This window comes from Streptomyces tropicalis, assembly GCF_029269835.1.
GTDB lineage: Bacteria > Actinomycetota > Actinomycetes > Streptomycetales > Streptomycetaceae > Streptomyces > Streptomyces tropicalis.
The window spans coordinates 230,005-345,347 of the sequence record NZ_JARJBB010000003.1 but is presented as its reverse complement, the minus strand read 5'-3'; the positions used below and the strand labels follow the sequence as shown (position 1 = coordinate 345,347).

Sequence of the window (115,343 nt, the reverse complement as noted above, 5' to 3'; positions counted from 1 at the left end):
GGGGTTGATCGCCGCGCCCGGCACACCGAACGCGTCGGTGACGCCCTCGCACTTGAGGATCTCAACTGCCGCGCGGGCAGCGGTCATTCGGGCCATCGGTAACTCCTGCCTCGGCTGCCGGATTCGCACTCCCGTCGCGCCCCGCGGTGAGTCTCTCCGTCACGCTTTCCGGTTATTTTCCGTATAGCGGAAAAAATCTTCTGCTATTTGAAATCAATGTAGGTGTGGTGCCCGAAGGGCGTCAAGAGAGGGCAAGGTCGGGCCCGGCACTGCCCGAAAGCGACGGACAGTCCGGGGCCCCCTGGAGCACGATGGAACGGCTGCCCGACCCCGAGCCCCGCCCCGCCGCCCGACCCGACGCCCTGGAGAGGGTCCATGCCCGAGAGCGTGCCGGTGTGCTGCCCGGCCTGCCGGCGCGAGCACGTCTACGTCGTGCCGTCCTATCCCTGCGCCTGCGGCGCGCCCGTCGCCCCGTCGCCCGTGCGCGGCGTCGCGCCCGCCCCGGTCGTCCACCGCGTCTGGGAGGAGGACTGGATCACCGTCCGCTGCGGCCACTGCGGCCGCCACGACCCCTGGCCCCGCCCCGAACTGGGCTGCCCGTGCGGCACGATGCTGCGCATCCCGGTGACGGAGGCCGCGCCCGGGGAGCCCGCGGCGGAACACGCCGCGGAGCACGTGGAGCCGGGACGCCCGTCCACGGGCGGGGGCCGTCCGGGCACGGGACGGAACCACGGGGTCGATCTGCCGCCCCGGGAAGAGGACTCGGGCGCGGGGCGGACTCGCCACAGCGCCGGAGGCGGCGAACTTCCGCACCCGAACGACGACGTGGACGGCGAGCGGTCGGTGTCCGCGTACGGTGCGGACACCGACCCGTCGGCCCGGGAGTGGAGCCCGGGCGGGAACCTGCCGGACCCGGGGGCCGACACGAACGACGAACCGCCCTTCCCGGAGCGGGACATGGGCACGGGTCGCGCGGTTCCGGGCCGTCCGGTCCCGGGGCCGGGGCGGGGAGCGGCGCCGGGCGGCGGTGCCGGGCCGGTGCCGCACGCGGCCGTCACGAGCGGGCCCGCCCACGAGGTCACCGCTTCCCCGGTGGTCCGGCCGCGGCCGGCCTTCCGGTCGCTCGCGATCCGGAGCCCCCGCGACGCGGTCACCGCCGCCGCACTGTACCTGCGCTGGCTCGGCTTCGAGCAGATCCGCCGGGCCGACCAGCGGCCGCCGTCCGGCATCGGCCTCGCCGCGCGCGGGCTGCTGGCCCAGGTGGAGGCCGCCGCCCGGCCCGCCTCGCTCCGGGACGTGGAGTGCCTGTGGCTGACGGCGATGACGGAGTCCGCGGACTGTGCCTGCTTCTCCCTCGCCGGCTACACGGAGGACGCCCGGGCCTGCGCCGACGCCCTGGGGATCCCGCTGTTCGTCCTCGATCCCACGGGCCGTCCGCGGGCGGTCAACGGCCCGGCGGACGCGCTGCACACCGCGGGCGCCTGACCGGACCCGGGCGGGGTCCGCGGCCGGGACCCGGCGCAGCACCGGGCCCCGCGCTCCGCCGACGGCGTGTCACCCGCCGTACGTCTCCCGCAGTTCGACCTTGCGCACCTTGCCCGACACCGTCATCGGGAAGGCGTCCAGGATCCGCAGCCGCGCCGGCGCCTTGTAGTGCGCCAACCGGTCGGCGCAGAAGGCGCGCACCTCCTCCAGCGTCGGCGGATCCGCCGGGTCGAGCGGGATGACGCAGGCGAGGACCTCCTCGCCGTACCGCTCGTGCGGCACGCCGACCACCTGCACGTCGCGGATCTTCGGATGGCCGTAGAGGAACTCCTCGATCTCGCGCGGGTAGATGTTCTCCCCGCCACGGATGATCATGTCCTTGATGCGGCCGACGATCTCGACGTATCCGTCCTCGCGCATCGTCGCGAGGTCGCCGGTGTGCATCCAGCGGCCGGGGTCCACGGCCTCCGCGGTCTTCTCCGGCTCGTCCCAGTAGCCGAGCATCACGCTGTAGCCGCGGGTGCACAGTTCGCCGGGGGTGCCGCGGGGCACCGTCACGCCGGTCGCCGGGTCGACGATCTTCACCTCGATGTGCGGCAGCACCCGCCCGACGGTCCCGGTGCGGTGCTCCAGGTCGTCGTCACGGCGGGTCTGGAGGGAGACCGGGGAGGTCTCGGTCATGCCGTAGCAGATGGACACCTCCGCCATGTGCATCTCCGCCACCACCCGCTTCATCACCTCCACCGGGCAGGGCGAGCCCGCCATGATCCCGGTGCGCAGCGAGGAGAGGTCGTAGGAGCCGAAGTCCGGCAGGTTCAGCTCGGCGATGAACATGGTCGGCACCCCGTACAGCGAGGTGCAGCGCTCCTCCTGCACCGCCCGCAGCGTGGCGGCCGGGTCGAAGGACGGTGCCGGGATGACGATGCAGGCGCCGTGCGAGGTCGCGCCGAGGTTGCCCATGACCATGCCGAAGCAGTGGTAGAAGGGCACCGGCAGGCACACCCGGTCCTGCTCGGTGTAGCCGACCGTACGGCCCACCCAGTAGCCGTTGTTGAGGATGTTGTGGTGGGAGAGGGTCGCACCCTTGGGGAAGCCGGTGGTGCCGGAGGTGTACTGGATGTTGATCGGGTCGTCGCAGCTCAGCTCGGCGGCGATCGCGGCCGTCCGCCCGGGCGGCACCGCTCCGGCGCCCGCGACGAAGCCGTCCCAGGACGGGTCGCCGATGTAGACCGTCTCCCGCAGGTCCGGGCAGGAGCCGCGCACCTGCCCGACCAGCGCCCGGTAGTCGCTGCCCTTGTGCGCGAGCGAGGCGACCAGCAGGGAGATCCCGGCCTGCCGCAGCACGTAGCTCAACTCGTGCGCCCGGTAGGCGGGGTTGATGTTCACCATGACGACGCCGATGCGGGCGGTGGCGTACTGGACGAGCACCCACTCGGGGCAGTTGACCGCCCAGATGCCGACCCGGTCCCCCTTGGCCACGCCCTTGGCGAGCAGGCCGCGCGCGACCTCGTCGACCGCGGCGCCGAACTCGGCGTAGGTCCAGCGGCGGCCGGAGGCCACGTCGACGAGGGCCTCCCGGTCGCCGAAGGCGGCGACCGCCCGGTCGAGGTTGGCGCCGACGGTGTCGCCGAGCAGGGGCGTGCTGCTCGTCCCGTGGCTGTACGACGGCTCGCTCACCGGAAGTCCTCCTCGCGGTACTCCTGTTCCGAGCCGGCGGCCGTGGCCCGGCGCAGCTCGATCCGGCGGATCTTGCCGGAGACGGTCTTGGGCAGCGCGCCGAACTCCAGGCGCCGGACGCGCTTGTAGGGCGCGAGCACCTGCCGGGAGTGCTCGAAGAGCATCTCGGCGGTGTCGGGGCCCGGCTCCCAGCCCTCCGCCAGCACGACGTACGCCTTGGGCACGGCCAGCCGCAGCGGGTCCGGCGCGGGCACGACGGCGGCCTCGGCGACGGCCTCGTGCTCCAGCAGGGCGCTCTCCAGCTCGAAGGGGCTGATCTTGTAGTCGGACGCCTTGAAGACGTCGTCGGCGCGGCCGACGTAGGTGATGTAGCCGTCCGCGTCGCGCGAGCCGATGTCGCCGGTGCGGTAGTAGCCGCCCGCCATCGCCTCCGCGGTGCGGTCCGCGTCGCCGTGGTAGCCCGCCATCAGGCCGACCGGCCGCTGGGACAGGTCGAGCGCGATCTCGCCCTCGTCGGCGCCCGGCGCCCCGGTCACCGGGTCCAGGAGCTCCACCCGGTAGCCCGGGCTGGGCCGCCCCATCGAGCCCGTCCTCAGCGGCTGGCCGGGGCTGTTGGCGACCTGCACGGCCGTCTCGGTCTGCCCGAACCCGTCCCGGACGGTCCGTCCCCAGGCGCGCCTGACCTGGTCGACGACCTCGGGGTTCAGCGGCTCCCCGGCGGCGACGACCTCGCGCGGCGGGGTGCGCAGCTGGGTCAGGTCGGCCTGGATGAGCATGCGCCACACGGTCGGCGGCGCGCAGAAGGTGGTGACCCCGGCGCGGTCGATCTCGGCCATCAGCCGGGCCGCGTCGAACCGCGTGTAGTTGTGGATGAAGACGGTGGCCTCGGCGTTCCACGGGGCGAACAGGTTCGACCAGGCGTGCTTGGCCCACCCGGGCGAGGAGATGTTCAGGTGGACGTCGCCGGGTTTCAGGCCGATCCAGTACATCGTGGCCAGGTGCCCGATCGGGTACGAGGTGTGGGTCTGCTCGACCAGTTTGGGGTGCGCGGTGGTGCCGGAGGTGAAGTACAGCATCAGCGGGTCGTCGGCGAGGGTGGGGCCGTCGGGGACGAACTCGGCGGGGGCCGCGTAGGCGTCCTCGTAGGGCTCCCAGCCCTCCTCGGGCAGGCCGCCGACCGCGATCCGCGTGTAGGTGCCGGGCACCTCGGCGAACTTGGCGGTGTCCTCCGCGCGCGCGACCACGTGCCGGACCTGGCCGCGGTCGACCCGGTCGCGCAGGTCGGCGGGGCCGAGCAGCGGGGTGGCCGGGATGACCACGGCGCGCAGCTTCATCGCCGCGAGCGCCGTCTCCCACAGTTCGGCCTGGTTGCCGAGCATGACGAGGATCCGGTCCTCGGCGGCGACGCCCCGGGCACGCAGCCAGGACGCGACCCGGTTGGAGCGGGCGGCCATCTCCGCGAAGGAGATCCGGGTCTCGGTGCCGTCCTCCTCGACGATGTGCAGTGCGGTGCGGTCGTTCCCGTCGGCGACGACGTCGAACCAGTCCAGCGCCCAGTTGAAGTGCTCGGGCCGGGGCCACTCGAAGCCCGCGTGGGCCGCTGCGTAGTCCTCGCGGTGCTCCAGCAGGAAGTCGCGCGCTCTGCGGAAGTCCTCGGTCGCCGTCGTCATCTGTCCTCCTCGGTGCCGGACCATTGCCGGGCGGCTCCGCCATCGTGTAATCCGTGATGCAGGTCTCACTACCCCCGAACGGGGGTGGGAGGGGCGAGGAAGGGGCGAGCAGGTGACATCGGACGCGTCCGCGGCGGGCGAGATTCGGGGTGCGCTGCTGCGGCTGCGGCGCGCGACGGGGCTGCCGGTCGTCTTCGGCGGGCTGGTGGAGCCGGGCGGGCCGCGGGTGCGGATCAGCGAACTGAGCGGCACGACGACGCGGGCGCTCAGCTCGCTCGCGGTGACCTCGGGCAACGGGCTGGGCGGGAGGGCGGTGGCGCTCGCCCGCCCCTGCGCGGTGACGGACTACTCCTCCTCCCCCCGGATCAGCCACGAGTACGACATCCCCGTCGCCGCCGAGGGACTGCGCTCGGTGCTGGCGGTGCCGGTGGTGGTACGGCGGCGGGTGCGCGGGGTGCTGTACGGGGCGCTGCGGTCGGCGCAGCCGCTCGGCGACCGCGCGCTGTGCGCGGCCGTGGCGGCGGCGCGGGACGTCGAGCAGGCGCTGGTGGTGCACGAGGAGGCGCGGGCGCTGCTGTCGGCGGCGTGGCCGGCGTCGTGTCCGGACGAGCCGTCCGGGTCCGCCCGTGAGCAGGTGCGGGAGGCGCACGCGGCGCTGCGCGCGCTCGCCCCGCGGATCACGGATCCGATGCTGCGGGCGGAACTGCTGGACGCGTGCGGCCTGCTGGCGGGCGGCCCGGCCGGGGGCGGTGCCGGACTGGCACCGCGGGAGCTGGACGTGCTGGCCTGCGTGGCCGCTGGGGCGACCAACGCGGCGGCCGGGGCGCGGCTGGGGCTGCGCCCGGAGACCGTCAAGGGCTATCTGCGCTCCGCCATGCGCAAACTGGGAGCCCACACCCGCGGCGAGGCGGTCGCCGCGGCCCGCCGCACGGGGGAACTCCCGTAGGTCCCCCGCCGGACCGGAGAATCTTCACAGGTCCCCCGCTCCGCTCCGGACCGGGGACGTCCGCCTCGCCGGGGCCGGCGGACGGCCTGCCCGGCCCGCTCCGGTGGTGCGTCCGCCCTGGCCCGGAGGCCCGGGCGCTCGGCCGGGCCTCCGGGCGCCCGCCCCGGCCCTCAGACGCCGGCCCCGGCGGGACGGGCGGTCCCCTACGTATGCGGCACCGGCGGGACGGCGGCCCGCAGGCGGATCCCGCACGCGGACCGCGGCGGCCGGACGCAGCGTCTCCTGCCGCGTGCCGCAGGCCGAGCCCGGGCCGGGCCGGCCCCGCGGCGCCCCCGGCCCGGTCGGCACCGCGGGCGGCCGGCGCGGACCAGTACCGCGTACCGGCACCGCGGGCGGGCAGGGTGGCCCGGCGCGCCCCGCGGACCGGCCCCGCAGGTGAGCACCCCGGTGCGATGTCCTCGCCCCGTCCCCCGGTCCCCGCCCGGGGAGCGGACGGGGCAAGGGCCGGCCGCCCGGGCGGAGTACGGTGGTCGGGGCGGTGCGCCGCGTCGCCGGGAGGGGCCGGATTTCGCCCGCGGGGCGGTGAATTCGTTCGCGTCGGCGTGTTGTTATTTCCCTCACCACCCCGGAAGTCCGAATTCAAGGGCGCGTTGCCTAGAATTTGCTGCGGACACGACACACGAGGGGAGCGGTGACCGTGCAACGGGACTCCAAGGACCCTGCGAGCTGCCGCTCCGACCAGGTCATCGGCCGGGAGGAGCCGGCCGCCGCGGCGCGCGCCCAGCTCGCCGGCGGCGGCAGTGTCCTGCTGCACGGTCCCGCCGGAATAGGAAAGTCGACCGTGCTGCGGGCATTGGCCGCGGAATATGCCCCGTCGGCCCGCACCGTCCTGCGCTGCTCGGCCACCGAGTCCGAATCGCACCTGCCCTTCCTCGCGCTCGCCGATCTGCTCGGGCTGGTCCTGGACGAGGTGTCGGGCGGACTGCCCTCCGCCCAGCGCACCGCCCTGGAGTCCGCGCTCACCGGACGCGGCGAGTCCACGCTCCAGCGCGACGGCCTCGCCCTGCGCCTGGCCGTGCTGTCGGCGCTGCGCGCGCTCGCCGCCAAGGGTCCCGTCCTGGTCGTCGCCGACGACCTGCAGTGGCTGGACCCGGCCAGCGCCGAACTGCTCGGCTTCGCCGCCCGCAGGCTCGGCGAGACGCCGGTGCGGATGGTGTGCGCGGTGCGCACCGAGGGCCAGGAGTACGACCGCTACCTGCGTGCCTGCCCGCCCGACACGCAGGCCGTGCGGCTCGGCCCGCTCTCCCGCGGCCAGGTGTCCACCCTGCTGGAGAACCGCGGCTACACCGGGCTGCCCCGCTCCACGGTCCGCGACATCCACCGCACCAGCGGCGGCAACCCGCTCTTCGCGCTGGAGCTGGGCCGGGCGCTGGCCGAGAGCACGGCCGCGCCCCGTCCGGGCGAGCCCCTGCCGGTGCCGACCTCGCTGCGCGCGCTGGTGCTGAGCCGGCTGGAGATGCTGTCCGACGACGCCCGCCGCACCCTGCTCGTGGCGAGCGCCGGTGCCCGCCCCACCCCGGCCCTGCTGCGCGCGGCCGGCCGGGAGAACGCCGAGACGGAGTGCGCCCGGGCGGCCGAGCTGGGGCTGCTGGCCACCGACCCGGAGGGGCCCACGCTGCGGTTCGCGCACCCGCTGATCTCGGCCGCGCTGTACGCGGAGGCGTCCGTGCAGGAGCGGCGCTCGGCGCACGCCGCGCTGTCCACCGCGGCCTCCGACCCGATCGAGCGCGCCCGGCACCTGGCACTGGCCACCACCGGCACGGACCCGGAGGTCGCGGCCCGGCTCGCCGGGACGGCGGCGCTGGCGCGGGACCGCGGTGCGCCGTCGGTGGCGGCCTCGCTCGGCCTGCTGGCCGCCCGGCACACCCCGGCGGACAGCCTGCCGGGCCCGGACGAGCGCCGGCTGCAGGCGGCCGACGACGCGATCACGGCCGGCGAGGTGGACCTGGCGCGGGACATCGCCCGCGAGGTGCTGACCCGGGCGACGGTCCCCGCGGAGCGGGTGCGGGCCTGGATGGTGGTGATCGAGGCGGCCGGGCAGGCCCTCGGCGACGTGGACGCCGTCTTCCCGCAGGCGCTGGCCGACGCGGGCGAGGACCCGGGGCTGCTCGCCCTGGTGCACTATCAGCTGGCCTGGCGCGGGCTTGTCGTGGGGGGCGACTTCGCCGAGGCGCGGGAGGAGGCCGCGCACGCGGCGGAGCTGGCCGCGCGCGGCCGGGACCGCCGCACCGAGCTGATGGCGCTGGCCTTCCAGGCGTCGACGGAGACCCTGATGGGTCACCCGGACGCGCCGGTCACGATCAGGCGGGCGCTGAGGGAGCCGCAGGACCCGTATGTGGCATGCCATCACAACGGCGTCGGCTCGGCCCGGTTCCGCTGGCTGCTGATGAGCGACCGGCTGACGGAGGCGCGGGCGACCATCACCGCGCTGCTGCGCGAGGTGCGGCGGCGGGGCATGGTCGAGAGCGAGGTGCACTTCGTGCGGCTGCTCGCCGAGACGGAGCTGCGCTCCGGGCACTGCGGCCGGGCCATGGACCTGGCCCGCGACAGCCTGCGGATGGCACGGGACACCGGCATCGGGGAGAGCGCCTCCGCGATGCTGGCCGCCATCGCCGAGGCGTCCGGAGGGGACGCCGAGCGGGCGCAGTCGCTGGCCCGGGAGGCGGTGGGGCACGCCGAGGAGGACGGCGACCCGATGTACCTGTCGCGTGCCCTGGCCGCGCTGGGCTACGCCCAGTTGGTGGCCGGGGACGCGCAGGCGGCCGTCGCCTCGCTGCGCCGGGTGCGCGAGCTGGAGAGCGCCCTCGGCATCACCGACCCGGCGCGTGGCCGCTGGCACGGCGACCTGGCGGAGGCGCTGGTGCGGATCGGGGAGCCGGCCGAGGCGCAGGACGTCATCGACGTGGCGCGGGAGCACGCGCGGCGGCTGGACCGCGAGAGCGTGCTGGCCGTGCTGGACCGCTCCGAGGCGCTGGTCCGGGCGGCCCGCGGGGACGAGGAGACCGCGGTCGCCCAGCTGGTGTCCGTGCAGGGCCGGCTGGCGAAGCTGGGGCACGGCCTGGAGGAGGCGCGAGCGGCGTTCGCTCTGGCCCAGCTCCGCTCACTGCCCCGCGCGGCGGGCGCCGGCCGGTCCGGGGGGAGCGCCGGCCCGGGGGCGGCGGCGTACGAGGAGGCGGCGCGGCTGTTCCGGCGCTGCCGCGCGGTGCCGTGGCTGCGGCGGCTGGACGCGGCCGCCGTCGCCCGCCCGGCCGAACCCGAGGTGGCCCCCGCGGCCCTGGACGGGCTGGCCTCGATGGAGCGTCAGGTGGCCTCGCTCGTGATGGAGGGCGCGACCAACCGGGAGATCGCCGCACGGCTGTACGTCAGTGTGAAGACGGTGGAGGCGACCCTCACCCGGGTCTACCGGAAGCTGGGGATCCGCTCGCGCGTGGACATCGTCCGATTGGCGGCGGCCCGACGCGCGAAGTGAGGGCAGCCCAGGTTAACTCCTGATTGCGGCCCAGTGAGGGAGGCCGCCCGTCGGCGCGTCGAACGGCGACCGAGGGTTTTCCCTGACCAACTCCCCTAGGGGGTTCCCTCATTGGGGCACGGTACGCCGCGCCATAGCGTAAGTGGCGTGCCGCTCGCTCGGGCATACGGGGGTCTGTCCCGAGACCCCCGTGCACCACACCGCCCGTGCGAACCCCCACCGGCCGGCCCCACGAGGAGACGCATGTTCGGGCTCACCCCCGCCAGACGGGCCGCGGCAGCGGTCGCGGCCAGTGCCGCCGTCACCGTGACCGCGCTGTTCACCGCCCCCTCGGCGGCCGCCGCACCCCAGCCCGTCGTCGGCGGCACGGCGACCACGACCTCGGCGTACCCGTTCGTCATGCAGATCACGGACGTGTCCGGCAACCAGTTCTGCGGCGGCACCCTGGTGGCGGCCCGGAAGGTCGTCACCGCGGCGCACTGCATGGTCGGCGAGACCACGGGCGGCGTGCGGGTGGTGGGGGGCCGGACCTTCCTGAACGGGACGGACGGCACGGTCAGCACGGTCAGCGGGATATGGATCGACCCGGACTACACGGACGCCACCAGGGGCGACGACGTGGCGGTGATCACGCTGTCGACGTCGATGCCGTACAAGGCGGCTCCGTACGCCTCGCCCTCGGACACCGGGGTGTACGCGGCCGGCACGACGGCGCGCATCCTCGGCTGGGGCACCACGTCCGAGAGCGGCGGCTCCTCCAACCAGCTGCGGACGGCGACGGTACCGGTCGTCGCCGACTCCGGTTGCGCGGACTCCTACGGCTCCGACTTCGTCGCGAGCGACATGGTTTGCGCCGGATACACATCCGGCGGCGTAGACACCTGCCAGGGCGACAGCGGCGGTCCCCTGATCATCGGGGGCGTCCTGGCAGGGATCACTTCCTGGGGCAACGGCTGTGCGGAGGCGGGCTACCCGGGTGTCTACACCCGGCTGACCGCCTTCTCCGGCCTGGTCACCGCGCAGGTCGGCTCATGACCGGCTGACGGTTCCCGAGCGACCCCCCAGGTGAGTGCCAGGGGGCGTTGCGAGCCTCCACGAGCGGCCCGCAACGCCCCCTCTCCATGTGTACGGCCGGGGCCCGCACCCGGGCAAGGCCATCCCTGCCCGGCGGCCCCGGCCTTCCCCCGTACGGAGGCCATCGGACCCCGCTGCCCGCGGACGGTCCGTACCGCCGCCTCCGGCGGACACCACAGCACGGGCAGCGCGAGCAGGCCCCGACGGCGGCCAGGACGCCGGGCAGGGAGCGCCGGCCGCCCGCGTCGACCGGGGCCCGGGACGCGTACGGCGTCAGACCGCCGAAGACGGTCGCGGCCGCCGCGGCGACGGCCGGTCCGCTCAGCCGCCCCGCGACCGGGAGCCGCCCGGCGGCGGCCGAGTCGCCGACCGCGCCCACCCCGCCGGCGACGAGGGCGACGACCACCGCTCCGGCCAGCGTCCAGGTGCGGCGCCCCCCGGTCGTCGGCGCGAACATCGCCACCGGCACGACCACGGACGGAGCGCACAGGGCCGGCAGCACGGGCCGGCGTCCGGCGCGGCCGGCCGGCGCGCCCGCGACGGGGGTGACGGCGACGACCGCGACCCGCGCGAGGGCGGACAGCCACGGCGCGTCGCGCTCGGCGACGCCGCCGACCGGGATCGGTGAGCCGCTCCCGCTTCGGGCCGTGCGGGTCCTTTCGGTCCGCGCGGGCAGGTGCGCGGGGACACAGGTGCTGCCCACGCAGCAGGTGACGGAGCCGGCAGCGGACACGGTGAACGCCCGGTACAGCGCCGGGCGCCCGGTGCGCAGGACGTGCGGGAGCGGGGCCGGGAGCGATGGCGGCCCGGCCCCGCCGCGCCTGGCTCGAAGGCCGGGGACTCCCGCGGGCTGGAGCGGGCCGCCGGGATGCCGTCGGGTCGGGGCCGCGCCGGCCCCAGGAGTCCGGTACCGGTGTGCCGAGTGCCGCGGTGGTGGCCGCGACGACCCCGACGGCGGGCGGGGCACCGGTCCCCTGGCCGCGGCGGCGAGCGGGGCGGCCGGACCGCGGCGGTGCGGAGGTGTCCCCTCCACCCGGCAGGCCGGCGAGGTCGGCGAGCGTCTCCTCGAGCCACGCGACCTCGGTGCGCGAGGTGGCCCGGGCGATGCGCAGCACACCGCCTCACCCATCCGGCCCCGTATGGGCCAACCGTGTGACCCGCGGGCGAACATCCGGCGTGGTGGGCGTGGTTGCCTACGATCGTGGTGTGGTCACCTTCTTCCTCGAACGCACCGCCCCGCTCCCCCTCGACGAGGCCTGGCGCCGGCTCACCCGGTGGCAACACCACGCCGACGTGGTTCCGTTGACCCATGTCACCGTGGTCACGCCGGAACCGACCCATGAGGGGACACGGTTCGTGGCCCGTTCGGGGATCGGCCCGTTCTGCTTCGACGATCCGATGGAGGTCACCGTCTGGCGTCCCCCCGTCGACGGCGAGCCGGGGCTGTGCCGGCTGGAGAAGCAGGGACGGGTGGTGCGCGGCTGGGCGGAGATCGAGGTGCTGCCCGGACCCGGCGGCCGCACCCGGGTGCACTGGCGGGAGGAGATCCGCCTGCGCTTCCTGCCCGGCCTCCTCGACCCGGTCGTGGAGCACACCGCGCTCACGGTCTTCGGAAGGGCGGTGAACGGGCTCCTCAGACAGCCGTGACGGGCGGCAGCAGGCCGGCCCAGAGGGAGTCCGCGGCCGCGGCGAGCAGCAGCCGCTCCCGGGGCGGGCGGGGGCCGACCGGGCGGTGGACGAGGGCGGGGTCCGCGTCCGCGGCGGCGGACCCAGGGCGCAGCGCCACGACGTCGTCGCGGCCGACCAGCGCATGACGGAACAGGGTGCCGCTGCCGCTGTCCTCGACGAACGTGTCCGGGGTCCAGCCGTGCTCCGCGAGCCGGGCACGGACGGCGGAGGCGTAGCCGGGCGCCCGGTGCTCGGGGAACCACAGCAGCCGCTGGGCCGCGAGGTCGTCCCAGCGCAGCTCGGACCGTCCGGCGAGCGGGTGTCCGCCGTGCATCACCACACCGAGGGGCTCGTCCCGCACCGTTCGCACCGCCGGCCCGCGCGCGTGGTCCAGTGGCGCCCGGAGGATCCCGAGGGCGAGCGCTCCGCCGCGCAGGAGGTCCGGCTGGCGGGCGGAGTCGACCCGTTCGTGGGCCGCCCGCACCGGCCGGTCACGGGTCAGGATCCGCTCGGTGTGCTCCAGCACCTCCGCGGGCACGCCCCGGCACACGCCGACGGCGGCGGGCGGCGGGAGCGTACGGGCGGCGGCGACCGCCGTGTCGAGGACGGACAGCGCCTGGTGGACTCCGGCCAGGAGGTGGCGTCCGGCGTCGGTGAGCTCCATCCCCCGGGGCAGGCGCCGGAACAGCGGGATGCCGATGCGCCGTTCCAGCTGCGCGATCTGCTGGCTAAGGCTGGGCCGGGCGAGGTGCAGCCGGCGGGCGGCCTCGGTGACGGTGCCCGCCTCGGCGACGGCGGCGAAGTACCGCAGAGGGCGCAGTTCGAGCCCGTGCGTCCCGTCCACCGCCGCTCCCCGTCCGCCGCCGGCGCGGCCGGTCCGGCACCGGCGCCTCCCCCCACGTATAAGCCCGAGCCTATGGCCCTTCCGGCAAGGGGGCCTGGTGCGGGGCCGGTTGGACGGCGTTGACTGGCGGCATGTACGTCATCGTGTTCCGCTACCACGCGCCCCTGGCCGAGATCGACGCGCTCAGGGACGCCCATTACGCCCATCCTCAGGGAGTGTTCGCCCAGGGGCTGGCCCTGCTCGCGGGTCCGCTGGAGCCCCGTACCGGCGGGCTGGTGCTCGCCGAGGGGCCGCGGGAGGCGGTCGAGGCCGCCGTGGCCTCGGACCCGTTCGTCACGAGCGGGGCGGCCACCGCGGAGGTGCTGCGGTTCCGCCCGGTGTGGCGGCGGGACGGGGCGGAGGATGACCCGTCCGCACTGCCGCCGCAGCAGAACTGACGGATCGTCAGACAGCGGAGTCGATGCGGACGCCCGGTGCCGGGTCGTCGTGGTGGATGGGCGTGTGCGCGCCGGCCAGCGGCCGCCCGCTGCCGCCGCGCCGGTCGGCGACGATCTGCGCGGCGATGGACAGGGCCGTCTCCTCCGGGGTGCGGGCGCCGAGGTCCAGTCCGATGGGCGAGCGGAGCCGCGCCAGCTCCAGCTCGCTCACCCCGGCCTCGCGCAGCCGGTCGGCGCGGTCCAGGTGGGTGCGGCGCGAGCCCATCGCCCCGACGTACGCCACCGGAAGCCGCAGCGCCCGCTGGAGCAGGGGCACGTCGAACTTGACGTCGTGGGTCAGCACGCACAGGGCGGTGCGGCCGTCGGTGCGGGTGCGGTCCAGGTACCGGTGGGGCCACTCGACGACGATCTCGTCGGCCTCCGGGAAGCGCGTGCGGGTGGCGAAGACCGGGCGCGCGTCGCACACGGTCACGTGGTACCCGAGGAACCTGCCCGCGCGGACCAGCGCGGAGGCGAAGTCGATCGCCCCGAAGACGATCATCCGGGGCGGCGGCACCGAGGACTCCACGAACAGCGTGAGCGGGGTCCCGCAGCGGGAGCCGCGCTCACCGATCTCCAGGGTGCCGGTGCGGCCGGCGTCGAGGAAGGCGGCCGCCTCGGCGGCGACCGTGCGGTCCAGTTCCGGGTGGGCCGCGAAGCCGCCCTCGTAGGTGCCGTCGGCACGGACCAGGAGGGCGCGGCCCGCCAGCTCGGGCGGGCCGGTGACGATCCGTGCGAGCGCCGCCGCGCCGCCGCCCGCGGCGGTGGCGAGCGCGGCCGCGGCGACCGGCCGGGCCGGGTCGGCGGCGCGGACCGGGGTGACGAGGACGTCGATGGTCCCGCCGCAGGTCAGGCCCATGGCGAAGGCGTCCTCGTCGCTGTGGCCGAAGCGTTCCAGGACGGTCCCGCCGTCCTCCAGCGCCTGCCGGCACAGCTCGTAGACCGCGCCCTCCACGCAGCCGCCGGAGACCGAGCCGACGGCCGCGCCGTCGGTGTCCACCGCGAGGGCGGCACCCGGCAGGCGGGGGGCGCTGCCGTCCACGGCGACCACGGTGGCCACGGCGAAGTCGCGGCCCTGCCGGACCCACCGGTCCAGTTCCTCGGCGATGTCCAGCATCTGTCGATCTCCTTGCGGCGGCGGTCGGTCGGGGGGAGGCGCGCGGGGTCCGCCGGTCCCGGGGGACCCCACGCGCCGAGGGTCGTCCTAGTGGACGCCCAGCCAGCCCTCGACGGGGTGGAGGGCGAAGTAGACGAGGAACACCGCGGTCAGCCCCCACATGAAGGCGCCGATCTCCCGCGCCCGGCCCTGGGCGGCCTTGATGACGGTGAAGGAGACGACTCCGGCGGCGACACCGGCGGTGATGGAGTACGTGAACGGCATCAGGACCACGGTGAGGAACACCGGGATCGCGGTGGCGCGGTCGGCCCAGTCCACGTGCCGGGCGTTCATCAGCATCATGGCGCCGATGACGACCAGGGCGGCGGAGGCGACCTCCTGGGGCACGAGCGCGGTGAGCGGGGTGAAGAACAGGCAGGCCGCGAAGAGCAGTCCGGTGACGACGGAGGCGAGGCCGGTGCGCGCGCCCTCGCCCACTCCGGTGGCCGACTCGATGAAGACGGTCTGCCCGGAACCCCCGGCGACGCCGCCGATCGCGCCGCCCGCGCCGTCGATGAACAGCGCCTTCGACAGACCCGGCATGCGGCCCTCGCCGTCGGCGAGCCCGGCCTCGGTGCCGACGCCGATGATGGTGGCCATCGCGTCGAAGAACCCGGCCAGCACGAGGGTGAAGACGATCAGGCCGACGGTCATCGCGCCGACCGAGCCCCACCCGCCGAAGTCGACGTGCCCGAAGAGCGAGAAGTCGGGCATGGAGACCGCGCTGCCGTGCAGTGCGGGGGCGCCGGCGGCCCAGGCGGCGGCCTTCACGACCCCGGTGGCGTTGAGCACCGCGGCGACGACCGTGCCGGCGACGATGCCCGCGAGGATGGCCCCGGGGACGTTGCGGGCCTGGAGCACGAAGATCAGCAGGAGGGTGCCGGCGAAGAGGAGGACGGGCCAGCCGGCGAGCTCGCCCGCGGGGCCGAGGGTGACCGGGGTGGCCCTGCCCTGGTGCACGAACCCGGACTTGTAGAAGCCGATGAGCGCGATGAACAGGCCGATGCCCATGGTGATCCCGTGCTTGAGCGCCGGCGGTATCGCGTTCATGATCATCTCGCGCAGGCCGGTGACCACGAGCAGCATGATGACCGCGCCGTAGACCACGCACATGCCCATCGCCTGCGGCCAGGTCATCTGCGGGACGACCTGGGAGGACAGGACGCCGGAGACGGACAGTCCGGCGGCCAGGGCGAGCGGCACCCTGCCGACGAGGCCCATCAGCAGCGTGGTGAGGGCCGCGGCGAACGCGGTGGCGGTGATCAGGGCCTTCTGGGCGAGGGTGTCCCCCGCCACGTCCTTCCCCGACAGGATCAGGGGGTTGAGCAGCAGGATGTACGCCATCGCCATGAAGGTGGTGACGCCGCCGCGCACTTCGCGTGCGAGCGAGGATCCGCGCGGGGTGATGTGGAAGTACCGGTCGAGCCAGGACCGGCCGGCCGGGACGCGGGTTCCCGCGCCCGCGTCGTCGGCGGTGGTCCTCGGCTCCACGGACTGCTGGGTCATGGTGCCATCTCCCAAGGTTCACAGGGGCACCCGCATCGGCGCCGGCATGCCGTGCCGGTCCGCCGGCCGCACGCGCGGCTGCGGGATTTGGGAATGGACGACCCGGGGGACGGCCCAGGACGAACGGAGGGTGCTGCTGCGCCGGGGGCCCTCGAGCGGAGGGGTCCCCGGGCAGCGGGTTCCCCCGGGCGGCGCGGACGGTTCGGACGTCCTGCGGTGCCGCCCGGGGGCCCGCTCACGCCGTGCCGGTGAGGTGTTCCGGTCGTACGGGGGTGCGGTTCAGCTCCAGCCCGGTCGCGTCCCTGATCGCCGCGAGGACGGCCGGGGTGGACGACAGGGTGGGCGCCTCGCCGACGCCGCGCAGCCCGTACGGCGCGTGGTCGTCGGCGAGTTCGAGCACGTCGACGGGGATCGTCGGCGTGTCGAGGATGGTGGGGATCAGGTAGTCGGTGAAGGAGGGGTTGCGCACCTTCGCGGTCCTCGGGTCGACGACGATCTCCTCCATGACCGCCACGCCGAGACCCTGCGTGGTGCCGCCCTGGATCTGGCCGACGACGGACAGCGGGTTGAGCGCCTTGCCGACGTCCTGGGCGCAGGCCAGTTCGACCACCTTCACCAGGCCCAGCTCGGTGTCGACCTCGACGACGGCACGGTGCGCGGCGAAGGAGTACTGCACGTGGCCGTTGCCCTGGCCGGTGCGCAGGTCGAAGGGCTCGGTGGGCCGGTGCCGCCACTCGTCCTCGACCTCGACGGCCTCGTCGCCGAGTACCTCGGCCAGGTCGGCGAGCACCTCCCCGCCGTCGGTGACCACCTTGCCGCCCTCCAGCAGGAGTTCGGCGGTGGCCCAGGCCGGGTGGTAGGAGCCGAAGCGGCGCCGGCCGAGCTCCAGGACCCGCTCGCGGACCTGTTCGCAGGCATGGCGGACGGCGCCGCCGGTGACATATGTCTGCCGGGACGCCGAGGTCGAACCGGCCGACCCCACCTGCGTGTCCGCGGGACGGATGGTGACCTGGGCGACGCCCAGCTCGGTACGGGCGATCTGCGCGTGGACGGTGACCCCGCCCTGGCCGACCTCCGCCATGGCGGTGTGCACGGTCGCCACGGGCTCGCCGGCGACGGCCTCGAGGCGGACCCTGGCGGTCGAGTAGTCGTCGAAGCCCTCGGAGAAGCCGACGTTCTTGATGCCGACGGCGTAGCCGATGCCGCGCACGACGCCCTCGCCGTGCGTGGTGTTGGACAGGCCGCCCGGCAGTTGCCGTACGTCCGCGCCCTCGGAGCTCTCCCACTGGCGCTCAGGCGGCAGCGGCATCGCCTTGACCCGGCGCAGGAGTTCGGCGACCGGCGCCGGGGAGTCGACCGGCTGCCCGGTGGGCATGATCGTGCCCTGCTCCATCGCGTTCCGCTGCCGGAACTCCACCGGGTCCATGCCGAGCTTCTTCGCCAGCTTGTCCATCTGCGCCTCGTAGGCGAAGCACGCCTGGACCGCGCCGAAGCCGCGCATCGCGCCGCAGGGCGGGTTGTTGGTGTAGAGGGCGATGGCCTCGATGTCGACGTCGTCGACGACGTAGGGGCCGACCGAGAGCGAGGCGGCGTTGCCGACGACGGCCGGGGACGCGGAGGCGTAGGCGCCGCCGTCGAGCACGATGCGGCACTTCAGGTGGGTGAGCCTGCCGTCGTGGGTGGCGCCGTGCTCGTAGTACAGCTTCGCCGGGTGGCGGTGGACGTGTCCGAAGAAGGACTCGAACCGGTTGTAGACGATCTTCACCGGCTTGCCGGTGCGCAGCGCGAGCAGGCAGGCGTGGATCTGCATCGACAGGTCCTCGCGGCCGCCGAAGGCGCCGCCGACGCCGGCCAGCGTCATGCGCACCTTGTCCTCGGGCAGGCCGAGGACGGGCGCGATCTGGCGCAGGTCGGAGTGGAGCCACTGGGTGGCCACGTAGAGGTGGACGCCGCCGTCCTCCTCCGGCACGGCGAGGCCGGACTCCGGGCCGAGGAAGGCCTGGTCCTGCATGCCGAAGGTGTACTCGCCGCGGACGATCACGTCCGCCCGCCGCGCGGCCGCCGCGGCGTCGCCGCGGACGATGGGCTGGCGGTGGACGATGTTCGGGTGCGGGACGTGGCCGACGTGGTGGTCGGTGCGGTGCTCGTGGACGAGGACCGCACCGGGGGCGGTGGCGGAGGCCTCGTCGGTGATGACGGGCAGCTCCCGGTACTCCACCTTGATCTTGGCGGCGGCGCGCCGCGCGGTCTCCGGGTGGGCCGCTGCGACGACGGCGACCGGCTCGCCGTGGTGGCGGACCTTGCCGTACGCGAGGACCGGGGTGTCCCGGATCTCCAGGCCGTAGTTCTTCACCTCGGTGGGCAGGTCGTCGTGGGTGAGGACCGCGTACACGCCCGGGGTGGCGAGGGCCTCGGCGGTGTCGATGGACACGATCTCCGCGTGGGCGACCGGGGAGCGCAGGATCTGGCCCCAGAGCATGTCCTCGTGCCACAGGTCGGACGAGTACGCGAACTCGCCGGTGACCTTCAGGGTTCCGTCGGGGCGGAGCGTGGACTCGCCGATGGCACCGCGGGTCTGCGAGCCCTGGGTGATGCGCGTGGGGGCGCCGGCGGGCGCGCCGCGCTGTGCGGAGGCGGTGGGGTGCTTCGGGGAGGACATGCTCAGACCGCCTCTCCCTGCCGGGCGGCCGCCAGGCGGACCGCGTCCATGATCTTCTCGTAGCCGGTGCAGCGGCACAGGTTGCCCGAGAGGGCCTCGCGGACGTCCTCGTCGCTCGGGTTCGGGTGGGACTCGAGCAGTTCGTCGGCGGCGACCAGCAGGCCGGGGGTGCAGAACCCGCACTGGACGGCACCGGCGTCGAGGAACGCCTGCTGCACGGGCGAGAGTTCGGTGCCCTCGCCGGTGTGCGAGTCGGCGCCGCCGCGGGCCTGCTGCGCGTCCGGGAGGGAGGTGCCGCGGGCTCCCGCCGCGGCACGCCGGCGGGCGTGGTCCGCCAGGCCCTCCACGGTGACGACGTCGCGGCCCTCGACCTGGCCGGCCGCGACCAGGCACGAGCACACCGGCACGCCGTCCAGGCGCACGGTGCACGAGCCGCACTCGCCCTGCTCGCAGGCGTTCTTGGAGCCGGGCAGGCCCAGGCGCTCGCGCAGGACGTAGAGGAGGGACTCGCCCTCCCACACGTCGTCGGCCTCCTGGGGCCGTCCGTTGACGGTGAACTTGACGCGCATTACGCAGCTCCCTCCGAGGCGGTGCGGGTGCCGCGGTACGACTCCCAGGTCCAGGTGAGCGTCCGCCGGGCCATGACGCCGACCGCGTGGCGGCGGTAGCCCGCGGTGCCCCGGACGTCGTCGATCGGGTTGCAGGAGGCGGCGCACAGGTCGGCGAACTGCCGGGCGACGGACGGGGTGATGACCTTGCCGCTGTCCCAGAAGCCGCCCTCCTCCAGGGCCGCGTTCAGGAAGTCCTCGGCGGTCGCGGCCCGCACGGGGGTGGGGGCCGCGGAACCGATGCCGGTGCGGACGGTGCGGGTGTCCGGGTGGAGGGCGAGACCGAAGGCGCACACGGCGATGACCATGGCGTTGCGGGTGCCGACCTTGGAGTACTGCTGCGGCCCGTCGGCCTTCCTGACGTGGACGGCGCGGATCAGCTCGTCGGGCTGGAGCGCGTTGCGCTTGACGCCGGTGTAGAAGTCGTCGATCGGGACGAGGCGGGTGCCGCGGGCCGCGGACTGCACCTCGACCTCGGCGCCGGCGGCGAGCAGGGCCGGATGGGCGTCGCCGGCCGGGGAGGCGGTGCCGAGGTTGCCGCCGACGCCGCCGCGGTTGCGGATCTGCGGGGAGGCGACGGTGTGCGACGCGAGTGCCAGGCCGGGCAGCTCGGCCCGCAGGTGCTCCATGATCTTCGCGTACGGGACCGAGGCGCCGAGCCGCACGCTGTCCTCGCCGACCTCCCACTCGTAGAGATCTCCGACGCGGTTGAGGTCGAGGAGGTACTCGGGCCGGCGGTGGTCGAAGTTGATCTCGACCATCACGTCGGTGCCGCCCGCAATCGGCACAGCGGTGGGGTGCTCCGCCTTCGCGGCGAGCGCCTCCTCCCAGCTGGCGGGGCGAAGGAAGTCCATGACCGGCTCTCTTCTTCGTCGTGGGTCGTCCGGATCGAGCCAATCCGTGCGCGGCGGGCCGGGCTCGTTCATGTGCTGTTCACGCGGAGTGGCCTCAGTACACAGCTCTGTGCTCCAGCGGGGTCAGTCACCGAAACCATGAAGGAGTTGGCTGGCCACGGCAGCCATCTTGTAGATTCGTATGAACGGAGGCCGTCCGTAACCTCTTCAGTTTCCTCCGGAAACAAAGGGAGCGGGCACCGGCCACGGCGGAGCCCGACGCCCGGCCACACGCGCGGGCCCGCCCCCACGATCCACCACAGTTTTCGAGACACGGAACGGCGGCGACGAGAATGCGGCTGCGCGCACTGCTGGACACCGATGCGCTGGGCCTGAAGCTGCTCGGCGGCGAGGACGAGCTGGACCGCGGCGTCCGCGGGGTGATGACGACCGACCTGCGCGACCCCAGCCGCTACCTGTCCGGCGGCGAGCTGGTGCTGACCGGTCTGGCCTGGCGCCGCGACGCCGCAGACTCCGAACCGTTCGTACGGATCCTGGTGCAGGCCGGGGTGGCGGCGCTGGCCGCCGGGGAGGCCGAGCTGGGCGAGGTGCCCGAGGACCTGGTGACCGCCTGCGCCCGGCACCGGCTGCCGCTGTTCGCGGTGAACGAGTCGGTCGCCTTCGCGACGATCACCGAGCACGTGGTGCGCCAGGTGTCCGGCGAGCGCGCCGGCGACCTCGCGGCGGTGGTGGACCGCCACCGGCGGATGATGACGTCCGGCCCGGCGGGCGGCGGCCCGGACGTGGTCCTGGACCTGCTCGGCTCCGACCTGGACCTGCGGGCGTGGGTGCTCTCCCCCGCCGGGCGGCTGATCGCGGGGGCGAAGGAGGCCGGTCCGGCGCTGCCCGCCGACGTGTGCGGCCGGCTCGCCGCCGAGCATCTCGCGGCCGTCCGGACGGGCCGTCGGACGCCGCACCGGGTGACGCTGGACGGCACCCCGTACTCGCTGTTCGCGATCCGCAGCGGCGGCCGCTCCCCGCAGGGCCCGCGGGACGTGCGGGAGACGGTCCTGTCGGACTGGCTGCTCGCCGTCGAGGCGGACGCGGGCGACTGGCCCGAGGAGCGGCTCGACCTGCTCCAGGGTGTCACGCAGCTGATCGCGGTGGAGCGGGACCGGCGGGACGCGGCCCGCACGGTGCGGCGCCGGCTCGCGCAGGAGGTGCTGGAGCTCGTGCAGAGCGGGGCGGCGCCCGCCGAGATCGCCGCGCGCCTGCGGGTGGCGGCACCGGTGCTGCTGCCCGGCCTCGGCACCGCCCCGCACTGGCAGGTGGTCGTGGCCCGGGTCGAGTGGGACGGCGAGGCCGTCGAGGCCGGCCCGGTCGCCCAGGCGCTGCTGGAGGAGATCCTGGTCGACCCCCGGGCCGGGGGCCCCGAGCCGTCCGACCGCATCGCCGTCGCCCACACCGGCGACGAGGCCGTCGCGCTGGTCCCGCTCCCGGCCGTCGCCTCCGAGCAGGGCGGCTCCGACGCGGGCATCCTCGCCGACGCGCTCCTGGCGTCCGTCCGCGACCCGCTGGCGGCCGGTCTGGACGGCGACGGACGGGTCACCCTCGGCGTCAGCGCGGCCGTGCACTCGGCGGAGGGGTTGCGGGGGGCGCTGGAGGAGGCGCGGCACGCGCGGCGGGTGGCCGCCGCCCGCTCCGGCCGGGTGTGCGCCGCCGGGCACCAGGAGCTGGCCTCGCACGTCCTGCTGCTGCCCTTCGTCCCGGACGACGTGCGCCGCGCCTTCACTGCGCGGCTGCTGGACCCGCTGCGGGACTACGACCGGCGGCACCGGGCCGAGCTGATCCCGACCCTGGAGGCGTTCCTCGACTGCGACGGCTCCTGGACGCGCTGCGCGACGCGGCTCCACCTGCACGTCAACACGCTGCGCTACCGGGTCGGGCGGATCGAGCAGTTGACGGGCCGTGACCTGGCGCGGCTGGAGGACAAGCTCGACTTCTTCCTGGCCCTGCGGATGAGCTGAGCGGGCCCGTGGGACGGCGCTCCGGCGCGGCGCGCCGACGCCGCCCCACGACTTTGTGAAAAGCTTCACCCACCCTCTTGGCCGGGCTGCGGGATTCGTGCTGAGATGCGGCCACCACTCAAGGCTCGATGGCGTGCTCGGGGAGGGCAACGTGGCGCATACCGCCATGTCTGGTGACGGAACGACCGCCGGTGACGATCCACTCCAGACCGCGGTGTGGCGGCTGCGCTCGCGCGCATGCTGGGCCGACGCGGCGGAGCTGCTCCGGCCGGTCACCGCGGCCGCCGCGCTGCAGCGGGCCACGCTCCTCGTGGAGGGGTGCCTGTACACCGAGAGAGGCTGGGCGGAGGCCGAGGACGCGCTGCGCACCGCCGAGGCCCTGGCGCACACCGACGAGGAGCGCGGGGCGGCCGCCTGCGAGCGCGGGCAGCTCGCCTACGCGGCCACCGTGCACACCGTGCGGGACCGGGTGGACGAGGCGCGGGCCGCGCTCGGCCGCGCCGCGGCGCTGATCCCGCCCGGGTCGCCGGGGCGGGCCGTGCTGGACTTCCGGCGCGGGCTGCTCGCCGAGAACCTCACCCGCTCCCCGCAGGCCGCGCGCGCCGCGTACCGCCGCGCGCACGCGTGCGCCACCGCGCACCCGGACCCCCTGCTGCTCTCCTTCACCTGGCGGCACCTGGCCGGGCTGGCCCTGCGCGAGGGCGAACTGGCCGAGGCCCGGCACGGGTTCGCCGAGTCGCTGCGGATCCGTGAGGAGCTGGGCTACCTGGTCGGGACGGCGCCGGCGCTGGCGTCCCTGGCCGACGCGGAGGCCGAGCCGGAGGCGTCCCGGCTGCGCGAGGAGGCGCGGCGCCTGTTCCGCCTCCTGGGCGGTGTCCCCACCTGGCTGGCGCGGCAGCTGGCACCGGCACCGCCCGCGGCGGGCGCGGCGACGGCCTGAGCTGGGCGCACCCGCCCCGCCCCCGGGGGCTTTGGGCGGGGGGCGCGTCCGGGCGGCCGGAGGTGCGCGGGCCTGAAACGGTTGATCGTCGTGGTGCCGCGGTGCTCAGAGGAACCTGAGAGGTTGCTGTGCCAGTGTGACGCACCCGAACACGTGGTCGGATCTGCCGGACCCGCGTGCACCCCCCACGGACGCCCCCTAAGGAGCGCCTGATGAGTTTGATCAACGGCCTGCCCGCGCACATCCTGCTGGTCCACTTCGTGATCGTGCTGGTCCCCCTCACCGCGGTGGCGCTCGTCGTCTGCGCGCTGTGGCCGGCGGGCGCACGACGGCTCGGCCTGGTGCTTCCGCTGCTCGCGCTGGTCACCCTGGCGAGCGTGCCCCTGACGACCAGCGCCGGCGAATGGCTGGAGCGCCACGTGGACAGCGACCCGCTGGTCCGGCGGCACGCGGACCTGGGCGACGGCATGCTGCCCTGGGCGCTGGGCCTCTTCGTACTCGCGGCCGTCGTCTGGTGGCTCGCCCGGCGGACGGGCACGCCCGAGGGCGGAACGCGCTCCGGCTCCGGCTCGGTGCTGAGGATCGCCGCGGCGGTGGTGTCCGTGGTGGTGGCCGTGGGCGCCGTGATCACGGTCTACCGGATCGGCGACTCGGGCGCGAAGGCCGCGTGGCACGACGGCTTCTCGAAGACGGCCACGCACTCCGGCGACGACGGCTGACATCGGCGGGCGCCCCGCGCGGGCTCCCTCGCCACTGCGGGTGTCCGGAATCCCTTCCGGGCACCCGCTGCCGTGTTCCCGGGCCCGGAACACGGCCGTTCCCGGGCCCCGGCGCGGCGCCGGTCCGTGTTCTTCCGTTCTTCCGCTTCCGGCCGGGTCCGCCGTGTCAGACCGCGCCGGCGAAGTGCTCGCGCACAAGGGCCTGGACCACGTCGAGGTCCCGGGCGACCAGGGCCTCCAGCAGCGCCAGGTGCTCGGCGGCGTCCGCGACCAGGTCGGCGCGGGCGGGCCGGACCGGGCCGCCCACCAGCGGCCACTGGGCCCGCCGGTGCAGGTCCTCGGCGACCTGGACGAGCTGCTCGTTGCCGGCCAGGGAGAGCACCGTGCGGTGGAAGGCGCGGTCGGCCTCGGCGTAGGCGGCGCGGCAGCCGGACGAGGCGGCCCGGACGGTGTCCTCGGCGAGCGGGCGCAGTTCGGCCCAGCGTTCGGCCGGCACCGTGCGGGCCAGCCGCAGCATCACCGGCACCTCGATCAGGGCCCGCACCTCGGCGAGCTCGGCGAGCTCGCGGGCGCCGCGCTCCACGACCCGGAAGCCGCGGTTGGGCACCACCGCGACGGCACCCTCCTGCGCGAGCTGCTGCATCGCCTCCCGCACGGGCGTCGCCGAGACGCCGAACCGCTCACCGAGGGCGGGCGCCGAGTAGACCGCGCCGGGCTCCAGCTCGCCGGCCACCAGCGCGGTGCGCAGGGCGTCCAGGATCTGGCCGCGCACCGAGGAGCGCTGCACCGCGGGACGGGGACGCGGCAGCGGCTGCTCGGCGTGGACGTGCTCGCCGCGGACGTCCGCCGGCGCCTCGCCCGGCTCGTACCGCTCGCGCCGCACGTCCTGCGCCCGCGGCTGCGACGGCACGCGCGCCGCGCCCGGCCGGATCTCCGGGCTCCGGGTCCCGGCGGCGTCCTGCGCGCCCTGCTTCACGGTCCTCCTCCGGGCTTGTCGGTGCTTGGGGTCATTACGGCGGGTTGTTACTCACCCGTCAAGCACCTTAGGCCCAAGAGGGGTCCGGTTCACATTTCACAGGACTTAAGTAAGGTTAGGCTTACTTAAGTCGAACGTGGATCGGTGGTTCCGCATGCCTGTGCCCCTGTCGGCCGTCACGGACGCGTACGCCCGTCTCACCGAGGTCCTCCCCGGCCTCGCGGTGACGGAGCGGGCCCCGTCCGAGCCGCTTCCCCGGGGCGGCGGCTGGGTCACCGCGGCCACGCTCGCCGCGGGCGGCCCCGCCCTCGACGCGTACCTCGGCCTGGACGACGCCCAGGTCCTGCGGGACCACGGCACCCGGGCCCGCCCGGACGTGGTGGCCGGCTTCGGCCTGCACCGGTACGCCTGGACCGCCTGCCTGCTGTTCACCGCCCCCTGGTTCCTGCACCGGCGGGTGCCGCGCCTGCCGGTGGCCGACGTCGCCCTGGACCGCACGGCGGGACGCGTCGCGGTACGGATCCCCTCGTTCGCCTGCCTGCGCGGGGACCCCGCCGCCGCCCTGCCCGGAGCCCGGGTCGTGGCCGGCGAGGAGGCCCTGCGGACGGAACTGCGCGCAGCGGTCGCCGAGCACCTGGAGCCGCTGCTCGGCGCCTTCGGGCCCCGGATGCGGCGGCGCGGCCGCGCCCTGTGGGGCCTGGCGACCGACGAGGTCGTGGAGGGCCTGTGGTACGTCGCCCGGCTGCTGGGCGAGCCGGAGCGGGCCCGGCACGAGCTGGAGTCGCTGCTCCCGGGAGCCACCGGGCCGTTTGCGGGCTCGGCCGCCTTCCGGGACCTGGCCGGGCCGGACGGCGAGCCGCTGACCACCCGGGACCGGGTCGGCTGCTGCATGTACTACACGCTGCGCCCCGACGACACCTGCGCCACCTGCCCGCGCACCCGCGACGCCGACCGGGCCGCCCGGCTCACCGCCACCGGGCCCGGCTGACCCCGGCCGCCCCGCCCGCGGGGCCCGCACCCTCGCACACCCCGCCGGAGTCCCCCGGACCGGCTCCGCGCCCACCCCTAATCGAACTCAACTCCGCTCCTTCAAGCGGCAGTTCGACCTGAACGTCACCGCGGTCGCCCCCTCGCGCCCCGTTGGCGTCCTCTTGCCCCGAAACCCCCTGGGACGCAGCGCGATTGGGCCACTATGGCGGGCGTTACGCCCTATCCCAATGCAAGGGACCCCAGATGAGACTGACCGACATATCGCTGAACTGGCTGCTTCCGGGCGCCGTGCTGCTCCTGGGCATGCTGGCGGCGGTTGCGGTGCTGGCGCGCGGCAAGCGCTCCTCGGGGGAGAACGCGAGCGCGGACGACTCGTGGGAGCGCAGCGAGGAGCGCCGCAGGCGCAAGGAGGCGGTCTACGGCACGGCCTCCTACGTACTGCTGTTCTGCTGCGCCGCGGTCGCCGCCGCGCTGTCCTTCCACGGCCTGGTCGGCTTCGGCGAGCAGAACCTCGGCCTGACCGGCGGCTGGGAGTACCTGGTGCCGTTCGGCCTGGACGGAGCGGCGATGTTCTGCTCCGTGCTCGCGGTCCGCGAGGCCAGCCACGGCGACGCGGCCCTCGGCTCGCGGATACTCGTGTGGACCTTCGCGGGCGCCGCCGCCTGGTTCAACTGGGTGCACGCACCGCGCGGCCTCGGCCACGCGGGGGCACCTCACTTCTTCGCGGGCATGTCCCTCTCGGCGGCGGTGCTCTTCGACCGGGCGCTCAAGCAGACCCGCCGGGCGGCGCTGCGCGAGCAGGGCCTGGTGCCGCGTCCGCTGCCGCAGATCCGCATCGTCCGCTGGCTGCGGGCCCCCCGGGAGACCTACCGGGCCTGGTCCCTGATGCTCCTGGAGGGCGTGCGCAGCCTGGACGAGGCGGTCGACGAGGTGCGCGAGGACCAGCGGCGGCAGGAGGAGACCCGGCGGGTCCGGCGCGAGCAGGAGCGCGTCGAGCGGGCGCAGCTCAAGGCGATCAGCCGGGGGCACCGCGGCTTCGTGGGGCGCGGCGGCGGCCGGCAGGCCGAGACCCAGGCGCTGGAGCGCGGGTCCTCGCCGGTGTCCGCGGAGCCTGCCATATCCGCGGAACAGCTGCCCACGCGCGCCCGTCCCTCCCTGCAGCCCGTCCGCAGGGGGTCTGACCCGGTCACCGTCGACCTCACCGCGGAGGACGACACGATGGCCCTGCCCCGGCTGGACTCGCTGGAGCGCAAACTCAAGGATCTGGAGCAGCAGTTCGGCTGACGCCGGGGAACACTCGTCAGGTCTCCCGCGGAGGAGGGGGGGGGGGGCCCCCGGGGCCCCCCCCCCCCCCCCCCCCCCGCCCCCGTCCGCCGCCGGGCTCAGGCCGCGCCCGCGCCCAGTTCGAACCACACCGACTTGCCGACGCCGTGCGCCCGGACGCCCCAGGCGTCGGCCAGGGACTGCACCAGGAACAGGCCCCGGCCGTGCGTGTCGTGACCGCCGCCCGTGGCCCGGGGCCTCGGGCGGCGGGCGACGAAGTCCCTGACCTCCACGCGGAGACCGTGCGGTGCCACGCAGGCCGTCAGGACCGCGTCGTGGTCGGTGTGGACCAGCGCGTTGGTGACCAGTTCGCTGGTGAGCAGCTCCGCCACATCCGAGGCGCCCGGTCCGCCCCAGTGGCGCAGCAGGTCGCGCAGGGCCCTGCGCGCCTCGGGCACCGCCTTCAGGTCCGACCGCCCCAGCCTGCGCCTCAGTTGAGGCGCGGGGAACCGGTCGGCACCGCCGTCGTCCTGCTCCTCCGCCGTGTCCGCCGAGGAGGCCCCGACCGTCCCGGGACCGCCCCCTCGTGCCTGCCTCGTCATGACCCCCGCCCGCGCGCCGATGTCGCTTTCCCTCCTGCTCGAACACGTTCACGGGGTGCATGCCCAGCACTGTCCGGCACGAGTCATGTCTCATCGTCAACGACCGGATGTTCGGCCATCATCGGGACGCTGCCGCGCAGGCCGGAGGAATGCCGTGTGCGGCTCGGGCGGCGGCCGACCGGGCCGTCCGGTCCGCGCGACTACCGCGCCGGGACCCCCGGGACCGGCCTGAGTGGGCCCGTCCGTCCAGCGCGGACTGCCGATCCGGGCGTAGCCACCGGACGGGGGCCCCGCGCGGCGGCGGCCCGGCGGGCCGGAGGGGTACGGCGGCCGCGGGGCGGGGGCCGTACGGCGGCGTGTGCGGCGCCGCGGACCGGTGCGCGAAGTTGGCCGGAACCAGGGGGTGGCGCGACCCCGCACCGCTCCGCACGGCCCTGCACGGCTCCCGCCTCCCCGCTCGCCGCTCCTCACTCCGGGGGGCGACGCGTCACGGCCGCGGCACGTTGCGCAGGTTGGAGCGGGCCATCTGGAGCATTCGGCCGACGCCGCCGTCCAGGACGACCTTGGAGGCGGACAGGGCGAAGCCGGTCACCATCTCGGCGCTGATCTTCGGCGGGATGGACAGCGCGTTGGGATCGGTCACGACGTCGACGAGCGCGGGACCCTTGTGCCGGAAGGCGTCCCGCAGGGCACCGGCGAGCTGCTTGGGCTTCTCCACCCGGATGCCGTGGGCGCCGCAGGCGCGGGCGACGGCGGCGAAGTCCGGGTTGACGTTCGTGGTGCCGTGGGCGGGCAGCCCGGCGACCATCATCTCCAACTCGACCATGCTGAGCGCGGAGTTGTTGAACAGCACGACCTTCACCGGCAGCCCGTACTGCACCAGGGTCAGGAAGTCGCCCATCAGCATGGCGAATCCGCCGTCCCCGGACAGCGACACCACCTGGCGGTGCCGGTCGGTGAACTGCGCGCCGATCGCCATGGGCAGCGCGTTCGCCATCGAGCCGTGCGAGAAGGAGCCGATGACGCGCCGGCGGCCGTTGGGCGACAGGTAGCGGGCCGCCCAGACGTTGCACATGCCGGTGTCGACGGTGAACACCGCGTCGTCGTCGGCGATCCCGTCGAGCACGGAGGCCACGTACTCCGGGTGGATCGGGACGCGTTTCTCCACCTTGCGGGTGTAGGCCTTCACCACGCCTTCGAGGGCGTCCGTGTGCTTCTTCAGCATCCTGTCGAGGAAGCGCCGGCTCTGCTTGACCCGCACCCGCGGGATCACGCAGCGCAGGGTCTCCTTCACGTCGCCCCACACCGCGAGGTCGAGCCGGGAGCGGCGGCCGAGCACCTCCGGCCGCACGTCGACCTGCACGATCCGCACGTCGGTGGGCAGGAACGCGTTGTACGGGAAGTCGGTGCCGAGCAGGATCAGCAGGTCGCACTCGTGAGTGGCCTCGTACGCGGCCCCGTAGCCGAGCAGACCGCTCATCCCGACGTCGTACGGGTTGTCGTACTGGATCCACTCCTTGCCGCGCAGCGCGTGGCCCACCGGCGACTTGAGCCGCTCGGCGAGCTGCATCACCTCGGCGTGCGCGCCCGCGGTGCCGCTTCCGCAGAACAGGGTGACCCGTTCCGCCTCGTCGATCATCCGCACGAGCCGGTCGATCTCGGCGTCGCCGGGACGGACGGTGGGCCGCGAGGTGACGATGGCGTTGACGAGGGGCTTGTCCGGCGCGGGCTGGTCGGCGACGTCGCCGGGCAGGGTCACCACGGCCACCCCGCTGCGGCCCACGGCGTGCTGGATGGCGGTCTGCACGAGCCTCGGCATCTGCCGAGGGTTGGAGATCATCTCGCTGTAGTGGCTGCACTCGGTGAACAGCCGGTCCGGGTGGGTCTCCTGGAAGTAGCCCAGACCGATCTCGCTGGAGGGGATGTGCGAGGCCAGGGCGAGGACCGGGGCCATGGAACGGTGGGCGTCGTAGAGGCCGTTGACGAGGTGCAGGTTGCCCGGGCCGCAGGAGCCCGCGCACGCCGCGAGCCTGCCGGTGAGCTGCGCCTCCGCACCGGCCGCGAAGGCGGCGGTCTCCTCGTGGCGGACGTGGATCCAGTCGATCGCCGGATTGCGTCGGACCGCGTCGACCACGGGGTTCAGACTGTCGCCGACGACACCGTAGAGGCGCTGCACACCGGCGCGGACCACGATGTCCACGAACTGCTCTGCGACGTTCTGCTTGGCCATGGCTCTCGGACACCCCTTCGGTCACCTGCGGATCCCTCTGGGTCCATCAATCCACAGCCCGCCCGCTCACGCCTCCCACACGGCGGCGGCCGTGCGGTCGTCCGCGTAGCCCTTGACCCGGGTCCGGGCGTCGGCGAGGAACGCGGCGAGCCCGGGCGGCGTGCGACCTGACCACCGGCGGCCCAGGTGCGCACCCAGGCCGGGTTCGCCGCGCAACGGGTCGGCCAGACCGCTCGTGCACAGCAGGAGCGTGTCACCCGGCCGGGCCAACGAGGCGCGGAAGAGGAACGGGGCACGCGGTGGTTCGGGCGCCTCCTCGCGGGGGCCCGGCGCGGTGGTGACGCCGAGGTCCATGGTGAGCCGGTCGCCCTCGGGGGTCTCGGCCGGCGGCGACCCGAACCCGGCGACCGCGTCACCGGCCGCCTCCGACGCGCGCGGTTCGATGTCCTGCCACTCACCGTCGCGCAGCCGGAAGAGGCCGCCGGGGCCGACGCCGAAGAAGACACGGGTGCGGCAGCCGGGGTCGGCGGGCAGGAGCAGGCAGCGCAGGGTGGCCGCGTACTCCTCCGGGGCGAGGCCCTGTCCGGCGGCGCCGGCCCGGAGCCGGCCCAGGCTGCGGTCGGTGAGACGGTGCAGCCCCGCCTTCAGGTCGCCGCGGCGGGCGGCCCGGATGTCCTCGGCGAGCCGGGCGTGGCTGCGGCCCACGGCGCCCGCGATCCACCGGCACGCCTCGGCGGCGGCACGGTGCGCCCCGGGGGTGGCACGGGCGCCGGTCGCCATCGCCACCAGCACCAGCGCGCGCTCCCCGGCGCCGAAGCGCGCGGTGAGCAGGGCGTCGCGGCGCGGCTCGCCCCGGTAGCGTCCGGAGTCGCCGCACACCGACACCGCACGCAGCGTGCAGGCCCCGTAGCGGGCTCCGTCGAGCACGGTGTCCGGCACCAGGGCGTCCAGATCGTCCGGGTCGGCGAGCGGCAGTGCGGTCGGCTCCGCGTCGTAGGTGGGCGGTCCGGAGCCGACGTAGTCCACGGCGGGGGGCAGGGGCGGGGGGCTCGCGGGGACGGCCGCGGTCGACGGGGGCGACGCGGGCGGCGCGTCCGCGGCGGAAGCGGGCGGGGCCTCCTTCCCGACGCCGGAGGCCGCCCGCGGCGGCGTCGCGGGGGCGGGCGGCACAGGGCCTTCGGCGGCGGGGGCGGGCGCGGCGTCCCGCTCGGTGCCGGAGGCCGGCTGTGGCGGCGTCCACGAGGCGGACGGCACAACGCCTTCGGCGGAGGGGACGGCCGCGGCCTCGGCGGGAGTGGAGGACTCGGGGGGCCTGGCCGGGCCGGAAGCGGTGGGTGCGGCGGGCCGCCCCGGACCGGAAGCAGCGGGTGCGGCGGGCCGCCCCGGACCGGAAGCAGTGGGCGCGGCGGGCCCGGGGCCGGACTCGGCGTGCGGAGGTCCGGTGGGCGCCGGGGGCGTGGAGGGCGGCGGGGGCGGAGACGACGCGGCCGGAGGCGGAGTCGTCGGAGGCGGGGGCGGAGGCGTCGGAGGCGGAGTCGTCGGAGGCGGGGGCGCGGACGCGCGCGCCTGCCCGGTGCCGGGCGTGGGCGGCGCGGAGGTCCACGGCCGCCCGGCGGAAGGCGTCAGCGGGACGGAGCCGCGCGGCGACTCGGCAGCGGACGCCAACGGGGCGGGACCACGCGGCGGTTCGGCGGCGGGCGGCTCGGCGTGCGGGGTCCGCCCGGCCGGGGACGACGGCGGTACGGCGGCCTGCGGCCAGTCGCCCGGTACGGCGGGTTGCGCCGGCGCCCGCTCGGGCCCGGCCGGGGACGACGGCGGTGCGGCGGCCCAGGGCCGGCCGGAGGAAGGCCGGGGAGAGGCGGAGCCGCGCGGCGGCTCGGCGGGCGGGGCGGGGGGCACGGAACGCCCGTCCCGCTCGCCGGGAGACACCGGCGGGGCGGAGGCCCGGGTCTCCTCGGCAGGGGATGCGGGGGAGGCCGGGGCCTGCGGCGGCTCCACCGGCGGGGCCGACGGGGCGGGCGGCCGGGTCCGCTCGGCCGGAGATGCCGGTGGGGCGGAGAGCCGTGGTGGTTCGGCGCGCGACGAGGGCGAAGGCCGAGGTGGTTCGGCGGGCGACGACGGCGGGGCCGGCGGTGGAACGTCCGGCTGCCGCAGGCCGGGCGGGTCCGGCTGTGCCTCCGGGGGCGGTGGAGTGACCGCGTGCCGCGGGTCGCCGGGACCCGGCCGGGTCGGCGCGGGCGAGGCGCCGGCCGGGAGCGGTGGAGTGGCCGGGTGCCGCGGGTCCCCGGGACCCGGCCGGGTCGGCGCGGCCGAGGCGTCGGCCGGGGGCGCTGTGCGGCCGGGTGCCTCCCGGGGAGCCCGGCGCCACCAGTCCGGGCCGGGGGGTGGCGTCCCCGCCGCACCGGAAGCCCGTACGGCTCCGGCCGGACCGTTCCCGGGCCGCTCCTCCCCCGCTCCGGCGCGCTGCGGAGCCCCCGGGCCGAAGTCGGAGTCCCCGCCCGCCGTTCCGGGGCCGGACGGCGGGGCGGACTCGTGCCGCGGCGCAGACCCGGAACGCGCCCCGGACGCGAACGGCGGGGCCGACGCGGGCCCCGGCCCGGCTCCGGGCCCCCGGGCCGGCTCGTGGCGCCCTCCGGGTGCGGAGGGCGGGGCGGGCTGCGACCGCGGGTGGGACGCGGAGACCGGCCCCGACTCGGACCGTGGCGCCGGTACCTCCCGTCCCGGAGGTGCCGGCGACTTCCCCAGCGTGCCCGTGGCCGAGGCGAAGCGGTCGTCCAGGGTGTCCCCCGCGGCCGTCGGCCCGGTGTCCTCGGTGGCGTCGTCGTACAACTGCCCCCACCAGTCGTCCTGGTGACCGGTGGACCTTCCCCCCTGCTGGCTCATGCCCCCAATTGTCCACCGTGCGGCCCCGATGGAAACGGGGCATCCGCACATTCCTTGGCTGCACACGCCGTTGACGGTGCGTCGGGTGACGCGTCGAACGGTGGTACGGAGATGGTCGCCGGGCAGTCCCACCCCCCACGGGAGGACCGCCCGGCGACGCCTGGGGCGCGGCCGGGACCCGGCGCGCGCACGGCACGCCCGGGCCGGGCGACGCTCGTCGGCGGCCGAAACACCGCCCCTCCGGCCGCGCCGGGCCCACTGGGTGGTCCCCGGGTGCACGCGGCGCGTGGACTCCGGGCCTGCCGCGCCGAGGGGACGTCACCGCAGGCCACAGGTACCGGCCGGAACGTCGGGCGCCCGGCGGTGTGTCGGTGGCGCCACCTTGTCAGAGGGGCGGGGGGTACGGCGATGATGAGCCACGGCGGGTTTGCGCCGTGGCCGTTTTCCGCCACGACTGCGGGCGCCGCGGGCCGTAAGGGAGGGGCAGGAGCAGATGCTGGCAGCGATAGGTCTGGACGAGGCGCACGAGGCGGCGTACCGGGCGCTGGTGGCCGTGGGCGCCGCCGAGGTGCCCGACCTCGCGCGGCGGCTGATGCTCGGCGAGCAGGACACCGAACGCGCCCTGCGCCGGCTGGAGCGGCACGGACTCGCCGCACAGTCCCCGGCCCGCCCGGGACGCTGGGTCGCCGCGCCGCCCGGTGTCGCCCTGGGCGCGCTGCTCACCCGTCAGCGGCACGAGCTGGAGCAGGCCGAGCTGGCGGCCGCGCTGCTCGCCGAGGAGTACCGCGCGGCCGCCGCCGAACCGGCGGTGCACGACCTCGTCGAGGTGGTCACCGGCGCCTCCGCGCTGACGCACCGCTTCCTGCAGCTCCAGCTCGGCGCCGTGGACGAGGTGTGCGCGCTGGTCACCGGCGACACCGTGGTCGTACCGGGCGCGGAGAACGAGGCCGAGGTGCAGGCCGTCGGCCGCGGGGTCCGCTACCGGGTGGTCGTCGAGCGGGCCGTGCTGGACGTGCCCGGCGGCGTCGAGGAGCTGGCGGCGGCGCTCGGCCGGGGCGAGCAGGTGCGGGTGGTGGAGCGGGTGCCGACGAAGCTGGTGGTGGCCGACCGGGCGCTCGCGCTGGTGCCGCTGACCGTGCGCTCCGCGGAGCCGGCCGCGCTGGTCGTGCATGCGACCGGGCTGCTGGGGCTGCTGTCGGAGCTGTTCGAGTCGGTGTGGCGCCGGGCGCTGCCCCTGCGCTTCGGGCCGTCCGGGGTGGCCGAGCTGAGCCCGGACGGCCCCGACGGCACCGATCTGGAGGTGCTTTCGCTGCTGCTGGCGGGCCTGACCGACGCGAGCGTCGCCAAGCAGCTCGACCTGGGGCTGCGGACGGTGCAGCGCCGGGTGAGGCGGCTGATGGAGCTGGCCGGGGTGTCCACCCGGCTCCAGTTGGGCTGGCACGCCTACGAGCGCGGCTGGGTGGCCCGCGCCCCCGTCGGCTGAGTCCCGACCGGGACCGGCCCCGCTGAACCGACCGGGACCGGCCCCCGCCGGCCCCCGGCGCTCTCTCGCCCCTCGGCCGCCTCGCCCCCGTGCCCGCGCCCCGGCCCCCGCCTCCTCGCCCCCGGATCCCCCGGGCCCCGCACCGCCCGGCCTGCGGCCCCCCGGGTGCTCCGGCACCCTGGGCAGATGGGAGTGTCGGAGCTCCTGCTGGTCGGCGTGGTGATCCTGCTCGGCCTGTGCGGAGTGCTGGTGCCCGGGGTGCCGGGGTCGTGGCTGGTGTGGGCCGCCGTGCTGTGGTGGGCGCTGAGCGACCCCCAGCCACTGGCCTGGGGCGTCCTGGTCGGCGCGACCGCCGTGCTGTTCCTCTCCCAGGTGGTGCGCTGGGCGCTGCCGCCCCGCCGGCTGCGGGAGAACGGCGCGACCCCGCGGATGGCGGTGTACGCGGGTGCAGGCGCGGTCGTCGGCTTCGTGCTCGTCCCCGTGGCCGGTGCGGTCCCCGGCTTCATGGGCGGGATCTACCTGCACGAACGCCTGCGGCTCGGGCGGCACGGAGAGGCGATGGCGGCACTGCGCACCGTGATGCGCTCGGGCGGGTCCGGCGTACTGGCGGAGCTGTTCACCTGCCTGCTGATCGCGGCGGCGTGGCTCGGCGCCGTCCTCCGGGGCTGACCGGACCCGGGCCGTGCGCGGCCTCCGGCGCCGGTTCAGCGGAAGGCGACCGTGCGGACGGCCGAGGCCACGGCCAGCATCCCGGCGTCGTCGAGGTGGAGGTGGTCGCCGGGGTCGTAGGCGGGCAGGATCCGGTCAGGCCGCCCCGGGTCGCGGACGACGGCGTCGAGATCAACGACCGCGTCGAACACCCCGCCGCCCCGGATCAGCGCGTTGACCTGCTCCCGCACCGCCTCGCCGGCCGCCGTCCAGGCGCGGTAGCCGCGGTACGGCGTGAGGGTGGCGCCGACGACCCGGATCCCGCGGGCGTGGGCGCGGACGGCGATCGTCCGGTACGCCGTCACGAAGGCGGCGGGATCCGTCACCGCGGGGCTTCCCTTGAGGTCGTTGACGCCCTCCCAGACGACGAGGACCCGTACGCCCGCACGGGACAGCGCGTCGGGGTCCAGCCGGTCCAGGGCGCTCGGCCCGACGCCGTCGCGGAGCAGGCGGTTGCCGGAGATCCCGGCGTTGAGGACGCCGAAGCGGCGGGCCGGGGGCAGCGCGGCGAGCAGCCCGGCCAGCCGGTCGGGCCAGCGGTGGTCGGCGCCGGGCGTCGACCCGGTGCCGTCGGTGAGGGAGTCGCCGAGCGCGACGACGCTGCCGGCGGCCCGGGCGGCCAGGACGTCGACGCCGGTGACGTAGTACCAGAAGCCGGTGGTCGCGGTGTAGGCGGCGCCGTTCTCGTCGGCGGACCGGTCGCCCGCGTGGGCGAGCCAGCCGGTCCGCAGTGCCGAGCGGTGGTGGGTCGCCGGCCCCGAGTCGACGGGCGTGTACACGGTGACCAGGAGGTCCGCGGCGGCCGGCACGGCCAGCGGCACGGGGTCGCTGACCACGTCCCGGCCGGCGGGGACGGTGACGGCGGGGGCCCCGTGGAAGACGGCGCGACGCATCGACCCGGGGACGGCGGCGGGGCCCCGGTGCGCGGCGAGGGCCACCGTGACGGCGCCGAGGCGCAGAGGGGCGCCGCCGAGCCGGTTGCTGAGCCGGATCCGCAGCGCCCGCCCGCCGACGCTGATGTGCACGACGTTGCGGATGCTGGCGCCGGGCAGCGCCCGGGCGGTGCCGGAGGGTGCGGCCTCCCAGGTGCCGGTCCAGATCCCGGACCGGGCCGTGAGCGGGACCGCGGCAGGAGCCTCCGCGGCCCCGGTGCCGCGCGACCAGGCCGCCGCACCGCGCAGCCGGGCTGCCGTGGCGCGGGGCCCCACTCCCGTGATGCGGACTCCGGACCGGGTGGTGGCGGAAGCTCCGGCCACCGCGCGGGCCCCGGCCCGGCCGACCACCGTGCCGCACGCCAGGAGCAGCAGCGCCGCGAGGACTCGCGCGGTCGTGACCCTGCGCACCATGAAGCCCGCCTCCGCCTCTTCTATGCCGGTCCCGGGCCGGTCCGGGACCTCCGGGCGGGCGACGGCGGCGGGGCGGCCGGCCGTGCCCGGACCGGGGCGCGCCGCCCCGGCGAGGTGACCGTGCCACATGGAAGAGTGCGGACGGCGGAGCCGCAGCGGGCGAACCACCCGCCCGGCCCAGCCGGGTACGGGGATCGCCGGGCCGGGCCCGGAAGTCGCTGCGCCCGGGCTGCCGGGGGTGCTTGGCTGCCGTCATGACCGAATTCACCGACGCCGAGCGCGCGTACCTGAGGACCCAGCAGCTGGGACGGCTGGCCACCGTCGACCCCCACGGGCAGCCGCAGGCGAACCCCGTCGGTTTCTTCCCGCAGGAGGACGGCACCATCCTGATCGGCGGCCGGGCGATGGGCACCACCAAGAAGTGGCGCAACCTGCGGCAGAACCCGAAGGTGGCGCTGGTGGTCGACGACATCGTCAGCGTCAGCCCCTGGCGTGTGCGCGGTGTCGACATTCGCGGCGAGGCCGAACTGCTCACCGGACCGCACGAGTTGGGGCCGTACTTCAGCGAGGAGGTCATCCGGGTGCACCCGCGGCGGATCCACAGCTGGGGGCTGGAGGACTGACGCGGCGGCACCCCGCTCCGCCCGGCCGCACCCCGCGGGACCGGCCTCGCCGCCGGCCGTACGTCCGGCGGCGAGGTCTGTCGTCCTTGCCCGGGTGGCGGTCACTGGCGCAGCCGGCCCCGCTTCGCCTCCATGGCGGCCCGGCCGTCGGCGCCCTTGCGCTTCCAGTCGCGCCGGATCTCGGCACGCAACCGGGCGTCCGTCTTGGCGACGATGTACTGGTTCTCGCGCAGGAGTTTGCGGTAGCTCTCCAGCCGGCGCTCCGGAAGGTCGCCGTCCTCGACGGCGGCGAGAACCGCGCACCCCGGCTCGGCGCCGTGCGCGCAGTCGTGGAACCGGCACCGGGCGGCCAGCTCCTCGATCTCGGAGAACACCTGGCCGACGCCGCTCCCGGCGTCCCACAGACCGACCCCCCTCAGCCCCGGGGTGTCGATGAGGACGCCGCCGCCGGGCAGGGCGAGCAGGTTGCGGGTGGTGGTCGTGTGCCGGCCCTTGCCGTCGACGTCGCGTGCGGACTGCACCTCCATCGCGTCCCGGCCGAGCAGCACGTTGGCGAGGGTCGACTTCCCCGCGCCGGACTGGCCGAGCAGCACGGTCGTGCCGTGACCGACGATGGCCCGGAGCACGTCGAGGCCGTCCCCGGTCGTCGCGCTGACCGGCAGCACCGGCACGCCGGGCGCGGTGGTCTCCACGTCCTGCACCAGATACGACAGCCCCACCGCGTCGGGCACGAGGTCGGACTTGGTCAGCACGACCAGGGGCTGCGCCCCGGACTCCCAGGCGAGGGCGAGGAAGCGCTCGATGCGGGCCAGGTCGAGTTCGACGGCCAGCGACACCGCGATGACCACGTGGTCGACGTTGGCAGCGAGGATCTGCCCCTCGGACCGCTTGGAGGAGGCGGACCGGACGAACGCGGTACGGCGCGGCAGGAAGACCCGCACGTAGCGCGGATCGGCGCCTTCGGGATCGACGGCGACCCAGTCGCCCGTGCACACGACCCTCATCGGGTCACGGGGAACGACGAACTCGGTGTCGGCACGCACGGTGCCGACCGGGGTGACGACGTCGCACAGGCCGCGGTCGACCCGCACGACACGGCCGGGCAGGAGACCCTGCGCGGCATAGGGAGCGAACGCGGTTGCCCAGCCCTCGTCCCAGCCGTACGGCGTGAGAGCGTGCAACGAAGAAGCCGAAATTGAAGACAGATTCAAGGGGAACCCTTCACAGGGCGGCCCCGGCCGCACGCACGTGTGCGCTGGTGAGAAAGGTCAGCCGGAGACCACGGAGGTGGAGTGGATGAACTTCTGGTTGCGGGCAGCGCCCATCACGGAGACAGCCATCGGTCACACCTCCCGTTTCCCACTCGGCGGACGGCAGCGGCCGACGGCCACTGCGTGAAGCGGATCTCACCCTAGAGGCGGCCGTGTTCCGGCACCACCGATTTTCCGGCAGGGTCACGAAGGGTGCCGGTCGAGGCGCCGCCTGAGGGTCCCGCTCGCGTTTCTGGCCGGCACGCAGAGCGGCGGGGTACGCGGTGGATTCGTCTGCGGTGCCCAGGCGGTGGTGGCAGTCGCGCATGCTCAGTAGCAGAGCGGTCAGTTGCTCGTAAACAGCGTTGCCCGTCTGTGTCATGAGTGGTTCGGGCAGCCGCCGGTTACCCCCGAGCACGTCGGCAGGACGGACGACGCGGGCCTGGTGGGCGAGGTCGAGCCGCTGTCGGTCGTGTGCACACGTTTCGGCCGCGGCCCGCCAGGCGGCATCGACGTCCCCGTCGTCGAGCAGACTGATGCCCCGCCTGGTGCCGCAGCCATCTGCTTCAGCGTGTGAGCCGTGTCAAGGCGTCGTCGTACCCCAGGGCGTTCTCAGGAAGCAATTCTTTCATCCTTGTGAAGAATTCTGTGCCGGACCGCTGGAGGGCGTCCACGAGTTCCCGTTCCTCGACGGGGACTGTTCGCTTGACGTCGTCGTAGGTGAGTGACACGAGGACGAGTCCGCCACCCAGGCGTTTGAACAACAAACGGATCGGCTGATCCGGGAAGTATGTCGACACCTCGTCCTCGTCCGCAAGTTTCAGGACCATATCACCGATATAGGCCCAGAGTTCGTCGACATAGTCCCAGAGCTCCTGGTCCAGGATCCGTACGCCGTTGATGGTCATATCGATAGCCCCCTCGACATACGAAGGATCCGCAGGAGGAAAGCTTGCCTCCGCCACGTCGACAAAAGAGCCCGACTTGGTGCGCAGGTAGGACGTGATCTCGATCATGCAGCCAGCCTACTTGTCGAGCGTTCCTGGATAAAATTGGCCGACGCGGCCATTCTTGATGCCGAGGACGTAGTCCACGCCGTTTACTCGCCCCTCGATCTGATACATGCCGATCGGACCACGCGAGACGAGTTTGTCCCGGTTCTGCTTCAGCGTCTCCGTGATGGCATCTTGCACATCCTGGACGGACATTTTTCCGTCGAGGAACGACTGCTTCGCCTTGACAGACCCGTCCCAGTATTCCGGGTGATGCCTTTCCAGGACATGCGCCATGCCTTTCTTGTCAAGCACGAACTCATTGCTGTCGAACTGATATTTCCGGCTCTGCCAGCTCTTGAGCGCGTTCTCGACCTTGCAGGTGAACAGGCCCAGCGGATCCGACTCGCTCCCCGGGTTGCCGACATAGGCGTGCGGGTTGGGACCAGGCAGGAGGCCCAATGGGTCCGACGTGAGGTAACCGCCCGTTTCAGGATCGTAGTAACGCAATAGGTTGTAGTCGAGGCCTGTCTCGTCATCGGCGTACTGCCCCGGGAACCGCAGCCGGCAGTCCACAGCCGCCTCAGAGTCGACGGAAGACGGGAACCTGGTGCCCCATAGCGTGGTGCGGGACTGCCACGCGAGTTCGGCGGAGGTGGAGACCAGTTCCATGGGCGTACCGACGGCGTCCGTGATCACGGCGTAGAAACGTGGCTTCTTGTCGAAGCTGGTCTCCTCGGCCAGTCGGGCGAGGAACGAAGTTTCGGCCGACGACGCCCACCGGTCGGTCTGTGCGACCGGGCGATAAGTCCCTGGCTCATAGTCCCAGGTGGTGGTCCTGCCGTCCGGACAAATCTGAGGAGGAGAGATGAGTGCGCGTGAACCGAAACGGCAGTGTGCCCGGCAGGGTCAGGTCCGTCTGCGTCATCAGCATGGCGCCGGTCGCCACGTCGATCGGCTCACCCACGCACGGAGTTTCCTCGGCGTTGCGGGCCGCCGGGCCCAGATCGACCAGGTCGGGGCGGAGCGACGCAGGGCGCAGCAGCGTCGGGGTGGTGTCGGCGAGACCGCCTTCCATGCTCGACTTCAGCAGGCCGCCACCCGCGCCCAGAGCTCCGCCGAAGATCATGCCGTTCTCGGCGGCCTTGTTGACCTCGTCCTGGCTGAAGCCGTGCTGCAGACCCGTCGCCATCTGCAACGGCTGGGCCACCGCCAGGTCTACGGTGACCGACTCGACCCCGCCGAACGCGACACCGGCGAAGGCACCTCCGATGATGTCGGCCACCACCGCGGAGACCCCGACGCCGATCGTGGCGCCGAACTCGATGACCGCGTCCGCCGCCGCTGCCGCCGCACCCGAGGCGATGCCCGCGGTCATGATGGCCAGCGCCACACCACCCGCGATCACGGCCGCGTCGATGGCTATCCGCGTCCAGAGCTTGTTGATGGCGTCGTCGATGCCGTCGGCGAACTTGTCCAGCGCACTGGCCATGTCCCGCGAGGTCTTCGCGAGGTCGCTCAGCCAGCCGCCGTCCTTGTCCTTCGCGTAGCGGTCCCAGAACTTGTGGAACGCCTCGATCGACTCACCCGTGTTGTTGTGGATGATCCCGGAGGCGCTGCGGTGCACCGGGGAGCGGACGTCGTCCACGGAGTCGGCGAACGCACGCCACGCCTTCGCCGCATCCCGAAGCTTGCCGGAGTCGGCCTCCGGCCACCACAGGCCCATGTCGAGAAGGATGTGGCGGGCCTTGTCCTCAATGCTCACCGGCACCGTCGCTCTGCTTGTCGGTCTTCACCTTGGTGAACATGCCGGCGACGAGCTCGTCGTGGTCCACGTGTCCGTCCGCCATGTCGGCCATCGCCTCGTGAATGCTCGTCAGCCCCAGCACCAGGATCCCCGTCGCACTCTCGATCGACTTCTGGTGCGGCTTGTAGACGCCACCGAACTGCTTACCCTGTTTGTCATGACCTCGCCCGGCGTCCGATCCGGATGCGGTCTCCGCGGCTCGTGCCCGCGCACGCTGCGCACGCTCACCACGCCCATCGTCGTGCCTCTGCTTCGGCGCCGTCACCGGAGCTGCCGCCCCCTGTGGGCCGCCGCGGAGCCGGTGCGCCGCTCGCACGGCCCCCGCGCACCGCGCACGCGTAGCCGCACGGCGCCCCCCGGTGGCTCCCCCCTCCCCCCCGTCACGCGGATCCTTCGCGCACCGCCCACGACGGCTTTAGCTTGGGAGGGTGCACGAGGACGTGGTCACCCTGTTCCTCGGCGGGGACGTGATGCTCGGCCGGGGCGTCGATCAGATCCTCCCGCACCCCGGTGACCCGGCGCTGCGGGAGACGTACATCCACGACGCCCGGGCCTACGTCGACCTGGCGGAGGCGGCGAGCGGGCCGATTCCCCGGCCGGTCGGCTTCCGCTGGCCGTGGGGTGAGGCGCTGCCGGTCCTGGACGACGCCGCGCCGGACGTGCGGGTGGTCAATCTGGAGACCACCGTCACCGGTGACGGGGACTTCGTGCCCGGCAAGCAGGTCCACTACCGGATGAGCCCGGCGAACCTGCCGTGCCTGGCCGCGGCCCGCCCGGACGTCTGTGCGCTGGCCAACAACCATGTGCTCGACTTCGGCCCGCGCGGCCTCGACGACACGCTCGGCGCCCTGGCGGAGGCGGGGCTGCGGACGGCGGGCGCGGGCCGGGACGAGGTGGGGGCGAGGCGGCCGGCGATCGTGCCCCTGGGCACCGGTGGGCGGGTGCTGGTCTTCTCCCTCGGGATGCCGTCCAGCGGGATCCCGGAGAGCTGGGCCGCCACCGGGCAGCGGTCCGGCGTCGACGTCGCGGAGCCTTCGGTGGCCGCCGCGTCCGCGTTCGCCGACCGTCTCCGGCAGGTCAGGCGGCCGGGGGACATCGCGGTCGTCTCGGTCCACTGGGGCCCCAACTGGGGCTACGACGTCTCCCGCTCCGAGGTCCGCTTCGCCCACGCGCTGCTCGACGCGGGCGTGGACGTCGTACACGGGCATTCCTCGCACCATCCGCGCCCGCTGGAGGTGTACCGGGACAGGCTCGTCCTGTACGGCTGCGGCGACCTCGTCGACGACTACGAGGGCATCGGCGGCTACGAGAGCTTCCGGGACGACCTGCGGATGCTGTACCTGGTGTCCGTGGAGGCGGACACCGGCCGGCTGGTCGACACGCGGATGGTGCCCCTGCAGGCGCGCAGGATGCGGCTGGAGCACGCCTCGCCCGAGGACACCGAGTGGCTGTGCGCCGTCCTCGACAGGCACTGCCGGTCGTTCGGCACCCGCGTCGACGGCGCACCCGGCGGCAGGCTCGTGCTGCGGCCCCTGCACACCGGGCGGCGCACCTGACCAAGAGCGGTCCGTGCTCCTGCGAACCGCCCGAGCGGATTCGACGGGCAGCCCTGTCTCCGGTGGCCGAGACGGCATCCACGGCCTCCGACTCCGAGGCGCCCGACCGGAGTGTGCGACGCCTGTCGGGACGCCCGCGCAGCGCGGCCTCAGTCCGCCCGGTGCTCGCGCAGGAACCGGCGCAGCCGCCCCAGTGGCCAGGTGTTGATCACGTCGTCCGGGGTGAGCCATCCGCGTTGCGCCGTGCCGATTCCGTAGCGGAGGTACGCGAGCTGGGGGATCGAGTGGGCGTCGGTGTCGACGGCGAACTTCGTCCCGTGGCTCCTGGCGCGGAGGATGTCCTCGTCCCCCAGGTCGAGGCGGTCGGGCTGGGCGTTGATCTCCAGGGCCGTGCCGGTGCGGGCGCAGGCGGCGAACACCTCGTCGAGGTCGGCGTCGATCCCCGGCCGTCTGCCGATCAGGCGGGTGGTGGGGTGGCCGATGACGTGGATGTGGGGGTTCTCGCAGGCGCGCACGATCCGCCGGGTCATCGCCTTGCGGCCGAGGTTGAAGTGGGAGTGCACCGAGGCCACGCAGACGTCGAAGCCTTCGAGGAACTCGTCCGGCCAGTCCACCTCCCCTTCGGGCCCGATGTTGAGCTCGGTGCCGTGCAGCAGCCGCATCCCGTGGTGCCTGCCGTCCAGAGACCGCACGCACGCGCGCTGGGCGAGGATCTTCTCGTCGGTCATGCGCTGCATGTACAGGTGGGGTGCGTGGTCGGTGACCGCGTAGTACGCGTAGCCCCGCTCGGCGGCCGCCGCCACCATGTCCTCCAGCGGGGCGAGGCCGTCGGTGAGGTCGGTATGGGTGTGCAGGTCACCTCTGATGTCGCCCTCCGCCACGACCTCGGGCAGCTCGCCGCGCAGGCCGGCTTCGATCTCTCCCCGGTCCTCGCGCAGGGTGGGCGGGATCCACGGCAGGCCGAGCCGGGCGTACACCTCCTCCTCGGAGCGGGAGGCGACCCGCTGTCCGCCCCCGGTCTCGAACAGTCCGTACTCGGAGAGCTTCAGCCCCAGGTGGACGGCGATCGTGCGGGTGCGGATGTTGTGCGCCTTCGAGCCGGTGAAGTACTGCAGGCCGGCGCCCCAGGCGTCCGGTCGCACCACGCGCAGGTCGACCTGGACGCCCTGGACGGTACGGATCGAGGTCTTCTTCTCGCCGTGCACGATGATCTCGGCGGTGGAGGGCAGTTCGGTGAGCGCGTCCATGAAGGGGGCCGACCGGCCGGCGGCGACGAGGATGTCGATGTCGCCGACGGTTTCCTTCACGCGGCGCAGCGAACCGGCGTATGCACAGTGGTCACAGCCCGCGACCCGGGAGAGTTCCGTGACGATGTCCTCGGCGGTCTCCATGGCGGTGCTCAGCGGGATCCGCCCTCCTGCCTGCTGCATGAGGGCGATGCCGTGCAGGATGTTCTCCTCGGTCCTCTCCCCGAAGCCCTTCAGGTCCCGCAGCTTCTCCGCCTTGATGGCGTCGGCCAGTTCCCTCACCGAGGAGATGTGCAGGTCCTCGTAGAGGGCCATGGCCTTTTTGGGGCCGAGGGTGGGGATGGAGATGAGCTGCCGCACCCCCGCGGGGATCCTGGCCCGCCTCTCCTCGACCACCGCGACCTTGCCGGTACGCAGGTACTCGACGACCTTCTCGGCGATCGACGTGCCCACGCCCGGGATCTCCTTCAGGCCCGCGACGTCCAGGTGGGAGACGTCGGCGGGGTGACCGCCGATCGCGCGGGCCGCCTTCTCGTAGGCGCGCGCCTTGAACGCGTCGCCTCCGGTGATGGCGATGAGGTCCGCGTACTCCCGCAGGAGCGCCTCGACCTCCTCGTTGGGCCGGACCACGCCTCACAGTCTAGGAACCGACCCGTCCGGCCAGCCAGTTGAGGGCCCGCGGCCGGTGGCACCACGACCGGACGGAGGCGGTCGCACCCCGACGTGCCCCTCCAGCGTGCGAAGCCACGGCACGGTCGGCACGCTGCGGGCGGTGCCGTCCGTCCGCCGGGCCGGCCGCCGAGCCCGGCGGCGGCCGCGGCGAAGAGCGGCGTGCGGCTCAGGCGCCGGGTGCGCCTGCCCGGGGGTGCTGGGAGAGTATCTCCCGGAGCCGGGCCACGAACCGGAGCGACTCGTCGTGCTCGCGCTGCCAGACGTTGCGGCCGAAGATCAGCCCGGTGGCGCCCGCCTCCATCGACTGCCGCGTCTTCTCCAGCATCGCCTCGTCACCCGCCTTCTCCCCGCCGGACACCAGCACCAGGGTGCGGTTCGCCGACCGCACCACGGCGTCGATGGCCTGCTGGGGGGAGAATTCGTGCTGGTAGGCGTCCTTGACCCCGGACACCTTCTCCGGATGCGGGAAGTTCACCTTGACCATGTCCGCGCCGAGTTCACTGGCCGTGCGCGCGGCGTAGTCGACGGCATAGAAGGAGTCCCGGCCCCCCTTCCCCTCGATCGCCGCGCCGCGCGGGTACGCCCACACGATCAGCGGCATGCCCAACCGCTGCGCGTCCTCCCGGACCTGCCGGAGCTGCCGGAAGTCCGTTTCCTGGGCAGGGCTGCCGACGTACAGCGTGTAGCCCACCGCGTCGGCTCCGAGGCGGACCGCGTCGGCGACGGACGCGTGCAGCGGGGAGAGGGCCTCGGCGTCGGAGGGGATGTCGGTCTTCCCGTTCAGCTTCAGGATCAGGGGAACCTCGCCGGCGTAGTCCCAGTAGAACTTCTCGGCCAGCCCGATCTGGACGGCGATCCCGTTGAACCCTCCCTCCAGCGCGAGCCGGATGATGTACGCCGGGTCGCTCACGACGGGGTTGTCGAAGAAGTCCCGCGGGCCGTGCTCCAGCCCGTGGTCGTAGGGCAGGAAGATCGCAGTACCGTTGCGCAGGCCGTGCTGGTGGAGGATCCGGTTGAGGCGGGTCTTCTTCCCCGTGCCGAGCCCGGCGCCGCCGACGCCTCTGCCTGGTTGCCTCTGCATGCCACAAGAGTCACATACGGGCCGAAATGTCCAGCAGGGCCGTTCGGCCCCGCGCAGAGGACTGAACGGGGCGTCCGGGACGCCGTCGTTGGACCGACGTGCGTGCCTCCCGCCCCTGCCTCCTCACCGCCGGCCGCGACCGCTCGCCCACTCGGCCCCCTCGGCCCGCAGCACGCGGGATTCCGGGGCCCGGCCCGTCCGAGCCGCCCCCTTGCGGGCACGGGTGCCCCGGGAGGTGTCACCGCGGTTCCCCCTTCACAATGGCCACGAGGAGGCGACGAGCGCCGAGGGACGGACGTCGGGGGCGAGCGCTTGTGCCTGCCCATGAGGCGGTGCCGGGAAGGAGTGCAGGATGACCCGCTCGGTCGTGGTCGGGATCGACGGATCCCGGGAAAGCCTGGTCGCGGCCGCATGGGCCGCCGGGGAGGCGGCGCTGCGAGACCTCCCGCTGCGCCTCGTGCACGCCGCACCCGCCCCCGCCCCCGCCCGTGACTCCGCCGAAGGGCCGGTCGCCTTCTCGTGGCAGCAGACCGGCGAGGAACTGCTCCAGCGCGCGAGGACCGACCTTGCCCGTGGCTGTCCGCACGTGGCGACGAGCGGCGTGCAGGTCACCGACGCGGCCCCTGCGGCCCTCCTCTCGGCCTCCGAGACGGCCGAGCTGCTCGTCGTCGGCGCACGGGGGGACGGCGGGTTCGACGGTCTCGTCGTGGGCTCGACGGCGCTGGCCGCGGCGAGCACCGCCTCCTGCCCCGTCGCGATCGTGCCCGGGATCCCCGCCGCAGCGGCACGTGAGACCGAGGTGTGCGTGGGCGTCGACGTGGCGCACGCGGCCGAACCACCGCTGGACTTCGCGTTCGGCGCGGCTCAGCTCCGTGACGCCCGGTTGCGTGCCGTGTACGCATGGGCCCTCTCCGGCCATGCTGCGTGGACGGCGGTCGGAGTGCCCGAGGAGGACCGGGCGGCGTGGGAGGACGACGAAGTCCAACGGCTGTCCGACGTGCTCCAGGGCCGGAAGGACACGTATCCGGGAGTCCCGGTGCTGCCCGACGTCGTCCTCCTCCACCCCGCCCACGCCTTGGTGCAGGCCTCGCGGCGGGCCGACCTGCTCGTCCTGGGCCGGCGCTCGGGCCTGCGGGCGGGCGAGCGGCGGCTGGGCCCCGTGGCCCACGCCGTCCTGCATCACGCGCACCGCCCGGTCGTCGTCGTACCGCACGTCTGAGGCCGCCGCGGGACGGCGTCAGGTGCCGTAGAACACGTCGAACTCCGCGTACAGCTCCCGGGAGACCCGCTTGGTCGCCTTCGTGGCCTCGGCAAGCGGGATGCGTGTGATGTCCGTGCCGCGCAGAGCCGTCATCGTGCCGAAGTCGCCGTTCTCGACCGCGTCCACGGCGTGCAGACCGAAGCGTGTGGCGAGCCACCGGTCGTACGCGCTCGGCGTGCCACCGCGCTGGACGTGCCCGAGAACCGTCGTGCGGGCCTCCTTCCCGGTACGGCCCTCGACCTCCTGGGCCAGCCAGTCACCGATCCCGGACAGACGCACGTGCCCGAACTCGTCACGCGACTCGTCCTTGACCACCATCTGTCCGGCCTTGGGAACCGCTCCCTCCGCCACGACGACGATCGGCGCGTAGTTGATCTCGAAGCGTTTCTCCACCCAGGCGCACACCTGGTCGAGATCGAACTCCACTTCCGGGATGAGGATGGCGTTCGCGCCCCCGGCGACGCCGGCATGCAGAGCGATCCACCCGGAGTGTCGTCCCATCACCTCGACGACGAGTGTGCGCTTGTGGGATTCCGCGGTGGTGTGCAGGCGGTCGATGGCCTCGGTCGCGATGGTGACGGCGGTGTCGAAGCCGAAGGTGTAGTCGGTGCCGCCCACGTCGTTGTCGATGGTCTTGGGCACGCCGACGAGGTTGACCCCGGCGTCGGACAGCGCGGTCGCGACGCTCAGCGTGTCCTCGCCGCCGATGACGACGAGCGCATCGATCCGGTGCGCGCCGAGGGTGCTCCTGATGCGGTCGACGCCGTCCTCGAGCCGGAGGGGGTTGGTTCGGGAGGAGCCGAGAATCGTGCCGCCGAGCGGAAGGATTCCGCGTACGGCCGGGACGTCCAAGGGCATGGTCACGTTCTTGACCAGACCGGCCCACCCGTCGACGATCCCGACGAACGTCCATGCGTGCTCCTGTGCGCCTTTGCGTACGACGCTGCGGATCACCGCATTGAGACCGGGGCAGTCGCCACCGCCGGTCAGCACTCCCACCCGCATGATTGCTCTCCCTTGCCTTCGCACAGCGTGATCGCCCGTGCCGGGGCACGGCGGCGTGTCACGGTCCCCGACCCCGGTGCCGCCGGGCCGCCTCGAGCGGAGCCGGTGCCCAGGTCGAGATCTGTTTCCAGCTTGAACCCGCCCGGGACGCAGCGCACGGTGTGCTCCCCGCTCCCCCGGCTCCCGTGGGTCCGGGTCGTTGCCTGCCGCCCGGTGGTGCGTCGTCCGTCCTCCCTGCCGGTGGACGACTCGCGTGTCGCGGGGCCCGCCGTCCGGCGTTGTACTGGAAGCGGGAGCACCGCCGAACGAGGGGAACGGCCGTGTCATCGGCATGCGGCCCGCCGCGCCGGCGTCTCGCGGCGCACGGTCCGAGGCGCCCGTGGCACAGGGTTTCGGCCCTCCCGAGGGCCTTCCCCCTCGGTGTCGATCCCGACGGCAGCGGTGATCGGCTGCGCGGGTGCGTCGGCCGCCGTGCCCGTCCCCGTCGTCGGCCGGGTCTCCGCATCACACCGGCGCCAGGGAGGAACGCCATGCTGGAGAGAGCCCAGGACGTGCCCTCGGAGGTCGACGCCGTGAAGGCGATCGGCACGGTGTCGAGGGCCGACTACAAAGCGGTGGTCGAGCCGCTCGTCGACGCCGCGCGCAGGGAAGGCCGCCGCATCCGGCTCCTGTGGGAGTGCGGCCCGGAGTTCCGGATGCTCACACCGGCGGCCGTGTGGGAGGACCTCAAGGTCGGGATCGGCGCCATGCGCCTGTTCGAGGGCTGCGCCGTCGTCAGCGACCTCGGCTGGATCCGGCAGTCGACCCGGTTCACGCGCTTCCTGATGCCCTGTCCGGTACGCGTCTTCGGTGGCCGGGATCGCGAGGAAGCCGTGCGCTGGCTCGTCTCACTGCCCGAGGGGCCCGGTGTGTCCCACCGGCTCCTGCCCGAGTCCGGGGTTCTCGTGATCGAGGTCGAACAGCCGCTGCGCACACAGGACTTCGACGCTCTGGCACAGACCGCCGACAGCTGGCTCGAAACCCACGGCGAACTGGCCGGAGTCGTGGTGCACGCGCGCGCCTTTCCAGGATGGGAGAACATCGCAGGCCTGCTCCGGCACGTGCGTTTCGTCCGTGCCCACCATCGCAGGATCAGGAGGATCGCGCTGGCGGCCGACAGCAGGCTCGCCCCCCTTGCGCCCCACCTCGCGAACCGCGTCGTCCAGGCCGAGGTACGGCGGTTCGGGTACGGAGAACTCGACGACGCCGTCGCCTGGGCCTCGAGCACGCCCGACCGCACCTCCGCCGATGCGGGGTGATGCGGCCCCCGGTGACTGATCCGCTCGTGGCCGGATTCGACGGCTCCGGCCGAGGTCCGCGTCCCGTGTCGCGGTGTCCGGCGATCGACGTTGTACTGGTGGCAGGAGTGCTGCCGAGCGAGGGGAGCAATCGTGTTGCCGTCCGACGGTTCTCCTCCCGCGAAGCCGAAGACGGTTTTCGACCGCGACGCCGAGTGGGACGCGCTCGTCGCGTTCGCCTGCGACACCCGGCCCGGACCCGGCCTCGGTGTGGTGTCGGGACGGCTGCGGCAGGGCAAGACGTACCTCCTGCGGGCACTCGCCGCAGCCCTGGGCGGCTTCTACTTCGGGGCGCAGTCGGCGGCGCAGGCCGAGTCCCTGCGCCGACTCGGCGACGAACTCGCCCAGTACACGGGCACATCGCCGCCGAGCCGCTGGCGTGGCTGGGAGGACGCCGTCGACGCGCTGCTGGCGCTGGGAGACCGGCGGCCTGTCCCGATCGTCATCGACGAGTTCCCCGACCTCGTACGGCAGAGTCCCCCGCTTCCCTCCGCCCTTCACGGCGCCTACCGGCGTCTGCGCGACGCGGGCCGGGACAACCGTGCACGCCTGCTGCTGAGCGGCAGCGCCCTGCCGGTGATGCACCGGCTGTTCAGCGCGGCCTCACCCCTGCACGGGCTGACCGATCTGGAACTCGTCCTCGGCCCACTGGACTACCGGCAGGCCGCGCGGCTGTGGGACATCGGGGATCCCGGCCTCGCCCTGCTGGTCCATGCCGTCGTCGGCGGGACGCCCGCCTACCGGGGCTACGTCGGGGACCGCACGCCCGGCGGCCCGGCCGACTTCGACGCCTGGGTGTGCAGGACCGTGCTCGACCCCAGCACTCCCCTGTTCCTCGAGGCACATCATCTGCTGCAGGAGGAGACCGACCACTGGGACCGTGCGCTATGCCACTCCGCCCTCGCCGCCCTCGCCTCGGGCTGCTCGACCCAGGGCGAGATCGCAGAACGCCTCGGGGCTCCGCTGACCGATGCCGCCCGCTGTCTTGCGCTGCTGCGGGAGAACGGTCTGCTGCACGGCGAGCCCGACGCCTTCCGCCCGAACCTGATCCGGCTGCGCATCACCGAGCCGCTGCTCGCCTTCGAGCACGCGGCGGTCTGGCCCTACCGCTCGGCGCTGGAGCAGCAGGGCGCGGCCGAGGTCTGGCGGCATGCGCGTCCGGTCTTCGACTCCGCGGTGGTCGCACCCCATTTCGCCCAGATGTGCCGGGACTGGGTCATGGACTTCGCCGATCCGGCCGTCTTCGGCGCACACGCCGCGACGGCGGCCCACGGCTCACTCCCCGACCCGGCGCACCGTGCCGGCCCCGTCGCACAGGCGGAGGTCGTCGTACGCGGCCGGGCCGGCGCCCGTCCCGGCGCTCTGCTGTCGGTGGGAACCGCACGCCGGGACCAGGTCATGGACCTGCACCACCTGGAACACCTGCGGCACCTCCTCGACCTCCTCGCCGCCCGCGGCGAGGAGGTCACCCACACCCGGCCCGCCTGCTACAGCGGTGCCGGCTTCACCCCCGCGCTTCGCGAGGCCGAAGCCGACGGGCATGTGGTGCTCGTCGACCTCGACCGCCTGTACCGGGGGCGGTAGCCAGGCGGAAGCCGTGCGGCGAGCGGTGGCCGGAGGTGATCCGGTTCAGCCGGAATTCTGCCCACCGGGGGCAGGGTCCTCCCCGTGCTTCCGGCGGACGGCCCCCGGCGGAAGGCATGGCCATGGCACGGCGGCCCGCCCGGGGACGCCGCCGAGCAGGGCCGGGGGCCCTTCCCCTGGTCGGCGAGGGCCGCGACGCCTTCGCGCCGGTGTCCGGCCGGCGGCGCCGCACCACGGTAGGGGCCCCATCAGGGCCGTTCGACCCCTGCCGCCCGGGACCGGCCGGGTCGAGGCTGGTTAACGGGGCACGGCGCCGGACCGAAGGGCGTGGGAATGGTGATCACACGCGTGCGGATGCCGCACCGGCATCCGGCACCGCCCGTCGAGCCCGGGCCGCCGCGCGAACCGCCCAGACCTCCGTCGCGGCAGCCGCAGCCGCTCGGAGGACGGTGGATGTTCTGGTGGATCCTGATGACGCTCGTCATCGTCCTGCTGCTCTCACGCGCGCGGTCAGGGCCGCACACGAGTTCACTGTCCTACAGCGACTTCGTCGCCAAGGTCGGTGCCAGCCAGGTGCAGACGGTCGACATCAACGACAAGGGCGCGGTCGGCGGCACCCTGAAGGACGGCACGAGGTTCAGCACCCAGATCCCCACCGCGCTGGGCACCGGCGCCCAGCTCCAGCAGCAGCTGACCTCCCACCACGTGCAGATCAAAGCCAGTCAGAGCAACGGCGGCGGCTCGGCATGGGTGTCCGTGCTCTTCTCGTTCCTGCCGTTCCTGCTGCTGGTCGGCTTCCTCGTGTGGATGGGACGCCGGGCGGCGGGGTCGATGACCGGTGGGCTGAGCGCCATCGGACGCTCACGGGCGAAGATCATCGAGGCGGAGCGGCCCACCACGGGCTTCGACGACATCGCCGGCTACGACGGGGTCAAGCAGGAGATCAGCGAAGTCGTCGACTTCCTGCGCAACCCCGGCCGGTACACCGCCGCGGGCGCCAAGGGCCCCCGTGGCGTGATCATGGTGGGGCCACCCGGGACCGGCAAGACGCTGTTCGCGCGGGCGGTGGCCGGCGAGGCGGACGTGCCGTTCCTGTCGGTGACCGGCTCCGCGTTCGTGGAGATGTTCGTCGGGGTCGGCGCCTCCCGGGTGCGCGACCTGTTCGACCAGGCCCGCAGACGCGCCCCGTCGATCGTCTTCATCGACGAGATCGACGCCCTCGGATCGCGTCGTGCCGGCGCGGCACGGCTGGGCGGCAACGACGAGCGCGAGCAGACCCTCAACCAGCTGCTGGCCGAGATGGACGGATTCGACCAGTCCAGCGGCATCGTGGTCCTCGCCGCCACCAACCGGCCCGACGCCCTCGACCCCGCCCTGCTGCGCCCCGGGCGGTTCGACCGGCAGGTCACCGTGCCCCTGCCCAACCAGGTCGAGCGGGCCGCGATCCTCGCCGTCCACGCCCGTGACAAGACCCTGGCTCCGGACGTCGACATGGATGCCGTGGCGCGCGCCACTCCCGGGTTCTCCGGCGCCGATCTCGCCAACCTCGTCAACGAGGGTGCCATCAACGCCGTACGGAACAACCGCACCCGGATCGAACCGCACGACCTGGACGCCGCCCGCGATCGGGTGCTGCTCGGACGCCGGGAGTCCTCCAACGCGCTGCTGCCCGAGGAGCGCCGCTCGGTGGCCGTCCACGAGTCGGGCCATGCGCTGGTCGCGGCGTTGTGCGAGCACGCCGACCCGGTGGCGAAGGTCACCATCCTGCCCGCCGGCGTCACCCTGGGAGTGACCGAGCAACTCCCGGAGGCGGAGCGTCACTTGCACAGCGAAAGCTACATGACCGACCTTCTGGCGGTACGCCTGGGCGGGCGCGCGGCCGAACTCGTGGTCTTCGGCGAGGGATCGACGGGAGCCGCCAACGACCTGGCCGGAGCGACGCAGATCGCCACCCGCATGGTCCGCGAGTTCGGCCTCTCTCCCGAACTGGGCCCGATCGGCTACGCCTCCTCCCACCCGCACTACCTCGGCGGCGAGACCACCGACGAGCCCGGCCGGCCGCCGTACTCGGAGCAGACCCAGCGTGTCGTCGACGAGGAGGTCGCCCGCCTGCTCCGCCAGGCCGAACACCGCGCGATCACCCTGCTGCGCCGGCACCGGCCCGCCCTGGAACGCCTGGCCGGACAACTGGTCGCCCACGAGACCGTCGACGGCTCCGTCGTCCTCGACGTCCTGGGCCGGGAACGGAGCCAGGGGGGCCGGGGGGACCAGGACCAGGCCGGAGTGCGCACCCCGCCTCGCTGATCGTCAGCGGCACGGCGGTTCCCCGGGCTCAGTTCCCGGCGCAGCCGCGCCCGTTCAGTGTGAAGTCGTCCGGGACGGGGTTCCGGCCCTCGCGGGTGCCGGTGAAGCCGAACGAGAGGGTGCCGCCGGCGGGGACGGAGCCGTCGTAGTCGGCGGCCGTGGCGGTGACGCCGGTGCCGTGCTGGTCGGCCGTCGCGTCCCACATCTGGCGGACGCGCTGGCCGTCGGGGAAGGTCCAGGCGACGCGCCAGGTGTCGAGGGCCGCGGCGGTGGTGACCGTGACGTGGGCCTCGAAGCCGTCGGACCACTGGTCGGCGACCTCGTACTGGACGCGGCAGGCCGGCGGGGCGGTGGCGACGGGGGGCGGGGTGGCACCGCGGCGGGTGGGCGAGGGGGTGGCGGTGGGGCGCGGAATGCCGGCGGCGGGGGTGGCGCGGCGGGGCCGCGTGGGGGCGGCGCCGGTGGCTCGCGGGGCGGACGGGGAGGCGGACCGGGGCCGGTACGAGGGCGGGGCGGACGCGGAGACGGCCGGGTCGGCGACCGGGCGGCGGTCGTCGTCGCGGGCGGTGGCGCCCGCGGAGCCGCCGAACGGCATCATCGACACGGCCAGCGCCAGCAGCGAGAGCAGGACGGCCGCGGCGAGCAGCCCGTTGCGGACGGCCGTGGCCCGGCCCGCGCCCTCCGCCGGATCGTCCGGGCCGGGGGCCGCCGCGCCGGCGGGACGGACGCCGCGCCGCGCCTCGGCGGCCCGGCGGCGCCGCTCCCGGTAGGCGGCGCCGCCCCAGCCGAGCACGCCGTCGGTGAGTGCGGCGGGCAGTCCCCCGCCGTGCGGCCGCAGGCAGGCGGCGGCCTCGGCGCACTCCACGCACCCGGTGACGTGGCGGGCGAGGTCCTCGGGGGTCTCGGCGGCGGGCGAGCGGGTGACCGCGTCCAGCAGCCCGGCGTAGCTGCGGCACGGCGCGTCCATCGGCGCGTCCAGGTGGGCGCGGTGGCAGCGGTCCCGGAAGAGGGTGCGGACCTCGCTGAGCTCCTCGGAGACGGTCGCCGGGTCGAGGCCGAGCCGGCGGGCGGCGACGGGCAGCGGCAGCCCCTCGGCCTCGGTCAGCCACAGCAGGGCGGCGTCCGGCTCCGGCAGGTCCCGCAGGCCGCGCAGGGCGAGGGGGCGCCTCAGCGGCGGGCCGGTGTACCGGCCGGCGGCGTCGGAAGCCAGCCACTGGCGCAGGGCGGGGTCGAGGCGGTGGCCGAGGCCGCCGGACTCCCAGGACGCGGCCGTGGTGCGCACCGCGGTGAGCATCAGCGGGAGGGCCGGCAGCCGGGGGGTGACGCGGCCGCGGGCGGCGCCGGCCTCCGCGGCGCGGACCTCGCGCAGGCCGGTCGCGAACGCCTGGGTGGCCAGGTGCTGCGCCTCGGCCTCCCCGGTGGTGCACAGCTCCGCGTAGGCGAGCACCGCGTCCCAGCAGGCGGAGCGCAGGGCGGCCTCGGCGGCGTCCATGGGTCCGGGCAGCTCGGGCATGAGTCTCCTGCGTCCACGGGCGAGGTCAACTCACCGCATCGAGAAGGGAGTTGAGGGGACCCCTCGCGGCGGCTGCGAGCCTTTCACGCGGCCGCCGCGACTGACAAGCGCCGTATTCAGATGCCTGCGGCGCGGGCCGCGCCCCACAACTCCGTTCCGTAGTACGGACGACGACGTCCGCACACTCACCGTGGCCGGAAAACTACACCGAAGTCGGCTTCTGCGCCGGGAGACTGTCCATGAAGGAGCTCACGGAGAACACCGCGTTGCCCGGGCCGGGCGGGCCGTAGCCGGGGGGCGAGGACAGGCCGAACTCGTCCATCGTGGCGCGGTAGGCCTCCAGCAGCCGGATGTGGTACTCCAGCGGCGCGCCCTGCGGGTTGGCCTTGCCGAGCGGGGTGGTGGGCTCGGGGCACCAGGTGGTGAACCGGGGCGTGATGCCGTGCGACATGAAGAAGCGCAGGCCCTCGGTGGTGGAGGCGATGGCCTCGTCGACGTCCGTGAAGCCGAAGGGCTCGGCCATCTCGACACCGGCGACGAAGTTCGGGATCACGTTGCGCGCGCCGAACACGTCGGCGGAGTCCAGGATGCGGCGGTGCCACTCGTCGCGGCCGACGTAGCGCTCCTTGCCGGGGCAGTACAGCTCGAACAGACGGCGGTCCCACACCTCGTAGTTGGGGTGGTAGATCTGCACGCCGTAGTCCTTGAACCGCTGCACGTCGTCCTTCGGCAGGGCCTGGGCGACGACCTTGCCGATCCAGCGGCCCGGGAAGCGCTCCTCGATGGCCTTGGCGTAGTGGCCGTAGAAGTCGGCCTCGTCGCGGCCGGAGACCGTCTTGGTGATCGCGCCGCCGGTGAGCGTGTAGGCGGTGGACGCCTTCTGCGTGTCGTACCGGTCGATGATCTCCAGCGCCTCCAGGACCTCCTCGACGTCCTTCACGCCGGTGTAGGGGCGTCCGGCTGCCTTGTGCTGGCGCCAGTTGTGGTTGATGTCGCAGTACTGGCACTCCTCCTTGGCGCCGAAGTACTGGCAGACCCGGAAGACGGTCAGGTAGATCAGGTAGCCCCACTGGATGGTCGGGGCCACCTCCATGACGGACTTCCCGTTGGACAGGGTGTGGCGGTAGTACTCGGGCATCGGCGGCACGCCGACGTCGGAGATCCGCGTGCCGTCGAGGTAGAGCCCGAGCCGGCCCTCCTCGTCGGCGGCGACGCGGTATGGGGAGGACGGGTTCACCCGCACGGAGACGACGGTGCGCCGCAGGCCGTACGGGCCGCCCGTGAGGATGATCTCCTCCGGCGGGCGGCGCAGCGCGGCCTCGCCCAGCTCGGGCAGGGTGCCGTGGTCGAAGGAGAAGATGAAGTACGACTTCGGCTTGACCTCACCGTCCTCGTTGTCGCTGAGGGCGGACGCGTCGAAGGCGACTCCGCCGCGGAGCAGGTCCTCCTTGAAGACGGCCTCCCGCGGCACGTGCGGGAAGCGCTCCATCAGATCCTCGACCAGCGCGGTACGGCTGCCCATCCCTGTTCTCCTCCCGGCTCAGGCGTACGACTCCTCACGGTATGCCCCCGCCCTCCGGGCGGCCGTCCCGGGTCCCCTCCCCGGGTGTGCCGCGGGCGCGGGGGTGACGCGGGCCACTGGCAGAAAGCACCGATTCCGGCAGATGTCACCCACCCCGCCCTTGGGAACGGGCCGGCCTCGTCAGACGCGGAAGATGTCCAGGAAGCTGCTCCAGAAGCCCTTCCGCCGGCCCTGCGGCCCGGAGGTGCCCCGCGCGGCCGCCGGGGACGGGTCCGCCGGCGGCAGCGGCCGGGACGCCGGGGACGCCGCGGACCGGTCGTTGCGGTGGTGCAGCGCCGCGGCGGCCATGCGGGTCGCCGGGGTGGGGCTGAAGGCCGCCGGCAGGGCGGCCAGCGCCCGGTGGAAGGGGCCGGGACGCCACTGGAGGTCCTTCTCCGGCACCGTGAGCACCAGGTCGGGCAGCGCGTTGAGCAGCCGCTCGATGGCGGTGAGCGCGATGGTGAGCGCCGGGTCCTTGGCCGGGCAGGCGTGCGGACCGGCGCCCCAGGCCAGGTGGGCGCCCTTGCTGTGGGTGCGGCGGGCGTCGGCGAGCGCGGGGTCGCTGTTGGCGGCGGCGAAGGAGATGACGACCGGGGTGTGGGCCGGGGCGACCACGCCGCCGAGGTCGACGTCCTGCACCGGGTAGTGGGTGGCGTAGTTGGCGATGGGGGTCTGGTTCCACAGCACGTGGTCGAGGGCGTCCTCGATGAGCATGCCGCCGTCCCGGCCGGACTCGCCCGGCGACAGCAGCAGGACCAGGGCGTTGGCGATGAGGTTGCGCTCGGGCTCCATGCCCGCGCCCATCAGCACCACGAGCTGGTCCTTCAGCTCCTCGTCGGTGAGGCCCGCCGGGTGCTGGATCAGCCAGGAGGTGACGTCGTCGCCGGGCTCGCGGCGCTTGAGGGCGATCAGCTCCATCAGGCAGGCGGTGAGCTCCTCGTTGGCCCGCGCCGCGTCCTTGCCGTCGAAGATCGCGGAGATGCTGCTGGTCAGGGCGTCGCCGATGTCCGCGGGACAGCCGAAGAGCTTGTTGAAGAGCAGCAGCGGCAGCAGCTTGGCGTAGTCGTTGAGGAGGTCGGCGCGGCCGCGCTCGCTGAACCGGTCGATGAGGTAGTCGGCGATCGGCTCCACGTCGCGCCGGATCCGGGCGACGTTGAGCCGGGCGAGGCTGTCGGTGACGGCCTTGCGCAGCCGCAGGTGCACGGCGCCGTCGGTGAACAGGCAACTGGGCCGGTAGGCCATCATCGGCACGACCGGGCTGTCCAGCGGGACCCGTCCCTCGTTGAGCGCCTTCCAGCGGCGGGCGTCGCGCGCGAAGAGGGTGGAGTTCTGCAGCACGCGCAGCGCCGTCTCGTGCCCGACGACGAGGGTGGCGTCCACGCCGGGGGCGAGTTCCACCGGTCCGGCCGGTCCGTGGGCGCGCAGCCGGTCGTACACCTGCTGCGGGTCGTCGGCGAACGCGCTGTCGTGCATGGGGCATCTGCCGGCCGCGGGGGCGGAGGCTGTCTGACGGTCCATGGGCATCCTTTTGCTGGCCCCGGGTCCGGTGGCCCGGGGCGGTTCGTGGGTCAGGCGGCGCGGTCGAGCAGGTGGCGGACCAGGGCGATCAGCGCCCGGCCGGAGGACTGCCGGTCGCGCGCGTCGCAGTGGACGACCGGGGTGTCGGGGAGGAGGTCGAGCGCCTCGCGCACCTCCGCCTCGTCGTACACGTTGCCGCCGGCGAAGGTGTTGACCGCGATGGCGTACTCGAGTCCGTAGCCCTCGACGAGGTCGATGACGGGGAAGGTCTCCTCCAGCCGGGCGGGGTCGACCAGCAGCAGCGCCCCCAGCGCGCCGCGGGCCATGTCCTCCCACAACTGCATGAACCGCTGCTGGCCCGGGGTGCCGAACAGGTAGAGGACGAGTTCGTCGCTCAGGGTCAGGCGGCCGAAGTCCAGGGCCACCGTGGTGGTGGTCTTGTCGGTGACGCCCCGCAGGTCGTCCACGTGGACGGACGCCTGCGTCATCTTCTCCTCGGTGCGCAGCGGCTTGATCTCCGACAGCGAGCCGATGAAGGTGGTCTTGCCGACCGCGAAGTGCCCCACGACGAGGATCTTCGCGGCGTTGGTCACCGCGCTGGAGACGTAGATGGAACCCGCGGCCGTCTCAGCCGATGAAGGAGTGGAGTCCATGGAGAACCTTCTCGAGGATCGCTCGGTCAACGTTCTGCGCCCGAGGTGGCTCGGCGCGGCGCAGCAGGTGCCCCTGCTCGAATAAGTCGGTGAGCAGCAGCCGGGCCACCCCCACCGGCAGTTCGAGGTGGCCGGCCACCTCGGCGACCGACAGGTAGCCGCCCGCGCACAGCTCCCAGATCGCCCTGACCTCGGGCCCGGCCCCCAGCGGAGCGGTCCGCCCGGGGGCCAGGGTGACGAGGGTGTGCAGGGCCAGGTCGTCGGCCGCCGGCAGGCTGCGCCCGCCGGTGATGACGTACGACCGGACGAAGTCGCTGGTGACGGACGCTTCCTCGCCGGGCGCCGTCATGCGCCCACGCCGTTGTCCGCGCGCGGCGCCACGCTCATCGCCTTGCTCAGGGCCGCGACGGTCTTCTGCATGCGGAAGGACACGGCCTCCATGTCGACGTCCGGCGCGGCGGACACGGCCAGGTAGGCGCCCTGGCCCGCGGCGATCAGGAAGATCCAGCCGCCGTCGTACTCCAGCAGCGTCTGCTTCCAGATCCCGTGCCCGGCACCGACGAAGCCGGCGACGGCGCGGCTCAGCGACTGCATGGAGCTCATCGCCGCCGCGTTCGTCTCCGCGTCGTCGCGCGTGATGTCGTCCGAGCGCTGCAGCAGCAGGCCGTCGCCCGAGACGAGGACCGCGTGGCGGGCCCCACGCACCTCGAGCACGTCGTTCAGCACCCACGACAGGTCGGTGTTCACTGGTGGTCAGGTCCTTCCGTGGTGTTCGTGATCCGCCCGAGCTGTGTTCCGCGCGCGAAGGCGCCGAGCCGCGAGGCCGTCACCTCGCCGTCCGGTTCGGCCTCCGGTCCGCCGTCGGCGGCTTCGGGGGCGGGCACCACCGCGATGGGGCTGCCCTGGCGGCGCCGCCGCTTGGGCAGTCCGCCCGGGGTCGTGCCCACCACGTGCGACGGACCCACCGGCACGGGTGCGAGGCGCTGGGGCGCCGGCTCCGGGTCGGTGGTGTCCTGGGCGTCGGCCACGGGCGCGGGACCTCCGGCGGCGAGGAGGGATTCGGGCACACGGATCACGGCACGCACACCGCCGTACGGGGAGACCGACCCGACGGAGACGGCGAAGCCGTAGCGGGAGGCGAGCATGCCGCACACGGCGAAACCGAAGTGGGGCGGGTCGCCCAGGCTGGTGATGTCCACGGTGCCGTCGCCGGACAGCAGCAGGTGCGCCCGGTCCTTGGTCTCCTGGTCCATGCCCAGTCCGGCGTCGTCGACGATGAAGCACACGCCGGTGGGCACGGTCTGGATGTTGACCTCGACCGGGGTTCCGGGGGCGCTGTAGTTCGTCGCGTTGTCCAGCAGCTCGGCCAGCACCACGGCGATCGGTTCGACCGCGCGGCCCGCGATGGAGACGTTGACCTGGGTGTGGACGCCGACGCGGTCGAAGTCCTTGATCCTGCCCTGCGCGCTGCGGGCGACGTCGAAGACGGTGGCGGCGCCCTGGCGCCGTCCCAGCCAGCCGCCGCACAGGACGGAGATCCCCTTGGCCCGGCGGCCGAACTGGCTGCCGGTGTGGTCGACCGACATCAGGTCGGCCAGGACCTCCGTGTCGTCGCCGTACTTCTTGAGCAGGGTGTCGAGCAGGACCTGCTGCTCCTCGGAGAGGGACTGCAGGGTTCCCATCGCGGACTTCAGCACCGCCTTGGTCGCCGACTCGGCGTCCGCCCGGACGTCCGCGAGGTCGTGCTGGTGCTGGGTGTTCAGGGCGGTGACCCGCACCTGCGCCTGGCCGAGTTCGCCGTGGGCACGGGTGAGTCCGGCCTCGAGGTCTGCCTTCGTTCTTCGGAGAGCCATGTTGGTTCTCCGGGCCCGCATCACTGCGGACACCGCAGCGACGAGCACCACCAGCAGGATCCACAGCAGCGGATCCCGGATCAATGACGTCATGAGACTCTCTTCAAGTCGCATCGCGCCGGAAGCGGGCAGCCCACTGGCCCGGGCGGCGGAGACCGGCCCCGCACGGCCGCGAACCTACTGGCGGACCAACATCACTCCTTAGCGATGGGGCCTTCGAGACTGTCCCCCGTACGCGTCCATGACACGTCATCAGCCTTTATCGAAAAGTGGAACGATCTTATCAGCCGCATATGCTCAACGCCCTTGCTGCTGGCCCGACTTGAGGACCATCACCAAAACCACACAAGGGCGTCCCCTGCGCGCCATGCAGAGCCGCCGCGAGCCCGCCCGCGACCGCCGGACAGCGCATGAGCCCCGGTCCGCACTGTGCGGACCGGGGCTCATGACCGAGCGCCGGGCAGGCCTTGCACCTGCATCTCCCCGCAGGAAGCGGGACGTCTTTCCTTGGACCACCGACGCATGAACCGGCACCTTGTGTTCCGGTGCGGCTCGCGTGGAACTCTACTGCATTCTCTGATCACTTGCGCCCCTTTGGTGACGGGAACTGGTTGAACGAAGACACCAACTGCCCGCATCCGTCAGGCCGATGCCAGGACGGAGACCGACCAGCACGCTCCCGCGGTGTGCGGCCCGCCCTGGGGGTGGAAACGGAGGACGAGCGAGGGGCCCGGGGCGGCCCAGCGGACGCGCACCACGGGCCCCGGCCCCTCCTCCGCCACGTCGACGGCCGCCAGGTCCGCGAGAGGCGCGGGATCCGGTTCCCCGGTGAGGCGGGCGAGGGCCACGAAGAGGGCGGGGTCCGCGCCGGCCGTCCCGGTGAGGGCGGCGGGGTCCGCCGGCCCGGTCGGGGCGCCGGACTCCGCCGGCGGGCCGGGCATCGGGGCGGCGGGTTCGGCCGACAGGCCGTGGATCGGGGCCAGTTCGCCGCACAGGCCCTCGGCGGGCGGCCAGCCGGTGATCCGTACCGGGGTCCCCGGTGCCGCGCCGGCCACGAGGTGGACGCGCACCTCCGCCGCCCCGTGCACCGCCACCGCGCTGGTGACCGCGATCCCGTCGGCGACCGTGTGCCGGGAGGCCGCCCAGCCCTCCCCGGCGCCCAGCGGCTCGATGCCGGTGCGGCCCGTCGCCTCGCCCACCCGGACGGTGTTGTCGGGCCCTGCGGACGAGGGGGACGAGGGCCGGGTGGCGGTGGAGTAGGCGAGGCGCGTGTAGTGGGGGTCGTAGCGGACGTCCTCGCTGCCGTGGTTGTGGAGGCGGACCAGGCCGTCCGCCCGGGTGGACTGCAGCAGCCAGTTGGGTGCGGCCAACGCCGTCACCGCGTCCGCGCGCTCGGCGGGGCCGGGTTCCTCGGGCGCCGTCCACACCGGATGGTCCGGGGGCAGCAGCAGCCCCAGGAAGCCCTTGCTCGCCCAGTACGGGGAGCCCGGCCCCGAGTAGTCCTGGAGGACGCTTCCGTCGGGGCCGTGCCAGCCGAGGGTGAGCAGGCCGCGCCCGTCGACGGCACCCCGGACCAGGAAGTGGCGCAGGGCGCCCGAGGCGAGCCTGCGGGTCTCCCCCGGCGCCAGCGGGGTGCGGTCCGCCAGGGCGCCCAGCCACAGAGGGGCCGCCACGGCGAAGCGGTACGTCAGGGAGCGGCCCTGGTGCATCGGCGCGCCGTCGCCGCCGAACATCCGTGCGCAGTCGGCGAGATGGGCCGCCAGCCGGCCTCCGTACCGGTCGAGGAGGACGGGGTCGCCGGCGAGCCGGGCGTGCAGGACCGGATAGAAGTGCAGCGCCCAGCCGTTGTAGTGGTCGAAGGCACGGCCGGGGCCGTCGGAGTACCAGCCGCCGCCGAGGTACCACTCCTCGACGCGCTCCAGGCCGCGGTCGACGGCCCGGCGGGACGCCTCCGGCCGGTGGCCCACCTCCTGGAGGAAGCCGCCCACCGTCACGGGGAACAACTCCCAGTTGCAGGGCCAAGGTTCGGCCGTCAGCGCGTCGGCCAGCCAGTCGGCGGCGCGCTGCCGCACCCGGTCGTCGACGCGGTCCCACAGCAGCGGCCTGGTCAGCCGCAGGGCGAGCGCGACCGACGCGGCCTCGACGAGGGGCTGGCTGCGGTCCTCGACACGGGGCCAGGCGCCCGCCGTCCCGGCCGCCAGTCCGTCCGCGTAGCGCTGCAGCACGGTCGCGTCCCCGCGGAAGGCGGCGAGCAGCAGGGTCCGGGCGTAGCCCTCCAGCCCGTCCGAGAGACGCCCGGACCGGCTCGGGCGGCCGCCGGGCAGGTGGTAGAGGGCGCGGTCCGGGGTGGCGTACGGCTCCACCGCGGCGAGCAGGGCGTCGGCCGCCGCCACCCAGTGGTCGCGGGTGAACCCGGTGCGGGGGCTGAGTGCGCGGTCCTCGGGGGGCAGGCGCATCGCGGTGCCGTCCTTCCTGCGTCGGGCGCCGGAGCCGGGGCGGCACCGGGCCGGGGTCACGGATCACGGTTCAGTGTCGGTCCGCACAGGGCGCCGGGTGCAGCTTCGGCACGGGTTCCGCGGGCCCCGTCGTCCCCCGGCGCACCCTGGCGCACCTCCGCGTACGAACGCCCCCGCCCGTCCGGCCCGCGATGGGTTAGCGTCGGGGCATGACCGGCGATGCCGCGCCCGTGCCCCCGCTCGCCGACGCCCTGGCCGCCGGGACCGTCGTGCTGGACGGCGGCCTGTCCAACCAGCTGGAGGCGGCCGGGCACGACCTGGGTGACGCGCTGTGGTCGGCCCGGCTGCTGGACGAGCGGCCCGAGGCGGTCACCGCGGCCCACCTCGCGTACTTCGAGGCGGGCGCGGACGTGGCGATCACCGCGAGCTACCAGGCGTCGTTCGAGGGGTTCGCGCGGCGCGGGATCGGGCGGGAGCGGGCCGCCGTCCTCATGGCGTCGAGCGTGCGGCTGGCCCGCGAGGCGGCGAGGCAGGCGCGCGCGAAGGGGGTGACCCGGCCGCTGTGGACGGCCGCGTCGGCCGGTCCGTACGGGGCCGTGCTCGCCGACGGGTCGGAGTACCGCGGGCGCTACGGGCTCGGCGCCGGCGACCTCGAACGCTTCCACCGGCCCCGGCTGGAAGTGCTCGCCGCCGCCCGCCCCGACGTGCTGGCCCTGGAGACCGTCCCGGACGCCGACGAGGCCGCGGCGCTCCTGCGGGCGGTGCGCGGGCTGGGGGTGCCGGCCTGGCTGTCGTACACGGTCGCGGGCGGCCGCACCCGCGCCGGGCAGCCCCTGGAGGATGCGTTCGCCCAGGCCGCCGAGGTGGACGAGGTGATCGCGGTCGGCGTGAACTGCTGCGACCCCGGGGACGTGGACGCCGCCGTGGAGACGGCCGCCCGGGTCACCGGGAAGCCGGTCGTGGTCTACCCGAACAGCGGCGAGACCTGGGACGCCGCGGCGCGCGCCTGGACCGGCAGCTCGCGCTTCACCCCCGAGCGGGTCGCGGGCTGGCGGGCCCGCGGGGCACGGCTGATCGGGGGATGCTGCCGGGTGGGACCGGAGGCGATCGCCGAGGTCGCGCGCGGTCTGTCGGCAGGGCCCGGGGACGGCACCGGGCCGGGCCGTCCCCGGCGCTGATCGGAACCGGAGGCTCCCCCTGGTTGTGCCGGGCTCTCCGAGCCCCGATCATTGCCGCATGACAAGTTTCCACGGACCCGCGGAGTCGGGGGTCTCCCGGGCCGGGCCGGACGGGCCGGTCTGGGTGATCGCCCTGTACGGCGACTTCGACATGGACGTCCTCGACGGGGTGGAGGACGCCACCGCCACGGCGCTGCGCTCCTTCGACGGTCCCGTCGTCTTCGACCTGAACCAGGTCGCCTTCTGCGACTCCGCACTGCTCAACCTGCTGCTGCACACCGCGCGGCGGCGCCCGACCGCTCTGGTGGGCGCGGGCACCTTCGTGCTGCGCCTGCTGGACGTCACCGGCGCCCACCGTGTGCTCCCGGTCCACCCGGACCTGCCCGCGGCCCGCACCGCGCTCACCGCGTCGGGCGACGGCTCCCGCCCCGCCTGAGCCCGACGCCGCGGCTCCCGTCGACTACGCACCGCCGAGCCCGCCGCGAGCTCGCCGCGCGCCACCGCGGCACGTCCCGCAGCACCCATCGCCGGCCCCACCGCGCACCACCGGGTGCGCCGGGGCTCACCGCGGATTCGCCACCTGCCGCAGGGCGCGCAGCGGACTCGCCGCGCCCCACCCCGGCAGGACCCGCTGCGAGGCCGCCCAGCGCATCGCGACGCCGCCACGTGCCGCCGGGGCCGCCGCAAGGCCGCGCGCCGCCCCGCCGGGCCCACCGCGAGGCGGCCGCGCTCCGCGGGAGGCACCGCGGGTTCGGAGGGGTCCGCCGCTGCGGGCCGAGCCCGACCGGCGGCACGGACCGCCGTCGGAGTGCCGGACCACTCGGGGGGGGCGGGGCGCCTCGAAAGGGTCGTGGGGAGTCCCTGCCGGACGTCCTTCGGAGTCCCTGCCGGACGTCCTTCAGGGGCGTCCCACCCCGCCGGAGCGGCGGAGCCGGCGGACGACCGAGCGCAGTTCGCCGGCCCGTGCCGGGGACCGGCCCGCCGGGGGCTGCGGGGTGCCGTCCGGGTCCGCGGGCGGGGGCGACGACCACAGGGCCAGTTCCGCGTCCCGCGGCCCGTGCGCGGTGTGCGGCGCGGCGTCGCCGAAGATCCGTACCGGGTGCGTCGCGTCCCACGCCTGCCAGCCGGGGTCGCCGTCCGCGGCGAAGCGCACCCAGGCCGTGTGCATCGCGTCGGCCAGCTCCTGCGGCGCGCCCTCGCCGGCCAGCAGCCGGGATTCGGGGAGGGCGCCGGTGTCGAAGACGAAGCCCAGCTCCAGGGCGTGGCAGGCGCCGAGCCCGGGCCGCCGCGACGGCCAGGCGAACTCGTAGACGTGCGCCGAGCCCGGGCGGGCGTCGGCCAGGCGGTGCAGCGGGCGGCGCAGCAGGTGGTCGGTGACCATCTGGCCGACGATCTCGGCCGGGCCGGCCCGCGGGTGCAGGGAGCGGTAGCCGCGCACGACCTCGTGGCCGCAGTGGCAGCGGGCCATGGCGCCGGCCAGCGCGACCGCGCCGAGCCGGTCGACGCGCTCCACCAGGCCGCCCGGCACCAGCCACAGCCGGTACTCGTCGCTGGTCCAGCCCAGGAGCAGGTCGACGTCCGGCGCCGCACCGCCCTCCACGAGGGCCGCCAGGGGGTCCCGGGGGACGAGGTCGCCGTCGGTGACGATGCCGAAGGCGGGGCCGCCGAGGACGGGGCTGCTGAGGCGGCCGGCCTCGGCCTGGGTGCGCAGCAGCAGGCCGCGGTCGACGGCGGCGAAGGCCTCGGCGGTGGCGGGGACCTTCAGCCGGGTCGCCATCCGGCGGACCATGCGGCGCACCTTGTCGCGGTCGGCGGCCTCCGGGGGGCCGCTCTGCAGGACGGCCCGCCGGACGAGCCCCTGGGCCTGCGGGGCCGCGATCAGGGCGCCGATGCTGATCGCCCCGGCCGACTGCCCGAAGAGGGTGATCCGGTCCGGGTCGCCGCCGAAGGCCGCGACGGACTCGTGCACCCAGGTGAGGGCGGCGAGCTGGTCCCGCAGACCGGGATTGGCGGGGGCGTCCGGGAACAGGCCGAATCCCTCCACGCCGAGCCGGTAGTTGACGGAGACCAGGACGACGCCGTCGCGGGCGAAGGCCCTCCCGTCGTAGACGGGCACGGCCGACGAGCCGCGGGTCAGCGCCCCGCCGTGCAGCCAGACCATGACGGGGAGCCGGGCGGCCGGTCCGGGCTGCGGGGTCCAGACGTTGAGGTTGAGGCAGTCGTCACCGGGCACCACGGGGTCGGACAGGTACAGGGCGAAGACGTCCGAGTACGGCGGCTTGGGCGCCGTCGGACCGAAGGAGCCGGCGTCGCGGACGCCGTCCCACGGCTCGGGCGGCTCCGGCGGCCGGAACCGCCGGGCGCCGACCGGGGGCGCCGCGTACGGGATGCCACGGAAGACCGCCACGCCCTGCTCGTACCTGCCGCGTATCGCCCCGTGCGGCGTCCTGACCACGGGGTACGCCGGGTCCGCCGTCATGCGCCCACCAGCCCTTCGCCGCGTTCGTGCACCGATACGATCACAGCACTCCATGGTCGCCCGGTATTCCGCCGGACGGCAGCGCGAGGGCGGCCGTCCGGTGGACGGCGGGCCCGCGGGCGGCGGGAGTTTCCGCGAGAGGCGCGGGGGCGGCAGGGGCCGCGGGGGTCCGTCCACCGCGGGCGATTGACCCTCTCCGGGGCCCGGCCTACCGTCGGCAGTGCCGGACAGCGCACGCCCCCACCGCCGTCCCCTCCCCCGTCCGCCGCTTCCGCGTCCTGGAGGGCCATGACCACCGCCCGGCCGCCGCGCGCCGTGTTCGCCCTGGACCCGGTGCACCTGCCGCTGCTGTTCCCGCCGGCCCTGACGGCCCGGCTGCGGGCCGCGGCCTCCTTCGACCCGCAGGCGGTCGTGCGGGACTTCGCCGACCCGGCGGCCGTGGAGGCGCTCGCGGGAACCGAGGTGCTGATCACCGGCTGGGGCTGCCCCCGTATCGACGCGGACGCTCTGGACGCGGCCCCGCGGCTGCGGGCCGTCCTGCACACCGCCGGTTCGGTCCGCGCGCTGGCCGGCGACGCCGTGTGGGAGCGCGGGATCGCCGTCTCCAGCGCCGCGGCGGCCAACGCGCTGCCCGTCGCCGAGTACACGCTCGCGGTCATCCTGCTCACCGGGAAGGACGCGTTCGCCGGACGCGACCGCTACCGCCTGGGCCACGCCCTCCCCCGTCCCGCCGAGACGGCCGCGCTCGGCAACGCGGGCCGCCGGGTCGGAGTGGTCGGCGCCTCCCGGGTGGGCCGCCGGCTGCTGGAGCTGCTGCGGCCGCACGACGTCGAGGTGCTGCTCCACGACCCGTACGTGGACACCGCCGAGGCCGCCGCGCTGAGCGCCACCGGGATGCCGCTGGAGGAGCTCCTGCTCCACAGCGACCTGGTGACCCTGCACGCGCCCCACGTCCCCGCGACGCACCACCTCCTCGACCGGGAGCGCCTCGCCCTGATCCGGGACGGGGGCGTGCTCGTCAACACCGGCCGCGGCGGCCTGGTCGACCAGGCCGCCCTCACCGACGAGCTGGTCTCGGGGCGGCTGTCCGCGGTCCTCGACGTCACCGACCCCGAACCTCTCCCCGCCGGTTCCCCGCTGTACACGCTGCCGAACGTCTTCCTGACCCCGCACCTCGCGGGCGCCCTCGGCAACGAGCTGGAGCGCCTGGGCCGGGCCACCGTGGAGGAGCTGGAACGCCTCGCCGCGGGCCGCCCCCTCGCCCACCGGGTCCGTCCCGAGGACCTGTCCCGGATCGCCTGAGGGGCAGCCGTCCGTCGGGGCCGCCGCAGCTCGGCGGGCGCGGCGCCGATCGCCCCGTGCGGACCGGTGCCCGACCGGGGGCGAGGACCGTAAACGGCCAACCAGGCTGTCCTGCACGGCCGTTGGCCCTCCTCGTCGCATCCGGCCGCGTAGCGTGGGCGAGGTGAACGTCCCTCCCGTGACGCTGGACCACCTGGTCCTCGCGACCCCCGATCTGGAGGCCACCGTCGCCGACTTCACCCGGCGCACCGGTGTGGCCCCGGCCGCGGGCGGCGCCCATGTGGGCCTCGGCACCCGCAACCACCTGGTCTCCCTGGGCGGTTCGCGGTACCTGGAGATCATCGGCCCGGACCCCGCGCAGCCGCCGCCGCGGGACGCCCGCCCGTTCGGCGTGGACGGGCTCGCGGCGGCGCGGACGGTCACCTGGGCGATCCGCCCGCCGGACCTGGACGCGGCGGTCGCGACCGCCCGGGCCCGGGGCTACGACCCCGGCGAGGTACGGGAGATGAGCCGCCGGCGCCCCGACGGGACGCTGCTGCGGTGGCGGCTCACCGACGGCGCCGGGCACCCGACCGGGCTGGTGCCCTTCCTCATCGACTGGGGCGATTCCGTCCATCCGACCGCCTCCGGCCTGCCCGTCACTTGGCTGCTGGAGCTGTCCGCGACCGCCCCCGACCCGGACGGCCTGCGCCCGCTGCTGTCCGCCGTCGGCGCCGGGCTGCGGCCGGCGCGCGGCCCGGCCGGGCTGTCCTTCACGGTGGACACGCCCCGCGGGCCCGTGACGTTCGGCTGACAGCACGCGCCGGGCGTCGCAGGGATCCCGGCCGGGTGTCCGATTCCTTCAAGACCCGGCCCCCGGCCGGTGCCTACGGTGACGGCATGACTCCACGATTCGCCGTGATCGGCCTGGTCGCCTCCGACCTGGCCGCCTCCCTCGCCTTCTACCGCCGGCTCGGCCTCGACTTCCCCGCCGGGTCCGAGACGCAGCCGCATGTCGAGGCCGCGCTGCCCGGCGGGACGACGCTCGCGCTGGACACCGAGGACACGGTCCGCTCCTTCCACCCGGGTCGGCGCCTCCCGGCCGGGGGCGGCGGCCGCGTCTCGCTCGCCTTCCGGTGCGACTCCCCCGCCGCCGTGGACGCCGTGTACGAGGACCTGGTCGGTGCCGGGCACCACGGCGAGCTCAAGCCGTGGGACGCGTTCTGGGGGATGCGGTACGCGGTCGTCCACGATCCGGACGGCAACGGCGTCGACCTGTTCGCCCCGCTACCCGGGGCCGGCGAGTAGCTCGCCGAGCGGCCTGCCCGCCAGCTCCCGGACGTCCCGGGCCAGATGGGCCTGGTCGGCGAAGCCTGCCCGGGCCGCGGTGTCGGCCCCCGGCAGCCCGCTGCGGGCCAGGGCGAGCGCGCGCTGCAACCGCAGGATCCGGGCCAGTGTCTTCGGCCCGTAGCCGAAGGCGTCCAGCGAGCGCCGGTGCAACCTGCGCACCCCGAGACCGAGTTCGCCGGCGGTCCCGGCGACCGAGTGCCCCGCGTCGAGGGCGGCGACCAGGCGGCGCAGCATCGGGTCGGGCGGCGGGGCGTCGGCCGCGTACCGCAGGGCCACCTCCTCGAGCGCGGCCGCCGGGTCCGGGGCGGCGTCGATCCGGTCGCGCAGTCGCCGTACGGTCGCGGCCGGCCACAGGTCGGCGAGGTCGACGCGCCGGTCGCGCAGTTCGTGCGCGGGGACCCCGAGGAGGGCGGGCGCGGTGCCGGGGAAGAAGCGGACGCCGGCCCAGTGTGCGGGCGGGCCGCCGGGGTCGTGGGCGCGGGTGTCCGGGCCGGCCACCAGCAGCCGCCCCCGGGCCCACAGCAGGTCCATGCAGCCGTCGGGCAGCACCGGTGCGGCCCCGGCCGCCGCGGGCGCGTTGGTCCACACCACGGCACCGGCAAGCCGGGAGGGCCGCTCGGCGTACCCGGACGCCCGCACGGGGAGGTCTGCTGCCACGTACGTCAGGCTACGGCGCGGACGGGACGGCGGCCCTGCGGTCGGGCGGGGCGGCCGACGGGCCTCCGGGTCACTTGTCGTGCGAGTGCCCGTCCTCGTCGTCCTTGTGCGGGCTCTTGGCGTGCGTGGTCCTGACGTGGGTGCGCAGCCGCGCGGAGAGGTCCTCCGGCGGCAGGAAGCGCGACCAGCGCTCGGGGAACTCGGACGGCATGTCCGGGTCGTCGGGGTCGTCGGGGTCGCTCTCGCGGGCCGCGGCGGCGCGGGCGACGTACTCGGCGATCTGGGCCTCGCGCACCCGCTCGTTCTGGGCGCGGGCGGCCGCGGTGGCGGCAGCCGGCCAGACCCGGTCGATGGCGGCGTTGACGGCGGCGCCGACGAGCACGGCGAACGCGGACACGCCGATCCACAGCAGGACGGCCACGGGCGCGGCCAGGGAGCCGTAGATGGTGGGGCCCTCGACGGTGCTGGTCAGGTAGATGCGCAGCACGAAGCTGCACACCACCCACATGGCCAGGGCGACCAGCGCACCCGGGACGTCCTCGATCCACGGGGAGCGCACCGGCACGGAGACGTGGTACAGCGTGGTGAGGAAGGCGATCGACAGGACGATCACGACGGGCCAGTACAGGACCTGGACGACGGTCGTGGACCACGGCACGATCCGCACCACCGCGTCCGGGCCGGCCACCATCAGCGGCAGTGCGACCGATCCGACCAGCAGGGCGACGACGAACAGCCCGAAGGACAGCATCCGGGTCTTGACGATGCCCCGGACGCCGTCGAGGCCGTACATGACGGTGATGGTGTCGATGAAGACGTTCACCGCGCGGGAGCCCGACCACAGGGCGAGCACGAAGCCGATCGAGATCACGTCGGGCCGGCCGCCCTTCATGACGTCGCGCAGGATCGGCTGGGCGATCTCCCTGACGCCCTGGTCGGAGAGGACCGTGCGGGAGGCGTCGAGGATGTTCCGCTCCAGGCTGCCGATGGTGTTCGCGCCGGTCCACGCGTCGACGTAGAAGAGCAGGGCGATCAGGCTGAGCAGCAGGGGCGGCACGGACAGCAGCGAGAAGAACGCGGCCTCGGCGGCCAGGCCCAGGATCCGGTACTCCATGCAGGAGTTGACGGTGTCCTTCAGCAGCAGCCAGGCGGTTCTGCGTTTGGATACGTTCCGGTAGAGGGCGCGCGCCCGGTGGAGACGTCCGGAGGGCCCTTCGGGGTGTTCGCTTGCTGCCTGCACGACCTAAAGGTATCCCCGCCCCACCGGGTCCCACTCATGCCCCGGGGCGTCGACCAGGGAGGACACCGTCCGGGCGGCCGGGGCCCGGCGCGGGGTAGGTTCCGTGCCATGGCAGCCCGCACGCACTCCGCGACCGGCCAGGCGCCCCTGACCGGCTACGACGTCTTCGCCGCCGACCGCGTCCTGTCCGAGGCCGTGGACCGGTACACCGGCGCCGGTCTGCCCGAGGCGCAGCGCCCGGACCTGCTGGACGGGGTGCGCGGCGAGCTGTCGGCACTGGGCCGCGCGGCCGGATCGGCCCAGGTCCAGGAGTGGGCCGCGCAGGCCGACCGGCATCCGCCCGAGCTGCGCGCCCACGACCGCCACGGCCACCGGATCGACGAGGTGGAGTTCCACCCGGCCTGGCACCGGCTGCTCGGCAAGGGCGTCTCCGCGGGGCTCACCGCGGCCTGGACCCGGCCGGCGGGGCACGTGCGGCGGGCGGCCGCGTTCCTGGTGTGGGCGCAGGCCGAGGCGGGGACCGGCTGCCCGCTGTCCATGACGCACGCGGCGGTGCCCGCGCTGCGCGCCGAGCCCGGCCTGGCCGCGGTGTGGGAGCCGCGGCTGACCTCGACCGTCTACGACCCCGCCCTGCGGCCCGCGGAGCTGAAGCCGGGCGTCCTGTTCGGGGCGGCCATGACGCAGAGGCAGGGCGGCGGGTGCGCCGGCCCCGCCGCGGCCCGGCCGCTCGCCGAGGCCGGCACCTACGCGCTGACCGGGCGCGCATGGTTCTGCTCGGCACCGATGTCGGACGGGTTCCTCGTGCTCGCGCAGGCGCCGGACGGCCCGACCTGCTTCCTGGTGCCGCGGGTGCTCGCCGACGGCACCCGGAACGTCTTCCTGATCCAGCGACTGAAGGACAAGCTGGGGAACCGGTCCAACGCATCCGCCGAGGTCGAGTTCGACGGGACCTGGGCACGCCGGATCGGCGAGGAGGGGCGCGGGGCGCGGACCGTCGCCGGGACGGTGGCGGCGGCCCGCGTCGACTGCGTGCTCGGCTCGGCGGGGCTGATGCGGCAGGCGGTCGCGCAGGCCGTGCACCACTGCGCGTCCCCACGGGCGTCCGGCGGGCCGCCGGCCGGGCAGCCGCTGATGCGCAACGTCCTGGCCGACCTGGCGCTGGAGTCGGAGGCGGCGACGACGCTCGCGCTGCGCCTGGCGGCCGCGTACGACGACGGGGGCGAGCAGGAGCGGGCGTTCCTGCGGCCGGCGGTGCCGATGGCCAAGTACTGGGTGACGAAGCGGTGCGCCCCGCTGGCGGTGGAGGCCGCGGAGTGCCTGGGCGGGGACGGGTACGTGGAGGAGTCGGGGCTGCCGCGGCTGGTGCGGGAGTCGCCGCTCAACTCGCTCGGGGAGGGCGCCGGGAACGTCCAGGCCCTGGACGTGCTGCGGGTACTGCAGCGGGAACCGCGGTCCTTCGACGCCTTTCTGCGGGAGGTGGGCCGGGCGCGCGGCGCGGACCACCGTCTGGACGGCGCCGTCAGGGACCTGCTGACCGAACTCGCCGATCTGGAGGGCGTGGAGGCGCGGGCCCGCCGGCTGGTGGAGCGGATGGCGCTGGTGCTCCAGGGCGCGCTGCTGGTGCGCCACGCGCCGCCCGCGGTGGCCGACGCGTTCTGCGCCTCGCGGCTGGGCGGCGACTGGGGGGCGGCCTTCGGCACGCTCCCGCACACGCTCGACCTGGCGTCGGTGGTGGAGCGGGCGCGGCCGGTGGAGTAGGGGCCCGTCGCCGCCGACCCGTCGTTCGCCCGGAGGGCGGGCGGGCCTTCGAGGACAGGGCGGCCGACGCGCGCACGGGCGGTTTTCGGTCAGGCCGCGGGGGTGGTGCTGCGCCGACACGGCACCACCCCCGCCTGATGGCCCGCTCGAGGCCACGGCCGCCACGTGGGCGGCGCCGCACAAGTCTCGATCAGGCTCCGCCTGTTCACCAGGGTTGCAGAGGGTTGCAACGGCTCGGCCGCAGTGACCGGAGTGTGCCCGTCCGCCCCGGGACGGCGGCACTATGAATTCGGACAGCCGGGACGGGCGCCGCCCCGCGGCCGCAACCGCCCGTCCCGGACCGCTCGTTCGTGGCCCATCCCTGGGAGGACCCCGTGGCGAAAGCGCCGATGGACGTGACGCAGCTCGCCGCCGTCGACGCCGCGCAGGCGGCGCGGATGATGAGCGAGGTGCGCTCCGCGACCCTCGCCGGGCAGCGCTCGCGCCTGCCCCCGCGGCCGGTGATCGGGCGGTCCTGGGAGCGGGTGCTGCGCAGCGGGGTGGACCCGGAGCGCGGGGCGCGGGCCGGGCTGCTGCCGCGGGAGGAGGTCGAGCGGCGGCGGGAGGCCTCGCCGCTGCGGCTGGTGCTGCCGGTGCTGCGCGAGGGCCTGCTGTCGGTGGCGGACGCGGCCCACCACATCGTGGTGGTCGCCGACGCCGAGGGGCGGGTGCTGTGGCGGGAGGGCAACGCGGCGGTGCTGCGCCGGGCCGACGGGGTGGGCTTCGAACCGGGGGCCGACTGGGGGGAGGGCGCCGTCGGCACCAACGGCGTGGGCACCCCGGCGGTGGTGCGGCGGCCCGTCCAGGTCTTCGCCGCCGAGCACTTCGTGGGGGCGCTCGCCTCCTGGACGTGCGCCGGGGCACCGCTGACGGACCCGCGCGACGGCCGGCTGATCGGTGTGGTGGACGTCAGCGGTCCGCTGGAGACCATGCACCCGGCGACGCTGGCCTGGGTCGGCTCGGTGGCCAAGCTGGCCGAGGCGCGGCTGCGGGAGCTGCACCTGACGTCGCTGGAGCGGCTGCGCGCGGTGGCGGCACCGGTGCTGGCCCGGCTGGGCGGCCGGGCGATGGTGGTCGACCGGGACGGCTGGACCGCGGCGGTGGCCGGTCTGCCGTACACCGCGCGGATCGCGCTGCCCGGGACGGCGTCGGCGGGCCGCGGGTGGCTGCCCGCGGTCGGCCCGTGCTCGCTGGAGCCGCTGGCGGGCGGGTGGCTGGTGCGGGCGGACGGGGAGCCGGGCGGGCCCGGCCCGGTGCGGATCGTGCTGGACCTGTCGCGGCCGCGCCGCTGGACGGTGACGCTGGACGGCGCGGCGGGCCCGTGGTCGCACGACCTCAGCCCCCGCCACGCCGAACTGCTGTACCTGCTGGCCGTGCACCGCTCCGGGCGCAGTGCGGCGGAACTGGCCGAGGACGTGTTCGGCGACCCGGCGCGCCGGGTGACCGTGCGTGCGGAGATGTCCCGGGTGCGGCGCTATCTGGGGGCGTTCCTGGAGCACCGCCCGTACCGGTTCGCGGAGGGCGCGGAGGTCGGGGTGCTGCTCCCGGACGACCCGCGCGACCTGTTGCCGCACTCGGCGGCGCGGACGGTGGCGCGGGGCCGCTCCGGGGCTCCTGCGGCCTGAGAGGACGGCGTGGGCGGCGTGGGCGGCACGGACGGACCGCAGGGGGACATCTTCCGCATATTTGCAGGGTCCTCGCCCTGCGGGCCGCCGGACTGCCGTAGCATCGCCTGCGGGTCACCCCACCTGTTCCATGGTCAACGTACTGATCATGAGGCGCAGTTGGCCCGCCTGGGGAGGTTGTATGAAGCATCGCGGCCGACACCGCCGGCGCAGACGGGGCAGGGCACTGCGGGCCACCCTGGCCGGCACCGCTCTCGCACTGACCGCCGCCGCGACCCTGATCAGCGCCTCGCAGGCCACCGTCGGCGGGAACCCCGGGGCACTGAAGCCACTCACCTCCTCCGCCGATCTCGGCCGACTGCGGCTGACCGAGCAGCAGGTGCCGCGGCGGTGGCTGGACCGGCTCGCCGCGGGGATGGGCCGGCCCGTCGGCGTCGCGGCGGTGCTCGACGGCACGGACCGCGCGCTGCGCGGCGCCGCACAGTGCACCGCCGGGGAACGCCGGGCCCTGCCCGTGGAGCCGCCGGCGGCCCGGGCGTACTGCTGGGACCCGGCCGACGCGGCCACGTCGCGCTGGGAGCCGGAGTCGGTGACCACCTCGGGCGACGCGGACGACGACGGCCGCTGGGGCCCGCACCGGGTGATCCTGTCCGGCTGGACGCGCACCGGGGGCCCGGCCGCGGACCGCGGGCTGGCCCGGGTGGCGTTCGTGGACGACGACGACCCGCGGCACCCGTCCTACACCTGGGCCCTGCTGGCCGTCCCGGTGGACGGCGGCCGCGACTTCCGCGGTCTGCGGTCGCGGGTCTCGGGGATGGTCTGGTACCAGGACAAGCTGCTGGTCACGGCCTCCGGTGCCGACGGGGCCGCGCTGTACGTGTACGACCTGCACCGCATCCAGCGCGCCACGGTGGCCGGCGACGCGGTCGGCCGGGTTCCGGGCGGCTGGTCGGCGCACGGGTACCGGTGGGTGCTGCCCGCCGTGGCCGCCTACCGTCCGGCGGCCGGGTCGTGCGGCCGGGAGCCGGCGGCGGGCACGCCCTGCCCCGACGGCCTGTCGCTGGACCGCGGCACCGCGCCGGACAGCCTGGTGGCGAGCGTGTCGGGAGCCGCGGGCAGCGGGCGGCACACGCGCCTGTGGCGCTACCCCTTCAGCCGGGACCCGGCGCGGTCCGGTCTGCTGGCCGTGGACGCGGCCGGGACGGCCCCGGCCGTGGAGGCGTACGAGAGCCGGGCGGACGGGGTGCGCGGGGTGCTGTCGTACCGGGCGGCGCCCTCGGCGCGGCCCGAGTGGTATCTCGGCCGCGCCCCGGGCGGGGCGGACGGCCACGGCACCCTGTGGCGGCAGGACGTGCGCGGCGCGCAGGCGGCGACCTGCGGCGAGGCGGCCTCCCACCGCTGCTGGGGCGACGGGACGGGGTCCCTGTCGTACTGGCAGCAGACCGGCGAGGTGTGGTCGCTGTCGGGGCGGACGCTGTTCGCGCTGCCGCTGGCCGCCGTGGACCGGTCGCTGCGGTAGCGGCGGGACGGGGCCGATCGACACGGGTCGGCCGGGGATGATTCCCTGACCGGCATGACGAGCATCGCCGTGACCACGTGGTCCCTGGAGCAGAACTCCCCGGCCGACCTCCTGCCGGCGGCCGCGCCGGGGGACGAGGTGCGGGTCGTCCGCTCCGAGGTGCCCTCGCCGGAGTTCAGCCGGTTCCTGTACGCGTCGGTCGGCGGCGACATCCGCTGGACGGACCGGCTCGTCTGGTCGTACGCGCGGTGGCGCGAGCACCTGGAGCGGCCGGGGGTGGAGACGTGGGTGGCCTACGACCGGGGCACGCCCGCCGGGTACATCGAGCTGGAGGCGCAGGGCGACGGGGTCGTCGAGATCCTGTACTTCGGCCTGCTGCCCGCCTTCCGGGGGCGGCGGATCGGCGGCCACCTGTTGGCCCGGGGCACCGCGCGGGCCTGGGACCTTGCCGACCGCTGGCCGGGCCTGGCGCCGACGAAGCGGGTGTGGGTGCACACCTGCAGCAAGGACGGCGAGCACGCGATGGACAACTACCGGCGGCGCGGCTTCACCCTGTTCGACACCCAGGTCGAGGAGGAACCGGAGGCGGCGGCTCCGGGCCCGTGGCCGGGCGCCCACCCGGCCTGACCTGCGCGGACCCCGCTCACGGCGGGCGATGTGACCGAGGACACCCTTGTTCCGCATACCGGGACAAGGGTGTCCACATTTTGGATGAAGCTGGACTGTGTCCAGATCGCCGTGCCACGCTTCCGTCATGTCTGGAACGGGAACCGCCCTGGTGAGTCGACGCCACGTCGACCTCGGCCGCATGTCCAGCGCCATCTGTCCGGTGGGCTGAGCGCACCAGCACCGCCGCGTTCCCTCTTCTCCTGCCGCCCGCCGCGCAACGACGCGCGCCCGTGCAGACCCTCCTCCATGCGCCCATATGCGCAGGTCAGAGCCGCTTTCCGCCTGTCCCGAAGGACGTATTCCCATGGCCGCCACCCCGCACGACCCCGCTGCCGCGACTCCCCGCCGCAAGGTGAGCCGTCACCGTGGCGAGGGACAGTGGGCCGCGGGTCACTTCACTCCGCTCAACGGCAACGAGCAGTTCAAGAAGGACGACGACGGTCTCAATGTGCGGACACGTATTGAGACGATCTACTCCCGGCGCGGCTTCGACTCGATCGACCCCAACGACCTGCGCGGACGCATGCGCTGGTGGGGTCTCTACACCCAGCGCAAGCCCGGCATCGACGGCGGCAAGACGGCGGTCCTGGAGCCGGAGGAGCTGGACGACCGCTACTTCATGCTGCGGGTCCGCATCGACGGCGGCCGGCTGACCACCGGGCAGCTGCGCGTCATCGGCGAGATCTCGCAGGAGTTCGCCCGCGGCACGGCCGACGTCACCGACCGCCAGAACGTGCAGTACCACTGGATCCGGATCGAGGACGTGCCCGAGATCTGGAACCGGCTGGAGGCCGTGGGCCTGTCCACCACCGAGGCGTGCGGCGACACGCCCCGCGTGATCCTCGGCTCGCCGGTCGCGGGCATCGCCGAGGACGAGATCGTCGACGGCACCCCCGCGGTCGAGGAGATCCACCGGCGGGTCGTCGGGAACCCGGCGTACTCGAACCTGCCGCGCAAGTTCAAGAGCGCGATCTCCGGCTCGCCGCTGCTCGACGTGGCGCACGAGATCAACGACGTGGCCTTCGTCGGCGTCGTCCACCCCGAGCACGGGCCCGGCTTCGACGTGTGGGTCGGCGGCGGGCTGTCCACCAACCCCAAGATCGGCGTCCGGCTCGGCGCCTGGGTGCCGCTGGAGCAGGTGGCGGACGTCCACGAGGGCGTCGTCTCCATCTTCCGGGACCACGGCTACCGCCGGCTGCGCAACCGGGCCCGGCTGAAGTTCCTCGTCGCCGACTGGGGCGCCGAGAAGTTCCGCCGGGTGCTGGAGGAGGAGTACCTCGGGCGCCCCCTGGCCGACGGACCCGCCCCCGAGCGGCCGTTGCGGCAGTGGCGCGACCACATCGGGGTGCACCGCCAGCAGGACGGGCGGCACTACGTCGGGTTCGCCCCGCGCGTCGGCCGCGTCGACGGCGCCACCCTGACGAAGATCGCCGACCTCGCCGAGGCACACGGCTCCGGGCGGGTGCGCACCACCGTCGAGCAGAAGATGATCATCCTGGACGTCGAAGCGGACCAGGTCGACTCCCTGGTGGAGGGGCTGGAGGCACTGGACCTCACCGCCCGGCCGTCCACCTTCCGCCGGGGCACGATGGCCTGCACCGGCATCGAGTACTGCAAGCTCGCCATCGTCGAGACCAAGGCGCGCGGCTCCTGGCTGATCGACGAACTGGAGCGCCGCCTGCCGGAATTCGACGAGCCGCTCACCATCAACCTCAACGGCTGCCCGAACGCCTGCGCGCGCATCCAGGTCGCCGACATCGGCCTCAAGGGCCAGCTCGTCCTCGACGAACGGGGCGAGCAGGTCGAGGGCTACCAGGTGCACCTGGGCGGCGCGCTCGGCCTGGAGGCCGGTTTCGGCCGCAAGGTCCGCGGCCTGAAGGTCACCGCGGACGAACTGCCCGACTACGTCGAGCGGGTGCTGCGGCGCTTCCTCGCCGGGCGCAAGGACGACGAGCGCTTCGCCGCCTGGGTCGCGCGGGCACCCGAGGAGGAACTGTCGTGAGCGAGCGCGCGGCGCCCTTCCACTGCCCCTACTGCGGCGAGGAGGACCTGCGGCCCGGTGAGCAGGGCCACGGGGCGTGGGAGTGCGCGGCCTGCAACCGGGCCTTCCAGCTGAAGTTCCTCGGGCTGCTGGCCCGCGGGCTGCGGCGGGCCGACGACCGAGGGGACGAGCGGACATGACGACCACTCAGGACGACCGCACCGACGACGAACTGAGGGCGCTGGCCGAGCAGGCCGGACGCGACCTGGAGGACGCCTCCGCGCTGGAGATCCTCACCTGGGCGGCCGACACCTTCGGCGACCGCTTCTGCGTCACCTCGTCCATGGAGGACGCGGTGGTCGCCCACCTCGCCTCCCGGGCCCGGCCCGGCGTCGACGTCGTCTTCCTCGACACCGGCTACCACTTCCCGGAGACCATCGGCACCCGGGACGCCGTCGCCGCCGTGATGGACGTCAACGTCGTCACCCTCACCCCGCGGCGGACGGTCGCCGAGCAGGACGCCGAGCACGGCCCCCGGCTGCACGACCGCGACCCCGACCTGTGCTGCGCGCTGCGCAAGGTGCAGCCGCTCCAGGAGGGCCTCGCCGGCTACCGGGCCTGGGCCACCGGCCTGCGCCGCGACGAGTCCCCCACCCGGGCCGGCACCCCCGTGGTCGGCTGGGACGACAAGCGGCGCAAGGTCAAGATCTCGCCGATCGCCCGGTGGACCCAGGACGACGTGGACGCCTACGTCGCCGAGCACGGCGTGCTCACCAACCCGCTGCTGTCCGACGGGTACGGCTCCGTCGGCTGCGCGCCGTGCACCCGCCGGCTGCTGGCCGGCGAGGACGCCCGCGCCGGCCGCTGGGCGGGGCGCGCCAAGACCGAGTGCGGACTGCACGGCTGACCCATGAGCCTTCCTTCGACGCACGAGACGCAGCAGACGCACCAGACGAACCAGGAGACACACGTGACGAGCGGAGCCACCGTCTGGCTCACCGGTCTGCCGAGCGCCGGCAAGACCACCATCGCCCACGCGCTGGCCGGCCGGCTCCGCGAGGAGGGCCGCCGGGTCGAGGTCCTCGACGGCGACGAGATCCGCACGTTCCTCTCGGCGGGCCTGGGCTTCGACCGCGCCGACCGGCACACCAACGTGCAGCGCATCGGCTTCGTGGCCGAACTGCTCGCCCGCCACGGCGTGACGGCCCTCGTCCCGGTGATCGCGCCGTACGCGGACAGCCGGGCCGCGGTCCGCGCCCGCCACGCGGAGCACGGCACCACGTATCTGGAGGTGCATGTGGCCACCCCGGTCGAGGTGTGCTCGGAGCGGGACGTGAAGGGGCTGTACGCACAGCAGGCCGCGGGCGAACTGACCGGCCTGACCGGCGTCGACGACCCGTACGAGGCGCCCACGTCACCGGACCTGCGGATCGCCTCGCAGACCCAGACCGTGCAGGAGTCCGCCGCGTCCGTGTACGCGCTGCTCAGCGAAAGGGGACTGGCATGACGACCGTGGCCGAGGCCAGGGGAGGCGGCGAAGGCACCCGCACCCCGTACGCGCTCTCGCATCTGGACGCGCTCGAGTCGGAGGCGGTGCACATCTTCCGCGAGGTGGCGGGGGAGTTCGAGAACCCGGTGGTGCTGTTCTCCGGGGGCAAGGACTCGATCGTGATGCTGCACCTGGCGTTGAAGGCGTTCGCGCCGGCGGCGGTGCCCTTCGCGCTGCTGCACGTGGACACCGGGCACAACTTCCCCGAGGTCCTCGACTACCGGGACCGCGCGGTGGCACGGCACGGGCTGCGGCTGCATGTGGCATCCGTGCAGGACTACATCGACCGGGGGGTGCTCAAGGAGCGGCCCGACGGCACCCGCAATCCGCTGCAGACGCTGCCGCTGACGGAGAGGATCGCCGCGGAGCGGTTCGACGCCGTGTTCGGCGGGGGGCGGCGCGACGAGGAGAAGGCGCGCGCCAAGGAGCGGGTGTTCTCGCTGCGGGACGAGTTCTCGCAGTGGGATCCGCGGCGCCAGCGGCCGGAGCTGTGGAACCTGTACAACGGCCGGCACGCTCCGGGTGAGCACGTGCGTGTCTTTCCGCTGTCGAACTGGACCGAGCTGGACGTGTGGCAGTACATCGCCCGGGAGGGCATCGAGCTGCCGCAGATCTACTTCGCGCACGAGCGTGAGGTGTTCCGGCGCAGCGGGATGTGGCTGACCGCGGGCGAGTGGGGCGGGCCGCGGGACGACGAGAGCGTGGAGAAGCGGCTGGTGCGCTACCGGACCGTGGGCGACATGTCGTGCACGGGCGCGGTGGACTCCGACGCGGTGACGCTGGAGCAGGTCATCACCGAGATCGCCGCGTCCCGGCTCACCGAGCGCGGCGCGACCCGCGCCGACGACAAGCTCTCCGAGGCCGCCATGGAAGACCGCAAGCGCGAGGGGTACTTCTAGACATGACGAGCACCACCGAAGGCGCAGAGTCGCTGTCCGTCGAGCAGTTGTCGGAGACCACGCTGCTGCGGTTCGCCACCGCCGGCTCGGTCGACGACGGCAAGTCGACCCTGGTCGGGCGGCTGCTGCACGACTCCAAGTCGGTCCTGACCGACCAGCTGGAGGCCGTGGAGCGGGCGTCCGCCGGCCGCGGCCAGGACGGCCCCGACCTCGCCCTGCTCACCGACGGCCTGCGCGCCGAGCGGGAACAGGGCATCACCATCGACGTCGCCTACCGCTACTTCGCCACCCCGCGCCGCCGGTTCATCCTCGCCGACACCCCCGGCCACGTGCAGTACACCCGCAACATGGTCACCGGCGCCTCCACCGCCGAACTCACCGTGATCCTGGTCGACGCCCGCAACGGCGTCGTCGAGCAGACCCGCCGGCACGCGGCCATCGCCGCCCTGCTGCGCGTCCCGCACGTCGTCCTCGCCGTCAACAAGATGGACCTGGCCGGCTACCAGGAGGCCGTGTTCGCCTCCATCGCCGAGGAGTTCACCGCCTACGCCACCGAACTGGGCGTCCCCGAGGTCACCGCGATCCCGATCTCCGCGCTGGAGGGCGACAACGTGGTGGAGCCCTCCGCCCGCATGGACTGGTACGGCGGCCCCACCGTCCTCGAACACCTGGAGACCGTGCCCGTCAGCCACGACCTGGCGCACTGCCACGCCCGGCTGCCCGTGCAGTACGTGATCCGGCCGCGGAGCGCCGAGCACCCCGACTACCGCGGCTACGCCGGGCAGATCGCCGCCGGCTCCTTCCGGGTCGGCCAGGAGGTCACGGTGCTGCCGTCCGGGCGCACCTCGCGGATCTCCGGCATCGACCTGCTGGGCCAGCCGGTCGACGTGGCCTGGACGACGCAGTCGGTGACCGTCCTGCTGGAGGACGACATCGACCTCTCGCGCGGCGACCTGATCGTGCCGAGCAAGGACGCGCCCGCCACCACCCAGGACGTGGAGGCGACCGTGTGCCACGTCGCCGACCAGCCGCTGACCGTCGGCCACCGGGTCCTGCTCAAGCACGGCACCCGCACGGTCAAGGCGATCGTCAAGGACATCCCGTCCCGGCTGACCCTCGACGACCTGTCCCTGCACCCGCACCCGGGCGGGCTCGCCGCCAACGACATCGGCCGGGTGAAGATCCGCACCGCGGAACCGCTGCCCGTCGACGCGTACGCCGACTCGCGCCGCACCGGGTCCTTCATCCTGATCGACCCCCACGACGGCACCACGCTCACCGCGGGCATGGTCGGCGAGTCCTTCGCCGCCCCGGAGCCGGTCGAGGACCGCGCGGACGACGACGGCTGGGACTTCTGACCATGAACTCCACCGACTTCTACGGGACGTTCGCGAAGGAGGGCGGCCGTGTCGGCAGCGGCGCCCTCGGCAGCGGGCAGGGCGGCGTCGGCCGATGTGCGCGATGACGTACGCGCACTGCCTGCGCGCCCCGTCCCCCCGCCCTCCCTCGGGGTCCCGGCCCCGGCCGGGCAGGGAGGTACCCGCACCGTCCGGGACCCGACGAAGACCCCTGCCGACCTCCCGGCCACGACCGCAAGGGCCGTGACCGCCGGGCCATCGAGAGGAACACCTCCCGTGCCTGCCACCCGCTCCGCCCTGTTCCGCGGCGCCCTCGCCGCAGCCGCCGCCCTGCCCCTGCTGACCCTCGCGGCCTGCGGCTACGGATCCAAGTCCCAGGGTGCCGACGCCGATCAGAAGGTCGCCGCCGGCGCGCGGAAGATCGACGGACTCGACTCCGTCAGGATCGGCTACTTCGGCAACCTGACCCATGCGACGGCGCTCGTCGGCCACCGCAAGGGCTTCTTCCAGAAGGCCCTGGGCGGCACCAAGGCCGACTACGCCACCTTCAACGCCGGGCCCTCCGAGATCGAGGCCCTCAACGCGGGTTCCATCGACATCGGCTGGATCGGCCCCTCCCCCGCCATCAACGGTTACACCAAGTCCGACGGCAAGAGCCTGCGGATCGTGGGCGGTTCGGCGTCCGGCGGGGTCAAGCTGGTCGTGAACCCGAAGAAGATCGGCTCCCTGAAGGGCGTCCGGGGCAAGCGGATCGCCACGCCCCAGCTCGGCAACACCCAGGACGTGGCCTTCCTCAACTGGGCCGCGCAGCAGGGCTGGAAGGTCGACGCCCAGAGCGGCAAGGGCGACGTGACCGTCGTCCGCAGCGACAACAAGGTGACCCCGGACGCCTTCAAGTCCGGTGCGATCGACGGCGCGTGGGTGCCGGAGCCGACCGCCTCGAAGCTGGTCGCGGAGGGCGGCAGGGTCCTCCTGGACGAGTCGTCCCTGTGGCCGGACAAGAAGTTCGTGATCACCAACATCGTCGTGTCGCAAAAGTTCCTCAAGGAGCACCCGAAGGCCGTCCAGGCGGTCCTGGAGGCGTCCGTCGACACCAACAAGTGGATCAACGCCAACCCCGGGGCGGCCAAGGCGGCGGCCAACGAGCAGCTGGCGGCGGACTCGGGCAAGGCACTGCCGGCGAACGTCCTGGACCCGGCGTGGAAGTCCATCCGGATCACCGACGACCCGCTGGCCGGCACCCTCGGCGCCGAGGCCGCGCACGCCGTCGAGGCGGGCCTGCTGCAGAAGCCCGACCTGAAGGGGATCTACGACCTCACGCTCCTCAACAAGGTCCTCAAGGCCCGGGGCGCGGCCACCGTGTCCGACGCCGGCCTCGGCGCCCGCTGACCCGCCCCCACCGTTCCCAGGAGGTGACGACCATGGCCACGACCCTCGCGCAGGCCGACCCGGCGGTCGACCACGCGGCCCGCCTCGACCACGTCTCCAAGTCCTTCGCGGGACCGGGCGGAGCGCAGCTCGTCCTGGACGACATCAGTCTCGATGTCGCGCCCGGAGAGTTCGTCACCCTCCTGGGAGCCTCGGGCTGCGGCAAGTCCACCCTGCTCAACCTGGTGGCGGGCCTGGACCGGCCCACCACCGGCACCATCACCACCGACGGACGCCCGGCGCTGATGTTCCAGGAGCACGCGCTGTTCCCGTGGCTCACGGCCGGCAAGAACATCGAACTGGCCCTGAAGCTGCGGGGGGTGGCCAAGCCCGACCGGCGTGGCCGGGCCGAGGAGCTCCTGGAGCTCGTACGGCTGAAGGGCGCGCACGGCAAACGGGTGCACGAGCTGTCCGGCGGCATGCGGCAGCGTGTGGCCCTGGCCCGCGCGCTCGCGCAGGAGAGCAACCTGCTGCTGATGGACGAGCCGTTCGCGGCGCTGGACGCCATCACCCGGGACGTGCTGCACGACGAGCTGACCCGGATCTGGCAGGAGACCGGGCTGTCGGTGCTGTTCGTGACGCACAACGTGCGCGAGGCGGTCCGGCTGGCGCAGCGCGTGGTGCTGCTGTCCTCCCGGCCGGGCCGCATCGCACGCGAGTGGCGGGTCGGCATCCCGCAGCCGCGGCGCATCGAGGACGCACCGGTGGCGGAACTGTCCGCCGAGATCACCGACGTACTGCGGGGGGAGATCCGTCGTCATGGCCAGCACTGACCTGAAGACCACCGAGGACGCCGGCAGCGTCGAGGCGGGCCTGGACGCGCTGGAGTCCGGGCCGTCCGGCCGGCCGCCGCTGCGGCACACCCTCGTGAACAAGGTCCTGCCGCCGGTGGTCGCCGTGGTGGTGGTCCTCCTGGTGTGGCAGGGCCTGATCTCCCTGCGCATCGTCACCGACCCGACCACACTGCCCTCGCCGGCCGCGGTGTGGCACACCGTGCAGGACGCCTGGCTGCAGGGCACCCTGCTCGGCTACATCTGGACCAGCGTCTCGCGCGGCCTGCTGGGCTTCCTCTTCGCCCTGCTCATCGGCACCCCCCTCGGGCTGGTGGTGGCCCGGGTGAAGTTCGTGCGCGCGGCGGTCGGGCCGATCCTGTCCGGTCTGCAGTCACTGCCGTCGGTGGCCTGGGTGCCGCCCGCGGTGATCTGGCTGGGACTGGACAACTCGATGATGTACGCGGTGATCCTTCTGGGCGCGGTCCCCTCCATCGCCAACGGCCTGGTGTCCGGCGTCGACCAGGTGCCGCCGCTGTTCCTGCGGGCGGGCCGCACCATGGGCGCGACCGGGCTGAAGGGCACCTGGCACATCACGCTGCCGGCCGCGCTGCCGGGCTATGTGGCAGGCTTGAAGCAGGGCTGGGCGTTCGCGTGGCGCTCGCTGATGGCGGCGGAGATCATCGCGTCCTTCCCCGACCTCGGCGTGGGCCTCGGACAGCTGCTGGAGAACGGCCGCAACGCCAGCGACATGGCCATGGTCTTCGAGGCCATCCTGCTCATCCTGACCGTCGGCATCGCCATCGACCTGCTGATCTTCAGTCCGCTGGAGCGGTGGGTGCTGCGCAGCCGCGGTCTCCTCGTGAAGGGCTGAGGTTCCCCGTGCACCGGCAGCCGGTCCGTCCCGTCCTCGTGGTCGTCGCCCACGGCAGCCGCGACCCGCGCCATGCCGCGACCGTGCACGCGCTCGTGCGGCGGCTGCGGCGGACGCGGCCGGGGCTGCGGGTGGAGACCGGCTTCCTGGACTTCAACGTCCCCTCCGTCCCGGCCGTCCTGGAGTCGCTGGCGGCCGAGGGCGTGCGGGACGTCGTGGCGCTGCCGCTGCTGCTGACCCGCGCCTTCCACGCCAAGGCGGACATCCCGGCGGTGCTGCGCGAGGCGCCGTCGCGGCTGCGGATCAGGCAGGCGGACGTCCTCGGCCCGTCGCCGCTGCTGACGCGTGCCCTGGAGCGGCGGCTGCACGAGGCGGGGCTGGACCCCGCCGACCGGGCCTCGACCGGGGTCGTGCTGGCCTCGGCGGGGTCCTCCGACCCGGAGGCGATCGCAGTGATCGCAGACATCGCGCGGGAGTGGCGGCACACCGGTTGGTGCGCCGTGCGGCCTGCGTTCGCCTCCGCCTCCCTGCCGCGCACCGAGGACGCGGTGCACGCGCTGCGGGCGCTGGGCTGTGCGAAGGTCGCGGTCGCGCCGTACGTACTGGCGCCCGGATTCCTGCCGGACCGGATCGTGCGGGGCGCGGCGCAGGCGGACGTGCTCGCCGACGTGCTGGGCCCGGCGCCCGAGGTGGCGCAGGTGCTGCTGCGGCGCTACGACGCGGCGTGCCGTCCTGCGGTGACCGCGCTGGGCGCCTGAGCGGCCGGCACCCGCGGATCCTCCGCGGCCGCGTCCGCGGCCCGGCACTACCCCCGTGATGCCGGGCCGCGGACAGCCGGCCCTGCCGTCGGCGGTGTTCGTCGACGGAGCGTGGCCGGCTCTTTCTTCTGCGTCACGGAGCGCGGAATCGTCACACCGGCGGCCGCCGGGGCGTCAGTCGAAACGCAGGGCTCCGGTGCGGGTGCGCTTGATCTCGAAGACGTCGGGGTCGGTGGCCAGGACCCGGAAGGCGTCGAAGAGTCGGGCGGCCCGTGCGCCGCGCGGGACGGCCCGCAGCACCGGCCCGAACCACACCGTGCCGTCCACGTGCAGGGTCGGTGTGCCGACGTAGCCGCCGGAGTCCGGTTCGGTGCCGGCGGTGTGGCTGCGGCGCACGGCCTCGTCGTGGGCCGGGTCGTGCGCGGCGCCGGCGAGGTCGGCCGGGAGTCCGGTCTCGGCGAGGGAGGCGGCGACGACGGCGTCGTAGTCCTCGGCCCGCTGCTCGTGGATGCGGGTCCCGAGCGCGGTGTAGAGGTCCCGCAGCACCTTCTCCCCGTGCCGTTCCGCGGCGGCGACGGCGACACGGACCGGGCCGATCGACTTGTCGACCAGCTCCCGGTACCAGTCGGGCAGTTCGTTGCCCTCGTTGTGCAGGTACAGGCTCATGACGTGGAAACGGAGGTCGAGCGGGCGGTGCCGTTCGGCCTCCAGCAGCCAGCGGGACGTGAGCCAGGCGAAGGGGCAGGCGGGGTCGAACCAGAGGTCCACGCGGGCGGGTGTCGTCGTCATGGGTCCGACGCTACGGCCGCGGCGGACCGGCGTCCCGGCCCAATCGGCGGCCGATTCCCTGGTCCACTTCTCCGCGCGTTCTCCGCGCGGGGGTGGTCAGGGCGCGGGCGGCGCGGTCATCTCGACCAGCTTGGCGACGGTGTTCCAGTTCCGGGTGGTGGCGACGAGCCCCCTGGTCAGCCGGGGCCGGGCCAGCTGCTCGGCGAGCCGGGAGCGGCCGAGGCCCTCCGGCGCGTACAGGTACAGCACGCGGTCGCCGAGGCGGAACGCCTCGGGCAGCAGGGCGTCCGCGTCGATCTCCGCGAAGCGCGCCGCGTCGACGGGGGCGGAGAAGTAGGTCACGTGCAGTTGCCGGCCCTCCAACTCGGCGGCCGGGAAGGGGCAGTCCTCCATGACGGCCCGCAGGTAGGCGTGGTCGCGCACGAGGACGTCGACCGGGAAGCCGAACCTCTCCTCGACCGCCCGCGCGAGGTCCGCGGCGAGGGAGTCCTCGTCACCGCCGCCGGCGGTGAAGACGGCCTGTCCGCTCTGGAGATGGGTCCGGACCCCGCCGAGCCCGAGCCCGCCCATCAGGGCGCGCAACTCGGCCATGGGCACCTTCCGGCTCCCACCCACGTTGATGCCGCGCAGCAGCGCCGCGTACGTCCTCATGGGCCCAGCCTAGGTCCTGCCGTACCGCGGCGGCCGCCCGGAAGGCGGCCGCGCCCACGTCGTGCGGGACTGCGCGGAGAGGACCAGGGGCGGCCGTCGTGCCCCGTGGGGGCGGGCGCGACGGCCGCGGCCTCCTGGAGGGAGGTGGTTGAAACCCTGGCCGATAGCGGCCTCCGGATCAACTTCTCCACGCCGCTGTGATTTTGTCAACAAGGTTGCACAACCCCAAACATGAGCCCTTCCGGCGGATCGGACACTCCGGCGCCGCTCCGCCGCTACTGCCGCCGCCCCGTGGGGAGTTCGGCCTCGACGAGGTCGGCGGCGCGGCGCGTTCCGCCCTCCTGCGCCATCCCCGCGCGGACGGCGGCGAGGCGGCGCGCCACCTCGGGGTCGTCGACGAGGGCGAGCGCGGCGGCCCGCAGCGCCTCGGCGGTCGCCTGCTCCCGCGGCAGGTGCCGGGCGACGCCGAGGCCCTGGAGCAGGTCCGCGTTGCCGAACTGGTCGACGGCCTGCGGCACGGCGATCATCGGGGTGGCCGTGGCCAGCCCCTCCTGACTGCCGCCCGCGCCGGCGTGCGTGACGAACAGGTCGGCCTGACGCAGGACCGCCAACTGCGGTACCCAGCTGGACACTTCGACGTTCCCGGGGACGGGCCCCAGCTCGGCGGGGTCGACGTGCCGACCGATCTGCAGGACCACGTGCCAGCCGGGCAGGCCCGCGAAGGCGTCCACGCAGGCGCGGTACAAGGCGGGCTGCCGGGTGAAGGCGGAGCCGAGCGAGACGAGCACGACCTTCGCGGCATCCACGGGCCGCCGCCAGTCGCCCTGGGCGGTGCGGTCGCCCCGGCAGGCGCCGACGAAGCTGTGGACCGTCGCGTCGACGCGGTCGGCGTGCGGCTGGAGGGCCCTGGGGATGAGGACCAGGGAGCGGGCCGGGCGGCCGAGGAAGGGGTCCGGGTGCTCGGTGATGCCGTTCTCCGTCAGCCAGTCGGTGAAGCGGGCGTAGTAGGCGCGGCCGCGCTCGGTGCGCTTCGGCTCCGCCCACATCGGCTCGGCGACCTCCTCCTCGTAGCCCTCCCAGGCGACGAGGTTGGGCGAGAGGGACACGGCCGGCACGCCCCACCGGTGGGCGAGGACGCGGGCCGGGTAGGAGGCGATGTCGTGCAGGACGAGGTCGGGTTCGTCGCCCGCATAGGCGTCCGCGAGCTGCGGAAGGGCCTGGACGGCGTCGTCGAGGAAGGGCTCGACGTTGTCCAGGAGGGTGGTCCCCCAGGCGGCGGGGTCGTCGTCGGGCCCGGGCAGGGTGGAATGCCAGGGGCGCACCTCGGCGCCCGTCCCGGCGGCCTTGGCGGCGAGGGCCGGGGGGATGGCGTACGTGACGCGGTGGCCGCGGGCGACGAGCTCGCGGATCACTTCGAGGCTGGGGTTCACATGGCCGTGGGCGGCGATGGAGAACATGGCGATGTGGGCGGGTGCGGTCATGGCGCCCACGCTAGGCGAGACGATACGTCTCGTGCAATGCCATGTCCGGCGCGGACGGCCGCCGCGGGCCGTGGCACCCGTGAGGCCGCCCGTCTCCTCCCGGCGCCGGAGCGGACCCACCGGATGGGACACTGATCGCCGAGGACGACCGGGGACACGGAGGCGGGCGATGGACGAGGCACGGGCGCGGGAGGTACTGGCCGCGGCGGACGTGCTGCCCGGCGCGAGGCGGGACGCGCGCCTGCTCTCCCTGGGCGAGAACGCGGTGTTCGCCGCCGGAGACCTGGTCGTCAAGGTGGGCCGCGACGAGGAGCTGCTGGAGCGGGCCCGCCACGAACTGCGGACCGCGCGGTGGCTGGCCGAGACCGGCGTCCCGGCGGTCCGCGCGGCCGGCCCCGACGCCGCGCTCGTCGAGGGGCACCCGGTGACGGTGTGGCAGCGGCTGCCCGACCCGGTACGGCCGCCGGAACCCCGGGACCTGGCGGTGCTGCTGCGCCTCGTCCACGCCCTGGCCGCCCCGCCCTTCGCCCTGCCGCGGCGGGACCTGCTGGGCGGGGTGGAGCGCTGGCTGCGGCTGGCCGGCGACGCCGTGGCCGCCGAGGACACGGCGTATCTGCGCGAGCGCCGCGACGGCTTCGCGGCGGCCGCGGCCGCACTCGCCCCGCACCTCCCGCCGGGCCCGATCCACGGCGACGCGCTGCCGCGCAACGTGCACGTGGGCCCGGACGGGCCGGTGCTGGTGGACCTGGAGACCTTCTCCGCCGACCTGCGCGAGCACGACCTCGTGGTGATGGCCCTCTCCCGCGACCGGTACGGCCTGCCCGCCGCGTCCTACGACGCCTTCACCGCGGCCTACGGCTGGGACGTGCGCTCCTGGGAGGGCTGCTCGGTGCTGCGCGGCGCCCGAGAGACGGCGAGCTGCGCCTGGGTCGCCCAGCACGCGCCGGCCAGTCCCGGCGCACGGGCCGAGTTCGCCCGCCGGGTGGCCTCCCTGCGGGACGGAGACGAGACGGTGCGCTGGTACCCCTTCTGACCCGGGGCGTCCCCGGCGCGCCGTGCGGCACACCCGCGGGCGGAGGCCGCCGCGGGCCGCACCCCCGCCGGACCCCGCCCGTCAGGCGGGACGGGGGACGACAGGCCAGGCCGCCTCGACCCGGGCCTCCGGGTCGGAGGTGCGTCTGAGGTAGCTCTGGAGCGACGCCGCCTGCTCGGCCGCCGCCCGCACCTGGAGGTGATGGAGGTCCGCGGGCGCCATGCTCCCTATGGCCGCGTACTGCGCGCCCATGCGCCGCGCCGCCCGTGCGGCGGCCACCGCGTCGGCGACCGCGTCGTGCGCGTCGTGCAGTTGTACGCCGTAGTGGGCGCACAGGGCCTGGAGGTTCCTCTTGCCCTTGCGGTACCGGTCCACGTGTTTGTCGAGGACCAGCGGGTCGATGACCGGGGAGGGTATTCCGCGCAACCGGCCGGCCAGCGGCTCCACCCCGTGCCGACGGCACTCGCGGTCGAGCAGGGAGAGGTCGAACCGCGCGTTCATCACCACCAGCGGGGTCCCCGAGGCCAGCGCGGCGGCGACCGTGGACGTGATCTCCTCGATCGCCGGGGCGGCCGGAACGCCCTGCGCGCGGGCGTGGTCGGTGGAGATGCCGTGGATCGCGGCCGCCTCGGGGGGTATCGCCACGCCCGGGTCGAGCAGCCAGGTCCGCGGTCGGGGCAGCCGCCCGTCCGGATCCACCGCAACCACCGCCGCGGTGACGATGCGGTCGGTCTCGATGTCGGTGCCGGTCGTCTCGAGGTCGAAGGCCACCAGCGGCCCGCCGGCCCAGCTCATCGCACGGCCCCGCTCACCCGTGCCCCCTCGGCCGCGGCTCCGGGCCCTGCCGGTCCGGGCCCGGTACGCCCCGGACACGGGTCCTTCCCCCTCGTCCTCGCCCTCGTGCCGAAGCCGATCGACGGCATGCGGTGCCGGCCCATGGCGGCCCCCCTCCTCAGTGGTGCGTCCCCCGGTGGTCTCCACCCTCGCATGCGCCACCGACAATCCGAGGACCGCCTTCCGCTTCCGGCCGCATCCCCACCCGCCTCCGGATGAACCGTCAGAAGACGGACACCACGGGTCGCCTCAGGACACGGGCCGCGAGTCGGCCCACATCAGTTCGAACTCCTCGCGATAGGTGGAGAAGAGTCCGGACTCGTGCACCTCGTCCGACGTGACCACCTTGTTCCCGTGGCGCAGGACGAGCACCGGCGCCTCCATGCCCCGGCTGTGCCGCAGGTAGGACTGCACGACGGCGATGCCGTCCGAGCCGTCGCCGTCGACCAGGTAGGCCGTCACCCGGGGGGTCTCGTCGTAGACCTGGATCTCGAAGGCACCCGGGTCGCGCAGCCGGGAGCGCACCCGGCGCATGTGCAGGATGTTCATCTCCACGGAGCGGCTCAGCTCACCCCGCTTGAGTCCGAGTTCGCGCTCCCGCCGCTTGACGGCGCTGGAGGCCGGGTTCAGGAAGAGCAGGCGCACCCGGCCCCCCGCCTCGGCCAGGCGCATCAGGCGGCGGCCGGAGAAGTTCTGCACCAGCAGGTTCAGGCCGATGCCGATGGCGTCGAGGCGGCGGGCACCGCCGAAGATGTCCTCGGCCGGGAACTGGGTCAGCAGCCGCACCCGGTCCGGATGCACGGCGACCACGTCGGCGTACCGGTCCCCCACCAGGTCCTCCACCGCGTCGACGGGCAGCCGCCGCGCCGAGGGCACGTCGCCGCCGGCGCCCAGGATGTCCAGCAGACGGGCCGAGGCCCGCTCGGCCTGGTTGAGCACCGCCTCGGACAGGGCGCGGTTGCGGGAGACGACGTTGCGGGTGACCTCCAGCTCGTCCAGGGCCAGTTCGACGTCCCGGCGCTCGTCGACGTACGGCTCGAAGCAGGGCCAGTGCTGCACCATCAGCTCCCGCAGCTGCGGGAGGGTGAGGAAGCTGATCACGTTGTCGTCGGCGGGGTCCAGCAAGTAGCCCTTGCGGCGGCTGACCTCGCGCACGGCGACCGCGCGCTGCACCCACTCCTGCCCGGCCGGCCCGGCGGCGGCGACCACCCACTCGTCGCCGTGGACGGGCTCGTAGACGGGGCGCAGCACCGCGGCCACGACGGCGCGCAGCCGCTGCTCGACGAGATTCAGCCAGATGTAGGCCCGGCCGGCGCGCTGGGCCCGGGTGCGCACCTCGCGCCAGGCGCCGGCGTCCCAGTCCAGCTCCGGGCCGATGGCACCGGCGCCCATCGGCCGGGCGAGGGACACCGCACCGGGCGGGACGTCTGCGGAGCTCCCCTCGTGACCCTCGTCACCAGGGGGTAGCTCCAGGCCTCCCGAGCCCACCCGTGCACCGCCTTCCGCTCCCCCGAGCTCTCCCCGTCCCAACGATCAAGGAAGGGTACTCCGGGAGCAGTGCGCGGTGCAGCCGGATGCACAGCTCGTTTCCCAACTTCCGGCTTCCACACGCCTGTTCCGGCGTGCGGGCAAGGATCGAGTGAGCGGATTCATCAGGAGGACACCCGCGGGGGAAGGGGGAGGCGCACGGCGGCCGACGGAGGCCGGTCGCGGGCACCGGCCCCCTGCGACGACGCGACATCACGCCTCCGCGCAGGCCACGGGACCCGTCCGGCCTGCCCGTTCCCCATCGGGCAGCACATGCCCCGGGCTCCGCGGGGCAGTTGCCCGGACCCCGGGACGGCCCCGGGTCCCCCGGGCCGTCCCGGGGCGCCGCTCGCGCGGAGACCCGGAGGGCGGACGGCTCCGCGCCGCCCCGGGCGGGGCGGCGGCCGGGAGACGGAGCCCGCGGCGGAAAGGGTGAACGACGGGTGACCGGCGGCCGTCCCGGATGACGGCCCACGCCCTCCGGGCCCGGACCCGCACTCCGCGCCCGCCGGACCTCGCGCCCCCGGACCCTCACCCCGCGCCGCCCGGATCCGCGCCCTCCGATCCGGGCGCCGGCGGCCCCGCACCGACCCCACCGGCCCGGCGGGCGCTGGATCCGATGCGCCGGTCGGTCGAGAAGTGGGCGGAACGCCGCCTATGCACTGGTCGACGGGTAAGAGGGACGTAAGTCATGGGTGGTTCCGTCACTTTCGGGGAGACTCGAGGGCAAGGTGCCACCTTCGCCGCCCCACTCCTGAAAGAGTCGTGTCCATGCAGGTCTGGCCTGGAGAGGCGTATCCGCTCGGCGCCACGTACGACGGCGCCGGCACCAACTTCGCGGTCTTCACCGAAGCCGCGGACCGAGTAGAGCTGTGTCTGCTGCACGACGACGGCTCGGAGACGGCGGTGGAACTGCGGGAGAGCGACGCGTTCGTCCGGCACGCGTACGTGCCCGGCATCATGCCGGGGCAGCGGTACGGGTTCCGGGTGCACGGCCCGTACGCTCCGGAGCGGGGGCTGCGCTGCAATTCGGCGAAGCTGCTGCTCGATCCGTACGCGCGTGCGATCAGCGGCGCGGTCGGATGGGGCGAGGAGGTGTACGGCTACCACTTCGACGACCCGGGCCGGCGCAACGACCTGGACTCGGCACCGCACACCATGACGTCGGTGGTGGTCAATCCGTACTTCGACTGGGGCGACGACCGGCCGCCCCGGCACGGCTACCACGAGACGGTGATCTACGAGGCCCATGTGAAGGGCCTGACCATGAGTCACCCCGGGCTGCCCGAGGAGCTGCGCGGCACCTACGCGGGCCTGGCCCACCCGGTGATCATCGAGCACCTGACCGAGCTGGGGGTCACGGCACTGGAGATGATGCCGGTGCACCAGTTCGTCAACGACCACCGCCTCGTCGACATGGGCCTCAACAACTACTGGGGCTACAACACCATCGGCTTCTTCGCCCCGCACAACGCGTACGCCTCCTGGGGCGACCGCGGCCAGCAGGTCCTGGAGTTCAAGTCGGCGGTCCGGGCCCTGCACGAGGCGGGCATCGAGGTCATCCTCGACGTGGTCTACAACCACACCGCCGAGGGCAACCACCTCGGGCCGACGCTGTCCTTCAAGGGCATCGACAACCCCCAGTACTACCGGCTGACGGACGACCCGGCGTACTACATGGACACCACCGGCACCGGGAACTCGCTGCTCATGCGGTCGCCGCACGTGCTGCAACTGATCATGGACTCGCTGCGGTACTGGGTCACCGAGATGCACGTGGACGGCTTCCGCTTCGACCTCGCGGCGACCCTGGCCCGGCAGTTCCACGAGGTGGACCGGCTGTCGTCGTTCTTCGACCTGGTGCAGCAGGACCCGGTGGTCTCGCAGGTCAAACTGATCGCCGAACCGTGGGACGTGGGCGAGGGCGGCTACCAGGTGGGGAACTTCCCGCCGCTGTGGACCGAGTGGAACGGCAAGTACCGCGACACCGTCCGCGACCTGTGGCGGGGCGAGCCGCGGGCGCTCGCGGAGTTCGCCTCCCGGCTGACCGGCTCCTCCGACCTCTACCAGGACGACGGGCGCCGCCCGCTGGCCTCGATCAACTTCGTGACCTGCCACGACGGCTTCACCCTGCACGACCTGGTGGCGTACAACGACAAGCACAACGAGGCCAACGGCGAGGAGAACCGGGACGGCGAGAGCCACAACCGGTCCTGGAACTGCGGCACCGAGGGCGCGACGGACGACCCCGGCGTGCTCGCACTGCGGGCCCGTCAGACGCGCAACTTCTTCGCCACGCTGATGCTGTCCCAGGGCGTGCCGATGATCAGCCACGGCGACGAGTTCGCACGCACCCAGCAGGGCAACAACAACGCCTACTGCCAGGACAACGCGCTGTCCTGGGTGCGCTGGCCGGACCCGGACGCCGACGACGGCACCCGCGCGGCGGACGGCCCGGAGGCCGACGGCGGTCCGGACGCGGCCGGCGGCGACCTGCTGACCTTCGTCCGCGCGATGGCCGGGCTGCGCCGGGAGCACCCCGTGTTCCGCAGGCGCCGCTTCTTCCACGGGCGTCCGGTGGAGGGCACCCACGACGACCTCTCCGACATCGCCTGGTTCACCCCCGAGGGAGGCGAGATGACGCAGGCGGACTGGGACTCGGCGCCGGCGTCCGCGCTGACGGTGTTCCTCAACGGCAACGCCATCTCGGAGCCGGGCACGCGCGGGGAGCGGATCGCCGACGACTCGTTCCTCCTGATGTTCAACGCGGCGCCGGAGCCGCTGGACTTCGTGGTGCCCGTCGACCACGGCCGCCAGTGGCAGATCGTGGTCGACACCGCCCGCCCGGACCCGGTCCCTCCGGGCACGGGCGCCAAGGTGGAGGCCGGTGAGCGGCTCACGCTCAGGGACCGCAGCCTGACCGTGCTCCAGCGGCCCGCCTAGCGCACCGGGAGACCGAGGGGCACCCGGTGCGCGGGCCTCCCCGGGTGCCCGCGTGCGGGGGCTCGTGGGCGCGCCGGTGACAGGAATGCGGGCGGGGCGGGTACGTAGCTCTGCATGACACAGGAGCGCCCCGCCCCCCTCGTGCCCACCGCCACCTACCGGCTCCAGCTCCAGCCCGACTTCCCCTTCGCGGCCGCGGCGGCCGCCGTGCCGTACCTGGCCTCGCTCGGCGTCTCGCACCTGCACCTGTCCCCCGTCCTGGAGGCCGTCCCCGGCTCCGTGCACGGGTACGACGTCGTCGACCACGCGCGCGTGCGCGGCGAGCTCGGCGGCGAGGACGGGCTGCGCGCCCTGGCGCGCACCGCGCGGGAGCACGGGCTGGGCCTGGTGGTGGACATCGTCCCGAACCACATGGCCATGGCCCCGCGTCACAACCACGCCCTGTGGGACGTGCTCCGGCAGGGCCCGTCGTCGCCGTACGCCCGCTGGTTCGACATCGACTGGGACGCCCAGGACGGGCGGCTGCTGCTTCCGGTGCTCGGCGGCCCGGTCGGCTCCGAGACGGGGCAGCTGAAGACCGACGGCGACGTCCTGCGCTACTACGACCACGCCTTCCCGCTGCGCGAGGGCACGGCGCACCTCCCGCTGCCCCGGCTGCTCGACGCGCAGTTCTACCGGCTCACGTGGTGGCGGCTGGCCCGCACCGAGCTGAACTACCGGCGCTTCTTCAGCATCTCCGACCTGATCGGGGTGCGGGTGGAGGATCCGGAGGTCTTCGAGGCGACGCACGCCAAGATCCTCCAGCTGCTGCACGAGGGCGTGGTGGACGGCCTGCGCATCGACCACCCGGACGGCCTCGCCGACCCCGACACCTACCTCGCCCGGCTGCACGCGGCGAGCGGCGGCCGCTGGACGGTGGTGGAGAAGATCCTCGCGGACCACGAGCATCTGCCCGCGTCCTGGCCGGTCGCGGGCACCACGGGCTACGACGCGCTGCGCCGGGTCGACGGCCTGTTCACGGATCCCGGCGGGGCGCGGGAACTCGTCACCGTCTACCGCGGATTCGCCGCCCCCCAGACGGACCGCGGCGGCGACTGGGACGCGACGGCCCGGCGGGCGGGCTACACGGTGGTCACGCACGAACTGGCCGCCGAGACGGAGCGGCTGACCCGCGTCGCGGACCGGCTGTGCGGCGGGTCGCCCGACCCCGCGCTGCGCGACCGGGCGCCCTGGGCGCTGCGCACCGCCCTGCGGGAACTGCTCGTCCGCATGGAGGTCTACCGCCCGTACGACTCCGTCGACGCGGCCCGGGTGGTCACCGGGGACGCCGCGCGGGAGGCCCGGCTCGCCTTCACCGTGCCGGAGGAGGCCGAGGCGGTCGACGTGGTGCGCGCGGTGGTGCTGGGCCGGGCCGGGGAGGGCCCCGGCGCCGTGGAGCTGCGGACGCGCTTCGCCCAGGCGTCGTCCGCGCTGCGCGCGAAGTCGGTGGAGGACACCGCCTTCTACCGCTACGTGCCGCTGCTCTCCGTCAACGAGGTCGGCGGCGATCCCGGCCGCCCGGGCGTGTCCCCGGAGGACTTCCACGCGTACTGCCTGCGGATGCAGCGGGACTGGCCGCTGACGGGGACGGTGGTCTCCACGCACGACACCAAGCGCAGCGCGGACGTGCGGGCGGCACTGGCCGTGCTGTCCGAGTGCCCGCGGCGGTGGGCCGAGGTGCTGGCGGAGGCGACGCACGCCGAGGAGGACGTGCCGGACGGTCAGCTGGCGTGGGCGGCCTGGCAGACCGTGTTCGGGCTCGGCCCGGCGGATCCGGAGCGGGTCCGGGAGGCGATGCTGAAGCACGCGCGGGAGGCGGGCCTGTACACCGGCTGGACCGAGCAGGAGCCGCCGTACGAGGAGGCGGTGGCGCGGTTCGTGACGGACGGGCCGTGCGGGGTGCCCGGCGAGCGGGTGGCAGACTTCCGCGGGCGGCTGGAGCCGCACATCCGGGCCAACGTCCTCGGGACCGCCCTGGTGCACCTGACCATGCCGGGCGTGCCGGACCTCTACCAGGGCACCGAGGCCGAGTACCGCGCCCTGGTGGACCCGGACAACCGGCGGCCCGCGTCCTTCCCGCCCGCGGACCCGGGCGACAAGGGCGCGGTCACGGCGGCGGCGCTGCGGCTGCGGGCGCGGCGTCCGGAGGTGTTCGGCGGGGCGGCGACGTACGCGCCGCTGCCCGCCGAGGGCGTGGCCGCGGACCACTGCCTGGCCTTCGCGCGCTCCGGACGGGTGGTCACCGCCGTCACGCGGCTGTCGCTGCGGCTGGCGGAGGCGGGCGGCTGGCGCGGCACCCGCCTGCCGCTTCCCCCCGGGCGCTGGGCCGACGTGCTCGCCCCGGGGCGGGAGTTCGAGGGCGGGGCGGCCGCGGAGGAGCTGTTCGCCCGGCTGCCGGTGGCCCTGCTGGAGCGGACCGGCGGCGCGGACGGCTCCCCGGACAGCTCCCCGGACGGGGCGGACCGCGGCGGGGATGCCGTCGGCGGGGTGTCCTGAGGCGTCCCGGACGCCTCCCGTCCCCTCCCGAAGCACCGGTCCGCACGTCCGTTTCCGGCGTGTCCCGGGCGGCTCGCCGGAGCCGCCTTGACAGTTCACGGAGTCCGTGGGGTACTGCGGATTGCGAAGCCGGGCGGACAAGTCGGGGGTGAGTCCTCTGCCGGAGCTGCGCTATCTCAGTGTCCCCGAACTGGAGTCCTCCGCAGCCGCGTTGGCGGCCCGGTGGCCGGGTCTGTGCGCCCTGGACCAGGTGGGTTCCTCACGTGCGGGCCGGCCGCTGCACCTGTTGTCCGTGGGGCATGCCCGGCGGGCGGTGCTGGTGGTCGCGGGCGCCCACGCCAACGAGCCGACCGGCGGCTCCACCCTCCTCTCGGTGGCCCGGCGCGTGCTGGAGGAACCGCGGCTGCGGGCCGGGACCTCCTGGCACTTCCTGCTGTGCGCGGACCCCGACGGGGCGAGCCTGCACGTGACACCGGCGCCGCGCAGTCTGCTCGACTACCACCTCGGCTTCTTCCGGCCCGCGGGCGCGGAGCAGCCGGAGTGGTCGCCGTCCGTGCTGCCGCCGGACCGGCTGCCGCCGGAGACCCGGGCGCTGACCGGGGTCATCGACGCGCTGCGGCCCTATCTGCAGGTGACCCTGCACGGCACCGACCTGGGCGGCAGCTGGGTGCAGCTGACCCGGGACGTGCCCGGACTGGCCGAGCCGTTCGCCAAGTCGGCGGCGGAGCTGCACATCCCGGTCGAGACGGGCGCGTCGGACGCCGCGGGCTGGCGCGCGTCGGGGCCGGGGGTGCGGGTGATGCCGGAGCCGGGGTCGGATCCGGCCTATCCGAGCCTGCCGGACGACGCCCGGCTGAGCACCTGGTACCACGCCCACCGGTACGGCGGCCTGACCGCGGTGGTGGAGGTGCCGATGTGGGCGAGCGACCTGGTGGACGACCCGGCGCCGCATCCCGCCCCGGTGGCGGCGATCGGGCGGCTGGCGCACCGCCTGCTGCGGGACGCGCGCGAGGTGGAGCTGGTGCTCGCGGACGCGCTGCCGCGGCTGGAGGGCCTCGACGGGCCGCTGCTGCGGGCCGCCACCTGGGTGCTGAGCCTGATGCCGGGCCTGGCCTCGGACTGGATCCGCCTGCCGCCGGCCGACACCACGCGGGCGTACGTCGGCAGCGTGGACGCCTTCGGCCGCCGGCTGCCCCTGCGGACCGCGGCCATGCTGCTGCGGGTGCTCCGGGACGCCGGCGACCCGGCCGCGCCCCGCCTGGAGCGGCTCGTGGAGACCTGGAGCGAGGCGTTCGCGGAGCGGTTCCAGGCGCGCTGGGTGCCGCTGGAGCACCAGGTCGAGCACCAGAGCCGCACGGTCCTCGCGACCGCGCTGCACGCCCGCGAGCAGGCGGCCTGACGGGCCGTCCCGTGGCGGCGGGCGCCGTGCGGCGTGGTGAGGGCATGCCGCGCCGCGGTACGGCCCCGGGCGGCCTCACCGGTCCAGGGAGAACACCTCTCCGGTCCGCGCCCGCATCATGCACGCGTTGGCGAAGGTCGCGGTGTAGTCGATCGTCCGTCCCTGCCAGCGGCCGGCCGCACGGACGGTGACGGGGGCGTAGATCATCGAGCAGAGGACCTCCTTGCGCGGGATGCCGCGGATGTCGCCGCGCGCCGTCCGCAGCTGGGAGCAGGCCTCGGCGGCGTGCGGGTGGCCCAGGGGCGGGTCGCACAGCAGCAGGGCGCGGCGGGTGTCGCCGGAGGCGGCGCCGCCGCGGCTGACGGAGAGGTAGAGCCAGTCGCCGTGGCCGGTGGGGCGGTGCGGGGCCGCGTGGGCCGCGGCCGGGCAGGCGAGCATCAGGGCGGCCGCCGCGGGCAGCGCGCGCCGCAGCAGGTGCGTCGCCACCGTGGTGAAGTGCGTCATTCCCCGTGTATCGGCACGGCGGTGGGCGCACCCCACCCCGGCTCACCCGAACGGGAGCACCCGCCCGCGTCCCGTCCGGCCAGCTCACCGGCGGCGAGCACCACCCGGGTCTGGTACTCGGCCTGCCGCGCGACCGGGATCCACCGCGCGCCGAGGCCGTCGCGGTAGTCGGCGCAGCCCTGCTCGACGAGCCGGTCGAGGTCGGTCAGGACTCCGGCGGGGTCGCCGGGGGCGGTGCGGGCGAGCCGGTGCAGCAGGCCGGCGGTGCGCAGGGCCAGCCGGCGGGCGGCTATCCGCAGGGCGGCGAGCCGGGCGGTGGTCATGGGCGGCAGCGGGCGGCCGCTGCCGTCGTCGGTGTCGGGGTCCCAGGCGTCGGCGAGTCCGGGGCAGACGAGGACGTAGTCGTCCACGGGAGCGAGCAGGCGGTCGGCGTCGGGGACGGCGGCGAGGTGGGGACGCAGGCGCCCCAGGAGGTCCTGCAGGACGCGGGTGTCGCGGCGCAGGGCGCGGCTGACGGTGCGCAGGACCGCGTCCGGGTCGGGGTGCGGGGAGCCGTCCGCCACGGCGGCCACGCCCCACATCGGCGCCTCCACCACCGCGGTGACGGTGCCGTGCCGGTGCGGGTGGTACCAGGTGGACTCCACGGCCGCCTCGGTGATGGCGGCGGCCAGGTCGCCCCGGTGGGGCGGGGGGATCCGGTAGACGGCGGGTCCGAGGTCGGGCCAGTACAGGGTGTCGTAGGCGCCGAGTTCGAGCGGGATGCCGAGGCGGGCCGCGCTGTGCGCGAGGCGCTGCGGCAGGCCCGGAAGGTCGCGGGTCAGCTCGACGAAGCCGCCGCCGACGTCGACGCCGTGCAGCGAGCACTGCAGGAACGGGCGCAGTTCGTCCTGGAGGTCGAGCAGGGCGCGGGTCTCGGGCAGGGCCGCGGCCGCCGCGCCGTCGGGCAGCCACTCGGGCTGTTCCAGGAAGCCCGGGCGGAAGAAGTTCCGGAAGTACCGTCCCAGGCTGTACGGGCCGGACAGCCAGTCCTCGTTGCGGCGGGAGCCGTCGGGGTCCAGGCACAGCAGCAGGTTCCACGTGACGCCGCCCGTGCCGGGACCGGCCAGGACCCGTTCGGCGAGGCGGAGCACGGTGGCGCCGCCCACGGGTTCGTTGGCGTGCGGGCCGGCGACGACGAGGGCGTGGCGGTCGCCGTGGCCCACCGAGAGCAGCCACAGCGGGAGTCCGGCCCGCGAGGTGCCCACGCGGCGCAGCCGGGCGTCCCGGGGGTGCCGGGCGGCGAGGGCGGCGGCGCGGGCGGCCAGCTCGTCGACGGACGGATAGCGCCGGAGCGGCGGCAGGGCGCACCTCCCCCATGCGGTGCCGTAGGTTCACGTGGTGTGCGTGGTACAGGCACAGTCAGTCACGCCCTGCGCGGTACGTCAACCGTGCCGTCCGAAAAGGGACTTGACCGGCGGCGCCGTGTGAGGCCGGCGCGGGGGCGGCTCAGGGGGCGCAGAGGCGGAAGGCGACCTGCCCGAAGCCGACCTGGTCGCCCTCGCGGACCACGGCGGCGCTCGTCACCCGCCGCCCGTTGACGGTGGTGCCGTTGGCCGAGCCGAGGTCCCGCAGGACCCACACCCCGCCCTGGTGGACCAGTTCGGCGTGCACGCGCGAGACCGTCTCGTGGGTGAGCCTGAGGCCGTTGGCCGGGTCGCGCCCTATGCGCAGCGGCCGGCCGGTGCCCGGCAGGGGCAGCAGCAGCTTGGGCAGCCGCTCCGCCTGCCAGGCCCTGCGCAGCCGTCCGGGGAACCCGGAGGCGGCCGCCACGCCCTGCAGGACCAGGCGCGCGAACCGGCTCTCCGGGGCGCGGCCGGGCAGGTCCGCGGTGAGCGCGGCCAGTTCGTCCGGGCGCCGGGCGGTCAGCGCCAGCTCCATGCGCCGGACGAAGGTGTCGTGCGACAGACGTCCCGCTGCGACTCCGTCGCGCAGGACCCGCAGGGCCTGGTCGCGCTCCGCGTCGGAGAGCCGCGCGGGGGTGGCGGGGAGATCGAAGGACGACGTCACGCTCGTGATTGTCGGTCAGTGGACTCCGGGTGTCCAGAAAGCACGGAAAGGACCGGCCGGTGTGCCCATCCGGCGACACCCGCCGCGAATGGGCGGGATGCGCAGGCGGATTGACCCCCTTTCCCGCACCATGGACGGACTACCTCACGGTGAGCAGACGAAGGGGAACCGTCCGTGCAGTTCGAGGTGTGGGCACCGCAGGCCGGCCGTGTGACGCTCCATTGCGAGGGCGCCGCGCAGGCGTTGGAGAAGGATCCCGAGCGGGAGGGGTGGTGGACCGGCGAGGCGGACGCGGGCGACGGCTCGCGCTACGCGTTCGCCGTGGACGACTCGCCCCCGCTGCCCGACCCGCGCTCGCGGCGCCAGCCGGACGGCCCGGACGGGGCGAGCGCGGTCGTCGACCACGCCCGCTACGCATGGCGCTCGGAGTCCTGGCCGGGCCTCCCGCCGGCCGGGGCGGTCCTCTACGAGCTGCACGTCGGCACGTACACCCGGGAGGGCACCTTCGACGCGGCCGCCGCCCGGCTGGAACACCTCGTGGAACTGGGCGTCACCCACGTGGAGTTGATGCCGATCTGCTCCTTCCCGGGCCGGCACGGCTGGGGTTACGACGGCGTCGCGCCGTGGGCGGTGCACGAGCCGTACGGCGGTCCCGAGGGCCTGAAGCGCTTCGTCGACCGGGCGCACGAGCTGGGCCTGGGCGTGGTCCTGGACGTGGTGCACAACCATCTGGGCCCGTCGGGCAACCACCTGCCGGACTTCGGGCCGTACTTCACCGACACCCACCACACGCCCTGGGGCTCCGCGGTCAACCTGGACGCGCCCGGCTCCGACGAGGTCCGTGGGTACCTGATCGGCAGTGCGCTGGCCTGGTTGCGCGACTACCGGATCGACGGGCTGCGCCTGGACGCGGTGCACGCACTCGTGGACTCGCGTGCCCTCCCCTTCCTGGAGGAGCTGTCGGCGGCCGTGGACGCCCTCGCCGCCGATCTGGACCACCCGCTGTTCCTGATCGCCGAGTCCGACCTCAACGACCCGCGCCTGGTCACCCCGCGCACGGAGGGCGGTCTCGGTCTGCACGCCCAGTGGAACGACGACTTCCACCACGCCCTGCACACGGCGCTGACCGGCGAGTCCCAGGGCTACTACGCCGACTTCGCGCGGGCCCCGTTCGCCGCGCTCGCCAAGACGCTCACCGGCGGCTTCTTCCACGACGGGACGTACTCCGGCTTCCGGGGCCGCCACCACGGCCGCCCGCTGGACCGCACCCGGGTGGCGGCGCACCGGCTCCTCGGCTACGCCCAGACCCACGACCAGGTCGGCAACCGCGCGCAGGGGGACCGGCTCTCCATCCTGCTGTCCGGCTCCCCGGGGCTGCTCGCCTGCGCGGCCGCGCTGGTGCTGACGGCGCCGTTCACGCCGATGGTCCTCATGGGCGAGGAGTGGGCGGCGGGCACGCCCTGGCAGTACTTCACCGACCACACCGACCCCGAGCTCGCGGAGGCGGTGCGCCGGGGCAGGCGGCGGGAGTTCGCCGCGCACGGCTGGGCCGAGGAGGACGTGCCCGACCCGCAGGACCCGGCGACCCGGGACCGGTCCTGCCTCGACTGGTCCGAGCCGGAGCGCGAGCCGCACGCGCGCGTGCTGGCCTGGTACCGGCGGCTGATCGCCCTGCGGCACGAGCAGCCCGACCTCACCGACCCCGACCTCGCCGACACCAAGGTGGCCTACGACGAGGAGGCCCACTGGCTGGCCTTCCGGCGCGGGGACGTCCGGGTGGCGGTGAACCTGGGCAAGGAGGCCGCGGCGATCCCGCTGGGCACCCGCCCGGCCCGGGTCCTGGCCGCCTGGGACCCGGTGGAGGGCCCCGACGAGGACGGGTTGCTGCACCTGCCGGGCGAGTCGTGCGTGGTGCTGCTGCAGGACTGATCCACGGCCACGGGGCCGGGGCGGTCGGCGGGACGGCGGGCGTGCACGGCCCGGCCCCCCGGCGTGGGACACGCCGGGGGCCGGGCTCCGCGGGGGCGCGGTCAGTGGCCGGCCCCGCACCGGTAGAGGGCCGCCGTCTCGCCGCCCCGGTCCGGCGCGTCCGGGGTGCCCGGGACGGCACCGGCGGCGGGTGCCGCCGTTCCGCCGTAGGCGGAGGCCGGGACGGGGGTGCAGGAGGTCCGTACCCAGTCGGTGATCCGCGCGGTCGCCGTGGTGGTGTTCCCCGCGCCGGGTCCGAAGCCCCGGTCGCGGCCGCCGCCCAGCAGCACGTAGTGCAGTGCGCCGGAGGCGACGAGCTGCCGGAACCGCGTCTCGGTCGGGAAGGGCACCCGGCCGCTGAAGCCGCCGAGCGGCAGGACGTGCGCGCCGGCCGCCAGGATGTACGGGGACGCGCCGCTCCACGAGGTGGTCGCGAACACGTAGGCGGCCGAGCCCCGGTGCGCGGTGGTGTAGGCGAGCAGCCTGCGCTGGTCCGCGGTGAGGGTGCCGTCCGCGCCGAAGCCCCCGAACCCCCCGAACCCCGCGGCGCCACCGGCCCGTGCCGTCCGGTCGCGCGTGGTTCCGGCCATCGGTCCCGGGCGGCCGAGGCGCCCTCCCGCCGTCCCCGCGGCGCCGCGGGCGTGGTCCGCGCGGCCGGACGGCCCGACCGCGCCCATCCCAGAGCTGCCGTACGCGGGGTCGAAGACCTGCGCGGCCCACGCGCCCGGTGCGAGCAGCACCGCCGCGAGCGACGCGGCGAGCCCGGCGAGGGCGAGCCGCCCGGCGAGGGGCGCGCGCCCGGAGCGCGCCGCCACCAGCAGGACGACGGCGGCGAGCCCGAGCACACCCACCACGGGCGCCAGCCACGGCAGGAACGACGGGAACTGCGCGGCGAGGTACGCGCTCCACACCGCCGTCGCCGCCACCGCGCACGGCAGCGCCGCCGCGCGGCGGCCGCCGGACCGGTGGGCCCGCCACATCAGCACCGTGCCGGCGCCGGTGAGCGCGGCGAGCGGGACGGCGATCACGCCCATGTAGTACGTGTGGCCGCCGACGCTGCCCGCGCTGAAGACGAGGAAGTACGTGGCCAGCCAGATGCCCCACATCAGGAACCCGGAACGGATCCGGTCGGTGCGGGCCGCGCCCCGGCGCCACACCAGGCCGCACACGAGGGCGAGCGCGGCGAAGGGGTAGAGCCAGCCGGTCTGCGAGGCGAGCGACGTGCCGAACATCTTCGACCAGCCGTCCTGGCCGCCCCCGCCCCAGCCGCCCGGACCGCGCGCGCCGCCCGCACGGAAGCCGCCGCCCGCCCGGAACCCCGCGCCTCCGGCGGAACCGCCTCCGGGGGCACCGGTGTGCTGCGCACGGCGGGCGGCGCCCGCGCGGCCGCCGCCGCGCGCACCGGAGAAGCCGCTCCGCCCGGCGCCCTGCGGGGCGCCCGGCGCGGGGTGCGCGCCGCCGCGGCCGCCGCCCCCGCCCTGGACCGCGCTCACGCTGCCGGTGGAGGCGGCGCTGACACCGAGGGAGGAGAAGCGGTTGAGGAAGTTGTAGCCGACGACCATGCTGAACGCGGAGTTGTTCGTGGTGCCGTCCACGTACGGGCGGTCGTGGGCCGGGGCGAGCGTGACGGCGAGCATCCAGGACACCGACACGGCGGCCGTCACCACGGCGGCCAGGCCGAGGTGGACCAGCCGCTTCCGCAGGGCGATCGGCGCCGACACGCCGTACACCAGGGCGAGCGCGGGCAGCACCGCCCACGCCTCCAGCATCTTGGCCTGGAAGCCGAGCCCGATCCACACCCCCGCCGGCAGCAGGAGACGCAGCCGTCCCGACGCGGCGGCGCGCTGGGTGGCCTCGGCCGCGAGCAGGACGCACAGGGTGAAGGCGGGATCCTCCACGGCGGTCCGGAACAGCCCCACGGCGACCGGGGTCACCAGGAAGGCCGTGTCGGCGATCAGCGCCGCGTGCACGCCGGCCCAGCGGCGCACCAGCCGGTGCAGGACGAGAAGACTCGCCACCCCTTCGAAGACCTGCGGCAGGACGAGCGCCCACGGGTGAAATCCGAGAAGGCGGGCCGACAGGGCCTGCGGCCACAGGAATCCCGGCAGTTTGTCGAGGGTGATGGAATTCCCGGGGTCGAAAGAGCCGTAGAAGAATGCCTTCCAGCTCTCCGTCATGCTGCGGACCGCGTTCGCGTAGAACGTGTGGTACTGGCTGTGGTCGATGCCCCAGGTGTAGAGCACGGCCGCGAGCACGGTGAGGACCAGCAGTGCCGGACGTGCGTACGCGGGCTCTCCCACCGGGGATCTCCACGGCACACGGCGATCGGAACCGGAGCGGGAGGGCGAGTCGAGGACGGTCGTAGCCATGGGCAGCAGTCTTCGTCACCGCGCGGGCCGGTTGCGCCGATGCGGGCCTCCCGAAGCGAATTCTTGTCGAATGCGGGGGAAGCCTTGGGACCGGGCTGGACGGGATTTCACCCGGCCCGGTGCCGTTCATTACCTGGCACCCCGTCACGTCATGCACAGGAATGCAACAGCCAATTCACAGGCCATTCCTGCACGACCGCCGCACGGGAGGACCGGGCCCGGGCGGGACGACCTCAGGGCTCCTCGTCCCCGGCGTCCTCCCGCAGTTCCGTCACCCGTTCCAGGAGGATCGCCTCCCAGGCGTGGCGGAGCTGGGACCTGAGGAGCGGCAGCGGTGTGCCGGCGTCGCGGCCGTCGAGGCGCTCGGCAAGCCGGACGACGGTGTCGCAGCGGGCGAGCCACAGGCCGCGCAGGCACGGGCGGGCGCCGTACCCGGCCAGGGTCGCGGCCCGCACCGCGGCGGGAGAGCCGACGGCGCGGGCGAGGCCGGCGATGTCCTCGGCAGGGTCGCCGACGACGGCGCCGGTCCAGTCGAGCACGCCGCGCACCCGCCCGTCCCCGCTGAGCACCAGGTGGTCGGCCCTCAGGTCGTGGTGGACGAGGACCGCGGTACCGGGCTGCGCGGCGAGCTGGACCGCGGCGGCCGGAGGCAGCTGGGTCATCCGCGCGGGGTCGAACTCGTCGGCCGCGCCGAGGCGTTCCCCCGCGTGCACGGCCATCCGGCGCAGCGCCTCCAGGGAGCGGGGAGCGGTGCGCGGGACGCCGAGCGTCTCGGCCTGGCGGACGGGCACCTCACGCAGGCCCAGCAGCAGCCCGGCCAGGTCGTCCTCGCCGACGGCGGAGACCTCGCCGCCGCCGGCCGCGCCCCCGGCGACGCGCGTGTCCACCGTGTACGCCAGCCCGGGCGCCCAGTCGCCGTGCGCGACGCTCGCCGGGACGGCCAGCGGCAGGTGCGGCCGGACGAGGTCGCGCAGGCGCAGCTCGCGCCGCTGGCGCGCGGAGGACTCCCGGTCGGCGGCGAGCCGGGCCACGTGGCGGGAGCCGACCCACCAGGTGGAGTGCCCGCCACCCTCGGCGACGGGCCGGATCTCGGGTCCGCCGGCGGTGTCCGCGTCCTCCTTGAGCAGGGTGCGGACCAGCCGGCGGACGGTGTCCGCGGTGGGGGTCGGTGCCTGGGTCATCGTCGCGCCGTCGTCCGGGTCGTCGGGGTGGGAGTGCGGGCGGGGTGGTCAGTCCACGATCACCATCTCGCGGGTCGTGTCGTTCAGGCGGCGTCCGCCGTCCTCGGTCACGGTGACGATGTCCTCGATGCGCACACCGAAACGGCCGGGCAGGTAGACGCCGGGTTCCACGGAGAAGCACATGCCGGGCACGAGGGGCTGCTCCTCCCCCTCGATCATGTACGGGGGCTCGTGCGTGGTGACGCCGATGCCGTGGCCGGTGCGGTGGATGAAGTACTCGCCGTACCCGGCGTCGGCGATGACCGCGCGGGCCGCCCGGTCGACGTCCTGGCAGGCGGCGCCGGGGCGGACCGACCGGACGCCCGCCTCCTGGGCCTCGCGGACCAGGTCGTGCACGCGGCGCTCCTCGTCGGTGGGCTCGCCGACGTGGACCGTGCGGGAGGTGTCGGAGCCGTAGCCCTGGCGGAGCCCGCCGAAGTCCAGGACGACCATGTCGCCGCGCTCGACGACGCGGTCGCCGACCTCGTGGTGCGGGTTGGCGCCGTTCGGGCCGGAGGCGACGATGGTGAAGTCCACCTGGGAGTGGCCGAAGCGGCGCAGCAGGGCGTCCAGGTCGGCGGCGATCTCCGTCTCGTGGCGTCCCGCGAAGCGGACGTTGCGGATCTCCTCGAAGGTGCGGTCGGCGGCGGCGCCCGCCGCGGCGAGCAGCTCCAGCTCGGCGGCGTCCTTCACGGCGCGCAGCATCGGCAGGGCCGTGGTGAGGGAGGCGTACGAGGTGCCGGGCAGGGCGTGCTGCAGGCCGAGCAGGTGCATCGCCCAGGCGTTGTCGCTGATGCCGAACCGGCCGCTGCCGGCGAGGAGGTCCGCGGTGACCGCGTAGGGGTCCTTGCCGTCGGTCCAGTCGCGCAGGGACATCACGGACGCGCCCGCCGCCTTGCGTGCGTCCGGCGCCTCCAGCGTGGGCACCACCAGGACAGGGTCCTGCCCGGCGGCGAGCACGAGCATCGTCAGGCGTTCGGTGGCCGCGGGGGGCGCGTAGCCGGTGAGCCACACCAGGTCGGGTCCCGGGGCCACCAGGAGCCCGGCCAGCCCGGCGTCGGCGGCCGCCTGCGCGGCGCGCTCCATACGGGCGCGGTAGTCGTCGGCGGTGAAGGGCGCGGGCGCGCTGCCGGTCATCCGGTCCTCCGTGTACGGCTGAAGGGGCGATGCGGGATCACGGGCAGCATCCTGCCCGGTGCCGCGTGCCGACGCGAGCCGGTTGCGCGGTGTCGCGGCCCCGGCGTCGACGACGGCATCACCGCGGGCGACGCGCGGCCCGGGACGGACGGGGTGGTGTGCGGCCGGCCACCGCGGTGCCGTCCGGCCCGCCGCGCAGGCCGGTCCCGGCCGCCCACCGCCGCCGGGCCCGCGGGAGGGACGCCGATGGCGCAGGCGGTGCGGCCCGTGCGCCCCGGAGCGGCAGAACACGGCAGGACCCGGCGGCACGGCCCGGCCGGGCAGCCCCGGTCGGGGCCGTACGGCGGGGCTCGGCGCGGGCGGGTTCGTCGGGTCCCGGACCCGTGGTGTGCGCAGGGCCGGATACCGGCGTCAGGTGGCCACGCCGAGAGCCGCGGTCAGTTGCCGGTGGGCGCCGCTGCCGTGCCGGACGGTGAGGAGGACCGGGTGTCCCGGGGCGCTGCGCGCGACCGCTCGCGCGAGGTCCGCCGCCGAGCGGATCCGGGTCCGGCCGAGCGCGAGGAGCACGTCGCCGCGGACGAGGCCCGCGGTGTAGCCGGGGCCGGGCACGTGCACGGCGACGACCCGGGCGCCCGGCCGGACGTCGTCGTCGGCGACCTCGATGCCGAGCGTCGTCCGCACCGGCTCCGGGGCGGCGTCGGCGGGGGCCGGGTGCGAGCCGGTCGCGCCCTGTCCCGGCAGGGTCGCCGGGGCCCGGGCGGTGGGAGGCCGGCGCGGCGGTTCGGTCGCCCGGCTCGCCCCCAGCACGGCGGCGCCCACCGCTCCGAGCCCGACGCCGGTCAGGAGCAGGAGCACTCCGGCACCGAGGCCGAACAGCACCACGGCGCGCCGACGGCCGGACCGCCGGGCGCGACGCGGCCGGGCGGCACCGGACCCGGACCTGGACCTGGACCCGGTGCCAGTACGCGTACCGGTGCCGGTACGTCTGCCGGTGCCGGTCCGCGTGCCGGTACGAGGGCCGGTGCCGCCGGGCTCCTGACCCGGCATCGGTCTGGGACGCAGCGCAGTCTGTTCCATGGATCGCCTCCGGGTGGTGACTACCCCGGCGGCCCGCCCGCCACGAGCCACGAACGGGTGACGCGCGCGCCCCGCGCCGCCCTCCACCGCGCCGCGCCGTGCGCCTGCCGTGGCGCGCCCCGGGGCGGGGACACGGGGCGGGGACACGGCACGGCACGCGGGCACCGGGCGGCTCGGCCGGACGGAGCGGCCCGGGAGACGGGTCAGCCCACCGGGACCGCGGGAGGACGGCCGGGCAGGACGGGCGGACGGCCCGGCAGGAACAGGTGGGCCCTGCGGGAGAGCCACTCGTCCTTGTAACGGTCCACGCTGCGGTGCCAGTTCAGGATCCCGGCCATCCAGTTCTGCAGGTCGGCCACATAGCCCCGCATCACCGCGCGCGCCTCCTGCGACAGGGCGAAGTCGTCGTACACGAGCGGCAGTTCGTGGGCGACGACATGCTCGAACTGACGCATGCGCTGGGTCATCAGATCGTGGACGACGTCGAGTCCGGCCGGGTAGTCCAGCCCGAAGAAGTTCTGCACGACGAGGACGGCGTTGTGGATCTCGCCCTCGTACTCGATCTCCTTCTGGTACGAGAACACGTCGTTGAGCAGGCAGGCGTAGTCGACGGCGGCGTTCTCCAGGGAGCGGACCGGGCCGCTGCGGTACACCTCGGGCGGGATGGCCGGACCGTGCCCCGCCCGGCACATGCTGAGGGTGAGGTCGGAGCCGAAGGTGGCGCGCCGCATCTCCAGGTAGTCGACGGGGTCGGGGATCCGGTTCTGGAGCTGGTTGGACATCTCCCACACCCAGCTAGCGGTCATCACGTCGACGGCCTGCTTCAGGGTGCGCCGCTGGTCGGGGGTCATGTCCTTCGTCGTGCGGACCCACAGGTCGCACAGGGCGCGCTCCATCGCGTCGACCGGGACGAGCGTGGTGCCGCCCTCCACGGGCATGCACTCCGACAGCCGGGCCGTGGTGACCTTCGCGGCGGCCAGGTCGCGCCGGTGCCCGTAGACGAGCGGATAGTAGTCGTCGCCGTAGGTGCCGAAGGCGAGCCACTGCGCGCTCAGGTCGAGCGCCTCGGCCGTGGCGTCCGGGTCGAGGCCCGCCGAGCACAGCGCGAGGTCGTAGGCGGCGAGCTTGTCCTCGTCCCAGACGCCCTCGGACAGGATGCCGGTGCGGTGGCACCACTCGACGAGCCGGCGCCGGGCGCCGTCCAGGTGCCCGCTCAGCTCCAGCGGATAGGGCATGTACAGGTCGGGGATGAGGGAGGGACCGACCTTCCGGTACGGCACATGGGTGTAGTTGCGGACCCTCCCCCACGTCGCTGCGGGGTCCGTGGCGCCGGACGCGGCGAGCAGGGCGCCGATGCCGGCGGCGGAGGTGCCGGGGCCGGTGAGGCGCTGCCAGGGCACGGCGGCCGACCGCGCCCCCTCGTTCATGTAGCGGCTGGAGCGCAGGTGCCATTCGTGGCCGCCGGACTGCCAGTCCTGGAGGCCCTTGGCGTACGCGGCCACCGCCGCGACCTCGGCGGGGGTGAGGCCCTGCTCGACGGCGAGTGCGGGCACCTCGGTGAGCGCGGTGTGCTCGAACTGGTGCAGACGGGAGGTGAGGACGTCGTTGACCGTGTCGGCGGCCTCCTGCGTGGTGCAGCCGAAGAAGGTCTCCAGCACGAGGACGCCGTTGCTCAGCTCGCCCTCGTCCTCGACCTCGCGCTGGTAGGAGAAGAGGTCGTTGCGCAGGTGCACGGCGTCGGAGAAGGTCTCCATGAGCACCCGCAGCGGCCGGGAACCGGAGACCTGGGCGGGCACTTCGGCGGTCGCGTACTCCACCAGGCCGGCCGACCAGGGGGCGCCGCCGACCTTGCGGCGCATCTCGATGTACTCGACGGGGTTGGCGATCCTCCCCTCGTTGATGTTGGACAGCTCCCACAGGGACTCGTTGAGCAGGTGCTCGGTGGCGACCGCGAACCGGCGCCGCCAGTCGGCGGACATCGCGGGCACCGTGCGGGTCCACAGGTCGGCGAGGCCGGCCTCGACCGGGTTCCGCGGCTCGGGCACCGGCGTGGACAGGTCCAGCGGCATGAAGAGCGGCAGCCGGTCCAGGTAGGCCTTGCCGCCTGTGCGGTCCTGGGTGCGCTTGAAGGTCTCCAGGAAGTGGTCGTCGAAGAAGAAGACCCACACGTACCAGTCGGTGATCAGCGACAGCGCGGGACCGTCGCAGTCGGGGTGGGTGTAGGCGCAGAGCAGGCCGTAGTCGTGCGCGTCGAGATCGGCCTGCTCCCAGATCCCGGAGCCTTCCAGCATGCCCGTGTCGCGGGCCCACTGCGTCGAGTGGGCCCGCGCCTCCTCCACGTGCGGGTTCAGCCGCGCGGGATGGGGCATGTAGAAGTGCGGGAGTTCGAAGGGCTGCTGCGTCATGGCCGGGCCCTACCCGTGCCCCTCGGGCGCCATCCACCGGCCCCCCGATGGTCACACCATCGCGTGAACCGACCCGTGAACCGGGGACACTGCCCGCCGTCGCCGGTCCGGGCCCCCGCCCGGCCGCCCCGGTGGGGTGAGCGGCCGCCGGGGTGCAGTGCGCCGAGTCCCCGTCAGGGCGGTATACCCCTGCAGTGCATGGCCGTCGGGACACTCCCGTGTGGTGCGGGTCCGTCAGGGCGCGAACTGGATCAGCGCGTGGGTGCCGCCGGTGCGCCAGGTCCCGGCCCCGCCGTCGTCGAGGGCGGCGACCGTGTCCGGGGCGAGGCCGGTGATCACGTCCGACTTGAGGGTGCGCAGGGCCGCGACCGGCCCGGGGAAGTACGCGGTGACGTCGGCGAAGGCGGTGGTCGGGGGCCAGAGCCGGTCCCCCACCAGGCGCCGGTAGTTGAGGTCGCCCTTCAGCACGGTCAGCGCGGCCCGTGCGAAGTCCTCACGCAGGTCGCCGGGCATCTCCGCGTACGGCAGCGGGGCGCAGGAGAAGGGATGCGCCCGGATCGTCAGGCGCCCGTCGGTCAGGGCGGCCCACAGCCGCCGTCCGTGGTCCGCGGCCGCGCCGTCGGCCGCCCGGATCCGGCGCACGGCGTCCACGACGTCGGCGGTCGTGGCGTCGGAGACGTAGTACGGGTACGGCTTGACGTGCAGGACGGCCCGTGCGATCCGCTCCTGGGCGAGCAGTTCGGTGACGAGGAGGAGGTCGGGGACGAGTTCGCGGCCCGCGTTGTCGGCGACGAGGCAGAGCGTGCCGGTGCCCGACGGCGGGAGCAGCGCCCACAGGGCGTCGCTGTCGTCGGCGACCAGGCCCTGTGTGTCCGGGCCGGCGCCGGCGCCCGCGGCGGACAGCCGGAAGCCGAGGTCGGCACGGTTGCCCCAGAGGGAGCCGTGCAGCAGGGCCCGGGCCCGCTCGTCCGCGGGGCGGCCCTCGAGCGCGTCCAGCGCGTCCAGTTCGCGGCCGGTCTCGGGGGCGTCCAGCTCGGCGAGCTTGGCGGGGCGGAAGGGGTCGATGCCCTGCCAGGGTCCGGTGCCGAAGTGGCCGACGGCTTCGAGGAGCCGGCGGTAGAAGTAGCTCTCGGACCACAGCCACGGCACGTCGAACCAGGAGCGGCCCGCGTACCGCGCCAGGCCCCAGCGCTGCCAGCGGTCCCGGTCGGGGGCGTGGTCGGGCAGCGGTTCGACGACGCCTGCGGCGCAGTTCTCCAGCAGCGTGTCCAGGGCGGCCCGTTGCTCCGGGCCGTACGGGAAGGCCGCGCGGACCTGCCGGACGATCGCGGGGTGCCGCTCGGCGAGCACGCCGTGCGGGAACGAACCGGGCTCGTTGCCGAGCAGCACGGGCGCGGAGGGGGTCTCGGGCATGCGCCTCACCGTACCGGGCGGGCCGCCCGCCGCCCTTCCCGCTCGCCGCGGCCCGGGCGGCCCGGGCGGCCCGTCAGGCGATCGCGATCTCCCGCTCCAGCTGGGTGATCAGGGTGAGGTAGCGGGGACGCCGGTGCACCGGGACCAGGCCGCGGATCAGGAGGTGCCACATCTCCGCCGTGCGGCGCGGCAGCCGCGCCACCGGCTCCAGCGGCCGGCCGGCGATGCGGGTGCCGACGAAGAAGCAGACCAGCGAGTGCGCGACGGCCTGGACGTCGACCTCCGCGTGCAGGTCGGACTCCCGGACCGCACCGTGGAGTTTGCGCGTGGCGATCTCCAGCCACTCGGTGAACGGGTGCCGCAGGGGCGCCCGCACCTCGACCCCGCCGGTGGCGAGCCGGAGACCGGCACGGGTGACCGGGCCGTCGACCGACAGCCGGGTCAGCGCGAAGGTGATCCGCACCAGCGCCTCCAGCGAGGAGCAGCCCCGCCCGTCCACCTCGCTCATCACCTGGTGGGCGGCGTGGGCCTGCAACTCCATGATGGCGTGCGCCAGATCCTCCTTGGCCGCGAAGTGGAAGTACAGGGCGCCCTTGGTGACCTGTGCGTGCTCCACGATGTCGCTCAGGCTGGTCCGTTCGTAGCCGCGCCGGTCGAAGAGGTCGGCGGCGGCCGTGATGATCGTGGCGCGGGTCTGCTCGGCCCGTAACTGCCTCGGCATCGATGGATCACTCCCGGGGCTGTAAAAGAACGGGGCATGCCGTTTGTTTCTGACTCCCCGTACACGATAGCTCACCAGACCGCGGCGTCCACCCGGCAGGCGAAGACCGTCGACTCGCCCTGGATCCCCACCAGGTGCAGTTCGCCGCCGGATGCGGCCTCCGCCTGGATCCACGTGGGGCGATCCAGCTCCGCGTACCGGTGGAAGGAAGCCTGGAAGGAGGTGGGCGGGCGGGTGGAGGCCCCCAGCAGGCAGGCGGCCTGGCGGGCACCTTCCAGCAGGAGCATGCCGGGGACGTGGTCGAGGGGGTGGTCGAAGAAAACGGGATGCGCGGTATCGACGCGCAGTTGCCAGCGGTCCCGGCGCCGGGTGGGGGCGAGGACGACGTCGGCGTCCAGGGTCCGGTGCACGGCCGCGGCCTCCACACCGGACGGCACCGGCAGGGCGCTCACGGATCCGGGCGTGCGCCCCCCGCGCAGCCTGCGGTAGGCGGCCGCGCCCACACTGGTGAAGGACACCCGCGCCGTCGCCGCCCGCCGGTCGTCCCGCCACACCTCGACCTCGTAGCGCAGCGCGGTCGAACGTCCGCTCCCCGCACGGGAGAAGGAGACCTCCAGGTCGGTTTCGGCGGGTGCCGGGCCGACGGCGAGGTGCTTCGGTTCCGTGGTGACGTGCAGCTCCTGGAGCACGAACTGGTGGCCCAGCGGGACGCCGTACTCGGTGTGGGCGAGGAGCGTGCCGCTCTGGCGGACCGTCTCCACGACGAGCAGCGGGTCGTGGGCCGAGCGGTCCGGCGACACGTGCAGGGGGTGGGCCCGCGGCCACTGCGCGGAGACGGTGAAGCGGTCCTCGCCGGTCCTCGTCCAGCCGGTCAGGAAGGTCTCGGACAGCGCCGCCCGGTGCACGAGTTCACGGGGAACGGTGGCGGTCATGCCCTTGGCGTGCACGTCGACTCCGCGCTCCTGTATGGACGTTGATGCGGTCACGGACGTCCCGGCGGCCGGCGCGGGCCCCTTCTCCGCATCCGGTGCGGGGGCGTTCGCGGTGGCGGACTCCGGGGCCGCGCCGGGTGCGTTCTCCCGGTCCGCGGCGGCCGGGTCCGGTGCGGTCCGGTCCGGACCCGGCGGATCCGCACGCGCCGACGTAGGCTTCTGCGAAGCCGTCGTCGTCGCCGGGAACTCGGCGAGCTGCCGGAGTCGAGGCATGTGGCCCTCCTTGGTCCCCCGATGCGATGACAGACGGCAAGGCGTCTGCACAAGTGAGCGCTAGAGTACGAGCCGCCCGGTTTGCTTTCAATGAGATCCGGGG

The 115,343-nt window shown here is 74.6% G+C and carries 92 protein-coding genes and 1 pseudogene (1 of these 93 running past the window's edge); 44 read left to right on the top strand and 49 right to left on the bottom strand.

From position 1 onward, the window contains the following. Positions 1-96, bottom strand: partial view of a glyoxylate carboligase gene (gene gcl, locus P3H78_RS08075; RefSeq protein WP_276108138.1) — the 5' portion only. The gene continues 1,689 nt to the left of window position 1, outside the view; only the first 96 of its 1,785 coding nucleotides appear in the window; it begins with the start codon at positions 94-96; the stop codon falls past the left edge of the window. A gap of 279 nt (positions 97-375) precedes the next feature. Here gcl and P3H78_RS08065 point away from each other — a divergent pair, with 279 nt between their 5' ends. After that, positions 376-1,485 (top strand): hypothetical protein, encoded by a 1,110-nt coding sequence (locus P3H78_RS08065; RefSeq protein ID WP_438827921.1) that lies wholly within the window; start codon positions 376-378, stop codon positions 1,483-1,485. Between the two features lie 69 nt (positions 1,486-1,554). On the opposite strand, the gene P3H78_RS08060 is transcribed toward P3H78_RS08065, so the two are convergent. Both P3H78_RS08060 and P3H78_RS08055 read right to left on the bottom strand, forming a co-directional pair. Continuing rightward, on the bottom strand, positions 1,555-3,162 hold the full coding sequence (locus P3H78_RS08060; RefSeq protein WP_276108136.1) for an AMP-binding protein: 1,608 nt from the start codon (positions 3,160-3,162) through the stop codon (positions 1,555-1,557). Continuing rightward, entirely contained in the window at positions 3,159-4,832 is a 1,674-nt protein-coding gene (locus P3H78_RS08055) for an AMP-binding protein (protein ID WP_276108135.1), read from the bottom strand. Before P3H78_RS08055 ends, P3H78_RS08060 begins: the two co-directional genes overlap by 4 nt. A gap of 112 nt (positions 4,833-4,944) precedes the next feature. Here P3H78_RS08055 and P3H78_RS08050 point away from each other — a divergent pair, with 112 nt between their 5' ends. The 4 genes from P3H78_RS08050 to P3H78_RS08035 all read left to right on the top strand — a co-directional run bounded on the left by P3H78_RS08050 (position 4,945) and on the right by P3H78_RS08035 (position 12,028). Further along, positions 4,945-5,778, top strand: a complete 834-nt coding sequence (locus tag P3H78_RS08050; protein ID WP_276108134.1) for a helix-turn-helix transcriptional regulator — start codon at positions 4,945-4,947, stop codon at positions 5,776-5,778. A gap of 691 nt (positions 5,779-6,469) precedes the next feature. Beyond that, positions 6,470-9,307 (top strand): ATP-binding protein, encoded by a 2,838-nt coding sequence (locus P3H78_RS08045; protein ID WP_276108133.1) that lies wholly within the window; start codon positions 6,470-6,472, stop codon positions 9,305-9,307. Between the two features lie 243 nt (positions 9,308-9,550). Beyond that, a complete protein-coding gene (locus P3H78_RS08040) occupies positions 9,551-10,342 on the top strand; it encodes a S1 family peptidase (RefSeq protein ID WP_276108132.1) in 792 nt (263 codons plus the stop codon). Between the two features lie 1,245 nt (positions 10,343-11,587). Next, positions 11,588-12,028 carry an SRPBCC family protein gene (locus tag P3H78_RS08035; protein WP_276108131.1) on the top strand — a complete coding sequence of 147 codons (441 nt, stop codon included), beginning with the start codon at positions 11,588-11,590 and terminating at the stop codon, positions 12,026-12,028. Here the strand turns inward: P3H78_RS08035 and P3H78_RS08030 are convergent. Continuing rightward, positions 12,015-12,893 (bottom strand): LysR family transcriptional regulator, encoded by an 879-nt coding sequence (locus P3H78_RS08030; protein ID WP_276108130.1) that lies wholly within the window; start codon positions 12,891-12,893, stop codon positions 12,015-12,017. The two genes, P3H78_RS08035 and P3H78_RS08030, sit on opposite strands and share 14 nt — an antisense overlap. Positions 12,894-13,024: 131 nt before the next feature. Here P3H78_RS08030 and P3H78_RS08025 point away from each other — a divergent pair, with 131 nt between their 5' ends. After that, positions 13,025-13,330, top strand: coding sequence for a YciI family protein (locus tag P3H78_RS08025; RefSeq protein ID WP_276108129.1), 306 nt, complete (start codon positions 13,025-13,027; stop codon positions 13,328-13,330). 7 nt (positions 13,331-13,337) lie between these two features. Here the strand turns inward: P3H78_RS08025 and P3H78_RS08020 are convergent, their stop codons facing one another. From P3H78_RS08020 to P3H78_RS08000, 5 genes are all read right to left on the bottom strand, one after another. Next, positions 13,338-14,486 (bottom strand): XdhC family protein, encoded by a 1,149-nt coding sequence (locus P3H78_RS08020; RefSeq protein WP_276108128.1) that lies wholly within the window; start codon positions 14,484-14,486, stop codon positions 13,338-13,340. 87 nt (positions 14,487-14,573) lie between these two features. Further along, a complete protein-coding gene (locus P3H78_RS08015; RefSeq protein ID WP_276108127.1) occupies positions 14,574-16,031 on the bottom strand; it encodes an NCS2 family permease in 1,458 nt (485 codons plus the stop codon). A 235-nt stretch (positions 16,032-16,266) separates the two neighbouring features. Continuing rightward, positions 16,267-18,690 (bottom strand): xanthine dehydrogenase subunit D, encoded by a 2,424-nt coding sequence (gene pucD / locus P3H78_RS08010; RefSeq protein ID WP_276108126.1) that lies wholly within the window; start codon positions 18,688-18,690, stop codon positions 16,267-16,269. Positions 18,691-18,692: 2 nt separating this feature from the next. After that, a complete protein-coding gene (locus P3H78_RS08005; protein ID WP_276108125.1) occupies positions 18,693-19,259 on the bottom strand; it encodes a (2Fe-2S)-binding protein in 567 nt (188 codons plus the stop codon). Then, complete coding sequence (locus tag P3H78_RS08000; RefSeq protein ID WP_276108124.1) at positions 19,259-20,152, bottom strand: FAD binding domain-containing protein; 894 nt, start codon at positions 20,150-20,152, stop codon at positions 19,259-19,261. The genes P3H78_RS08005 and P3H78_RS08000 overlap by 1 nt, the downstream gene beginning before the upstream one ends. A 332-nt stretch (positions 20,153-20,484) precedes the next feature. On the opposite strand from P3H78_RS08000, the gene P3H78_RS07995 reads away from it, so the two are divergent. The 3 genes from P3H78_RS07995 to P3H78_RS07985 all read left to right on the top strand — a co-directional run bounded on the left by P3H78_RS07995 (position 20,485) and on the right by P3H78_RS07985 (position 23,817). Further along, positions 20,485-22,158, top strand: a complete 1,674-nt coding sequence (locus P3H78_RS07995) for a PucR family transcriptional regulator (protein WP_276108123.1) — start codon at positions 20,485-20,487, stop codon at positions 22,156-22,158. 166 nt (positions 22,159-22,324) lie between these two features. Further along, complete coding sequence (locus tag P3H78_RS07990) at positions 22,325-23,098, top strand: hypothetical protein (RefSeq protein ID WP_276108122.1); 774 nt, start codon at positions 22,325-22,327, stop codon at positions 23,096-23,098. Between the two features lie 212 nt (positions 23,099-23,310). Beyond that, on the top strand, positions 23,311-23,817 hold the full coding sequence (locus P3H78_RS07985) for a DUF2231 domain-containing protein (RefSeq protein ID WP_276108121.1): 507 nt from the start codon (positions 23,311-23,313) through the stop codon (positions 23,815-23,817). Positions 23,818-23,983: 166 nt separating this feature from the next. On the opposite strand, the gene P3H78_RS07980 is transcribed toward P3H78_RS07985, so the two are convergent. Continuing rightward, positions 23,984-24,793, bottom strand: coding sequence for a GntR family transcriptional regulator (locus P3H78_RS07980; RefSeq protein WP_276108120.1), 810 nt, complete (start codon positions 24,791-24,793; stop codon positions 23,984-23,986). A 154-nt stretch (positions 24,794-24,947) separates the two neighbouring features. On the opposite strand from P3H78_RS07980, the gene P3H78_RS07975 reads away from it, so the two are divergent. Continuing rightward, positions 24,948-25,781, top strand: a complete 834-nt coding sequence (locus tag P3H78_RS07975; protein WP_276108119.1) for a (2Fe-2S)-binding protein — start codon at positions 24,948-24,950, stop codon at positions 25,779-25,781. Between the two features lie 245 nt (positions 25,782-26,026). Beyond that, a complete protein-coding gene (locus P3H78_RS07970; protein WP_276108118.1) occupies positions 26,027-27,067 on the top strand; it encodes a DUF2637 domain-containing protein in 1,041 nt (346 codons plus the stop codon). Between the two features lie 98 nt (positions 27,068-27,165). On the opposite strand, the gene P3H78_RS07965 is transcribed toward P3H78_RS07970, so the two are convergent. The 3 genes from P3H78_RS07965 to P3H78_RS33495 all read right to left on the bottom strand — a co-directional run bounded on the left by P3H78_RS07965 (position 27,166) and on the right by P3H78_RS33495 (position 30,904). After that, complete coding sequence (locus P3H78_RS07965) at positions 27,166-27,648, bottom strand: ATP-binding protein (RefSeq protein ID WP_276108117.1); 483 nt, start codon at positions 27,646-27,648, stop codon at positions 27,166-27,168. 487 nt (positions 27,649-28,135) lie between these two features. Next, a complete protein-coding gene (locus P3H78_RS07960; protein WP_276108116.1) occupies positions 28,136-29,878 on the bottom strand; it encodes a pyruvate dehydrogenase in 1,743 nt (580 codons plus the stop codon). Positions 29,879-29,944: 66 nt separating this feature from the next. After that, positions 29,945-30,904 (bottom strand): protein phosphatase 2C domain-containing protein, encoded by a 960-nt coding sequence (locus P3H78_RS33495; RefSeq protein WP_438827920.1) that lies wholly within the window; start codon positions 30,902-30,904, stop codon positions 29,945-29,947. A gap of 2,350 nt (positions 30,905-33,254) precedes the next feature. Here P3H78_RS33495 and P3H78_RS07950 point away from each other — a divergent pair. Together P3H78_RS07950 and P3H78_RS07945 are read left to right on the top strand one after the other, a co-directional pair. Further along, complete coding sequence (locus P3H78_RS07950) at positions 33,255-34,244, top strand: helix-turn-helix domain-containing protein (protein ID WP_276108114.1); 990 nt, start codon at positions 33,255-33,257, stop codon at positions 34,242-34,244. 186 nt (positions 34,245-34,430) lie between these two features. Beyond that, positions 34,431-34,913, top strand: a complete 483-nt coding sequence (locus tag P3H78_RS07945) for a DUF456 domain-containing protein (protein ID WP_276108113.1) — start codon at positions 34,431-34,433, stop codon at positions 34,911-34,913. 35 nt (positions 34,914-34,948) lie between these two features. Here P3H78_RS07945 and P3H78_RS07940 read toward each other — a convergent pair whose 3' ends face one another. Then, a complete protein-coding gene (locus P3H78_RS07940; RefSeq protein WP_276108112.1) occupies positions 34,949-36,427 on the bottom strand; it encodes an SGNH/GDSL hydrolase family protein in 1,479 nt (492 codons plus the stop codon). Between the two features lie 125 nt (positions 36,428-36,552). Between P3H78_RS07940 and P3H78_RS07935 the strand changes: the two genes are divergently transcribed. Further along, positions 36,553-36,921, top strand: a complete 369-nt coding sequence (locus P3H78_RS07935) for a PPOX class F420-dependent oxidoreductase (protein ID WP_276108111.1) — start codon at positions 36,553-36,555, stop codon at positions 36,919-36,921. A gap of 101 nt (positions 36,922-37,022) precedes the next feature. Here the strand turns inward: P3H78_RS07935 and rsgA are convergent, their stop codons facing one another. From rsgA to P3H78_RS07905, 5 genes are all read right to left on the bottom strand, one after another. Next, a complete protein-coding gene (rsgA, locus tag P3H78_RS07930; RefSeq protein WP_276108321.1) occupies positions 37,023-38,126 on the bottom strand; it encodes a ribosome small subunit-dependent GTPase A in 1,104 nt (367 codons plus the stop codon). Between the two features lie 611 nt (positions 38,127-38,737). After that, positions 38,738-39,187 (bottom strand): hypothetical protein, encoded by a 450-nt coding sequence (locus P3H78_RS07920; protein ID WP_276108110.1) that lies wholly within the window; start codon positions 39,185-39,187, stop codon positions 38,738-38,740. Positions 39,188-39,196: 9 nt separating this feature from the next. Further along, positions 39,197-39,862, bottom strand: a complete 666-nt coding sequence (locus P3H78_RS07915; protein WP_276108109.1) for an RHS repeat domain-containing protein — start codon at positions 39,860-39,862, stop codon at positions 39,197-39,199. Positions 39,863-39,980: 118 nt separating this feature from the next. Next, a complete protein-coding gene (locus P3H78_RS07910; RefSeq protein ID WP_276108108.1) occupies positions 39,981-40,928 on the bottom strand; it encodes a DUF6531 domain-containing protein in 948 nt (315 codons plus the stop codon). After that, entirely contained in the window at positions 40,918-41,235 is a 318-nt protein-coding gene (locus P3H78_RS07905; RefSeq protein WP_276108107.1) for a hypothetical protein, read from the bottom strand. Before P3H78_RS07905 ends, P3H78_RS07910 begins: the two co-directional genes overlap by 11 nt. Positions 41,236-41,398: 163 nt before the next feature. Here P3H78_RS07905 and P3H78_RS07900 point away from each other — a divergent pair, with 163 nt between their 5' ends. Then, positions 41,399-42,526 carry a CapA family protein gene (locus tag P3H78_RS07900; RefSeq protein WP_276108106.1) on the top strand — a complete coding sequence of 376 codons (1,128 nt, stop codon included), beginning with the start codon at positions 41,399-41,401 and terminating at the stop codon, positions 42,524-42,526. A gap of 149 nt (positions 42,527-42,675) precedes the next feature. On the opposite strand, the gene polX is transcribed toward P3H78_RS07900, so the two are convergent. Then, the gene (gene polX, locus P3H78_RS07895) at positions 42,676-44,403 is read right to left on the bottom strand and encodes a DNA polymerase/3'-5' exonuclease PolX (protein ID WP_276108105.1); all 1,728 of its coding nucleotides are present in this window, start codon (positions 44,401-44,403) and stop codon (positions 42,676-42,678) included. Between the two features lie 208 nt (positions 44,404-44,611). After that, entirely contained in the window at positions 44,612-45,526 is a 915-nt protein-coding gene (locus P3H78_RS07890; RefSeq protein WP_276108104.1) for a class I fructose-bisphosphate aldolase, read from the bottom strand. Between the two features lie 352 nt (positions 45,527-45,878). Here P3H78_RS07890 and P3H78_RS07885 point away from each other — a divergent pair, with 352 nt between their 5' ends. Continuing rightward, the gene (locus tag P3H78_RS07885; RefSeq protein ID WP_276108103.1) at positions 45,879-46,745 is read left to right on the top strand and encodes a universal stress protein; all 867 of its coding nucleotides are present in this window, start codon (positions 45,879-45,881) and stop codon (positions 46,743-46,745) included. A gap of 18 nt (positions 46,746-46,763) precedes the next feature. Here the strand turns inward: P3H78_RS07885 and P3H78_RS07880 are convergent, their stop codons facing one another. Further along, on the bottom strand, positions 46,764-47,792 hold the full coding sequence (locus P3H78_RS07880; protein ID WP_276108102.1) for a 6-phosphofructokinase: 1,029 nt from the start codon (positions 47,790-47,792) through the stop codon (positions 46,764-46,766). Between the two features lie 530 nt (positions 47,793-48,322). Between P3H78_RS07880 and P3H78_RS07875 the strand changes: the two genes are divergently transcribed. From P3H78_RS07875 to ftsH, 3 genes are all read left to right on the top strand, one after another. Then, positions 48,323-49,090, top strand: coding sequence for a SpoIIAA family protein (locus P3H78_RS07875; RefSeq protein ID WP_276108101.1), 768 nt, complete (start codon positions 48,323-48,325; stop codon positions 49,088-49,090). 132 nt (positions 49,091-49,222) lie between these two features. Beyond that, positions 49,223-50,713, top strand: coding sequence for an AAA family ATPase (locus P3H78_RS07870; RefSeq protein ID WP_276108100.1), 1,491 nt, complete (start codon positions 49,223-49,225; stop codon positions 50,711-50,713). A 453-nt stretch (positions 50,714-51,166) separates the two neighbouring features. Further along, entirely contained in the window at positions 51,167-53,017 is a 1,851-nt protein-coding gene (gene ftsH / locus P3H78_RS07865; protein WP_276108099.1) for an ATP-dependent zinc metalloprotease FtsH, read from the top strand. A 28-nt stretch (positions 53,018-53,045) separates the two neighbouring features. On the opposite strand, the gene P3H78_RS07860 is transcribed toward ftsH, so the two are convergent. The 8 genes from P3H78_RS07860 to P3H78_RS07825 form a co-directional block, all read right to left on the bottom strand. Further along, positions 53,046-54,530, bottom strand: a complete 1,485-nt coding sequence (locus P3H78_RS07860; RefSeq protein ID WP_276108098.1) for a cellulose binding domain-containing protein — start codon at positions 54,528-54,530, stop codon at positions 53,046-53,048. 202 nt (positions 54,531-54,732) lie between these two features. Next, complete coding sequence (locus P3H78_RS07855) at positions 54,733-56,052, bottom strand: radical SAM protein (RefSeq protein ID WP_276108097.1); 1,320 nt, start codon at positions 56,050-56,052, stop codon at positions 54,733-54,735. 180 nt (positions 56,053-56,232) lie between these two features. Next, positions 56,233-57,564, bottom strand: coding sequence for a cytochrome P450 family protein (locus tag P3H78_RS07850; protein WP_276108320.1), 1,332 nt, complete (start codon positions 57,562-57,564; stop codon positions 56,233-56,235). Between the two features lie 95 nt (positions 57,565-57,659). Next, positions 57,660-58,262 (bottom strand): GTP-binding protein, encoded by a 603-nt coding sequence (locus P3H78_RS07845; RefSeq protein WP_276108096.1) that lies wholly within the window; start codon positions 58,260-58,262, stop codon positions 57,660-57,662. Continuing rightward, positions 58,237-58,611, bottom strand: a complete 375-nt coding sequence (locus P3H78_RS07840) for a DUF742 domain-containing protein (protein WP_276108095.1) — start codon at positions 58,609-58,611, stop codon at positions 58,237-58,239. Before P3H78_RS07840 ends, P3H78_RS07845 begins: the two co-directional genes overlap by 26 nt. Further along, the gene (locus P3H78_RS07835) at positions 58,608-59,009 is read right to left on the bottom strand and encodes a roadblock/LC7 domain-containing protein (RefSeq protein ID WP_276108094.1); all 402 of its coding nucleotides are present in this window, start codon (positions 59,007-59,009) and stop codon (positions 58,608-58,610) included. The genes P3H78_RS07840 and P3H78_RS07835 overlap by 4 nt, the downstream gene beginning before the upstream one ends. Beyond that, entirely contained in the window at positions 59,006-60,208 is a 1,203-nt protein-coding gene (locus tag P3H78_RS07830; protein ID WP_276108093.1) for an ATP-binding protein, read from the bottom strand. The genes P3H78_RS07835 and P3H78_RS07830 overlap by 4 nt, the downstream gene beginning before the upstream one ends. A gap of 548 nt (positions 60,209-60,756) precedes the next feature. Continuing rightward, positions 60,757-62,571, bottom strand: coding sequence for a DUF2264 domain-containing protein (locus P3H78_RS07825; RefSeq protein WP_276108092.1), 1,815 nt, complete (start codon positions 62,569-62,571; stop codon positions 60,757-60,759). Positions 62,572-62,780: 209 nt separating this feature from the next. Between P3H78_RS07825 and mmuM the strand changes: the two genes are divergently transcribed. Further along, positions 62,781-63,749 carry a homocysteine S-methyltransferase gene (mmuM, locus tag P3H78_RS07820; RefSeq protein WP_276108091.1) on the top strand — a complete coding sequence of 323 codons (969 nt, stop codon included), beginning with the start codon at positions 62,781-62,783 and terminating at the stop codon, positions 63,747-63,749. A gap of 58 nt (positions 63,750-63,807) precedes the next feature. Beyond that, positions 63,808-64,185 (top strand): STAS domain-containing protein, encoded by a 378-nt coding sequence (locus tag P3H78_RS07815; RefSeq protein WP_276108090.1) that lies wholly within the window; start codon positions 63,808-63,810, stop codon positions 64,183-64,185. Between the two features lie 462 nt (positions 64,186-64,647). Here the strand turns inward: P3H78_RS07815 and P3H78_RS07810 are convergent, their stop codons facing one another. Beyond that, positions 64,648-66,228 carry a carboxylesterase/lipase family protein gene (locus P3H78_RS07810; protein WP_276108089.1) on the bottom strand — a complete coding sequence of 527 codons (1,581 nt, stop codon included), beginning with the start codon at positions 66,226-66,228 and terminating at the stop codon, positions 64,648-64,650. A gap of 288 nt (positions 66,229-66,516) precedes the next feature. Here P3H78_RS07810 and P3H78_RS07805 point away from each other — a divergent pair, with 288 nt between their 5' ends. The 3 genes from P3H78_RS07805 (at position 66,517) to P3H78_RS07795 (ending at position 68,817) form a co-directional block, all read left to right on the top strand. Next, positions 66,517-67,530 carry a hydroxyacid dehydrogenase gene (locus P3H78_RS07805; protein ID WP_276108088.1) on the top strand — a complete coding sequence of 338 codons (1,014 nt, stop codon included), beginning with the start codon at positions 66,517-66,519 and terminating at the stop codon, positions 67,528-67,530. 163 nt (positions 67,531-67,693) lie between these two features. Continuing rightward, positions 67,694-68,323: a VOC family protein gene (locus tag P3H78_RS07800; RefSeq protein WP_276108087.1), complete on the top strand. Its 630-nt coding sequence runs from the start codon at positions 67,694-67,696 to the stop codon at positions 68,321-68,323. A gap of 86 nt (positions 68,324-68,409) precedes the next feature. Then, the gene (locus P3H78_RS07795) at positions 68,410-68,817 is read left to right on the top strand and encodes a VOC family protein (RefSeq protein ID WP_276108086.1); all 408 of its coding nucleotides are present in this window, start codon (positions 68,410-68,412) and stop codon (positions 68,815-68,817) included. Here P3H78_RS07795 and P3H78_RS07790 read toward each other — a convergent pair. Both P3H78_RS07790 and P3H78_RS07785 read right to left on the bottom strand, forming a co-directional pair. Continuing rightward, positions 68,797-69,516, bottom strand: coding sequence for a helix-turn-helix domain-containing protein (locus P3H78_RS07790; protein WP_276108085.1), 720 nt, complete (start codon positions 69,514-69,516; stop codon positions 68,797-68,799). The genes P3H78_RS07795 and P3H78_RS07790 overlap by 21 nt on opposite strands. Positions 69,517-69,586: 70 nt before the next feature. Next, complete coding sequence (locus P3H78_RS07785) at positions 69,587-70,756, bottom strand: YihY/virulence factor BrkB family protein (protein WP_276108084.1); 1,170 nt, start codon at positions 70,754-70,756, stop codon at positions 69,587-69,589. Between the two features lie 108 nt (positions 70,757-70,864). On the opposite strand from P3H78_RS07785, the gene P3H78_RS07780 reads away from it, so the two are divergent. From P3H78_RS07780 to P3H78_RS07715, 15 genes are all read left to right on the top strand, one after another. After that, positions 70,865-72,514 carry an acyl-CoA dehydrogenase family protein gene (locus tag P3H78_RS07780; protein ID WP_276108083.1) on the top strand — a complete coding sequence of 550 codons (1,650 nt, stop codon included), beginning with the start codon at positions 70,865-70,867 and terminating at the stop codon, positions 72,512-72,514. Between the two features lie 389 nt (positions 72,515-72,903). After that, entirely contained in the window at positions 72,904-74,178 is a 1,275-nt protein-coding gene (locus tag P3H78_RS07775; RefSeq protein WP_276108319.1) for a helix-turn-helix domain-containing protein, read from the top strand. Positions 74,179-74,359: 181 nt separating this feature from the next. After that, positions 74,360-75,697: a hypothetical protein gene (locus P3H78_RS07770; protein WP_276108082.1), complete on the top strand. Its 1,338-nt coding sequence runs from the start codon at positions 74,360-74,362 to the stop codon at positions 75,695-75,697. Between the two features lie 54 nt (positions 75,698-75,751). Continuing rightward, positions 75,752-76,324 (top strand): GNAT family N-acetyltransferase, encoded by a 573-nt coding sequence (locus P3H78_RS07765; RefSeq protein WP_276108081.1) that lies wholly within the window; start codon positions 75,752-75,754, stop codon positions 76,322-76,324. 127 nt (positions 76,325-76,451) lie between these two features. Next, positions 76,452-76,535 (top strand): putative leader peptide, encoded by an 84-nt coding sequence (locus tag P3H78_RS33290; RefSeq protein WP_313884392.1) that lies wholly within the window; start codon positions 76,452-76,454, stop codon positions 76,533-76,535. A 135-nt stretch (positions 76,536-76,670) separates the two neighbouring features. Continuing rightward, a complete protein-coding gene (locus P3H78_RS07760; protein WP_276108080.1) occupies positions 76,671-78,368 on the top strand; it encodes a nitrite/sulfite reductase in 1,698 nt (565 codons plus the stop codon). After that, positions 78,365-78,547, top strand: coding sequence for a hypothetical protein (locus tag P3H78_RS07755; protein ID WP_276108079.1), 183 nt, complete (start codon positions 78,365-78,367; stop codon positions 78,545-78,547). Before P3H78_RS07760 ends, P3H78_RS07755 begins: the two co-directional genes overlap by 4 nt. Further along, positions 78,544-79,254, top strand: a complete 711-nt coding sequence (locus P3H78_RS07750; RefSeq protein WP_276108078.1) for a phosphoadenylyl-sulfate reductase — start codon at positions 78,544-78,546, stop codon at positions 79,252-79,254. The genes P3H78_RS07755 and P3H78_RS07750 overlap by 4 nt, the downstream gene beginning before the upstream one ends. Positions 79,255-79,317: 63 nt before the next feature. Then, positions 79,318-79,854, top strand: a complete 537-nt coding sequence (gene cysC / locus P3H78_RS07745) for an adenylyl-sulfate kinase (protein WP_276108077.1) — start codon at positions 79,318-79,320, stop codon at positions 79,852-79,854. Then, positions 79,851-80,795 carry a sulfate adenylyltransferase subunit CysD gene (gene cysD / locus P3H78_RS07740; protein WP_276108076.1) on the top strand — a complete coding sequence of 315 codons (945 nt, stop codon included), beginning with the start codon at positions 79,851-79,853 and terminating at the stop codon, positions 80,793-80,795. Before cysC ends, cysD begins: the two co-directional genes overlap by 4 nt. A gap of 2 nt (positions 80,796-80,797) precedes the next feature. After that, on the top strand, positions 80,798-82,153 hold the full coding sequence (locus P3H78_RS07735; protein WP_276108075.1) for a sulfate adenylyltransferase subunit 1: 1,356 nt from the start codon (positions 80,798-80,800) through the stop codon (positions 82,151-82,153). A 276-nt stretch (positions 82,154-82,429) separates the two neighbouring features. Beyond that, the gene (locus P3H78_RS07730; protein ID WP_276108074.1) at positions 82,430-83,542 is read left to right on the top strand and encodes an ABC transporter substrate-binding protein; all 1,113 of its coding nucleotides are present in this window, start codon (positions 82,430-82,432) and stop codon (positions 83,540-83,542) included. Between the two features lie 32 nt (positions 83,543-83,574). Then, a complete protein-coding gene (locus P3H78_RS07725) occupies positions 83,575-84,354 on the top strand; it encodes an ABC transporter ATP-binding protein (RefSeq protein WP_276108073.1) in 780 nt (259 codons plus the stop codon). Continuing rightward, complete coding sequence (locus P3H78_RS07720) at positions 84,341-85,225, top strand: ABC transporter permease (protein WP_276108072.1); 885 nt, start codon at positions 84,341-84,343, stop codon at positions 85,223-85,225. The genes P3H78_RS07725 and P3H78_RS07720 overlap by 14 nt, the downstream gene beginning before the upstream one ends. 8 nt (positions 85,226-85,233) lie before the next feature. Then, the gene (locus tag P3H78_RS07715; RefSeq protein ID WP_276108071.1) at positions 85,234-85,983 is read left to right on the top strand and encodes a sirohydrochlorin chelatase; all 750 of its coding nucleotides are present in this window, start codon (positions 85,234-85,236) and stop codon (positions 85,981-85,983) included. 174 nt (positions 85,984-86,157) lie between these two features. Here P3H78_RS07715 and P3H78_RS07710 read toward each other — a convergent pair whose 3' ends face one another. From P3H78_RS07710 to mgt, 3 genes and pseudogenes are all read right to left on the bottom strand, one after another. Then, on the bottom strand, positions 86,158-86,772 hold the full coding sequence (locus P3H78_RS07710; protein ID WP_276108070.1) for a mycothiol-dependent nitroreductase Rv2466c family protein: 615 nt from the start codon (positions 86,770-86,772) through the stop codon (positions 86,158-86,160). Positions 86,773-86,868: 96 nt separating this feature from the next. After that, entirely contained in the window at positions 86,869-87,423 is a 555-nt protein-coding gene (locus tag P3H78_RS07705) for a DUF1697 domain-containing protein (RefSeq protein WP_276108069.1), read from the bottom strand. Between the two features lie 275 nt (positions 87,424-87,698). Then, positions 87,699-88,947 (bottom strand): annotated as a pseudogene (gene mgt, locus P3H78_RS07700) (macrolide-inactivating glycosyltransferase). Between the two features lie 126 nt (positions 88,948-89,073). On the opposite strand from mgt, the gene P3H78_RS07695 reads away from it, so the two are divergent. Beyond that, entirely contained in the window at positions 89,074-89,937 is an 864-nt protein-coding gene (locus P3H78_RS07695) for a phosphotransferase enzyme family protein (RefSeq protein WP_276108067.1), read from the top strand. A gap of 81 nt (positions 89,938-90,018) precedes the next feature. Here P3H78_RS07695 and P3H78_RS07690 read toward each other — a convergent pair whose 3' ends face one another. Then, a complete protein-coding gene (locus P3H78_RS07690) occupies positions 90,019-90,732 on the bottom strand; it encodes a 3'-5' exonuclease (protein WP_276108066.1) in 714 nt (237 codons plus the stop codon). Positions 90,733-91,020: 288 nt separating this feature from the next. Beyond that, entirely contained in the window at positions 91,021-92,259 is a 1,239-nt protein-coding gene (locus P3H78_RS07685) for a DUF5919 domain-containing protein (protein ID WP_276108065.1), read from the bottom strand. An 810-nt stretch (positions 92,260-93,069) separates the two neighbouring features. Between P3H78_RS07685 and glgX the strand changes: the two genes are divergently transcribed. The 3 genes from glgX to P3H78_RS07670 all read left to right on the top strand — a co-directional run bounded on the left by glgX (position 93,070) and on the right by P3H78_RS07670 (position 99,175). Continuing rightward, a complete protein-coding gene (gene glgX / locus P3H78_RS07680; RefSeq protein ID WP_276108064.1) occupies positions 93,070-95,241 on the top strand; it encodes a glycogen debranching protein GlgX in 2,172 nt (723 codons plus the stop codon). Positions 95,242-95,355: 114 nt separating this feature from the next. Beyond that, entirely contained in the window at positions 95,356-97,776 is a 2,421-nt protein-coding gene (gene treY / locus P3H78_RS07675; RefSeq protein WP_276108063.1) for a malto-oligosyltrehalose synthase, read from the top strand. A gap of 148 nt (positions 97,777-97,924) precedes the next feature. Continuing rightward, complete coding sequence (locus tag P3H78_RS07670) at positions 97,925-99,175, top strand: M14 family zinc carboxypeptidase (protein ID WP_276108062.1); 1,251 nt, start codon at positions 97,925-97,927, stop codon at positions 99,173-99,175. Between the two features lie 75 nt (positions 99,176-99,250). On the opposite strand, the gene P3H78_RS07665 is transcribed toward P3H78_RS07670, so the two are convergent. The 3 genes from P3H78_RS07665 to P3H78_RS07655 form a co-directional block, all read right to left on the bottom strand. After that, positions 99,251-99,679 (bottom strand): SSI family serine proteinase inhibitor, encoded by a 429-nt coding sequence (locus P3H78_RS07665; protein WP_276108061.1) that lies wholly within the window; start codon positions 99,677-99,679, stop codon positions 99,251-99,253. Next, complete coding sequence (locus P3H78_RS07660) at positions 99,676-101,019, bottom strand: M14 family zinc carboxypeptidase (RefSeq protein WP_276108318.1); 1,344 nt, start codon at positions 101,017-101,019, stop codon at positions 99,676-99,678. Before P3H78_RS07660 ends, P3H78_RS07665 begins: the two co-directional genes overlap by 4 nt. Positions 101,020-101,164: 145 nt before the next feature. Beyond that, a complete protein-coding gene (locus P3H78_RS07655; RefSeq protein WP_276108060.1) occupies positions 101,165-101,725 on the bottom strand; it encodes an FHA domain-containing protein in 561 nt (186 codons plus the stop codon). A 174-nt stretch (positions 101,726-101,899) separates the two neighbouring features. Here P3H78_RS07655 and treZ point away from each other — a divergent pair, with 174 nt between their 5' ends. Then, positions 101,900-103,654, top strand: a complete 1,755-nt coding sequence (treZ, locus tag P3H78_RS07650; protein WP_276108059.1) for a malto-oligosyltrehalose trehalohydrolase — start codon at positions 101,900-101,902, stop codon at positions 103,652-103,654. Between the two features lie 101 nt (positions 103,655-103,755). Here the strand turns inward: treZ and P3H78_RS07645 are convergent, their stop codons facing one another. From P3H78_RS07645 to P3H78_RS07610, 8 genes are all read right to left on the bottom strand, one after another. Then, a complete protein-coding gene (locus P3H78_RS07645; RefSeq protein WP_276108058.1) occupies positions 103,756-105,993 on the bottom strand; it encodes an ArnT family glycosyltransferase in 2,238 nt (745 codons plus the stop codon). A gap of 302 nt (positions 105,994-106,295) precedes the next feature. After that, positions 106,296-107,243 carry an aminoglycoside phosphotransferase family protein gene (locus tag P3H78_RS07640; protein WP_276108057.1) on the bottom strand — a complete coding sequence of 316 codons (948 nt, stop codon included), beginning with the start codon at positions 107,241-107,243 and terminating at the stop codon, positions 106,296-106,298. Between the two features lie 48 nt (positions 107,244-107,291). Beyond that, positions 107,292-108,419 (bottom strand): aminopeptidase P family protein, encoded by a 1,128-nt coding sequence (locus P3H78_RS07635; RefSeq protein WP_276108056.1) that lies wholly within the window; start codon positions 108,417-108,419, stop codon positions 107,292-107,294. A gap of 411 nt (positions 108,420-108,830) precedes the next feature. Continuing rightward, a complete protein-coding gene (locus P3H78_RS07630) occupies positions 108,831-109,301 on the bottom strand; it encodes a PDZ domain-containing protein (RefSeq protein WP_313884388.1) in 471 nt (156 codons plus the stop codon). 398 nt (positions 109,302-109,699) lie between these two features. After that, complete coding sequence (gene cyc2 / locus P3H78_RS07625) at positions 109,700-111,901, bottom strand: germacradienol/geosmin synthase Cyc2 (protein WP_276108054.1); 2,202 nt, start codon at positions 111,899-111,901, stop codon at positions 109,700-109,702. Between the two features lie 234 nt (positions 111,902-112,135). Next, the gene (locus P3H78_RS07620) at positions 112,136-113,314 is read right to left on the bottom strand and encodes a damage-control phosphatase ARMT1 family protein (protein WP_276108053.1); all 1,179 of its coding nucleotides are present in this window, start codon (positions 113,312-113,314) and stop codon (positions 112,136-112,138) included. Positions 113,315-113,387: 73 nt separating this feature from the next. Next, complete coding sequence (locus P3H78_RS07615) at positions 113,388-114,035, bottom strand: ScbR family autoregulator-binding transcription factor (RefSeq protein WP_276108052.1); 648 nt, start codon at positions 114,033-114,035, stop codon at positions 113,388-113,390. Positions 114,036-114,106: 71 nt separating this feature from the next. After that, positions 114,107-115,240, bottom strand: coding sequence for a ScbA/BarX family gamma-butyrolactone biosynthesis protein (locus P3H78_RS07610; protein WP_313884387.1), 1,134 nt, complete (start codon positions 115,238-115,240; stop codon positions 114,107-114,109). Positions 115,241-115,343 lie beyond the last annotated feature (103 nt).

Excerpts from the sequence above, each read along its gene's own strand:
- treY (WP_276108063.1), top strand. The coding sequence starts at position 95,356 with ATGACACAGGAGCGCCCCGCCCCCCTCGTGCCCACCGCCACCTACCGG.
- P3H78_RS07960 (WP_276108116.1), bottom strand. The coding sequence starts at position 29,878 with ATGGCCAAGCAGAACGTCGCAGAGCAGTTCGTGGACATCGTGGTCCGC.
- P3H78_RS07880 (WP_276108102.1), bottom strand. The coding sequence starts at position 47,792 with ATGCGGGTGGGAGTGCTGACCGGCGGTGGCGACTGCCCCGGTCTCAAT.
- P3H78_RS07710 (WP_276108070.1), bottom strand. The coding sequence starts at position 86,772 with ATGACGACGACACCCGCCCGCGTGGACCTCTGGTTCGACCCCGCCTGC.
- P3H78_RS07725 (WP_276108073.1), top strand. The coding sequence starts at position 83,575 with ATGGCCACGACCCTCGCGCAGGCCGACCCGGCGGTCGACCACGCGGCC.
- ftsH (WP_276108099.1), top strand. The coding sequence starts at position 51,167 with ATGTTCTGGTGGATCCTGATGACGCTCGTCATCGTCCTGCTGCTCTCA.
- P3H78_RS07995 (WP_276108123.1), top strand. The coding sequence starts at position 20,485 with ATGCGGCTGCGCGCACTGCTGGACACCGATGCGCTGGGCCTGAAGCTG.
- P3H78_RS07945 (WP_276108113.1), top strand. The coding sequence starts at position 34,431 with ATGGGAGTGTCGGAGCTCCTGCTGGTCGGCGTGGTGATCCTGCTCGGC.
- P3H78_RS07840 (WP_276108095.1), bottom strand. The coding sequence starts at position 58,611 with ATGACGGCGCCCGGCGAGGAAGCGTCCGTCACCAGCGACTTCGTCCGG.
- P3H78_RS07795 (WP_276108086.1), top strand. The coding sequence starts at position 68,410 with ATGACTCCACGATTCGCCGTGATCGGCCTGGTCGCCTCCGACCTGGCC.
- P3H78_RS08065 (WP_438827921.1), top strand. The coding sequence starts at position 376 with ATGCCCGAGAGCGTGCCGGTGTGCTGCCCGGCCTGCCGGCGCGAGCAC.
- P3H78_RS07690 (WP_276108066.1), bottom strand. The coding sequence starts at position 90,732 with ATGAGCTGGGCCGGCGGGCCGCTGGTGGCCTTCGACCTCGAGACGACC.
- P3H78_RS07970 (WP_276108118.1), top strand. The coding sequence starts at position 26,027 with ATGAGACTGACCGACATATCGCTGAACTGGCTGCTTCCGGGCGCCGTG.
- pucD (WP_276108126.1), bottom strand. The coding sequence starts at position 18,690 with ATGTCCTCCCCGAAGCACCCCACCGCCTCCGCACAGCGCGGCGCGCCC.
- P3H78_RS07640 (WP_276108057.1), bottom strand. The coding sequence starts at position 107,243 with ATGACCCAGGCACCGACCCCCACCGCGGACACCGTCCGCCGGCTGGTC.
- P3H78_RS07695 (WP_276108067.1), top strand. The coding sequence starts at position 89,074 with ATGGACGAGGCACGGGCGCGGGAGGTACTGGCCGCGGCGGACGTGCTG.
- P3H78_RS33290 (WP_313884392.1), top strand. The coding sequence starts at position 76,452 with ATGTCTGGAACGGGAACCGCCCTGGTGAGTCGACGCCACGTCGACCTC.
- P3H78_RS07850 (WP_276108320.1), bottom strand. The coding sequence starts at position 57,564 with ATGCACGACAGCGCGTTCGCCGACGACCCGCAGCAGGTGTACGACCGG.
- P3H78_RS07810 (WP_276108089.1), bottom strand. The coding sequence starts at position 66,228 with ATGACGGCGGACCCGGCGTACCCCGTGGTCAGGACGCCGCACGGGGCG.
- P3H78_RS07890 (WP_276108104.1), bottom strand. The coding sequence starts at position 45,526 with ATGCAGAGGCAACCAGGCAGAGGCGTCGGCGGCGCCGGGCTCGGCACG.
- P3H78_RS07920 (WP_276108110.1), bottom strand. The coding sequence starts at position 39,187 with ATGATCGAGATCACGTCCTACCTGCGCACCAAGTCGGGCTCTTTTGTC.
- cysD (WP_276108076.1), top strand. The coding sequence starts at position 79,851 with ATGACGACCGTGGCCGAGGCCAGGGGAGGCGGCGAAGGCACCCGCACC.
- P3H78_RS07845 (WP_276108096.1), bottom strand. The coding sequence starts at position 58,262 with ATGGACTCCACTCCTTCATCGGCTGAGACGGCCGCGGGTTCCATCTAC.
- P3H78_RS07705 (WP_276108069.1), bottom strand. The coding sequence starts at position 87,423 with ATGAGGACGTACGCGGCGCTGCTGCGCGGCATCAACGTGGGTGGGAGC.
- P3H78_RS08005 (WP_276108125.1), bottom strand. The coding sequence starts at position 19,259 with ATGCGCGTCAAGTTCACCGTCAACGGACGGCCCCAGGAGGCCGACGAC.
- P3H78_RS07875 (WP_276108101.1), top strand. The coding sequence starts at position 48,323 with ATGCTGGAGAGAGCCCAGGACGTGCCCTCGGAGGTCGACGCCGTGAAG.
- P3H78_RS07985 (WP_276108121.1), top strand. The coding sequence starts at position 23,311 with ATGAGTTTGATCAACGGCCTGCCCGCGCACATCCTGCTGGTCCACTTC.
- P3H78_RS07735 (WP_276108075.1), top strand. The coding sequence starts at position 80,798 with ATGACGAGCACCACCGAAGGCGCAGAGTCGCTGTCCGTCGAGCAGTTG.
- P3H78_RS07775 (WP_276108319.1), top strand. The coding sequence starts at position 72,904 with ATGGACGTGACGCAGCTCGCCGCCGTCGACGCCGCGCAGGCGGCGCGG.
- P3H78_RS07860 (WP_276108098.1), bottom strand. The coding sequence starts at position 54,530 with ATGCCCGAGCTGCCCGGACCCATGGACGCCGCCGAGGCCGCCCTGCGC.
- P3H78_RS07825 (WP_276108092.1), bottom strand. The coding sequence starts at position 62,571 with ATGCGCCTGCCCCCCGAGGACCGCGCACTCAGCCCCCGCACCGGGTTC.
- P3H78_RS07990 (WP_276108122.1), top strand. The coding sequence starts at position 22,325 with ATGTCTGGTGACGGAACGACCGCCGGTGACGATCCACTCCAGACCGCG.
- P3H78_RS07805 (WP_276108088.1), top strand. The coding sequence starts at position 66,517 with ATGACCACCGCCCGGCCGCCGCGCGCCGTGTTCGCCCTGGACCCGGTG.
- P3H78_RS08055 (WP_276108135.1), bottom strand. The coding sequence starts at position 4,832 with ATGACGACGGCGACCGAGGACTTCCGCAGAGCGCGCGACTTCCTGCTG.
- P3H78_RS07760 (WP_276108080.1), top strand. The coding sequence starts at position 76,671 with ATGGCCGCCACCCCGCACGACCCCGCTGCCGCGACTCCCCGCCGCAAG.
- P3H78_RS07620 (WP_276108053.1), bottom strand. The coding sequence starts at position 113,314 with ATGCCCGAGACCCCCTCCGCGCCCGTGCTGCTCGGCAACGAGCCCGGT.
- P3H78_RS07965 (WP_276108117.1), bottom strand. The coding sequence starts at position 27,648 with ATGACGAGGCAGGCACGAGGGGGCGGTCCCGGGACGGTCGGGGCCTCC.
- P3H78_RS07635 (WP_276108056.1), bottom strand. The coding sequence starts at position 108,419 with ATGACCGGCAGCGCGCCCGCGCCCTTCACCGCCGACGACTACCGCGCC.
- P3H78_RS08015 (WP_276108127.1), bottom strand. The coding sequence starts at position 16,031 with ATGACCCAGCAGTCCGTGGAGCCGAGGACCACCGCCGACGACGCGGGC.
- P3H78_RS07855 (WP_276108097.1), bottom strand. The coding sequence starts at position 56,052 with ATGGGCAGCCGTACCGCGCTGGTCGAGGATCTGATGGAGCGCTTCCCG.
- P3H78_RS07765 (WP_276108081.1), top strand. The coding sequence starts at position 75,752 with ATGACGAGCATCGCCGTGACCACGTGGTCCCTGGAGCAGAACTCCCCG.
- P3H78_RS07610 (WP_313884387.1), bottom strand. The coding sequence starts at position 115,240 with ATGCCTCGACTCCGGCAGCTCGCCGAGTTCCCGGCGACGACGACGGCT.
- mmuM (WP_276108091.1), top strand. The coding sequence starts at position 62,781 with ATGACCGGCGATGCCGCGCCCGTGCCCCCGCTCGCCGACGCCCTGGCC.
- P3H78_RS08025 (WP_276108129.1), top strand. The coding sequence starts at position 13,025 with ATGTACGTCATCGTGTTCCGCTACCACGCGCCCCTGGCCGAGATCGAC.
- cyc2 (WP_276108054.1), bottom strand. The coding sequence starts at position 111,901 with ATGACGCAGCAGCCCTTCGAACTCCCGCACTTCTACATGCCCCATCCC.
- P3H78_RS07815 (WP_276108090.1), top strand. The coding sequence starts at position 63,808 with ATGACAAGTTTCCACGGACCCGCGGAGTCGGGGGTCTCCCGGGCCGGG.
- P3H78_RS07770 (WP_276108082.1), top strand. The coding sequence starts at position 74,360 with ATGAAGCATCGCGGCCGACACCGCCGGCGCAGACGGGGCAGGGCACTG.
- P3H78_RS07720 (WP_276108072.1), top strand. The coding sequence starts at position 84,341 with ATGGCCAGCACTGACCTGAAGACCACCGAGGACGCCGGCAGCGTCGAG.
- P3H78_RS08020 (WP_276108128.1), bottom strand. The coding sequence starts at position 14,486 with ATGCTGGACATCGCCGAGGAACTGGACCGGTGGGTCCGGCAGGGCCGC.
- P3H78_RS08040 (WP_276108132.1), top strand. The coding sequence starts at position 9,551 with ATGTTCGGGCTCACCCCCGCCAGACGGGCCGCGGCAGCGGTCGCGGCC.
- P3H78_RS07885 (WP_276108103.1), top strand. The coding sequence starts at position 45,879 with ATGACCCGCTCGGTCGTGGTCGGGATCGACGGATCCCGGGAAAGCCTG.
- P3H78_RS07940 (WP_276108112.1), bottom strand. The coding sequence starts at position 36,427 with ATGTGGCACGGTCACCTCGCCGGGGCGGCGCGCCCCGGTCCGGGCACG.
- P3H78_RS07935 (WP_276108111.1), top strand. The coding sequence starts at position 36,553 with ATGACCGAATTCACCGACGCCGAGCGCGCGTACCTGAGGACCCAGCAG.
- P3H78_RS08000 (WP_276108124.1), bottom strand. The coding sequence starts at position 20,152 with ATGGACTTCCTTCGCCCCGCCAGCTGGGAGGAGGCGCTCGCCGCGAAG.
- P3H78_RS07975 (WP_276108119.1), top strand. The coding sequence starts at position 24,948 with ATGCCTGTGCCCCTGTCGGCCGTCACGGACGCGTACGCCCGTCTCACC.
- P3H78_RS07950 (WP_276108114.1), top strand. The coding sequence starts at position 33,255 with ATGCTGGCAGCGATAGGTCTGGACGAGGCGCACGAGGCGGCGTACCGG.
- P3H78_RS07665 (WP_276108061.1), bottom strand. The coding sequence starts at position 99,679 with ATGACGCACTTCACCACGGTGGCGACGCACCTGCTGCGGCGCGCGCTG.
- glgX (WP_276108064.1), top strand. The coding sequence starts at position 93,070 with ATGCAGGTCTGGCCTGGAGAGGCGTATCCGCTCGGCGCCACGTACGAC.
- P3H78_RS07615 (WP_276108052.1), bottom strand. The coding sequence starts at position 114,035 with ATGCCGAGGCAGTTACGGGCCGAGCAGACCCGCGCCACGATCATCACG.
- P3H78_RS07750 (WP_276108078.1), top strand. The coding sequence starts at position 78,544 with ATGACGACCACTCAGGACGACCGCACCGACGACGAACTGAGGGCGCTG.
- P3H78_RS07780 (WP_276108083.1), top strand. The coding sequence starts at position 70,865 with ATGGCAGCCCGCACGCACTCCGCGACCGGCCAGGCGCCCCTGACCGGC.
- P3H78_RS07830 (WP_276108093.1), bottom strand. The coding sequence starts at position 60,208 with ATGACGTCATTGATCCGGGATCCGCTGCTGTGGATCCTGCTGGTGGTG.